Annotated in this window: 105 protein-coding genes and 1 CRISPR repeat array; of the genes, 27 read left to right on the top strand and 78 right to left on the bottom strand. The window is 39.2% G+C overall.

Annotated features, from left to right (window positions below):
* Nucleotides 1-54: 54 nt before the first annotated feature.
* A CRISPR array of direct repeats spans nucleotides 55-418; the repeat unit is 33 nt; unit sequence ATTTCAATCCACACTCTCCATACAGAGAGTGAC.
* Between the two features lie 245 nt (nucleotides 419-663).
* The 6 genes from VK91_RS03075 to VK91_RS03050 all read right to left on the bottom strand — a co-directional run bounded on the left by VK91_RS03075 (nucleotide 664) and on the right by VK91_RS03050 (nucleotide 7082).
* Complete coding sequence (locus tag VK91_RS03075) at nucleotides 664-1623, bottom strand: hypothetical protein (RefSeq protein WP_048390679.1); 960 nt, start codon at nucleotides 1621-1623, stop codon at nucleotides 664-666.
* Nucleotides 1624-1694: 71 nt separating this feature from the next.
* Nucleotides 1695-3377, bottom strand: a complete 1683-nt coding sequence (locus VK91_RS03070; protein ID WP_048390678.1) for a methyl-accepting chemotaxis protein — start codon at nucleotides 3375-3377, stop codon at nucleotides 1695-1697.
* A gap of 162 nt (nucleotides 3378-3539) precedes the next feature.
* The gene (locus tag VK91_RS03065) at nucleotides 3540-3983 is read right to left on the bottom strand and encodes a hypothetical protein (protein WP_048390676.1); all 444 of its coding nucleotides are present in this window, start codon (nucleotides 3981-3983) and stop codon (nucleotides 3540-3542) included.
* 63 nt (nucleotides 3984-4046) lie between these two features.
* Nucleotides 4047-5603 carry a YndJ family protein gene (locus tag VK91_RS03060; protein ID WP_048390674.1) on the bottom strand — a complete coding sequence of 519 codons (1557 nt, stop codon included), beginning with the start codon at nucleotides 5601-5603 and terminating at the stop codon, nucleotides 4047-4049.
* Nucleotides 5572-6183 carry a DUF4166 domain-containing protein gene (locus VK91_RS03055; protein ID WP_048390672.1) on the bottom strand — a complete coding sequence of 204 codons (612 nt, stop codon included), beginning with the start codon at nucleotides 6181-6183 and terminating at the stop codon, nucleotides 5572-5574. Before VK91_RS03055 ends, VK91_RS03060 begins: the two co-directional genes overlap by 32 nt.
* Nucleotides 6184-6188: 5 nt before the next feature.
* The gene (locus tag VK91_RS03050) at nucleotides 6189-7082 is read right to left on the bottom strand and encodes a DoxX-like family protein (protein WP_048390669.1); all 894 of its coding nucleotides are present in this window, start codon (nucleotides 7080-7082) and stop codon (nucleotides 6189-6191) included.
* 105 nt (nucleotides 7083-7187) lie between these two features.
* On the opposite strand from VK91_RS03050, the gene VK91_RS03045 reads away from it, so the two are divergent.
* Genes VK91_RS03045 through VK91_RS03035 form a run of 3 tightly spaced genes read left to right on the top strand, consistent with a single transcriptional unit; the run spans nucleotide 7188 to nucleotide 11057 of the window.
* Nucleotides 7188-7802, top strand: a complete 615-nt coding sequence (locus tag VK91_RS03045; protein WP_310794740.1) for a sigma-70 family RNA polymerase sigma factor — start codon at nucleotides 7188-7190, stop codon at nucleotides 7800-7802.
* Between the two features lie 52 nt (nucleotides 7803-7854).
* Nucleotides 7855-8583, top strand: coding sequence for an ABC transporter ATP-binding protein (locus VK91_RS03040; RefSeq protein ID WP_048390701.1), 729 nt, complete (start codon nucleotides 7855-7857; stop codon nucleotides 8581-8583).
* A complete protein-coding gene (locus VK91_RS03035; RefSeq protein ID WP_048390666.1) occupies nucleotides 8583-11057 on the top strand; it encodes an ABC transporter permease in 2475 nt (824 codons plus the stop codon). The genes VK91_RS03040 and VK91_RS03035 overlap by 1 nt, the downstream gene beginning before the upstream one ends.
* A 124-nt stretch (nucleotides 11058-11181) precedes the next feature.
* Here the strand turns inward: VK91_RS03035 and VK91_RS03030 are convergent, their stop codons facing one another.
* The 5 genes from VK91_RS03030 to VK91_RS03010 all read right to left on the bottom strand — a co-directional run bounded on the left by VK91_RS03030 (nucleotide 11182) and on the right by VK91_RS03010 (nucleotide 15046).
* A complete protein-coding gene (locus VK91_RS03030; RefSeq protein ID WP_048390664.1) occupies nucleotides 11182-11913 on the bottom strand; it encodes a carboxylesterase in 732 nt (243 codons plus the stop codon).
* Between the two features lie 32 nt (nucleotides 11914-11945).
* Nucleotides 11946-12470, bottom strand: a complete 525-nt coding sequence (locus VK91_RS03025; protein WP_048390662.1) for a hypothetical protein — start codon at nucleotides 12468-12470, stop codon at nucleotides 11946-11948.
* A 128-nt stretch (nucleotides 12471-12598) separates the two neighbouring features.
* Nucleotides 12599-13315: a toast rack family protein gene (locus VK91_RS03020; RefSeq protein WP_048390660.1), complete on the bottom strand. Its 717-nt coding sequence runs from the start codon at nucleotides 13313-13315 to the stop codon at nucleotides 12599-12601.
* A gap of 112 nt (nucleotides 13316-13427) precedes the next feature.
* Complete coding sequence (locus VK91_RS03015; RefSeq protein ID WP_048390658.1) at nucleotides 13428-13808, bottom strand: SRPBCC domain-containing protein; 381 nt, start codon at nucleotides 13806-13808, stop codon at nucleotides 13428-13430.
* Nucleotides 13809-13837: 29 nt separating this feature from the next.
* Nucleotides 13838-15046 (bottom strand): MFS transporter, encoded by a 1209-nt coding sequence (locus tag VK91_RS03010; protein ID WP_048390656.1) that lies wholly within the window; start codon nucleotides 15044-15046, stop codon nucleotides 13838-13840.
* 136 nt (nucleotides 15047-15182) lie between these two features.
* Between VK91_RS03010 and VK91_RS03005 the strand changes: the two genes are divergently transcribed.
* Both VK91_RS03005 and VK91_RS03000 read left to right on the top strand, forming a co-directional pair.
* Complete coding sequence (locus tag VK91_RS03005) at nucleotides 15183-16040, top strand: LysR family transcriptional regulator (protein ID WP_048390654.1); 858 nt, start codon at nucleotides 15183-15185, stop codon at nucleotides 16038-16040.
* A gap of 109 nt (nucleotides 16041-16149) precedes the next feature.
* Nucleotides 16150-17019 carry a DMT family transporter gene (locus tag VK91_RS03000; protein WP_048390652.1) on the top strand — a complete coding sequence of 290 codons (870 nt, stop codon included), beginning with the start codon at nucleotides 16150-16152 and terminating at the stop codon, nucleotides 17017-17019.
* Nucleotides 17020-17053: 34 nt separating this feature from the next.
* Here VK91_RS03000 and VK91_RS02995 read toward each other — a convergent pair whose 3' ends face one another.
* The 19 genes from VK91_RS02995 to VK91_RS02905 all read right to left on the bottom strand — a co-directional run bounded on the left by VK91_RS02995 (nucleotide 17054) and on the right by VK91_RS02905 (nucleotide 34159).
* Entirely contained in the window at nucleotides 17054-18043 is a 990-nt protein-coding gene (locus tag VK91_RS02995) for a HAMP domain-containing sensor histidine kinase (RefSeq protein ID WP_048390650.1), read from the bottom strand.
* Nucleotides 18040-18711, bottom strand: coding sequence for a response regulator transcription factor (locus tag VK91_RS02990; protein ID WP_048390648.1), 672 nt, complete (start codon nucleotides 18709-18711; stop codon nucleotides 18040-18042). The genes VK91_RS02995 and VK91_RS02990 overlap by 4 nt, the downstream gene beginning before the upstream one ends.
* 2 nt (nucleotides 18712-18713) lie before the next feature.
* Nucleotides 18714-19697 carry an alpha/beta hydrolase gene (locus tag VK91_RS02985; RefSeq protein WP_048390646.1) on the bottom strand — a complete coding sequence of 328 codons (984 nt, stop codon included), beginning with the start codon at nucleotides 19695-19697 and terminating at the stop codon, nucleotides 18714-18716.
* 126 nt (nucleotides 19698-19823) lie between these two features.
* A complete protein-coding gene (locus VK91_RS02980) occupies nucleotides 19824-20243 on the bottom strand; it encodes a DUF1801 domain-containing protein (protein ID WP_004228761.1) in 420 nt (139 codons plus the stop codon).
* 41 nt (nucleotides 20244-20284) lie between these two features.
* Nucleotides 20285-22096, bottom strand: coding sequence for an ABC transporter ATP-binding protein (locus VK91_RS02975; protein WP_048390644.1), 1812 nt, complete (start codon nucleotides 22094-22096; stop codon nucleotides 20285-20287).
* On the bottom strand, nucleotides 22093-23826 hold the full coding sequence (locus VK91_RS02970; protein ID WP_048390642.1) for an ABC transporter ATP-binding protein: 1734 nt from the start codon (nucleotides 23824-23826) through the stop codon (nucleotides 22093-22095). Before VK91_RS02970 ends, VK91_RS02975 begins: the two co-directional genes overlap by 4 nt.
* Before the next feature lie 435 nt (nucleotides 23827-24261).
* Nucleotides 24262-24948 carry a hypothetical protein gene (locus tag VK91_RS02965; RefSeq protein WP_066038515.1) on the bottom strand — a complete coding sequence of 229 codons (687 nt, stop codon included), beginning with the start codon at nucleotides 24946-24948 and terminating at the stop codon, nucleotides 24262-24264.
* Nucleotides 24945-25439, bottom strand: a complete 495-nt coding sequence (locus tag VK91_RS02960; protein ID WP_048390640.1) for an ECF transporter S component — start codon at nucleotides 25437-25439, stop codon at nucleotides 24945-24947. The genes VK91_RS02965 and VK91_RS02960 overlap by 4 nt, the downstream gene beginning before the upstream one ends.
* 31 nt (nucleotides 25440-25470) lie before the next feature.
* On the bottom strand, nucleotides 25471-25863 hold the full coding sequence (locus VK91_RS02955; protein ID WP_048390638.1) for a bifunctional adenosylcobinamide kinase/adenosylcobinamide-phosphate guanylyltransferase: 393 nt from the start codon (nucleotides 25861-25863) through the stop codon (nucleotides 25471-25473).
* A complete protein-coding gene (locus VK91_RS02950) occupies nucleotides 25815-26411 on the bottom strand; it encodes a histidine phosphatase family protein (RefSeq protein ID WP_048390636.1) in 597 nt (198 codons plus the stop codon). The genes VK91_RS02955 and VK91_RS02950 overlap by 49 nt, the downstream gene beginning before the upstream one ends.
* Nucleotides 26384-27160, bottom strand: a complete 777-nt coding sequence (gene cobS / locus VK91_RS02945; RefSeq protein ID WP_048390697.1) for an adenosylcobinamide-GDP ribazoletransferase — start codon at nucleotides 27158-27160, stop codon at nucleotides 26384-26386. Before cobS ends, VK91_RS02950 begins: the two co-directional genes overlap by 28 nt.
* A gap of 20 nt (nucleotides 27161-27180) precedes the next feature.
* Complete coding sequence (locus VK91_RS02940) at nucleotides 27181-27756, bottom strand: bifunctional adenosylcobinamide kinase/adenosylcobinamide-phosphate guanylyltransferase (protein ID WP_048390634.1); 576 nt, start codon at nucleotides 27754-27756, stop codon at nucleotides 27181-27183.
* Nucleotides 27757-27768: 12 nt separating this feature from the next.
* Nucleotides 27769-28377 (bottom strand): histidine phosphatase family protein, encoded by a 609-nt coding sequence (locus tag VK91_RS02935; protein WP_048390631.1) that lies wholly within the window; start codon nucleotides 28375-28377, stop codon nucleotides 27769-27771.
* Complete coding sequence (locus VK91_RS02930) at nucleotides 28374-29468, bottom strand: histidinol-phosphate transaminase (RefSeq protein ID WP_048390630.1); 1095 nt, start codon at nucleotides 29466-29468, stop codon at nucleotides 28374-28376. The genes VK91_RS02935 and VK91_RS02930 overlap by 4 nt, the downstream gene beginning before the upstream one ends.
* Complete coding sequence (gene cbiB, locus VK91_RS02925) at nucleotides 29455-30411, bottom strand: adenosylcobinamide-phosphate synthase CbiB (RefSeq protein WP_048390628.1); 957 nt, start codon at nucleotides 30409-30411, stop codon at nucleotides 29455-29457. Before cbiB ends, VK91_RS02930 begins: the two co-directional genes overlap by 14 nt.
* Complete coding sequence (locus VK91_RS02920) at nucleotides 30408-31091, bottom strand: adenosylcobinamide amidohydrolase (RefSeq protein WP_048390626.1); 684 nt, start codon at nucleotides 31089-31091, stop codon at nucleotides 30408-30410. Before VK91_RS02920 ends, cbiB begins: the two co-directional genes overlap by 4 nt.
* Before the next feature lie 204 nt (nucleotides 31092-31295).
* Nucleotides 31296-31481, bottom strand: a complete 186-nt coding sequence (locus tag VK91_RS02915; RefSeq protein WP_048390624.1) for a hypothetical protein — start codon at nucleotides 31479-31481, stop codon at nucleotides 31296-31298.
* A gap of 104 nt (nucleotides 31482-31585) precedes the next feature.
* The gene (locus tag VK91_RS02910; RefSeq protein WP_048390622.1) at nucleotides 31586-32944 is read right to left on the bottom strand and encodes an aspartate kinase; all 1359 of its coding nucleotides are present in this window, start codon (nucleotides 32942-32944) and stop codon (nucleotides 31586-31588) included.
* 462 nt (nucleotides 32945-33406) lie between these two features.
* Nucleotides 33407-34159, bottom strand: coding sequence for a glucose 1-dehydrogenase (locus VK91_RS02905; protein WP_048390620.1), 753 nt, complete (start codon nucleotides 34157-34159; stop codon nucleotides 33407-33409).
* Nucleotides 34160-34361: 202 nt separating this feature from the next.
* On the opposite strand from VK91_RS02905, the gene VK91_RS02900 reads away from it, so the two are divergent.
* Entirely contained in the window at nucleotides 34362-34973 is a 612-nt protein-coding gene (locus VK91_RS02900) for a TetR/AcrR family transcriptional regulator (RefSeq protein ID WP_048390618.1), read from the top strand.
* A gap of 80 nt (nucleotides 34974-35053) precedes the next feature.
* Here VK91_RS02900 and VK91_RS02895 read toward each other — a convergent pair whose 3' ends face one another.
* The 14 genes from VK91_RS02895 to VK91_RS02835 form a co-directional block, all read right to left on the bottom strand.
* Nucleotides 35054-35899 (bottom strand): hypothetical protein, encoded by an 846-nt coding sequence (locus VK91_RS02895; protein ID WP_048390616.1) that lies wholly within the window; start codon nucleotides 35897-35899, stop codon nucleotides 35054-35056.
* Between the two features lie 107 nt (nucleotides 35900-36006).
* On the bottom strand, nucleotides 36007-38136 hold the full coding sequence (gene topB, locus VK91_RS02890; protein WP_048390613.1) for a type IA DNA topoisomerase: 2130 nt from the start codon (nucleotides 38134-38136) through the stop codon (nucleotides 36007-36009).
* A 160-nt stretch (nucleotides 38137-38296) separates the two neighbouring features.
* Nucleotides 38297-39397 (bottom strand): alpha/beta hydrolase, encoded by a 1101-nt coding sequence (locus VK91_RS02885; protein ID WP_053075676.1) that lies wholly within the window; start codon nucleotides 39395-39397, stop codon nucleotides 38297-38299.
* Between the two features lie 543 nt (nucleotides 39398-39940).
* Entirely contained in the window at nucleotides 39941-40765 is an 825-nt protein-coding gene (locus VK91_RS02880) for a copper amine oxidase N-terminal domain-containing protein (protein WP_048390695.1), read from the bottom strand.
* 213 nt (nucleotides 40766-40978) lie between these two features.
* Nucleotides 40979-42094 (bottom strand): hypothetical protein, encoded by a 1116-nt coding sequence (locus tag VK91_RS02875; RefSeq protein WP_048390611.1) that lies wholly within the window; start codon nucleotides 42092-42094, stop codon nucleotides 40979-40981.
* Entirely contained in the window at nucleotides 42081-42578 is a 498-nt protein-coding gene (locus VK91_RS02870) for an RNA polymerase sigma factor (RefSeq protein WP_016994968.1), read from the bottom strand. Before VK91_RS02870 ends, VK91_RS02875 begins: the two co-directional genes overlap by 14 nt.
* Before the next feature lie 243 nt (nucleotides 42579-42821).
* On the bottom strand, nucleotides 42822-43325 hold the full coding sequence (locus tag VK91_RS02865) for a hypothetical protein (RefSeq protein WP_048390607.1): 504 nt from the start codon (nucleotides 43323-43325) through the stop codon (nucleotides 42822-42824).
* A gap of 106 nt (nucleotides 43326-43431) precedes the next feature.
* Nucleotides 43432-43938, bottom strand: coding sequence for a GNAT family N-acetyltransferase (locus VK91_RS02860; RefSeq protein WP_082148109.1), 507 nt, complete (start codon nucleotides 43936-43938; stop codon nucleotides 43432-43434).
* A gap of 90 nt (nucleotides 43939-44028) precedes the next feature.
* Nucleotides 44029-44259, bottom strand: a complete 231-nt coding sequence (locus tag VK91_RS22995; protein WP_048390606.1) for a hypothetical protein — start codon at nucleotides 44257-44259, stop codon at nucleotides 44029-44031.
* 443 nt (nucleotides 44260-44702) lie between these two features.
* On the bottom strand, nucleotides 44703-44852 hold the full coding sequence (locus tag VK91_RS22815; protein WP_196333027.1) for a hypothetical protein: 150 nt from the start codon (nucleotides 44850-44852) through the stop codon (nucleotides 44703-44705).
* Nucleotides 44853-45299: 447 nt separating this feature from the next.
* Nucleotides 45300-45611 (bottom strand): hypothetical protein, encoded by a 312-nt coding sequence (locus VK91_RS02850; RefSeq protein ID WP_048390603.1) that lies wholly within the window; start codon nucleotides 45609-45611, stop codon nucleotides 45300-45302.
* Nucleotides 45612-45766: 155 nt separating this feature from the next.
* Nucleotides 45767-46360: a VanZ family protein gene (locus VK91_RS02845; protein ID WP_048390601.1), complete on the bottom strand. Its 594-nt coding sequence runs from the start codon at nucleotides 46358-46360 to the stop codon at nucleotides 45767-45769.
* A gap of 177 nt (nucleotides 46361-46537) precedes the next feature.
* The gene (locus VK91_RS02840; RefSeq protein WP_048390599.1) at nucleotides 46538-47029 is read right to left on the bottom strand and encodes a hypothetical protein; all 492 of its coding nucleotides are present in this window, start codon (nucleotides 47027-47029) and stop codon (nucleotides 46538-46540) included.
* The gene (locus VK91_RS02835) at nucleotides 47029-47235 is read right to left on the bottom strand and encodes a helix-turn-helix transcriptional regulator (protein ID WP_009371016.1); all 207 of its coding nucleotides are present in this window, start codon (nucleotides 47233-47235) and stop codon (nucleotides 47029-47031) included. The genes VK91_RS02840 and VK91_RS02835 overlap by 1 nt, the downstream gene beginning before the upstream one ends.
* 227 nt (nucleotides 47236-47462) lie before the next feature.
* On the opposite strand from VK91_RS02835, the gene VK91_RS02830 reads away from it, so the two are divergent.
* The gene (locus VK91_RS02830) at nucleotides 47463-47954 is read left to right on the top strand and encodes a DinB family protein (RefSeq protein ID WP_048390596.1); all 492 of its coding nucleotides are present in this window, start codon (nucleotides 47463-47465) and stop codon (nucleotides 47952-47954) included.
* Between the two features lie 166 nt (nucleotides 47955-48120).
* Here VK91_RS02830 and VK91_RS02825 read toward each other — a convergent pair whose 3' ends face one another.
* From VK91_RS02825 to nagZ, 7 genes are all read right to left on the bottom strand, one after another.
* Entirely contained in the window at nucleotides 48121-49014 is an 894-nt protein-coding gene (locus VK91_RS02825; RefSeq protein ID WP_048390593.1) for an SDR family oxidoreductase, read from the bottom strand.
* Nucleotides 49015-49301: 287 nt separating this feature from the next.
* Entirely contained in the window at nucleotides 49302-50240 is a 939-nt protein-coding gene (locus tag VK91_RS02820) for a rhodanese-related sulfurtransferase (RefSeq protein ID WP_048390591.1), read from the bottom strand.
* 165 nt (nucleotides 50241-50405) lie between these two features.
* Complete coding sequence (locus VK91_RS02815) at nucleotides 50406-50834, bottom strand: hypothetical protein (RefSeq protein WP_048390590.1); 429 nt, start codon at nucleotides 50832-50834, stop codon at nucleotides 50406-50408.
* 169 nt (nucleotides 50835-51003) lie between these two features.
* The gene (locus VK91_RS02810; protein WP_048390691.1) at nucleotides 51004-52185 is read right to left on the bottom strand and encodes a NupC/NupG family nucleoside CNT transporter; all 1182 of its coding nucleotides are present in this window, start codon (nucleotides 52183-52185) and stop codon (nucleotides 51004-51006) included.
* Between the two features lie 62 nt (nucleotides 52186-52247).
* Nucleotides 52248-52955 carry a purine-nucleoside phosphorylase gene (gene deoD, locus VK91_RS02805; protein WP_048390588.1) on the bottom strand — a complete coding sequence of 236 codons (708 nt, stop codon included), beginning with the start codon at nucleotides 52953-52955 and terminating at the stop codon, nucleotides 52248-52250.
* Nucleotides 52956-53158: 203 nt separating this feature from the next.
* Complete coding sequence (locus VK91_RS02800; protein WP_048390585.1) at nucleotides 53159-54595, bottom strand: helix-turn-helix domain-containing protein; 1437 nt, start codon at nucleotides 54593-54595, stop codon at nucleotides 53159-53161.
* A gap of 66 nt (nucleotides 54596-54661) precedes the next feature.
* Nucleotides 54662-56350 carry a beta-N-acetylhexosaminidase gene (gene nagZ, locus VK91_RS02795; protein ID WP_048390583.1) on the bottom strand — a complete coding sequence of 563 codons (1689 nt, stop codon included), beginning with the start codon at nucleotides 56348-56350 and terminating at the stop codon, nucleotides 54662-54664.
* Nucleotides 56351-56542: 192 nt separating this feature from the next.
* Between nagZ and VK91_RS02790 the strand changes: the two genes are divergently transcribed.
* Nucleotides 56543-56938 carry a hypothetical protein gene (locus VK91_RS02790; protein WP_048390581.1) on the top strand — a complete coding sequence of 132 codons (396 nt, stop codon included), beginning with the start codon at nucleotides 56543-56545 and terminating at the stop codon, nucleotides 56936-56938.
* A 209-nt stretch (nucleotides 56939-57147) separates the two neighbouring features.
* Here VK91_RS02790 and VK91_RS02785 read toward each other — a convergent pair whose 3' ends face one another.
* The 4 genes from VK91_RS02785 to VK91_RS02770 form a co-directional block, all read right to left on the bottom strand.
* Complete coding sequence (locus VK91_RS02785) at nucleotides 57148-57927, bottom strand: class I SAM-dependent methyltransferase (protein ID WP_048390579.1); 780 nt, start codon at nucleotides 57925-57927, stop codon at nucleotides 57148-57150.
* A 136-nt stretch (nucleotides 57928-58063) separates the two neighbouring features.
* A complete protein-coding gene (locus VK91_RS02780; RefSeq protein ID WP_004228847.1) occupies nucleotides 58064-58279 on the bottom strand; it encodes a hypothetical protein in 216 nt (71 codons plus the stop codon).
* Nucleotides 58280-58439: 160 nt separating this feature from the next.
* A complete protein-coding gene (locus VK91_RS02775) occupies nucleotides 58440-58973 on the bottom strand; it encodes a GNAT family N-acetyltransferase (protein WP_048390576.1) in 534 nt (177 codons plus the stop codon).
* A 103-nt stretch (nucleotides 58974-59076) separates the two neighbouring features.
* Nucleotides 59077-59928 carry a GNAT family N-acetyltransferase gene (locus VK91_RS02770; RefSeq protein ID WP_048390574.1) on the bottom strand — a complete coding sequence of 284 codons (852 nt, stop codon included), beginning with the start codon at nucleotides 59926-59928 and terminating at the stop codon, nucleotides 59077-59079.
* 276 nt (nucleotides 59929-60204) lie between these two features.
* Between VK91_RS02770 and VK91_RS02765 the strand changes: the two genes are divergently transcribed.
* The 3 genes from VK91_RS02765 (at nucleotide 60205) to VK91_RS02755 (ending at nucleotide 62575) form a co-directional block, all read left to right on the top strand.
* Nucleotides 60205-61377, top strand: a complete 1173-nt coding sequence (locus tag VK91_RS02765) for a multidrug effflux MFS transporter (protein ID WP_048390689.1) — start codon at nucleotides 60205-60207, stop codon at nucleotides 61375-61377.
* A 304-nt stretch (nucleotides 61378-61681) separates the two neighbouring features.
* The gene (locus tag VK91_RS02760; protein ID WP_048390572.1) at nucleotides 61682-61867 is read left to right on the top strand and encodes an antitoxin VbhA family protein; all 186 of its coding nucleotides are present in this window, start codon (nucleotides 61682-61684) and stop codon (nucleotides 61865-61867) included.
* Nucleotides 61868-61870: 3 nt separating this feature from the next.
* Nucleotides 61871-62575 (top strand): Fic family protein, encoded by a 705-nt coding sequence (locus VK91_RS02755; protein WP_048390571.1) that lies wholly within the window; start codon nucleotides 61871-61873, stop codon nucleotides 62573-62575.
* 288 nt (nucleotides 62576-62863) lie between these two features.
* Here the strand turns inward: VK91_RS02755 and VK91_RS02750 are convergent, their stop codons facing one another.
* The gene (locus VK91_RS02750; protein WP_231595564.1) at nucleotides 62864-63364 is read right to left on the bottom strand and encodes a hypothetical protein; all 501 of its coding nucleotides are present in this window, start codon (nucleotides 63362-63364) and stop codon (nucleotides 62864-62866) included.
* A 95-nt stretch (nucleotides 63365-63459) separates the two neighbouring features.
* Here VK91_RS02750 and VK91_RS02745 point away from each other — a divergent pair, with 95 nt between their 5' ends.
* Entirely contained in the window at nucleotides 63460-63912 is a 453-nt protein-coding gene (locus VK91_RS02745; protein WP_048390567.1) for an NUDIX domain-containing protein, read from the top strand.
* Nucleotides 63913-63944: 32 nt separating this feature from the next.
* On the opposite strand, the gene VK91_RS02740 is transcribed toward VK91_RS02745, so the two are convergent.
* Both VK91_RS02740 and VK91_RS02735 read right to left on the bottom strand, forming a co-directional pair.
* Nucleotides 63945-64388 (bottom strand): N-acetyltransferase, encoded by a 444-nt coding sequence (locus VK91_RS02740; protein WP_048390565.1) that lies wholly within the window; start codon nucleotides 64386-64388, stop codon nucleotides 63945-63947.
* Nucleotides 64389-64398: 10 nt separating this feature from the next.
* Nucleotides 64399-64716, bottom strand: a complete 318-nt coding sequence (locus VK91_RS02735) for a MazG nucleotide pyrophosphohydrolase domain-containing protein (RefSeq protein WP_048390687.1) — start codon at nucleotides 64714-64716, stop codon at nucleotides 64399-64401.
* Nucleotides 64717-64795: 79 nt separating this feature from the next.
* Here VK91_RS02735 and VK91_RS02730 point away from each other — a divergent pair, with 79 nt between their 5' ends.
* Nucleotides 64796-65371, top strand: coding sequence for a TIGR00730 family Rossman fold protein (locus tag VK91_RS02730; protein ID WP_048390563.1), 576 nt, complete (start codon nucleotides 64796-64798; stop codon nucleotides 65369-65371).
* A 137-nt stretch (nucleotides 65372-65508) separates the two neighbouring features.
* Here the strand turns inward: VK91_RS02730 and VK91_RS02725 are convergent, their stop codons facing one another.
* Complete coding sequence (locus VK91_RS02725) at nucleotides 65509-65706, bottom strand: transmembrane Fragile-X-F protein (RefSeq protein ID WP_048390561.1); 198 nt, start codon at nucleotides 65704-65706, stop codon at nucleotides 65509-65511.
* Between the two features lie 118 nt (nucleotides 65707-65824).
* Here VK91_RS02725 and VK91_RS02720 point away from each other — a divergent pair, with 118 nt between their 5' ends.
* The 4 genes from VK91_RS02720 to VK91_RS02705 all read left to right on the top strand — a co-directional run bounded on the left by VK91_RS02720 (nucleotide 65825) and on the right by VK91_RS02705 (nucleotide 68881).
* Nucleotides 65825-66802, top strand: coding sequence for a dimethylarginine dimethylaminohydrolase family protein (locus VK91_RS02720; RefSeq protein ID WP_048390558.1), 978 nt, complete (start codon nucleotides 65825-65827; stop codon nucleotides 66800-66802).
* 81 nt (nucleotides 66803-66883) lie between these two features.
* Nucleotides 66884-67129 carry a YkuS family protein gene (locus tag VK91_RS02715; RefSeq protein WP_048390555.1) on the top strand — a complete coding sequence of 82 codons (246 nt, stop codon included), beginning with the start codon at nucleotides 66884-66886 and terminating at the stop codon, nucleotides 67127-67129.
* A 130-nt stretch (nucleotides 67130-67259) separates the two neighbouring features.
* Nucleotides 67260-68426, top strand: coding sequence for a Ger(x)C family spore germination protein (locus tag VK91_RS02710; RefSeq protein WP_048390553.1), 1167 nt, complete (start codon nucleotides 67260-67262; stop codon nucleotides 68424-68426).
* A gap of 107 nt (nucleotides 68427-68533) precedes the next feature.
* Nucleotides 68534-68881 carry a VOC family protein gene (locus tag VK91_RS02705; protein WP_048390551.1) on the top strand — a complete coding sequence of 116 codons (348 nt, stop codon included), beginning with the start codon at nucleotides 68534-68536 and terminating at the stop codon, nucleotides 68879-68881.
* 68 nt (nucleotides 68882-68949) lie between these two features.
* Here the strand turns inward: VK91_RS02705 and VK91_RS02700 are convergent, their stop codons facing one another.
* The 3 genes from VK91_RS02700 to VK91_RS02695 all read right to left on the bottom strand — a co-directional run bounded on the left by VK91_RS02700 (nucleotide 68950) and on the right by VK91_RS02695 (nucleotide 71221).
* On the bottom strand, nucleotides 68950-70110 hold the full coding sequence (locus tag VK91_RS02700) for an MFS transporter (protein WP_048390548.1): 1161 nt from the start codon (nucleotides 70108-70110) through the stop codon (nucleotides 68950-68952).
* Between the two features lie 179 nt (nucleotides 70111-70289).
* Nucleotides 70290-70442 carry a hypothetical protein gene (locus VK91_RS22810; protein ID WP_167444836.1) on the bottom strand — a complete coding sequence of 51 codons (153 nt, stop codon included), beginning with the start codon at nucleotides 70440-70442 and terminating at the stop codon, nucleotides 70290-70292.
* Between the two features lie 125 nt (nucleotides 70443-70567).
* On the bottom strand, nucleotides 70568-71221 hold the full coding sequence (locus VK91_RS02695; protein ID WP_048390546.1) for a hypothetical protein: 654 nt from the start codon (nucleotides 71219-71221) through the stop codon (nucleotides 70568-70570).
* A 226-nt stretch (nucleotides 71222-71447) separates the two neighbouring features.
* Between VK91_RS02695 and VK91_RS02690 the strand changes: the two genes are divergently transcribed.
* Entirely contained in the window at nucleotides 71448-71681 is a 234-nt protein-coding gene (locus tag VK91_RS02690) for a DUF3923 family protein (protein ID WP_048390685.1), read from the top strand.
* A gap of 37 nt (nucleotides 71682-71718) precedes the next feature.
* Here VK91_RS02690 and VK91_RS02685 read toward each other — a convergent pair whose 3' ends face one another.
* Nucleotides 71719-72654: a PD-(D/E)XK nuclease family protein gene (locus tag VK91_RS02685; protein ID WP_082148111.1), complete on the bottom strand. Its 936-nt coding sequence runs from the start codon at nucleotides 72652-72654 to the stop codon at nucleotides 71719-71721.
* 12 nt (nucleotides 72655-72666) lie between these two features.
* Nucleotides 72667-73407, bottom strand: coding sequence for a sulfite exporter TauE/SafE family protein (locus VK91_RS02680; protein ID WP_004228897.1), 741 nt, complete (start codon nucleotides 73405-73407; stop codon nucleotides 72667-72669).
* 93 nt (nucleotides 73408-73500) lie between these two features.
* Between VK91_RS02680 and VK91_RS02675 the strand changes: the two genes are divergently transcribed.
* The gene (locus VK91_RS02675; RefSeq protein ID WP_048390542.1) at nucleotides 73501-73998 is read left to right on the top strand and encodes a hypothetical protein; all 498 of its coding nucleotides are present in this window, start codon (nucleotides 73501-73503) and stop codon (nucleotides 73996-73998) included.
* Nucleotides 73999-74052: 54 nt separating this feature from the next.
* Here the strand turns inward: VK91_RS02675 and VK91_RS02670 are convergent, their stop codons facing one another.
* From VK91_RS02670 to VK91_RS02650, 6 genes are all read right to left on the bottom strand, one after another.
* On the bottom strand, nucleotides 74053-74682 hold the full coding sequence (locus VK91_RS02670; protein WP_048390540.1) for a type 1 glutamine amidotransferase family protein: 630 nt from the start codon (nucleotides 74680-74682) through the stop codon (nucleotides 74053-74055).
* A gap of 45 nt (nucleotides 74683-74727) precedes the next feature.
* Nucleotides 74728-75714 (bottom strand): YafY family protein, encoded by a 987-nt coding sequence (locus VK91_RS02665; protein ID WP_048390538.1) that lies wholly within the window; start codon nucleotides 75712-75714, stop codon nucleotides 74728-74730.
* 81 nt (nucleotides 75715-75795) lie between these two features.
* On the bottom strand, nucleotides 75796-76428 hold the full coding sequence (locus VK91_RS02660; RefSeq protein ID WP_048390536.1) for a hypothetical protein: 633 nt from the start codon (nucleotides 76426-76428) through the stop codon (nucleotides 75796-75798).
* A gap of 8 nt (nucleotides 76429-76436) precedes the next feature.
* Nucleotides 76437-76604 carry a hypothetical protein gene (locus VK91_RS22805; protein WP_016993359.1) on the bottom strand — a complete coding sequence of 56 codons (168 nt, stop codon included), beginning with the start codon at nucleotides 76602-76604 and terminating at the stop codon, nucleotides 76437-76439.
* Entirely contained in the window at nucleotides 76597-76782 is a 186-nt protein-coding gene (locus tag VK91_RS02655; RefSeq protein WP_048390683.1) for a hypothetical protein, read from the bottom strand. The genes VK91_RS22805 and VK91_RS02655 overlap by 8 nt, the downstream gene beginning before the upstream one ends.
* Nucleotides 76783-76854: 72 nt before the next feature.
* Entirely contained in the window at nucleotides 76855-77457 is a 603-nt protein-coding gene (locus VK91_RS02650; protein WP_004228915.1) for a CPBP family intramembrane glutamic endopeptidase, read from the bottom strand.
* 231 nt (nucleotides 77458-77688) lie between these two features.
* Here VK91_RS02650 and VK91_RS02645 point away from each other — a divergent pair, with 231 nt between their 5' ends.
* Nucleotides 77689-78381: a class I SAM-dependent methyltransferase gene (locus tag VK91_RS02645; protein ID WP_048390534.1), complete on the top strand. Its 693-nt coding sequence runs from the start codon at nucleotides 77689-77691 to the stop codon at nucleotides 78379-78381.
* A gap of 103 nt (nucleotides 78382-78484) precedes the next feature.
* Here the strand turns inward: VK91_RS02645 and VK91_RS02640 are convergent, their stop codons facing one another.
* Nucleotides 78485-78925 carry an N-acetyltransferase gene (locus tag VK91_RS02640; RefSeq protein WP_048390532.1) on the bottom strand — a complete coding sequence of 147 codons (441 nt, stop codon included), beginning with the start codon at nucleotides 78923-78925 and terminating at the stop codon, nucleotides 78485-78487.
* A 110-nt stretch (nucleotides 78926-79035) separates the two neighbouring features.
* Here VK91_RS02640 and VK91_RS02635 point away from each other — a divergent pair, with 110 nt between their 5' ends.
* Nucleotides 79036-80418, top strand: a complete 1383-nt coding sequence (locus tag VK91_RS02635) for a PLP-dependent aminotransferase family protein (protein WP_048390530.1) — start codon at nucleotides 79036-79038, stop codon at nucleotides 80416-80418.
* Nucleotides 80419-80448: 30 nt separating this feature from the next.
* Here VK91_RS02635 and eis read toward each other — a convergent pair whose 3' ends face one another.
* The 3 genes from eis to VK91_RS02620 form a co-directional block, all read right to left on the bottom strand.
* A complete protein-coding gene (eis, locus tag VK91_RS02630) occupies nucleotides 80449-81672 on the bottom strand; it encodes an enhanced intracellular survival protein Eis (protein WP_048390529.1) in 1224 nt (407 codons plus the stop codon).
* Complete coding sequence (locus VK91_RS02625) at nucleotides 81669-82400, bottom strand: AAA family ATPase (RefSeq protein ID WP_048390527.1); 732 nt, start codon at nucleotides 82398-82400, stop codon at nucleotides 81669-81671. Before VK91_RS02625 ends, eis begins: the two co-directional genes overlap by 4 nt.
* Before the next feature lie 435 nt (nucleotides 82401-82835).
* Entirely contained in the window at nucleotides 82836-83393 is a 558-nt protein-coding gene (locus VK91_RS02620) for a hypothetical protein (protein ID WP_048390525.1), read from the bottom strand.
* 386 nt (nucleotides 83394-83779) lie between these two features.
* Here VK91_RS02620 and VK91_RS02615 point away from each other — a divergent pair, with 386 nt between their 5' ends.
* Together VK91_RS02615 and fumC are read left to right on the top strand one after the other, a co-directional pair.
* Complete coding sequence (locus VK91_RS02615; protein ID WP_004228943.1) at nucleotides 83780-83995, top strand: hypothetical protein; 216 nt, start codon at nucleotides 83780-83782, stop codon at nucleotides 83993-83995.
* 278 nt (nucleotides 83996-84273) lie between these two features.
* Complete coding sequence (gene fumC / locus VK91_RS02610) at nucleotides 84274-85665, top strand: class II fumarate hydratase (RefSeq protein WP_048390523.1); 1392 nt, start codon at nucleotides 84274-84276, stop codon at nucleotides 85663-85665.
* Between the two features lie 292 nt (nucleotides 85666-85957).
* Here fumC and VK91_RS02605 read toward each other — a convergent pair whose 3' ends face one another.
* The 3 genes from VK91_RS02605 to VK91_RS02595 all read right to left on the bottom strand — a co-directional run bounded on the left by VK91_RS02605 (nucleotide 85958) and on the right by VK91_RS02595 (nucleotide 88085).
* A complete protein-coding gene (locus VK91_RS02605; protein WP_048390521.1) occupies nucleotides 85958-86782 on the bottom strand; it encodes a hypothetical protein in 825 nt (274 codons plus the stop codon).
* Nucleotides 86783-86883: 101 nt separating this feature from the next.
* Nucleotides 86884-87222, bottom strand: coding sequence for a hypothetical protein (locus VK91_RS02600; protein ID WP_048390519.1), 339 nt, complete (start codon nucleotides 87220-87222; stop codon nucleotides 86884-86886).
* A 131-nt stretch (nucleotides 87223-87353) separates the two neighbouring features.
* Entirely contained in the window at nucleotides 87354-88085 is a 732-nt protein-coding gene (locus VK91_RS02595; protein ID WP_048390517.1) for a helix-turn-helix domain-containing protein, read from the bottom strand.
* A 211-nt stretch (nucleotides 88086-88296) separates the two neighbouring features.
* Between VK91_RS02595 and VK91_RS02590 the strand changes: the two genes are divergently transcribed.
* The 4 genes from VK91_RS02590 (at nucleotide 88297) to VK91_RS23165 (ending at nucleotide 90059) form a co-directional block, all read left to right on the top strand.
* Nucleotides 88297-88509 (top strand): helix-turn-helix transcriptional regulator, encoded by a 213-nt coding sequence (locus VK91_RS02590; RefSeq protein WP_048390515.1) that lies wholly within the window; start codon nucleotides 88297-88299, stop codon nucleotides 88507-88509.
* Between the two features lie 143 nt (nucleotides 88510-88652).
* Nucleotides 88653-88973: a DUF771 domain-containing protein gene (locus VK91_RS02585; protein WP_048390513.1), complete on the top strand. Its 321-nt coding sequence runs from the start codon at nucleotides 88653-88655 to the stop codon at nucleotides 88971-88973.
* Between the two features lie 334 nt (nucleotides 88974-89307).
* Entirely contained in the window at nucleotides 89308-89583 is a 276-nt protein-coding gene (locus VK91_RS23310) for an AbiV family abortive infection protein (RefSeq protein WP_053075675.1), read from the top strand.
* Nucleotides 89583-90059 carry an AbiV family abortive infection protein gene (locus VK91_RS23165; RefSeq protein ID WP_048390511.1) on the top strand — a complete coding sequence of 159 codons (477 nt, stop codon included), beginning with the start codon at nucleotides 89583-89585 and terminating at the stop codon, nucleotides 90057-90059. The genes VK91_RS23310 and VK91_RS23165 overlap by 1 nt, the downstream gene beginning before the upstream one ends.
* 215 nt (nucleotides 90060-90274) lie before the next feature.
* Here the strand turns inward: VK91_RS23165 and VK91_RS22800 are convergent.
* Nucleotides 90275-90732, bottom strand: a 458-nt coding sequence (locus tag VK91_RS22800) for a hypothetical protein (protein WP_048390509.1), incomplete at its 5' end; no start/stop codon positions are given.

Genomic DNA, 90732 nt, shown 5'->3' with positions numbered 1-90732 from the left:
ACTCTCCATACAGAGAGTGACAGGGATGCTAACAGCACCGTCATCAGCAAAAGAATTTCAATCCACACTCTCCATACAGAGAGTGACTTCTTCAAACATGCTAAGACTGTTATAAAAATCATTTCAATCCACACTCTCCATACAGAGAGTGACTTATCGCTAACGAGGACATGAAACGTCTAAAGAATTTCAATCCACACTCTCCATACAGAGAGTGACACGGTGGAGGGAGTACCGATCCTAACGCCCTAAAATTTCAATCCACACTCTCCATACAGAGAGTGACGTTTCTATGTTTAACTCACCTTCAATTTTTAAATTTCAATCCACACTCTCCATACAGAGAGTGACGCTGCTGTGTAATTTCAGACATGAGTTCTTCAGGATTTCAATCCACACTCTCCATACAGAGAGTGACTGCAAAAATGAATAAATTTTTAATATAACGTCTTTAATATTATCATTCCTTAAAAATACATGAGCATTTCAAACTAACATTGTTTTATCTAACAAGCATTTTCACTAATATTTCTGGTGCGAATCGTGCTATAAAATCATGTTCGCTTACCATCCGCACATTCCCTTATTATAGCAATAATTCCCTGTTAAAAAAACCAACAACAACCGAATTCCCTCGGTCATTGCTGGTTCTTTTCATTTACATTATTTCTTGCGTTTCACAAATACAATAACAAAAATAGCGGCTAGTGCTGCTAGGATAGCGATCATCCAAACTGTGTTTGAGTTGGATGCTGTGTCATCTGCTGCGGCTGCTTGTTGCTCTTCTCTTGGTGTAGCGTTCGAAGACTCCATTTCTTTGGCATCCTCTTTCACCACTTGTGCAGTGCTAATTTGCACATATTGTAGTGTTGCTTCATTCGAGTCGGATGCTTCATGCTCGTGGCTGTCGCCATGGCCTTCTGCATGATCCCCGTGGCTTTCCTCTTGCCCACCGTCATGACCATGATGGTGATCCGCTGCTGTTGTAAAAATAGAACGTTCTAGCTGTTGCCCTACCCAGCTTTTGGCATCTGTTGAATCGGCAAAGATGCGAGGGTGTCCTGACAGCATGTATGTTTTACCGTCGATGATGATTCCTGTTTGGTCACCTGTGACAACGTCTTCAATCGTACCCGTTGGTCCTTCTGCAAAGCCGCCCATTTGAATAAGCGTATGTCCGCCCATATCAAATGTTAGGTGCTCTGTTAAGAATGCAATGTACTCTTCTTTCGTCATGGTTGCGTCAGGATTGGCTAGCTCAAGTTTATGATGAAAAAGTGCTGTATTTATTTCCTTGTACGTAATATCTCCCTCTAGCGAAGACACGTAATCCTCTTTTTGAGCTGCTTGTGCTAGCTCATCCACTGTTGCTCCCTCAAGGCCGAAAAAGCCACCTACCCAGCCTGCAAAGTCCTTGCGTGAAAGATTGTCTGTTGGGTTTAAGGCCATATCTTTGCCATTGTACCCAAGAAGCCCAATACTGTGTAGTATCATAATGTCCTGAATATTGGCGGCTGTTTCAGGGACATCCGTGAATAGTGTACTTTTATCCATCGTATGGGCGTAGGCAACGGGTGCCATGAATAAAGTACTCATCAATAATAAAAGTAAATATTTTCTCAAAATGATTCCACCTTCCAATGCCTTAGTATACAGATGAAATGTGAGGGAAGTTTGAAATCCACAGGTAATTTCTATAGCTTAAATTGACGAATCAGGGCGTTTAGTTGTTCAGCCATTTCTGCTAAATGCTCGGCACTATGTTTAATTTCCGCCATGGAGCTTGCAGTTTGCTCAATGGTAGCCGATGTTTCCTGAATGCCTGCCGCTGATTGTTCGGAGACAGCAGCAATTTCATCGACTGCTTTATTAATCGTGACAGTATTGTGAACAACCTCAGCTAGCTCCACTGACATACCTTCAATGCCTGTCGCAATGGCCTCAATAGCATCCGCAATTCGATTGAATGTTGTATTGGTTGCGGCCATTTGTGTTGTGCCCTTTTCGACTTCCTCATAGCCTTGCTCTAGCGAGGAGGTTACTGTATCGGAATCATCCTGAATTTTTCTGACAATCGCTGTAATATCATCGACGGAGAAGGCGACCTGTTCGGCTAATGTTCGAACCTCGTCGGCCACCACGGCAAAGCCTTTCCCCTGTTCCCCAGCTCTAGCTGCTTCAATCGCTGCGTTCAATGCGAGTAAATTAGTTTGGGCAGCAATCGTTTGAATGACCGCTACAAGCTTAGAAATCTCCTGTGTTTGCTTACTTAAGCCATTTACCTGATTCACCGCGTCCTTCACTGTATGCTGGATGGCTTCCATTTGTTTGGTGGAAGTGGTCATTAAGCTTCTACCTTCTTGTGTTAAAGCCTTTACATTCTGCGAATACTGTTGAACATCTTTACTGCCGTGATGAACCGTAGTGACTTTGCTAGTAAAATCATTCATGGCGGAAGCGACATCAGAGGCATGATCTGCCTGTAATTCTGTCCCACTTGCCATTTCTGTAACCGTATGAACAATTTGCTCTGTCCCTGTTTTGACCTCAGAAGTCGACTGAAGAAGCTCCTCACTATGTGCCGCTACATAATTGGACACCGTTTGAATGTGCTTTAATAGACGATTTAAAATATCTGACATCGTATTGGTCGCTTCCATCAGTTGCCCTACTTCATCCTTCGATTGAACCTTCAAAGGCGGCTCACTTAAATCGCCATTGGTCATTTGTTGCATACGCTTGGTTAACGTCACGATTGGTCTTGAAATACCACGAGCACTTAATAGCTCAATTATCACTGCTAGAAGAACAATCACAATACCTACGATAATGGCGATTCGCTGTTTCTGCTCTCCAGCAGCAATACTGTCCGTCCCTACCTCATTAATGGCTAGCTTCCGTTGCGCCGCTAAGTCTTCGTAGCCTTCACGAATGGTCGTAGCTGTGTCATCCATTTTTGTGAGGTTTTGGGTAGCCAGCTCGGTGTTCCCTTGATCATATACCGCAAATACCTCTTGCTCAATATAACGGTTCCATTCCTTAGACATTTCCGCAAATTGTCCGAATTCGCCTGAGGAAGATAATGCTGACCGCTTTTCTTCATTGCTTAGTTCCTTTGCAACATTATCCTGAAATATCTCTTTATACTTTTCTCTCCCAGAAAGCACATAGCCTCTAGCTGCCGCTATTCTTAAATCAATGGACTGTGCCTGCTCGTAATCGATGATTAATAGTTGTAATTCTTGCTGTACAATTTGCTCTGTCGCATCATTGCTTTGCTTGATGGCAAAGTAATTGTAAACAATGTATCCTATCATGATTGCAATCACAATGCTAAAGGAAAAAACAATGCGTCTACTGATTGTTTTGAACTTCATTTGCAAAAACCCCTTATTTTCCTAATCTATTCCATCCTTAAAAATCTACCATTTAATTAGGACGATTAGCGGTTTTAGGAATTTTTGCTATATTTCCAGAAATAACTTGGTCAATATAATGTTTTTTATAGCATCTTTTATCGCACGCCTTTAGTACTATCCTTAATCCCAGCTATTGAACATTACTTCGCCAATGGTTTGACTATTAAAATAAGAGACGTATTTCCATTCTGTAGCAGATAGGCTATGGAACGCCTCATCCTTTGTTAGTAATGTTGTAAGTGTCTCCGCTTCCAAGCATTTTCGCATAGGAAAATATTTATGCAGGTGAGGCTTGGATAAAAAGGTAAAGCTATTCACCTCCTGCTTGGCAAATGCGATGTACGGCATCAAACGATGATGAAGAATCGTCAGTGTTTCTCCATCGATTTCAATCACTGCCTGCATATAGACAAAGGGCGCTTGATCAATAAATTGCCTTACTTTCGCTCGTTGTTCGCTTGTCACTAAATGGTACACCATCGACTGAAACATGCGCATGTCCTGCTCAATTAAATGCGCTGCATCGAAACCAGAAATTCCTTTTGTTAAACGCAAGCCTTCCATCACTCCTTGTTATTTGTCTCTATAATAGGACCTTCTCGTTCGGTTGAGGAAATTCCTGCCAATCTATGCATTTCTTTTAATATGATAATCAATTTGTAGGAATGGAATACCAAATAACGTCATCTGATAACGTGCTGACAATGTCTTGTCATCTACCGCAGAAATTTGAAAATCCTCCTGTAGGGGTAGCCTCATCACATTTTTTCCTATCGCCAAATAAATTCCTGCATCTCCATCATGGCGACTTGTTAGGTGTAACTGACCATTTTCTTCATAGGTATACAAAATGCCAACCATTGTTGAGAACGGGAGTGGTAAGGCTATATTCATATAGGTCGTTTCGTCGCTTGTGTGCTTCGAATAAATCGCGACAAAAACGGTTTGCTGATGAATTGTCCGAATCCATGCACGTGGAGACGGACGGCTATCTCGTGCAGAATCGACCTGAACAATGCTACCCGTCATCTCAACTGGCTTACTGGAAAAGGGTAAATTGAGCTGTTGGAGCAAACGGCTCATTCCTTGATACAGAAAGGCAAAAGGTCGAAACCAAGCCTTCCATTGCACCGTCGAAAGCAGCCGATAGGTCGTCGTATACTCATAAAAATGTGGAATGACAGGCGGTAGCTTTGTAGTATCGACAAAATCCTGTAAGGCATCGACCAAGCCAGGGTGTGGTATATTCTCATGATGTAGCTTCCCGCGAATTTGGCTTACAGGGAACTCAAACGGACGCTGTGTTGTTGGGGGGACAGCCATTAGCCAGGCGATGACCCCTATCCCCCCAAAGAAAACACCATTGATCACACCATGGAATTGAAGCATTTCTGGAATGCCGATGGAAACGTTTCCGCTGACACGACTGTAAACATACAGACAAGATCCAAGAATCGTCAGACAGAGCGCTCCATAGGAAGTCCTCAGCAATAGCTCCTGTCCAAACGGAAGCTTTGTTTTGAGCGCTACGAAAAACAAGCCGTAAATGGCGAAAATATAAAGAGCGACGGCGATGATTTCGATGAGAATGGAAAAGGCAATACCTACCGCAACAAGGATTGGTCCTGCCAGCAACATCATCACCATCACACGGTAGCCGCTACTATCATGTAATCGACCTAAAAGTCCGACTGAAATGGGTAATAAACAAGCCGAATAATGAAAGTGAATGGCCGTTAACCACGTTATTAATGGTGAAAAACCAGTATCCATGTTGGTGACATAGGCGAAAAACCACAGACCACCGAGGGCTAGGTAGAAAAGCCCCATGTCGATAGCAAACTCCGCAATATTTGTAAAACCTCGTTGTAAAAATCTTTTCACGCCTTGCATGGCGATATAGAAGGTATACAGTACATACATGCCTGCCAAAACATTAACCAAAACGCCATCCGTCGACCAATGCAGCAGTGTAACGGCTAGCATCATCCCCAAAATAATGGCTGTGCCGACTTTCTGAACATCCACAACCATTGATACCATGGTGGGAACGAAAACTAGTTGAGCAACGGTTAGTAACCATAAGTAATTGGGTTGCCCACTAAGCACAAAGCAAATCACCGTGAACAAAATCCCTAGTAAAAAAATGAAATTACTTCGATTGTTGTGTAAATTCACCAGCATACATCATGAGCCTCCCTATGAATGGATTATGGATGGAGACATGAATGGTAAAGACATTTTTCGATTCATCAAAGCCTTCCTCTACAATGACTCGACCCTCTAACAGTCTAGGCATCGGGCATTCGAAACGCGAGAGGACAAAGCGCTGCTTACCTGAACGAATGACCAATGTCCCCGCTCGTGTCACCGTAAAGTGCAAATCGGAATAAAAAAGAGCGGGTGTGCCTAAATAATCTTTCACAATTTTTTGAATTGGATCAATGGTCATCCTTGCATCAAAATGCCTTGTTTTCTGCGGGAAATAAAAGGTGCGCTCCCATAGCACGTCTAGTTCCCCACTTGGCAGGGCTCTGCATGTATTCGAAATAGTAAAGGGGATATCCTCCCCTGACTCTGGAAACAGAAATCGCGTTTTCGCAGCCAGTGTATAGAAGGGACACATCCATTTAGCACCAGATTTTATTTGATGCATCACGCCCTTAGCAAAAAATGATTCATCAATTGGTAACGCATAACGCTGTTGTAGCATCGGATGAAGTCTTGCAAAATCATCCCCTAATAATGTTTGATAGATCGTCATCCTTGTTATCCTCGCTTTCTTTTACAACTTTTAGCACTCGGTACATCCTTACTTAAGCTAAATCCGACAATCGACAACACCCATAAAGCACTATTAAAGGTAAGTGGATTAAAGGGTGCTTGTACACTTGTCGGGTCCGCAACAATAGCAGCTATCGTCAAGAGCGGAAAAACGATGATTTGCATGCCAAAGAGCCAGCGTTTTCCTCGCGGGTAAAGCCAACAAAAAGCAAAGAGAATTTCCGCAACCCCTATCCACATAACTAGCTGATCAGCATGTTTTAGTAATGAAGCGGTCATCTTTAATTCCTGCGGATGCATATGGATGATCTTCGGTACAAGACCATGATAGAACCAGACAAAGCAAAAGAATAGACACAGAAGCATCGTTAAAAAGAATCGACTATACTGTGCGGTAGGATTTTCTCCTTTTTCTAGCCATCTTTTTAAAACGTCAAAGCTGAGTGCCGTCGCCCACCCCATTAATGGACGAAAAAATAAATCAAAGAATACGCCAAGCTTGCCATAGCGTGTATCATAATCATATTGGGTCAGAAATGTCAGCCCCTGTTGATGCGGGATATATTGCCAATAGCCTTTTCCCTCCGCTATGGGTGAGCGCTTTTGAGGCGTACCAAAATGCAGTGAGGAAGTTCGCGTGCCATTTTCTTTATGATGCTCCCCCTTGCTTTCTCCCCAGCCGCTTACCTGTAAGCCTGGCATTACCTTCGTTTCATAGGTAAAACGCTGTGGCTCCTCGGGTGCTTTTTTCGGAATATATGTAATCGATGTAAAACGTAAATCCCATTGCTCATGCAGATGAGGATTTTGTGTATAATCCCACGCTTTCTCTATAGGAGCCTGAATGTCTATCTCGACATAAATAGGCTTTCTGCTCATAAACTCACTCCTTTTTTTGATGAAGCCACTATCATTATAGCAGTAAATTGATAACCTTCTATTAAATGGGTATGCTTATGACGTTTCTCAATAAAAATAAAAAACTTGAATCGAAATGATGACTTGCTGAGTCTAATGGTCGAAAAGGAGGCGATTTTCATTACGAGCACCCAACAAACTCTTGTAGCCTTAGCCCAACAAGGTGATGAGCAGGCGTTTTATCAGCTCATTGAGCAGGAGCAGCATAAGCTTTACCGAATGGCCTATGTCTACGTACAAAATGAAAACGACGCCGTAGAAGTTTTTCAGCAAACCATTATTCGAGCCTATGAGGGGCTACCGCAATTAAAGGAGCCTCACTATTTTGCCACTTGGCTTACCCGCATTATGATAAATTGCTGTAAAACCTATATTGCGAAGAAAAAAACAGTTATGCCTGTTGAACCACAAACTTTCGAGGATTTAACAAGCGCATCTCCTACATACATCGAAGAAGAGCTGGATTTATGGCAGGCTCTTTGCCAGCTCGAGGAAAAGTACAAAACGGTGCTATTGCTACGATTTTATCAAGACTACTCTGTCAAGGATATTGCGGCGATTTTGCAATGCCCTGAAGGTACCGTGAAAACACATATTCGCCGTGGCTTGCATGCATTACGACAACAATTAAAGGGGGCATATCTCGATGAGTGGGTTCAATCCGCTGAAAGAAGTCATTAATGCAATACCCATCCCTGAAGGACGTTTAACAGAGGTGCTACGTGTTGAAGGGATGTCCAAAATTTATCAGCAAAAGCATCATACTGTGAATGCCTTGAAAAATATCCATTGCACCATTTATCAAGGAGAAATGGTGGCGATTATGGGGACAAGCGGCTCTGGTAAAAGTACTCTTCTGAATATGATCAGTGCAATCGATGAGCCAACAGATGGAGCATTATTTTTATTTGGCAAAGAAGCGCAGGCTATTTATCAAGAGCCAAAAGCATCGCAATTTCGAAAAGAAAATATCGGCTTTATCTTCCAATCCTTTCATCTGCTAAAGGATTTAACCGTCGAGGATAATATTGCACTTCCCCTTATTTTAAATGATATTCCTAGCAAGGAGATTAAGGTGCGTGTGCAGCACATGATGGAAACCTTAAACATCGCTGCTTGGGCAAAGCATCGACCACATGAGCTTTCTGGTGGACAGAAGCAACGTGTCGCCATTGCGCGAGCGATTATTGCCAATCCTCCTATTTTACTGGCAGATGAGCCAACGGGGGCTTTGGATGTTCATACAACAGATGAAATTTTAGAACTGCTTGTTGCTCTGCAAAAAAAGAACCAGCAAACGATATTACTTGTCACACATGACCCCTATGTGGCTACCTATGCCAATCGGGTATTGTTCTTCCATGATGGGGCGATTGTGGATTCCTATCAAAACCGGCAAAATGAAGAGGATTTAGATTGTATTCTAATGAAATTCAAGGAAATAACGAGGGGGGATCGCTAATGTTTACGATGCGCAATATTGCCCTCAAGCTTTTTCGTGCCGCTTGGGCAAATGTCCTAACGAGTATTAGTATTATTACGATCTCGATTTGCCTGGTGATGACGATGACCGTCTACATTTGGAATGCGAATAGCCAGATGAAGGCAGACATCCAAGCATTGTATGGGGAAATGGATTTAATGGTTGGTTATAATCCCGATCAGCAAAAATTGTTGACGACAAATCAAATAGAAGAGCTTTCTACTCTAGCCGGTGTCACACAAGTGTCCCGCTTATCGATAGCTCATACAATCGTTGAACATGAAAAGTACACCGCATTTTATACCGTTGGCGTCGAAAATGATGACCTTGTGAAAAGTCGCTACCATTTTGCGGTCAATCTTGGACCGGATGATGCCATTCTTTCGGAAAATGTTGCCCGTCTTTTCAACAAACGAGTTGGGGACTCCATTCATATTCAATCAAAGGATTTTATCGTGCAAGAAATTTTACCGACGATGAAAGGCACTGACAGTCCTAATATCATCCTCTTAGCGAATGACGTAGTTAAGGCATGGATGAACAACAGTCAGCCACAAACGGCAGGCATATTTGCGCTCATTAAAACTGATGAGGGGCGTGCCAAGGCAGTAGGCGCAGAAATCAAACAACTGGATGAAACATTACGTGTTGATGTTATGAGTGATTACGATGTGATTAAAAGAAATTTACAGAGCTTAATGGTTTTTATGATTGTACTATCCGTTTTTATTTTACTCATTTCAAGTGTCCTATTGCTGTCCACATTCCAGCTATTATTTTATAAAATTAAAGAGCAGCTCATGATCTTACGGGCTCTCGGGGCATCCGTGAAACAGGTTGGACGTATAGTCAAGCTCCAACTATCACTGATCATTAGCTTTGGCGTTATGCTTGGAACAACGCTGAGCCTTGTGATAATAAAAAGCTGGCTACCACAATTAATTAGCTTTTTGCATTTACCCGAAGCTAAAACAGAGCTTCCTATTGTGTTTATTCTTTTAATTGCCCTTTCCAGCTTCATCATTCTTCAAGTGATGACAAAATGGCAAGTAGCGAAAAGCTCTCGACTACTGCCATTACAAATCGCGACAGATAATGAAAATTTAGAGCTGCGTTGGACAAAATGGAAAACAATTATTGTCAGTATTGTAGGTGTGTCAGCTACCTTCTTCTTTTTACAAGCCTATTTAGCTGGGACAGGAAGCGATCAAGGTGCCCTGTTTATTTTACTCGGAACACTACTTGTATGTGGGATTTTACTGTTACTAATCCCCTATCTATTTACAGCCATCCTTCATCTGGCTTTAAAGCCGATTCGAAGGGTACTTGGCAAGGAAGCCTATTTAGCATGCCAGCAGCTCATGCCACAAGTACGCAAAAATATGCCCGTGGTGCTCAGCATGATAGGATTAATGGTTATTTTAACCTTTGGAAGTTCATTAATGAAAACCTTACAAAACAATGACCTTGCCTACACAGAATCACAATACGAAACAGCCATAAAAATCAATAATGAATTAAATGATCCAACTATCACGCCTGCAATTATAGAGGAAATAGAAGCATTGCCAAGCGTACAGTACGCGTATACACAAAGTAATAATGCGTATATTGCTCTACAACTCGGCGATGAATGGCTACCAGAGAACTATACAACCATTGATATTAAGAAATTTATGCAATTAAAGAAGTTGCCTCAAATTGAGGAAGGAAATTTGCAAAATGGCCTTGTCGTGACAAAGGGCTTTGCCGAGCGTTATCATTTGGCAGTGGGTGATCGTGTAACGATGGGTACCTATGATTTTACTGCCCGGCAGGATATGCCTACTGGTGAGTTACAAATTATAGGAATTACTGATACACCTATTCACCGTGCTGATTTAATCGTTGATTGGTCATCATTCCTCACGGCACAGGATCACCCAATTATCGAAGACATTATGGTCGAAACATCCCACCCAGAGCAGACATTGGCGGAGCTATCATTCTTGGAAGAGCGCTGGCCAGCCCTGAAGTTGACAGATAAAGCGACCATATTAGCACAATCCAATGAAATGTTCTTCCAACGGTGGAGCCTATTTGTTGGCGTCTTTGTTATTTTAATAGCTGCCACGGGGCTTGGTGTCCTTCAAACTTTACTGCATGCGATTTATACAAAACGCAGTGACTATGCCATCCAACGATTAATTGGTCTGTCACCAAATGGGCTGATGAAGCTCATACTGACACAAGTCCTATCGTTTGTCCTTTATGGTCTCACGGTCGGGACATTTCTGGGGTTCGTCTTAACGAGGATGCTAGGCTTCATTGATGATGGCTCGCCGATGTCCTATGACTTTCTAACATTGGGCCTCACAAGTCTCGCCTTCCTAGGGTCAACACTCATTGTCTTTACCCTTCAAGGCTACTGGATGAGCAGACAAAAATTAGCGAATGAGATCTTGGAAATATAGGTAAAACAGCCACTCTATGGATAGAGGTGGCTGTTTTTTTAGAAGCGGGGCTCTCTCTTGAGCGAGCGCTTTTACCCCTCTTTGGAGCGGAGCACCCCCACTCCTTTTATAAATGAAATTCTCCCTAAATTTGAAGAAATTCTATCATTTCCTTTATGATAGCCTCTTGATCTCGTCCTAATGTCATGAGATGCTTAGAATTTCCAAAGCCTTTCTTCTGCTTTCTAGATGAATGAACATGCTGATAGATCGTTCCAGCACTCTGCGTGTATAAGGCATCGTCTTTTTCACCATAGTAGATAGCGATAGGAATGATAATTCTATCAAGCTGTTCCATCGTTGCTTGGATAAATGTTTGGAATGCGTTCATCGCATGTAATGGCATGTTCTCAAATGGCTCCATTTCCTGAGCGATTTGAAGTGGTGGCTTGCCCTCTATTGTTTTGTAATTATGGGCATAGTCAATAATCCTTTGTTTTAATTGCTCTGGCTCCTTATCAAACGGCACAGATAAGACAATGATTTGCTCGAGCCTTTCTAATTGAGCAAGCTTCAACGCGAAAATTCCCCCGATGGATAGACCGATGACCGAAATCTTTTGATAGCCTTCATCCAATAAAAATTGATGAGCATTCACTACATCCTGCCACCAGTCGTCTACCTGATAGTGTAATAACTGTTCTGGATGAGTGCCATGTCCACGATATAGCGGCGCATAGCAAGTATAGCCTTGGTTATGTAATGCAGTGGCTACTGTCTTCATATCTCTTGTATGACTTGTAAAGGAATGTAAAAGCAATAGGGCATGCTCATTTCCCTGTAAATAAATCTCTTTTGCTGGTAATATGTTTAGCATTTCATCAAGCCCTTTCTTCCATCTACCTTTATTTAAGCCCCAACAAACAGCACTGCCTGTCCGATGGCAATAAAAAAGGCTTCCTGCTGAATGGGACTGCTGTCTTCAATTTGTAGTGTAATGTTAAAATGCGTCTCGCAGAAAGTCGCTTGCCAGCGTGCGATGGGCTGCTCATTCACAGTAAAAACAGACCAGTCCTCCATTTCTTTGTTGAGCTTGATCTGCTGTTCGCCATCGGTAATAACTAAATCAGGAATCATAATTTGCCAGCCATCATAGGCAATCATATAGTCTTTACCTGTTACCAAATCCTTACCACGAAAATGCACGCGCCCGCGACGGGATACTTTTTTACACGTAAAAAGTGGCTGACCATTGCGATCGTGGACATCAAAACGAACGAAATAACGATAGTCCATCGTTTTATCGAATGCTTTTTTTAGTGCATTGGAATACACACGTTGAACGGTGGACGATACCTCCCCCGCTTCATTTAAAATTTTAACGGCCTCTGTTGACTCGATGGCCGCTGGTTGCTTGTATGTATAGGTCTTCAATCTATTCGCTCCTTTGAAACATTGCTTTCTTAAAACTACCATAAAATAAGCGTCAAATACAAAGGATGTATTTGACGCTCCTATTATGGTTATTGTATTTATTTCAATCAAGTAGCCTACTCCATTTTCTATCGATCTAACTTAAAGGTAATTTCCCCGATGCCCAATTCCGAATTGACCTCTAGCACGACATCCGCCTTGTCGTAAGCTTCGTTGACATAGACACCATTCCCTTTTGATATAAGGCCCTCCACTTTAGACGAGCCAATGCCTTTTTCTGTCGTTAATTTCACGCCAACCTTTGAAGGTAAAATAACTGTTGTTTGACCGACACCTGTTTCAATAGTCGTTGTAAAGCTCTTTTTCCAGTCGCCACCTAGGTTAACCGTTAGATCACCGACACCCGCTTCAATATCGAGCTTTTCCAGCTGAAGACCCTGTAAATCAAGATTGGCAAGAGAGGCACCCGTTTCCACATTTAGATTCATGGGGATGCTGTCGTTCAGTTGAATCGCCCATGTGTTTTTAATATTCGAGAGCCCCAGCCTTGTTGAGCCCTTATGCTTGATTTCCACTTCTCCTGTATCGCCATGTAGATCATAGTCTATCTGAGGGGCTAGCTTTTTTACATTATATTCTGCGTTGCCCTCAACCCATTCCTTTGCACCACTCGATACATTCATTTCGCCAACACCTAAATCAATGTCTACCTCTAATGCTTTCGCTTTATCCTTTTCCACCAAAATGGCTTCCTCTCGCATTTTATTTGGAATAAAGGAAAAGCACCCCGATAATACCAATGCTGACGTGCCTATCACGACACCTAAACCCACTAATTTTTTCACTATTATTTCCTCCCACCGTATAATCTACCAATAATTTCATTATATAGAAGGGAGGAAATTAAAATACGACCCTCCGCTCGAAATTCATCTAAGACCTAAGACGTAGAGAGGCTTACTGATAAGGAATGTCATGCCCCTCCAGCAATGCCTTTAAATTCGCAAGAGAGGCATCATAGCCTGACGAATTAAAGCTCACCGTAGTGCCATTACCCTGTTGGGCTAGCGTAATAGCAATCAATGTTTCAGGAACTTCTAGATAGAAGGAAAATTCCTCATTTTTCTTCACTTGTTGAATCGTTAGCTCCATCGGCAGTTTTTCAGAAAGCTGGTTATGCGCATTTGGCATTAAGGTAAATGTCATCTTTTCCCCAGCCGTTAGTATAGGGATGTCCCATATGGAGCCTGGTGCGTACCATCGGGAGAGGGATTGCTCCTCTGTAATCGCCTGCCATACTTTATCAATCTTTGCCTCAATCCAAATCGAACTGGTCATTCGCAGCAACCTCCATTTCCTCTTTTCCATTATTTTACCGAACTTTCAGAAGTTAGACTACCTTGGGATGTTCTGTATAAGTGAAATGCCCCCAGTATAACCATTACAGCGATAACATCCAAAGCGAGCTGATAGCTGGAAAAAACAGTAACCAATAAACCATAAACCGTTGGTGCCAAGACAATAAAGAACTGATTAATCGTTAACGCTGCACTAACAGTTAGTCCTACTGCTTGCGAATCGGATTGCTCAGTGACACAAGTGATATATATGGAATACCAGCCAAGCGCTAAAAACCCAAATAAACTGCAAAATAAAATCATGAGGCCCTTGCTATGTATGACAAAGGGCAAAAAGCCAACCATCAGGAATGTAGCGACCATGACGAGCACTAATAATGGCTCTCGTTTTTGAGCGAAATAATGGTCACTCATCCAAGCAAGTACAATTCTCCCAAACATCCCACCAAATAAAATCAGACTTAAATAGCGCCCCGCCTCGGTTAATGTATACCCACCTTCATGATGTAAATAGCTCATAAAGTGAGCAATGATAATCATTTGGAGGGACATCATGACCATGCCCACAAAAAATAAAGGATAGAGCGCTCGATTGTGCCGAATAGCACGCATCTTCTCTTTAAAAGGAATGAAAGGTGCCGTAGCGGTGTCATGCTGTTTTGGTTCTTTGTACAGCAATAAAAATAATAGTCCTCCACCAACCGCCATCAAGCCCTGTGCTAAATGGACAGAGGATAGATGATGATGTTGATACAAATAGGTCAGCAAAGTGGAAGCCAATGCACCTCCAATCGGAATACCTGTTTGGCGTATCCCAATAGCAAGTCCTCGATGCTTGTTAGGAAACCATTTCACAATAGCAGTACTGCCACCTGTTTGCGCACTGCCATACCATATCCCCACAACTATTAATACGAGAAGCAATGTCGTATAATGATTCACGGGTATTAGCAATAAGGCTGACAGGCCCAGTAGTATCGAGCCCCATCCAATAATCTGCTTTTCTCCCTTTTTATCCATGAGATAACCAAATAGCAGCATGGAGAAAATTGGCCCTATATTGACGGCTGAAACAATTAGCCCTGTTTGGAAGGACGTTAAGTGCCATTCCATTTGATAAAAAGAGGCAACTGGCCCCATTCCGTAGGTCACAAAGGTTGCGGCTGTTTGCGAAAGTGTAGCCACAAGCAAGATGACCCATCGATAATATGTATGCATAAAAACCCTCCATCAGGTTACTGCTTTTGCAGTCTACCTTTTCATTATCTAGAGTGTACGTGGACAGCTAGCGAACGTAAAATGGAGGAAAATGATAGCGGCTATTAAAAAAATCTATAGGTATGTGAGGAACAACATGAACATTGAAGAAATTGCCTTAAAAATGGAGCTTTTAGAGAGGCAAAACTTGAGTAAATCGGCTGAAATCACCAATTATACACAATCTGCCTTAACAGCAAAGGTGAAAAAAATGGAGCGTGAAATTGGGCAGGACGTCTTTAAACGAACACCCCAAGGCTTAAAGCTGACAGAGGTAGGTCAACATTATTTACAGTTTTTAAAGAAAGTTGCCGAGCAGTATGAAGACTTTTTACATACCATCGGCCCTACACAAACAAGCATTTTGGTTGGTACATCTCATACAACCATAAAAATATATGGACCATCCATTATGAACGCACTGCAAACTAGTCGAAGTCCGATAGATGTTGATTTCACTGTGGAATCAAGTACAGCCTTAAATCACAAAGTTCATCTGGCGGAAATAGATTGTGCATTGACAAGTAATCCAATCAAGCATTATAGCGATCTACACTATGATGTACTAGCCACAGAGACGTTTGAAGTTATCTCAAGCTCCGCTCATATCATTGACTTTGTTCAACGAACACCTGTCACATTGCTTGTTTTAAGTAAGGGCTGCATGTATACCCATGCATTAGCACAATGGCTCACTGACAAGCAGGTACCTTTTACGATGAAGGAAATTAAATCAGTTAGTAGTATTTTAGATTTTCTTGAAATCGAGCATACATTGGCTGTATTAAATACCAAATTACTAGCACTTTATCCTTGTCCCGACCTGCATTTTTATGATTTAGATGGCCTTCACAGTGTGATCGAAACAGTTTATATCTATAAAAAAGATGACAGTAAGCAGCCCTTCATCCTGCAATTAAAACAGGTCATTGAATCCTTGCTTGAGCAGAATTAGCTCCATAAACCTATTTTGTGCTAATATTCTAAAAACCCTATATTATTCATGCGGACTACACTATAATAGGTTTGTCATTATTAATCTTGTAAATGCTTAGGAGTACATCATGTTTTATTACATCTCGTTATTTTTTGCAGTATTTGCATTATCTACCTCAGCAATTTTTGTTAAGCTAGCTGATGCACCACCAGCGATTACAGCCTTTTATCGACTATTTTTTGCGATGCTAGTACTTCTTCCATTTTTATTGGCACAGAAGAGCTTGCGGCAGGAGCTTACAAGTCTCTCGAAAAAACAATGGGGACTCGGCATTTTATCAGGCTTATTTTTGTCCTGTCATTATGTGTTATGGTTTGAATCATTAAACTACACATCTGTGGCTAGTTCAACCGTCATTGTGACACTACAGCCACTATTCTCTTTAATAGGCAGCTATTTTTTATTTAAAGAGCGATTTTCAAAAGGAGCGATTGTTGGCTGCTTCGTAGCGATCATCGGCTGCTTCATTATTGGCTGGCAAGATTTCCAGATTAGTGGACAAGCCCTTTATGGCGATATTCTTGCCTTTATTGCGGCAGGTATTATTACAGCCTACTTTTTTATTGGGCAATCAGTGCGCAAGGATTTATCGCTCATTCCCTATTCTATTATCGGCTATGGCAGTAGCTCGATCTTTTTAGCCGTTTATGCCCTCTTTATGAAAGAATCGTTTTTCGATTATTCAGCCTCCACCTGGTGGTCCCTTGTAGGGCTGGCTGTCATTGCAACGATTTTCGGGCAAACCATTTTTAATTGGCTATTGAAATGGTTAAGTACAACGGTGATTTCCATGAGTATTTTAGGCGAAACAATCGGCACATGTATATTAGCTTATTTTATTTTAGATGAGATGATTTCCGTTCAACAGGGGATCGGTATTGTGGTCATTTTACTAGGACTTGCCCTGTTCTTACTACAGCAACGAAAATCAGTGTAAAATAAAAAACAACGGCAAAGGCTACCGTTGTTTTTTATTGGTGTGTAAAGTAGAAGGTCGTGCCATTTTTGTTTGATTGTAAGGAAGCTTCGATATTCAATGTTTTAGCAATATCCTGAATGATTTTAAGCCCAAGTCCGCCATGCTCATCTTCAGTCGTAAAGCCAATACCATCATCACACATGACAACTTGCCCGTCCTTAATCGTCACCTCTAGCTTGGATGCTTGGGCATGCTTTAATGTATTTTGAAAGACATTATCGAATAAACGCTGTAGCCACAATTCATTGCTAAGCCAAGCTGCTTGTAAATCATCGTGCTGAAAATGCAGCGTAATATTCTGCATGCGATATAGATACTGCCACTTCTTTATCATCATTTGTAACAATGGGACAAGTTGAACCTCCTCCTGCATGACATAGGACTGTTCACTCGTATCAAAGGACTGTAACTGAAATGCATTAGTTAAATTCGTGATATATTGAATTTGTGCATGTAAGGATTCCACCAATTTGGGCTGCCCCTGTAGCTGATCCTCTAGATAAAACAGCTGCAAACGGATAGCCGTTAACGGCGTATGAATGTCATGTCGCAACTTTTGTAGCAGCTCTTTTTGAAGCTCCTGCTGCTGGGCAAGCTCTAATTCTCGGTAAGTTGTACGCTCAATTAAAAGATTGACAGATTGGCTAAGCTGTCCAATTTCATCCTCACTTTTTATCGTTAACGTGTCAGGTATTCGCTCATTACTTGCTAGTTCTCGTATTGTTTTATTAAGTAGTGTAATTTTGGATAGTAACGAATGAATCGATGTGGAAAATAGCCATGCGAGCATTCCTAACGCTAGCACAAACGCAATCAGCATCATAGGATAGGCATAGGACTCATGAAACGGAATGCCGTCATTTTTCATTTTAAAGGCCTTGTCATACAAAATTGACATGGCCACACTAATGCCTAATAGTACAACAGGCACACTCCCAATGGCTACAAATAACAAAGTACGGTATTTTGTTTTTAAGGTCATTTTTTATTATAGGTATTTAAACGATACCCTTCTCCATAAATATTTTGCACAATAGTGCCTGCTGGGTCTTGTAGCTTTGTTCGAATTTTTTTAATATGGACATTCAAAATATTATGATTGCGTTCATCGAGCGGCCAAAGATAATCAAAAAAATGTTCCTTTGTTAATACTCTGTCTCGATTGTCAAATAAATAAAAGAAAATTTTTCGCTCAATCGCTGTTAGGGCAATTTCATCATGGATACTATGATAAAATACTTGACGACGCTCCCCATCAATCAATAAATGCTGAATTTGCGTAAGTGTACCATACTGTTGTGCTAGCATTTTTTGCATTCTTAGCAACAGTTCTCGCGGATCAAATGGCTTTGTCAGGTAATCCTCGCCGACCATCAACCCCTCTAGCTTACTTTCAATATCATTACGTGCCGATAGAAAAATGATTGGAATATTTAAGCCTAAACGTTTAATATTTTTGCTTAATTGATAGCCATCCTCTCCTGGCAGCATAATATCCATTATGACTAAATCCACCTGCTGAATCAGCGCCATCATATCCTTGCCATCTGTTTTCCAGATTGCCTCATAGCCCTCACGCTGTACTATTTTTTGCAGTAGATCACCAATCATGTGATCGTCTTCTATAATTAAGATTCTAAATCCTTTCATACTTATCGACCTTTCTCATCACCCGTTGTTTTCATAAATTCCATTGCCAGTTGATAGATTTCATCTGGCTGATAGAGATAAATACTATGTGTCCCACTGACCTCTTTCACCTGTGCATTAGTGAATTGCTTTGCAAAGTCAGCATAATCCTGCCGATTTTGCTTCGTATATTTCGAATGTTTATTTTCTTCCGCAATCGCATCAATCAGTAAGATAGGCGTGTCTTGCGGCTTTTTGAGCTGTTCTGATTGTAAACTATTTTCGTAGACCTGCAACAGCTCATTTTGCATATCTTCATTAAAAAATTGCTTAAAGGACAACGCCTGATAGATTTCCTTTTCCTGTGCTGTTAAAAACGACATTTGAAGTACTTGCGGATTATAGACCTGTGTTGGCAAAAGTCGATGTAAGCCGAGTTTAGTAGCGAGGTGCATGCCTCTCACCATCCAACGATCGACCGTCCCCATTTTATGCTTTACATATTGACTAGGTAGGCCAATGTCTAGCGCGATGATGCCCTTTACTTCCTCTGGGTATTTTTGCGCCCAGTAAATGGCCTCTAGCCCTGAAATGGAATGTGGCACAAGGACATAGGGTGGTTCAAGCCCACTTTGCAGAAGTGCCTGTCGTGTTTGCGCTAAAATCGTATCGATTCCTCTATCATCATGGGCTACGTCGCTATAGCCATAGCCAGCTCGATCCACTACTGCAATTTGATGATGCTGTGAAAACTTACGATACAGCCCTTTTAGCTCATATACGGGTGCTGCGATACCTGAGCCAGCCATAAAAATATATGTATCCTCGCCAGCCCCCTCCTGATAAACATGGAGATTGTGACCATCTACATTGTTTAATGTGCCGTTAGGTTGTAAAATAGCTGACTCCTTCTGTATTAAGCTATAGTGATAAATACAAATTATCACCATTCCAAGCACAATCAATGCCCCCATATAGACAATCATTTTCTTTGCTTTCTTTTTCATACGTATCTCCTCTTTTCGTTGATACTTGCAAGGATACACGGTAAAAATAAATATCTACTAAACTTTTGGAGAAAATAGATAAATTTCATACAAAAAAGCTACCTAACTAATAGGCAGCTCTCTTGATTAAGCATCTGGATAGGTTTTTCGTAAAAAATCGATCGTTTGTTGTATAAGGGCTTTTAAGATGTCTTCATTCACATCAGCTAGCTTATTAATATAAACGCAGGCTTTTCCTGTTGTGTGTTTACCAAATTGTTGTAATAGTTGCTCTCGTTCATCCCCTGGAGCAAAATATAAGCTAATTTTCGCTTTGCGAGGGGAATAGGCAGCTAGTGGGGCATCCCCTTCATGGCCTGTTTGATATTTGTAATGATATTTACCAAAGCCTATAATACTCGGTCCCCACATTTTGGCTTCATAGCCTGTGACCTCTGTAAAAATGTCCAATAATCGATAGGCGTCTTCTCGCTTTTTTGGATGGTCTACACTTTCAATAAATTCAATGACACTTACATCGGTTTCTTTGGTCTTTAATTCATACATGTCAATCCCTCGCCCTCTGGAAGATGTACCTTTATTATTCCCTATTCTACCTGCTCTAACAATAGTTTTTGTTGAAGATGACGATAGATCCCCTGCTGCTGCATCAGCTCTTGGTGATTGCCCTGCTCGACAATTTCTCCCTGCTGAATCACGAGGATTTGATCGGCATTTTCGATTGTTTTCAGACGATGGGCAATGACAAAGCTTGTGCGTCCCTGCATTAAATGCTGTAAGCCTTTTTGAATATCGACCTCTGTTTGGGTATCCACGCTAGATGTCGCTTCATCCAAAATTAAAATATCTGCATTCTCTAAAATTGCACGGGCGATCGCAATAAGCTGACGCTGCCCCTGACTTAAATTGGCTCCTCCTGCCTGCACGGGTGTTTCGTATTGGGCAGGTAAATATTTGATAAAATGATGGGCATTCGCAATTTTTGCCGCTTCCACAACCTCTTCATCTGTCGCATCTAGCTTACCAAAGCGAATATTTTCACGAATCGTTCCCGAGAACAAATAGGTGTCCTGTAAAACCACACCGACTCTTTGGCGAATCGTCGCCATCTGATAGTGCTCAATATTATGCCCATCAATTAAAATCTCACCTTGATCGACGTCATAAAAACGTGTTAATAAATTGATAATCGTTGTTTTGCCTGAGCCTGTTGGGCCAACAAGAGCAAATGTCTCTCCTGCCTTGGCATGGAAGTCAATGTTTTTTAACACAGGCTTATTTGGCTCATAACTAAATGATACTTGCTTGAAAACAACATCCCCCTTGAGCGATGCCGTCTTGATAGCATTAGGCTTGTCGGCTACCTCTGAGGGTTCATCTAGTATCTCAAAAACACGCTCTGCCCCAGCAATAGCAGACTGGAAGGTGTTTAATAGATTAGATAGCTGATTAAGCGGACGGAAAAATTGCCGTGTATAGGTCACAAAGGCGGCAATAATCCCCACTGTAACAATACTCTTTACTGCTAAAAAGGCACCTGTTCCGATGACGATGGCAAGGCCTAAATTATTCATAAAGTTATTAATCGGACCTAGTAAGCCAGAGGTAATTTCTGCTCGTTGGGCAGAGTTTCGTAGATTTTCATTTTGCTGATGGAACGTATCAATCGTTTGCTGCTCCCTACCAAAAAGCGTAAGTACCTCCGAACCTGTAATCATTTCCTCAATATAGCCGTTGAGCTTCCCGAGATCTCGTTGTCGTGCTGCATAATTTTTACTGCTGCGTTTAATGATTTGCTTGGTTGTGAAAACGATCAGCGGAATAATAATCAATGTCACGATTGCTAATTGCCAGCTTAATGTAAACATGGCGATACTGACACCGATTACAGTTAAAATGGACGACACGATTTGCGTAACACTTTGCGCAAGTGCTGTATTTAAATTATCAATATCGTTGGTCACACGGCTCATTAAATCCCCCAGTGCCCGCTGATCAAAGAAGCGTAATGTCAGTGTCTGAAGTTTTTGAAATAGTTCCAGACGCAATGTCCGAATGGTTTTCATCGCCACATGAATCATGACATAGGTTTGCAGCCATGTCAGAATAGAGGCTACTGAAAAAATAACGGCCAACAGGATGCCTAAACGAATCGTTCCCTCGATATCCTTTTTCATAATATAATCATCAATAATATGCCCAATCATATAGGGCCCCGCAAGGCTTAAAAAGGTCGAGGCAATGACAAAAAAGATAGAGAAAAACAGCCCTATTTTTTGTTGCTTGACATAATGCCACACACGTGACAATGTCTCCCTTTGATTTTTCGCCTTTTCAGCTGGTCCCCCCATACGCGGTCCACGTCCAAAATTCATTTGCTTTGGTTGACCTTGACTCATCCTTGTTCACCAGCCTTTTGCTGTGACGCATAAATTGCTTGATAATGCGCATTTGATTGTAGAAGCTGCTGATGGGTTCCTTGCCCAACAATGTCGCCATCCTCTAGTACCAAAATAACATCTGCCTGCTGAATGGAGGCAATTTTCGACGCTACGATGAAGGTCGTTGTGTCTTGATAATAGGTGGCAATAGCTCGCTGCACTTGTTGTTCTGATGCACTATCTAACGCTGACGTTGTATCATCCAACACCAAAATAGCAGGCTTTCGAATAAACGCACGACTTAATGCAAGGCGCTGCTTCTGCCCACCCGAAAGATTCGTAGCACCCTGTGATAATTCATGTGCTAAGCCCTTATCAAGTCGCTCTACAAATTCACTGGCGCAGGCCGCCTCTAATGCCTGCTGTATGTCCTCAGCTGTAGCATCATCCTTACCGAGACGAATATTTTTTTCAATCGGTCCTGAGAACAATAATGCTTTCTGTGAGGTAAATCCGATATGCTCACGTAGGGTTGCGAGTGAGTAGGATTTTAGTGGTTTTCCGTCTATGCGGATTTCGCCACCAGAGGGATCAAATAAGCGAGGTAATAGCTTCACCAGCGTCGATTTACCACTACCTGTTTTCCCAATAATACCGACCGTTTGCCCTGGTTTCACCGAAAATGAAATCTTTTTGAGGACATCCTCAGCTGTTTCATAGTAACGATAGCTCACCTGATCAAAGTCAATGGCCCCTTTTATTGGATCGGTCAGCGCATGTTCCGCTTCCTTAACAGCAATCTCTTTGTTTAACACGTCCACAATGCGTTCTCCTGAAGGCAAGGCTCGCGCTATTTGCATCAGCACCATACTAGAGGACATCAGTCCATTTAAAATAATCGTTAAATAATTGATGAATGCAAGAATAACGCCCACTTGCAGTGTACCCGCGTCTACCTTAATGGCTCCAAGCCAAAGCGCGGCTACAATCCCTAGATTGACAACAAACATCGTAAAGGGTACAAGCACGCCGACAATTTGCTCAGCTGTAATAAAACGTTTCGTCAACGCCTCATTTAATTCTCCAAACTGTGCTACCTGCTGTGTTTCACGGCGAAAGGCTTTAACTACACGAATACCCGCCAAATTTTCCTGTAGCTTCGTATTGACGGCATCAATGGCCTCCTGAACACGACGATACAATACACCCGAATACTTCGTAAAAAAATACATCGCTATAACCAACAATGGTACGATAATGAGCAATATGGAAAAAAGCTCACGTGCTGTGACAAACACAATAATCACTGCGCCGATAAAGAGCAAGGGCCCACGCACAAAAATACGCAGCGTCATCATAAAGGCACGCTGAATACTTTCCACATCACTCGTTAAAATCGTAATCAGCTTCCCCGTTGTAAAAGCATCTCGCTCCTTGGCTGAGTAAGTCATCATCTTCTCATAAAGAGCCTGTCGAATATCCGAGGCAAAATGAATCGCCGCCTTCGAGCTATAATACGAGCAACCAACCCCACCAATAAGTCCGAGCACTGCACTGCCAAGCATCCACACAAACATATTCAATACGTAACGATTATCCCCATTGGCAATCCCCGTATCAATCATATGTTGCATGATGGTCGGCTGAATTAAATCCATCGTCACCTCTAGCACCATCAATAACGGTGCAATCAGCGTGAAAAATTTATAAGGCCCCAAATACTGCCCTAATTGTTTAACTGCCTGCATACATTCGACTCCGTTCTATTTAAATCCCATTCGTTCCTTATTATAACTGAAAATCATTCCCATTTGATAAATAATTTTTCGGGTCTCGTAATATTATTGGAGTGGTTTGATTGTGGTGTAGTGTCTTCATAAGGAGAAAAAATCTAATTTCTAAGCAGATTTTGGAGGGTGGTGAATTTTTAAAGCGAAGTTCCACTTCTTATGAGCGGGTTTCATTTACTTTGGAGCGGGTTGCCCTGCTGAAGAGCGACTTCCTCACACTACAGAGCGGGCCTATTCCTTTACAAGCAACAGCCAGCTACTTTAGATTCAGCGTCATCCTGTCAATAAGTAAGGAAATACCCAGAGCAAGAATCATATCGAAGTAAAATAACACTTGCTCTGGATTATCTAGCCCTGTCCCAAGCTGCGATCATTTGCTCAAAACAAGCCCCATCACTTTTCAGAAATGCGTAGTTTCTCAAAATTTCGCAGGAAAATTTTTTGTGCCTGTGACTCATTGTCTGGAGCAATGCCTAGCAAAATGACTGTACAGGGGCCTGCTGATTTTGCTCCATCAAGAGCGCATTCCACATGTCGCTCCCCAAACAGACGGGCAAATTCTCCTTGCAGCCCCCTTGATCCGACTGGCCATACTTGCTGAACAATTTCTGACTGCCATGCCTTGAAAACAGGCAGCAACTGCGCCACATCTTCAGGCTGTGCCAACACCTCTTCACCCACAAGCGGCAGGCCATAGGTGTACCAGCTAAGCTGATCGTGGTCAAATGCTCGACGCTGCTGCTGAATTTCTCCAAGCATTGTAACAGCTAAGCCTGACTGCAATGTGGGCATATTGGATTCCGTACTCCCCGTAATGGCTGGGCATGTAAGACCTGCCTCTGTAAACACTTGCTGTATACCTTTTTCATAGCGAGACCATGCGGCATCTCCAGAAAAATTCGCAAGTAGAACTTGAATAGGTAGTGCCTGTGCAGCAAGCTGTTCTAAAAACGTTACACGGGCTGTCATGTAGGCTGTCAATTGGTCTGGTGCTGACACAACATCTTGCGGTTTTTGTCCAATGGCTGCGGCATTATCCATGGTCGCAATGAATGCCCCTACTTTCATCGCATTTCTCACTGTGCACGACCTTCCTTACGCACAAAAACCTTTGATAGGACGGGCATTACTACCGCAACAATGATTAAATTGATCACCGTTGCCATTAGAATACTACCTAAAGCACCCCAGAAAAATGCTGGACTAATAATAAAATAAAATGGTAGTGGCGCAACAATACCATTTAATACTAAGGCAACTGGCCATTTCCAAAAGTGCATGCCTTTTTTATGCATCACCCCAAAGACCCATACGACAATCAACATTTCTACCGCAATAATAATATGTAAAGGTCCTAGGGGGAATCCAGATGTTAATGCTGTAATAAAATGGCCGATTAATCCAGCAACCCCTGCTAAGATGGGGGATAGAAAGACAACACCTAAAAAGGCAGGAGCCGAATCCAGTGCAGCCGTTGAAATAAACGCTGGTACCTTAATCATTGCTCCTACTGCACAGATGGCCGCTACCATCGCCGTCAAAATCAATTTTCTTAATTTTTGTCGTTCCATTTCATTCCCTCTTTTCTGTTGAATGTCTACTTTACTTCAATGGCTCAGCTATTCCATACCAAATCCGTACAACTTGCTCCGCTTCCTTGAACAAAGCTTGATATAGTCGACCACAGGTATCACGTAGCTGTCGGGCTTGTTTTTCCATTGGCACAACCCCACGCCCCATATCCGTCACAATAAGTGCGAGTGTACAATGGTGTTCAAGCTCTTGTAATGTGGCTAGCACCTTTTGTACGATTTGTTCATCTTCCTCCAAGTTTTGTGTCACAAGCCATTTTTCTAAGTTCTTTAGGACAAGGACATCACAGGCGGGCGCTACCTCAGGTAGTTCGCCAGCAATCATAACCATCTGTTGCGGTTCATACAAGCGCCTCACATAGTCGGTTTTGCCGTTATAGGCACCTCCGATAAAGACATGCATCTTGCTCCCTCCTCCCAAGCCTTTCTTGTAAATGTTAAAACAAATTGTTTATCATGTGGCACTTGATAGGACCAAAAGGGCTGTTCTGTTGGCGCAAAGGCAACAAGTAAGGCACGAATAACCCCACCATGAACCACTAAATAATAGCTATCCTCATTTTTCGGTAAATAATGAAATCCATCTACAACACGTTTCATAAAATCATCGAATGCCTCACCTTGTGGAGGAGGTGTACGGATTGGATCATCTATCCATGCTCGATAGTGAGCATCCATTTTTAGCTCCTCATAAGTTTTCCCTTCGAATGCACCAAAGTTCGTCTCTCGAAGGGATGCCTCTGCCTGGTAGCTAGCATTGGGAAAATAATGAGCAGCCGTTTGTCGACAGCGCTGTAGATCACTGCCATATACCTTTTTAACCAATGCATCTACAACAGCAAGCTTGGCTGTATCTGCTAATGGTGCGTCCGTCCACCCAAGGTAACGCTTTTCAAGATTCTCTTTAGTAGGCGCATGCCGTATTAAGCACACAGTAACAATGTCACCCATAGCACAACCTCCATCCCTTCAATGGAGGCACCCAGTAAATCGCCAGATACTCCACCAAAATTGCGCAACGTAAATTGTCGAAAAATAAAAAGTGCAATGGCTAAAACGACGACTAGGACAACAGGAAGAAGTAAGAACTGCGTGCTGATAAAAACAACCGTCATCGCCAATACGAGCGATAACAGCATGATCACTTTTAATCGATTAGCATTCATATGAGACTTAAAAAAATAAGCAAGACCTTTTTCCTTTGAGCAATGGAGTGACATAAAATAAAAGCTCATGCCCACCCTTGTTAGAAATGGAACGAATAGTACCATCCACAAGTCGAACTTCTGCTGCACTAAAAGCTCATGTAGAATAACAAATTTTCCCATTAATAAAAACACCACAGCCAATACTCCGAACGCTCCCACACGGGGGTCATCTAAAATCTCCAATCGTTTTTCTCGATCTCGATAGGAAAAATAGGCATCGCCCATATCAATAAAGCCGTCTAAGTGCAAACCACCTGTCCATAAAGCAAATAGCCCTATCACAGTGAAAGCTAGCATCACTTCACTGCTGGCTGTCCACTGCATAAGACTATAAAGCACAGCTGCCACCGTTGTTCCCATTAAAGCACCTATCCACGGTAAGCAAGCAAACATGCCTGTGATGGTGGACCTTGTTAGCGGAAGCTCTTTATGTACTGGCAATACCGTAAAAAATTGAAATGCCAGTAGGAGGCTATGCCAAAAATTTTTCATCCTCTTGCCTTCCTTCTTGATTATTTCCATCTCTTTACAATGCCATAGTTCATTTCATAGGCCTCCTGTGCCATAGAAACCAACCATTGATGGAACTGTCCGAGCGTTCGTCGGTATAATTCTACTTCATCACTAGCATAAGGAGGTTCATCAAACAGTTCATTGGATACCACAAAAAAAGTCAAATCCTTCTTCAGTAGCGATTGGATCGCCTGCTTGACGGCCTGTAGCTTCTTAGCTAAACAACCAGGCTGTTGTAAACAGGGTGTCCCCTTGTCATAGCCTTCGTAAAAAGCATTGGTCAGCCAAGTTGTCACGCAATCCCACAGCACCACATCTCCATCCTGAAGTGTCTCAAATACTTCAGAAATTGCATAGGGAGCCTCCACCGTCAGCCATTGTACAGGCTGTGCCTGGCGATCTGCCTGATGCCGTAAGATTCTTTTTTCCATTTCATGATCTAAGGCAATACCCGAAGCCAAATAGAGCAAGCGTTTCGCTGTACATGCCTGTGCCTCATAATGCTGAAGCGCTGCTTGCTCGGCAAAATGGGATTTACCACTACGTACACCACCTGTAATAAAAATAAGCGCCATGTAGGACACCTCCTATTGTAAATGATGTAAATTACCAATATCCTTCACAAGCCATTGTTGACCTTGCCGTTCAATCACTGTCACACTTGTCCCATGAATGTATGGGGCCGCCCATAGCTCACTAATACTGCGCTGTAAAATAGCATTGATAATGCATTTAATCGTTACAGCGTGGGAGACAATGAGGATCGTTTCATTGTGATGTTGGGCTGCTATTTTTTTTAATGTAAACATCGCTCTTTCTGTTACAGCTCCAAAGCTTTCTGTATGACTCGCCACAAACTGCGCAGGGTAGTTCGTATATAGCTCATAATCAAGCTTATGTGTCGCCAGTATATCGTCGATTGTCTGCCCCTGCCATTTCCCTAAATAGATCTCCCGTAAATCATCTTCATAGGCAATAGGCAGCTTGCGATTGGCCATCAAAATAGCCATCGTCTCTCTTGCACGACCACTTGAACTACAATAAGCAGCGGTAAAAGGAATCTGTTGCAGTTGCTTGTGAAGTTTTTCAGCCGCTGCTCTACCGTTTTCCGTTAATGGAGAATCCAGCCACCCCTGTAGTCGATGCTCCTGATTCCATTGTGTTTCCCCATGTCTTACTAGATAAAAAGTTGTCACTTTTCTCTCCCCTTATTTAGGTTAAACCACGTTTGTAGACAATTATGTAAAGATGTCATGGCTGCAATGTCTTTTATGCCAATACGGAACCACTCACCCTGCAAGCCTTGAAAGTTTTTTGTGTGACGCAGCACAACCCCCTGTGCAAGACAATAGGTGAAAAAGGCGTCTGCTTGCTGTGTTTTCGGTAAGGAGAAGCACACATAATTCGTCACACTATTCGTTACTTGGCAGCCATTGTCCTGTAAGTAACGATGCAGCCATTCCCTTTGCGCAGCGGCATAGGTAATTGCCTGCTGACAATAGTGCTGCTCGTCTAAACAGCTTGCCCCAATTACAAGCGCAAAGGCATTTAAATTCCAATGCGGTAGCATTTCTTTTAAGGCGCTCACAATTGTAGCATGCGCAACCAAATACCCAAGTCGTAAACCTGGAATCGCATACATTTTAGTCATCGAACGAACGACAATAACATGTGGGTTTTGTGCACTAAATTGAATCAGCGAATGCGCCTCATCTACCCAATCCATAAATGCCTCATCGATAACAAGCTCACAGTTAACGATTGCTCCGTGTGCGATTAAGGCGAGTAAATCTTCCTTATTTGGCAGTACGCCAGTCGGATTATTAGGCGTGCAAAGATAAACAGCATCTGCCGTCATCATTTCCTGCTGTAGCTGCTCTAATGGCAATGTGTAATTGATAAAATCTGTCACGACAATAGGAACGATCGTAGCACCTGCAGCACGCAATGTTCGCTCATACTCTGAAAAAGTTGGATGCACAATGATAACACGCTTATTGGCATAGCGTCTTGCTAGTACACTAAAAAGCTCTGAAGCCCCATTGCCTAGTAAAATCGTATTCTTTGCTACTTGATGAAAAGCAGCGACCTTCGTTAAAAAAGGCTCCCCATCTGGATCTGGATAGCGCTGAATTAGTGGATAAAAAGTACGCCAACGTGCCTCCACAAAGGCTGGTGGTCCTGCCGCATTGACATTTTCGCTGAAATCATACACCACCTCAGGCATCGTTAAGCCTAATTGCTGATAAACATTTTGCGGATTTGCTCCGTGATTAGGTAACCGCATAAATTAACACCTCCACTGCTAACATAACAAGCGCAAACAGCACTGTGGCAATACGCATATGAATAATGGACGTTGCAATATGCTCTTTCGTTAATGGCACTAATTTTTCCCCCATAATTGCTCGATGAGAAACAACGCCCTGATACGTATTTTTTCCTCCTAGCTGTACACCAAGCTGCACTGCAGTCGCTGCCTCTAAATAGCCACTATTTGGACTAGGATGCTTCTTAGCGTCCTGTACCCAACGCTTTAAGCGCTTGCCAAGCGAACGATCTGTTTCATTTTTCGTACCAAGCACGATCAGTAAGCCTGTAATGCGACTTGGAATAAAATTCAGGACATCATCAAGCTTGGCTGAAAACATACCAAAGTCTTTATATTTTTCATTTTTATAGCCCACCATCGAATCTAAGGTATTGACAGCCTTATAGCCCCATAAACCAATTGCCCCAAATAGAAAGGCATAAAAGAGTGGAGCTGTCACACCATCACTTGTATTCTCAGAAACCGTTTCTACCACACCACGCACAATTTCATCCTCACCTAGTTTATCGGTATCACGTCCGACAATCCAAGACAGCTTAACACGTGCTTCGGAAAAATCCCCTTTGACAAGCGGCTCATAGACAGCCATCGCCGCCTCCTTCAAGCTCCGCTGTGCCAGTCCGATACCAATCAGCAGACCCTCTACAAGGATGCCAAAAATGATACTCACCTGATAGCTTAGTAATAGAATTAGCGTCACCACAAACATGGTCGTGCCAACAACAGCAAGTGCCATCACTGTCCCACGTAGCTTGCGCCATTTGCCCTTATTCCATAAAGCTGTTTGCGATTGAATCAAGTGTCCAATCCAGCGTACAGGATGAGGAAGCTTCGGAGGGTCCCCTACTACTAAATCAAAAATAAGCCCTATGATGCAGGCAATCACGATAGCAATCATTTAGACCTCTCCTCTTTATCTTTTTTGTATTTCCTAACCGCCTCACACATCGTTTCATAAACACCATAGCCAATGACCTTACCAAGCATAGTGATGGGACCTGCATATTGATGGAAGTCCCCTTCTTCTGTCGAGGCAATAAGCAAGCTATCAGTAGATGTACCTGTAGCTAGCGTGCCTGTCGTAGGATCTGTAACACCCTCATCTACTAAAGCCTTGACCTTGGCTTCCGTAGTTGAAATCATTGCCTGAAAAAGTGCCTCATCAGACAGCTTGCCATTGATCAGCACCCAAGTATTAATGGTGCCTGCATGGTACTGCTCCTCTCGTTGAAAAGCACGGGTAATATCCACCGCATTGCCAAGCCCTGCGGTAATCATAATGACAAGGTGGATTCCCTCATATGTAAAGTCACGAATAGTCGCAAACTTGGCTTGGACAGCCGTCATCATAGCCACTGTATTGTCATGCGGGAAATGCTGTGCCTGCAAAAACTGCAGCAATTCCTGATGTGGCTGTCGTTCATCATAGGTAATAGGCACCGTTCGATTCATCAGATGCGTATAATGACCAAAGCCTGGGTTATGCATGGCTGAGGATACAACCTTCATGGCTGAAGCTGTTTGAAGGGCAACATAATCGTCAAAAATATGAATGCAATCCTTAGTAAGTATAGGCAATCAATCGCCTCCTCGCGATAAAGTTATGACGGAACATAAAAAAACAAATTCTTACAAAGAAGAATTTGTACGGTCGATTCTTTATTAAAATTTGAACCTTCTGAACATTTGTACAGAATAACAACTTCATAATACTCAAATTATTTATTTTCTTTGAAATTGTATCATAACTTTGGCTATTGTCACAATTCCATTTTCAAAGTGTTATTGCTGCTTTTGTTTGAGATTCTTAAAGCGGATGACAGAGCCGACGATAATAAAGACCCACCCAATGCCTATGTAAACAATTTTCATTGTTTTTGTCGATGACGGTAAAATATCCATAATCGTTAAACAGACAAAAAGTATCCCGATGATTGAAAAAAGCATACCGATTGTTAAATTCTTCACGAATAACCCTCCCAACTATGTACGCCCTCGATTTTACCGTATTCTCAGCAAAAAGAAAACACTAATCCAAGCAAGAAACACTTGGATTAGTGACGATTGTGTCATTATGCTTTTGCATGGGCAAAAAACTCTTCATATAACGCTTGTAAAATGCGGTTTTCATATTCCTGAAGGACACCAAACACGAGGCTCACTTCAGAAGAACCTTGATTGATCATTTCAATATTTGCGCCAGTTTTTGAAATCGCTGTGGCAGCACGGGCAGCTAATCCTGTGTTATGACGCATCCCTTCGCCCACAATCACGATCATGGAAAAACCGTGACGCATTTCTACATACTCTGCATGTAGCTCTTCTTTCACACGACTAAGAATGCGTGCTTCATTTTCTGGTGTTAGTTGATTCGAACGCATGATGACAGAAATATCGTCTAAACCAGATGGTGTGTGTTCATAAGAAATATTTTCATCTTCTAAAATTTGGAGTAGCTTACGTCCAAAGCCTACCTCACGATTCATCAAATATTTAGAGACATATAAAGTTGAAAAGCCACTGTCTGCCGAAATACCTGTAACTGGACGACCTGTTGCAGGACGGCTTGGTACAATACGTGTACCTGGGGCTGATGGATTATTTGTATTTTTTATGTTAACGGGCACCCCAATCTTGTAGACAGGCATTAACGCTTCATCATGGAACACTGAAAAGCCTGCATATGATAATTCGCGCATTTCGCGATACGTAATTTCTTTAATTTCCACTGGATCGTTGACGACTTTCGGATTCGCGGAGAACACACAATCCACATCCGTAAAGTTTTCATACAGCTCCGCTTCAACGGCTGCTGCTAAAATAGAGCCTGTAATATCAGAGCCACCGCGGTCAAATGTTCGCAATACGCCCGCTTTAGTGTAACCGAAGAACCCTGGGAACACAATAATTTCTTTTGTGTCTTTTAAAGGGGCTAAATTAGCATACGCTTCAGGTAATGCAAAGGTTCTTTCTGGTAAATCATTGACCACTAAACCTTCTTTAGGACTGACATAGCGTGCGGGCATACCAATGGCATTAAAGTAAGCTGCAATAAGCTTGGCGTTATTATCTTCACCTGCTGCTTTAATACTATCGATGAATAATTCCACATTTGTTTTGTCACCTTGTACACGTTCACGTAAATCTTCTGCGATTACGTCACAAATGGCATTATCTAGCCCCAAACCATCAGCAATCGCTCTAAAACGATCCACAACAGTTTGCAATTTTTCCTCTGTATTCTCTTGTAGTAACGCTGCATTTGCTAATTGTATTAATAGGTCAGTTACTTTTATATCGTCACCAGAACGTTTCCCTGGTGCTGAAACGGCAACAATCTTACGCGCCGGATTAGATTTTACAATGTTGGCTACTTTTTGTATTTGTTCTGCACTTGCTACAGATGTTCCACCAAATTTACACACGATCATATCTATCAAATCCTAACTTTTTCAAATTAATTGTATTCCTCCACAAAACAATTGACTGTACACAGTGTACAAATTATAGTTTCCTACGTCAATACAATTTAAAAAATTCACGCAATTTTTCGAGAAATATGGACAATTTTCGTACTGTTTGATTTATTATACGGATTTCACATGAAATAGTTAAGGTTTTTGTGAATTTTTTTCGTGACGTTCACATAATCGTGAAATTTTCGGTTTTGACTTTCTTCTATATAAATGAAGAAAACGCTTACTCCATTTATGATATGCACAAATATCCACTATGTCTGTGCTATTTTTGTATGTATCGAGGATTCCTTCAGCAAGGCTTTTTCTTTTATTTATGAGGTTTTTCGCTCGTTCCTGAGGCCTTTATGGAGTGACTGTGGATATAAAAAACTAGGCTCACGTCGAGTGATGCCTAGTTTTGATTTTGCTATTGGATTAAATGGCTGTCCAGCCGCCATCGATTACGAGCTCTGCGCCTGTCATAAAGCGGGATTCGTCTGACGCTAAGAACACTACGCCATAAGCTACATCTTCAGGTTCACCGAAGTATGGTAATTGCGTGTAAGCTTGATAGTATGGCAATGCACCGCCCTCTTCCATCGTAGGCGCTGTCATTGGTGTTACAATAATGCCTGGATGAACAGAATTCACACGAATTTTATCTTTACCATATTCAATCGCAGCCGATTTAGAAAGCACACGAAGCGCTCCTTTTGCTGCTGTATAAGGGCTTGTACCAGCCATTCCCACGATTCCACCGATCGAAGAAATATTGATAATTGAACCACCGCCAGCTTTTTGCATTTCAGGAATCACATATTTCATGCCAATGATACAACCATTCAAGTTAATATCCATAATTTTATTCCATTCAGCCATTTCCATGTTGGCAATTGTTTTAGGTGATGAAACGCCCGCATTGTTGACGAGGATATCCACTTTGCCATATGCCTTTACAGCCTCGGCAATCACTGCTTTCCACTCATCCTCAGAAGTAACATTATGTTGAAGACCAATAATGTCCCCACCAATTTCTTTAATTTCTTTTACTAAATTATTCAAGGGCTCGATTTGTACATCTGTTGCAATGACCTTTGCGCCTTCTTGTGCAAATAGTTTTGCCTCAGAAGCGCCCATTCCCATTGCTGCTCCTGTAATAATTGCTACTTTCCCATTTAAACGACCCATCATAAAACTCCCTTTCTTCTATATAAATGAACAATTCGTGAACACGTTAACAACTAGTTGCATTATCGACACGGTGTCGTTAATATAATTATAACGCGCAATTGAAAAAGGGCAAACAACACCAAAGCCCATAATGATGCTTTCACAACACTTGCAATCGGACTGTTGTTTAAATAGAAAATTTTATACAAGGAGCTTCAAAATGTCGAAAAAAATGGACCCTCGCGTCATCAGAACGCGCCAATTATTAAGAGATGCACTAGTGGCATTAATTGATGAACAAGGCTATGAAAAGATTACGGTACAAGATATTACACAACGGGCTACATTAAACCGTGCCACTTTTTATTTACATTACCGTGATAAATTAGACCTTCTCTATCAAAGCTCAGAAGAAGCCTTGCATGAGCTTGTAAGTAGTATCCATTCACCCTTCGAAGAGAAGAAGGATTTTGATTTATTACCAAATTATGACCAGCCACATGAGACATTTATGCATTTATTTGAACAAATAGCGCTGAATAGTAAGCTATACAAGGTCTATCTCACAGAAAAAAATATCCCTTATTTCTCCGATGGTCTTAAAGACATTATTATCAATTTTGTCTCAAGCGGCATTCAAATGATGGAGCCTGACGACCAAAAGCTGACCGTGCCGCGCGAAATGGCCGTCCGTTTTTATGCAGCCGCCTTTCTTGAAGTAATCGTCTGGTGGTTAGAAAATGATATGCCCTATACCCCCAAATTTATGGCGACCCAGTTAATGCGTATTACCATTAAAGGCCCTTATATTGACAACCCTTTTGAAAGATAAAGCAGAACACCAAATTTCAATTAACAACAAAAGGTAATCACAACGCAAATGTGATTACCTTTCTCTATTTGTCTCGAAAGTTATACGATTTTCATGTTTAATTCTCTAGTAGGGTTATAGAATTGTAACCATTTCTCCGCTTCACTGACCATCCACGTTCCAAATTCATTTAAAAACAATAACAAAACGTTTGTATCGATTATGGGTGTTATTGCATATTCAAGTGCCCTTCTCATGTCGCTTTCCTTGTCAGGGAAATATTCTGAGAACCGTTTATAGGCGGGGTATAAATCCCTTGTATAGGTGTTTTCCTTTGTTATGACAAGTGCAAGCCCTGCTCTTACTATAATTTTCATAATCCACTTACAACAATCTTTAATATCCTCTCTATCCGAATTATCTTGAAGATCATCACAGGCATTTTTTATTTGCCCCTGCAAATGAATAAGGTGGTCATTCGCTAAAGCCTCGTTCGCTTTATATCTTGATAATCGAGGTATTAAATCCTCTCCAAAGACACATATACTATGGGTTTGGAGGATGAAACTAATGATTGAAAAAGATGTCGTATTTAAAATATCTTCTTTGCCGAATACACTTAGCTCAATCCCATCTACACAATGATGGTTTTGAGTTAACGCTTGCTCTACTTCTTTTATCCGCTTTACCTGCTGTTTTTTAGGCTTATGCTTCGTAACCGCTATTGTGTCTAAGTCAGCTACTCCTTCAATACCTATACCCTTTGGAATCGATCCCCTTATATAAATGCTATGTAAGTCATCTTGGAGAAGGGTGCGATAGGTATGAACCACATCGTTGATGACAGCAAGAAAAATAGGGTTGATTTTATTCCAATCTGCTTGATTAATAATGTATCCATCACTATCTGTCAGACATAAGCTGCCAATTTCTTTTATAGTCGTCATTACATCGCTCCTTTTAGGTGACTGATTTACTTAAAAATAGGATAGCATGTCCTATACAAACACACTATCCTACTTTCATGTTGGAAGTCCTTTGAAACTATCAGCATTTACTTTTCTTTAAATTCAAATTCAATTTTTCCTTCTACCAAACGGAGGGCTGCATTAAATTGTTTGCCATTCTTTGATTTAAAGCCTTTCATCATAGCAGTTTTCCCACTCTTACATAAATCAAGGATGTTTTTTTCCGTTAGTTTTTTTCCTAATAGCCTTTGTGGGAACGTTTGCTTACAACCATTTTTATAATTCGAACATCCGTAAAAGCTTTTACGCAAGCCTATTTTCCCTTCCTTGCATGCTGGGCACATGGCAATATCTTTGACCACAGCTGGTTTAAACTGCTCTGCTTCAATTGTCAGTGACTCTAACTGTTTAGGCACCTCTGCTATTAGTTGATGAATAAACTTGCCTATGCTCTCAATAAAATGCTTGGCAGAGCCTTCCCCATGGCCAATTTTATGTAAGTAAATTTCCCATTTGGCCGTCATGGAAGGACTTGACAGTAATGTCCCTTCAATTGCCTGACATAAAAGCTGTCCTTTCGGTGTAATGCTCACGATATTTTTTCGTACTTCAATAAATCCATGCTTCTTAATCGTCTCGATAATGCCACTTCGAGTTGCTTCCGTCCCAATCCCTTCAATCGATTTCAGCACCTCGATCTCCTCTTCATCCTCAACCGATTTACCACAGGTTTTCATCATCGTAATGAGTTGACCTTCTGTATAGGGCTTCGGAGGTGTTGTCGTGCCTTCTAAAATAGCAATCTTACTTTGTACCAGCTCATCTTGGAAGACAACAGGTAAAGACTCCTCACGCGCCTGCACCTCTGTCTCATTTGAAAATAATTCTTTCCAGCCTTTGACAAGCTCTGTTTTCCCTACTGTTTTAAACTCTACATTTTTGACATTCGTGATAATCGTTTTTTCATCGTATTCATAATCCTGATGAAACATAGCGAGTGTCGTATTGAGGATTTCAAAATAAATATTTCGTTCATCAGCATTCATGGATTGCAACGCTTTGGCGGTCGGTATTTTTTTCGTTGGAATTATCGCATAGTGCTCCCCAACATTGGCACTGTCGACATAGCGCTTGTTCTTCCCTCTATTGATTGGCTGAAATGCTTTTCCCACGAGCTGCTGATAGTTTCCTAATGATTCATTTAAATAAGCAAACTCATTATGTGTAATGAGCTGTGAATCGGTACGTGGGTAAGAAACGAGCTTTTTCTCATAAAGTGATTGCGTAAGTTTCAACACATGTGATGGACTGTATTTCCAACGTTTATTGGCAGCCGCTTGTAAAGTTGATAGCGCATGTAGTTTAGGCGGTGCCATCCGCTTCGTTTTGTTCGTGACACTTGTAATGAGACCTGTATCATTCGGTTCAATCCCATGCTGTTGCAATAACTGCACTGCCTCAGCCCGCTCTTTTGTCTTTAGCTTTGCCTTCCCTTTATATACACCATTTTGAGCTTTAAATACCCCTTCGATTTCATAAAATTTTTCAGGCTTGAACTGTTCAATTTCCTGCTGTCTTTTATAAATTAAATAGACGGTTGGCGATTGTACTCGTCCGATGGAGATACTGCCCTTGAAGCCCTTTTTCTGCAACAGTAGCGTATAGAGGCGACTACAGTTCATACCTACTAGCCAATCGCTAATTTGACGCGTTTTAGCTTCTTGGTACATAAGCAAATCACGCTCATTACCTTGCATATGATTAAAACCTTTTCGGATTTCCTCCACTTCTAATGAATTGATCCATAATCGTTTAACTGGCTTATTTACTTTTGTCATTTTCAAAAGGGAGTAGAAGATATTTGAACCCTCACGTTCACTATCACAGCAGTTATAAATCATTGTTACTTGGGGATCACTAAAGATTTTTTTGACTGCATTGAATTGTGGATACATTTTAGAGACCACTTTATCTTCAAATTTTTGCGGAATGATCGGTAATGAAGCAAGCGACCACTTCTCCCATTCCTTTTGATATTCTTTCGGCTCCTTTAATTCAACAAGATGACCAACCGCCCAGGTAATAACTGCACCATGAGGAAAAGTAGCACAAGGTTCCAGTTCAATAAAGGTTTTCTCTTTTTGCTTCACTTTAAAGGCGTCTGCATATGCTCTTGCTTGAGATGGTTTCTCTGCTAATATAGCAATTTTCCCCATTAATCATCACATCTTCTTTATAATATTTTAGTAGCTTTTCTATAAAAACATAAAACTCAACTAATCAGATTAGTTGAGTTGATGGTGAAATACCTTACTACTATTTTACTTTAAACCATATAAAATAGCACTTACTAAAATCTTTGACCTCTTAAGCAAATTATAAAGAAGCAAAAATTTTCTTTACCCATTCAAGATACGCTCGCATATAGTATTCCTGCTTAAAGCCATGATTCTGGTCCTCTGCTACTATCACAGTCACATCCGCGTCTGCGTTTCGTGCAGATTGGATATACTCCTGTGGACCTTTTACCCCGATTGCTAAATCCTTTGTCCCATAAGCTATAAACTGAGGTATATGAGCTGTTCTGAAATGCGTAGATAAATCTGTCTGCTGCAAGAGCTCTTCACGTTTTTCTGGATTTCTGACATCTTCATCATTAAAAGAAGCAAAGAGCATGGGCACATTATAGCGATACGTCAATGCAGGGTAAATCATAGCAGCAGATGCTACTTGATCATCAACACCATCAATGGCATCAGGCCGATAACTAGCAGGAAACAGATTTTCTCCCTGAATGAGGTTAATAAAGCTACCCGTTTGATAGCCTCCAGCACTAAAACCTATTAAACCAATTCGATCTGGATGGAGACCATAATCATTGGCATGATAACGTAGAAATCGGACGGCACGCTGAACATCTAGCTGTGGAATAGGCCACTCATAGGGATTGGAACGATAGTGGAGAACGAATGCATTAATACCTGCTTTATTTAATGATGCAGCTACTTCCTTTCCTTCCGCTGTTCCTCCATCCATTTCCTTAAAGCCATAACCACCACCTGGCATAATAATGACGGCACTGTCACTGTTCGCTACTGTATAAGGAATCAGATAGGGCTCATCTTCATAGGTTGATTTTTCATAGCCCCCTTCAATTTCATAGACATAGGTAAAGGTATCAATGGCCGCTTCATTGTCTTTATAGTCTTCTCCCACAATGCCAGTGGAAAATTTGAATGTCGCCAAAAGTCTGTTAGGATTGCCCTTAATATTCATATCGTCAAGTTTACTTCCCGAATGATTACCTGCCACTTCTTCTCCCCAAATCTCCACCTTGTCTTCAATATCCGCAACTGGCTTGCCTGGTTTATTTCCTAACGGATTAATCACAAGAATAGCGTATCCAATCCCCATAAACAAAGTCAGTATAACTAGAAGGATTCCTGCCATCTTGGCTATTTTCTTCACTACCCTCATCATCATAACCTCCATTAAATTTACTTATGTATCGTTTACTATTTATTATCTCGGGTAAAGGATTATTAACCTTTAGCTCATTCTTTAGCAGATAACGATTGAAGATCTTGTATAGCATCAATACAAGGTTGTATTTTTCCATTTTCTAAAGGATTAAAGTGACCCTTTAGAGGAAGCATGACGTATTCCTTACTAAAGAAATGTCTGAAGACCACAAATTTTTTAAAAACTGCATACGTACCTTGTAATGACGTAAACTATAAAAACACAACAATAATTCTTTCGGAATATGAGGTAGGTATTGTAAAAAAGAAGGAGGGATACGATGTTTGATGAAGCTGCATATTTTATTTTTAGAGCACTGTTAATTTTAACTGTTTTGGTTGTTGTGGTTGGAATCCCACTTGGTGAAACACTGATTAGAAAAAAATAAAACTGCATCTAAATGGATGCAGTTTTTGATTTTCATCCTACTTTGTGTCGATAATATTGGAATTGGTGAATTAGTGACCATATAGAACCCCGTTTATACTATCATCCACCTTAAGGAATTGTATTACTCATAACCGTCACAAAGCCGTTCAACGAGGCTGTATCAATTAATCGAAGTATTCCCAGTCTTGCGGTATCACTGTAGACATACCAATGATTTGCAGTAGTATCATGCACCAAAACTCCGCCCAAGTCCCCCGTGGAAAAATAAATATCAAACCGTTTGATACTGTTCGAGTCTTGGTCTAAAAAATCAAATTGCGCAGTTTTATCATAGTCTCCTACTGGAATGGGATGAGAATCCCAAGGATTATAAGTAGGTGCTTCGATTTTACTTCCATTATTTTTTATAAAAGTATGATAAATAGCTTCGTTATAACCATTCCCATTGATTTGCTGTACGACTCCGCCTAATGTCATATGATATTCGTATTGCAATGCTTTTACTTTTATACCATCAATAAAGAGAGGCTGTGTCTCAACCGTTACTGTACCGTTTTTGTAAGTGATATTGCTGCCAAATGTTTCGGCAAGAAAACGCATCGGAACAAAAGTACGATTATTCTTCATATATGGCTTTACATCAAGCGTTTCTGTTTTACCGTTTTTCACCACTTGATTACGATTAAGTTTTAGTGTTACCTGTATATCGTTTTTAGTAAGGGTGATTTGGGCATCCGTCCATACAACATTTACCCCTAAATTTTCACTAATTACACGTAAAGGAACCATTGTCCGATTACTTTTAACTTCTGGATTTACATCAGATGCAATTGTAACACCGTCAACTTTTATTTGAAAATCGGCTGCATATGCCGGTGACGAAGTCATGATTAGAATCAACCCAAGAAAAATTCCTGAGAACACTTTTTTCAACATTGAACACTCCTTTTCTTAAAACTCACTATTCTCCCCAAAAATACATTCCACTAAAATATTTTACCATAAAAATCCACCTATATCGTTAAACTATCCTGCTCTTTATTCAATCTACATGACCTATAAAAGAAGACGCGTTTCGAAATAAACGCGTCCGATTGTTAGATAAAGATACTGATGAAAATTAGAGTTGATGTCCTTTCTAAAAACCTAATAAATTCCCCTACTAAAGGCTGGCTGCCAAATTCCTTGGGCATTTTTCTCCATACCTAGCTCTGTTGGTCCTTCAAGTGAAATAAATTTTACAACACCTGTTGTATCTGTTTGTTGCTCAAACTCCGCATGTTCTAGCCCAGCAAAGAGGTTTGCAATAATAAGGCGATTTATTTCCTTTGTAAACAACTCCTGACGTACGATTTTCGTTTTCTCATAATATCTTCGAACACTTTCTGTTTCTTCGTTCTTATTTGTTGTAAACAATGCTTCATATGTTTCATAATCTTTCTCAATTTCACTCAATAAAAACATTTTAGTAATCGCTTGGGGTGTCATATTTTTTAACTTTTCAATATTATAATCCTCTTTAAAGGCATCAAAAACTTGCTGCTCCTGTTCAGACAATTCAAATGTTAGCTCAAAATTTTGGAAGCCTACGACCTTACCGACTAATTGCCCCTCACTAATTTTCATAATCGTATGGCCTTCGTCACTGTCATAAACAACCATTTCTTTTTCTTTCGCAGAAATCGATTTGTCATTGAATGGCGCTGGTCTTGTTCCATAATTATGAAAAAAGTAAGGATTCTTAAATGGGTCATTAATTTCCTCTTTTTTTATTTGCTCATTTAATCCATGTACTTTTAATGGGGTATCCTCTACTAAAATTTGCCCTTGCTTCATTGTTACATGATCATTCCCTAATCCTAATACAGTTGAAACGACAAGCCCATCCGTTCCATAAAAAGCAATATAATCTCCATACGTAATGGGGGCTTCCTTATCGATAATCATTGGTAAAAAATGCAGCATCCATTGTTTTCCAAGTAGATGGGCATATTTAGGTTGAATGATGTCTAACGAAGAAACATCATCGACAATCGGTAGTAGCTCATTTTGCTGACTTGCGGTTTGTAGGTTATTCTTTTGAGAAAACTCAACGAATAGCATTAACCCAATAATGAAACAAGCTGCAATAGATACGGTGACAACCTGCCAGTTAAACTTTCTTTTTATGGGTTTCTTTTGCAATATACGTTGCTTGATGTCGTTTGTAAATGGGGCATCTTGTCGCAATTCTTCTTTTAGCTTGTCTTTAAATTCCTTCATAAAATATTGCCTCCAGTTCCGGATTTGTTTTCAACAATTCTCTCGCTCGACGAATCCTTGTACGAACGGTGTTTTGTGAGACGTTTAATAAACTAGCAATTTCAGAAACATCAAATTCTTCATAATAAAACAGTACAATGACTTCCCTATAATGAAGTGGTAATGCAAAGACAATTTGCTTTAAAGTTGCAAAATCTTCAGTTGCTATATATGTTTGCTCTACGGAGGGTTCAGTTCTACCTAGTGGTAAAAGCTTTGAAATAAATGATTTTCTCTTTTGTTTACGTAGTTCATCGTGACAGCAATTAATAGCGATACGGGTTAAATACGTTTTCAATGAAGCATCTTTTCTAAAATCGTCTTTATGTAATAAGTACTTCATGAGTACGTCCTGTGTAATCTCCTCTGCAAGCTGAAAATCCTTCATATATAAATAGCTAAGATGATACAAATATTCACCATATTGTTCTACGATTTGTTCCAACAACAACTCACCTCGTTTCAATCCTACTACTTAGACGCTCGTTTTCTAAAAAATTGTTCAATCTCCTGGAAATATTTTAGAATAGCCTTTTTATCAAGATTGCAGTAGTATGTAATGCACTTCTAGATGATGCAACAGTACCTATGTATTAGATGGGCTTACTGATAATGGCCCTTTTCATGAAGAAAGACGCTTTCCTATTATTTCAGATAAGCGTCCCAGAAGATCATTATTCAACTTTACCTATAGTTCGTTCAAGAAGGACTGTTCTTTTTTCGATTTGTTAAATAAATCTACTCTTTCTTTTATACTTTCGTTCTTACTAGTATCCCACCATTCAACGACCACATAAATCTCATGTATATCTTTCAGTGTAATAAAGTCACCATTTTTATTGATGTATGGCCCTGCAATAGCACCAGTTGTATATTCTGCTATATTCGTCTCACCAGTAACTGAATCAGTATGAACGACTGAATCATCACTCTCGATAACCACATGCGTTTCAAAGTGGAAGAAATCTGTCATATACGTATTGACGTTTTTCATTTTTAAGGTCCCAAATCCTGCTTTAAAGTCTTCTGGTGTTATAACAATCTCATATCCAGTTAGATTCCAGCTTTCACTTTCACCCATCAATAATAAATAATAAGTATTACCACCTTTTTGAGCATTGCAGCCAGATAGTACAAAGAACGACAACATCAAATAAATGCAAGGTACTAAACCTTTTATATACTTCTTCATTCAATCCCCCTTTGAAAAATGAATGCAATTCAATTCTTTAAAAGAAAAAGACACGTTCCTAAATAAACGCGCCCTTTTCTGGAATAAAAAATGAGTTACTAACTATTCATAAACTTTTGTAGGCAACTTGAACGATTTGTTGTTCACCATTCTTCTCAAAAATCTTATAATTTTCCATCCCGATTTTTTCCGCAACTTTTTGGGATGGGATATTTTTTAAGGTCGTGTATGAAAATATTTCAGAATAGCCCAGAACATTCCATGCATATTCCTTACAAGCAGATGCCGCTTCTGTCGCATACCCCTTATTCCAATACGCTTTAATAATGTGAAAACCGATTTCAGGTAACCATACACCGTCAATGTTCTGCATGGTTATTCCACAATCACCGATAAATCGATCCCCTTCTTTTAAAACAACTGCCCATAGTTCGTGATTATATTGCTTATAATTTTTCTCATTCCATCTGATCCAATTTTTAACCTCTTCTTGATTAAAGGGATGAGGGTAATATTGCATAGATTCGGGGTCGGAAAGCACTTTTGATAATTCATGATGATCGTCCATTTTTAACGCTCTAAGGTATAATCGTTCCGTCTCGATTATCTTCAAAATGCCCACCCTTTGCTTTTAATATATTTTGCTACAATTTTTCATTTAGAAATGTGCAGTACCTGTTTTTACCCATTTGAAGCCAAAAAGTTACCCAAAGTAATGATGGACACACCAAACAAACAGAAACAGACTTACTATCCCCCAAGCAGTGGTACTCCATATCCACCAAACTACAGATCTTGCTTTTGATGAATTTCCCTCTTCTTCCATATTCAATTTTATAAAAGCGACCTTACTTTCCATACCTTTTTTCATAGAAGCGAGCACAACAAATCCAATTATTATGAAACCAATAGTTACCCAAAGTAGTAGGTCCACCTTTACACTCCCTTTATAGAATTGAATTTCACCGCAATTTATTATAATAATTAGATTCTACAAAGATCACAATATACCTTGTGTTAATTCAAGTGCGTTTAAGTATATCATGTATTAAAATGCTGAAACTTAAATTGCCAGAAGCTTTGTTTGGAAACTTTACTTAAAAGAATGTTATTCAACAATTGGACCCAATGTTAAGATAAACACGCAAATGTAAGATGTATTGCTTTACTCAACAATATGACCCTTAAATGAAAAGGAGCAAAATAGATGGCCCTATCCCTCACTTTGCCTGCTCTATCCCTCACTTTTCACGTTGTATCCGCTACTTTTCATGTTTTAACCACTACTTCAGAGCCTATCCCTCACTTTGCCTGCTCTATCCATCACTTTTCACGTTGTATCCGCTACTTTTCATGTTTTAACCGCTACTTTAGAGCCTATTCCTCACTTTGCCTGCTCTGCCATTTGAGTGGTTGAACTAGAGTCATAAAATAAACCGACCCAATGGATCCGCCAAGTGCAATTAATTGCATGTGACGAGTACTTAATTCCCGCTTTAGTTGTGAATCTTGATGATTATCTTTCATAATGCTTACTCCTCATACGTTTAGATTTTCAAATACTTGCTCAAAAAAGGAATAAAAAAAACGCCCTTTTGGATTAACCAAAAGGACGATTCAACTCGTGTTACCACCTTTAATTTATAAGCAATTCACATTACTTACCTTAAGAAGTACGGTCATTTGACGATACTCTCGCACATGATTACGGGTGTATGATCTTTTCGGTACAGAGCTCCAAGATGAATTCTCACTCGTTTTACATGCACCTCTCATCAACCGGTAGCTTTCTGTTCGTAAAAATAATTGATACTATTTTTTTCATAGCCTTTGTTCTAGCCATCTCACGAGAAAGAGTAGATTTTCGCTAAATAAAGCGCCCGATTGTAAAAGGCCCAAAAATTACCATTCTCTTCATTACACTCTCTGAAAACCAAAAATATATTTCAATCATACGAACAGGCAACGAATATCTTACTTTTTGTTCTTTTGATATACAATAAAAGTAAGGCCATTTAATAGCAATGTAAAAATGAGAAGAACTGCTGTGGCTATCACGACTGCACGTGTCGTGTCCATGAGTGCCGTCCAATCCTCAATTTTTACTAAATGATAATGATAGAACATCTGAAAACTAATTGAAATAGCGCAGGCACTGATGCTGAGAACGGCAAGGATGCCCCAATTAGAATATTCATGCTTTTTATTTCCCATTAGATAGAAAACTGGAAGTATCCAAGCGACTATTCCAAGTAAGAGACTGCCAATATTAAGCCAACCAATCATAACGAATCCCTCTTTCTATTTGTATTACCGTTTAACAATACTTAACGGTAAATTGTAGGAAAGGTTTCAAATAACTGTATTATTCAACAATATCGACCTTTAAAAGAAAAAGACACGTTTATAAATAAACGCGCCCAATTGCCGAAAACTATTATTCAATTAAAACTACCATTATAAACTTTATCTTTTCGCTTCATTTGTATATGCGTAAATATTTTCACTATTAATATACCAATTATTCCACCAAGTATATTACATAACAAGTAGATAGCATCTATAGAACCAATGTTCCTAGGAACTAAACTAAACGACCCTAATAGTAGACGTAAAAGCTCTGTACCTAAACAACACAATATCACTAGAAAAATGGCTTTATTTATATTTTTAAAATGGAAAAGAACGCATAAAAATATCCCTAAAGGAAGTAATAATAAAAAATTATAAACTATAGATGAATAGCTCCACAAATACATATTGAAGTGGATACTATCAAAAATTCCAAACCAATCATTAGCTGTAATAAAACGTCTACTCTTGTCTGCTGGATTTAGAGGTACAAGTGTTATTCCCCCTACTTTAATTTGAAGTAAACATAGTAAATAGAAGAGAAAGCTATATAAAGTAACACGTCTTTGATTACGCTTGATTTCTTTTCTAAAGTAATCAAGAAATACATCTATAAAAATATAGACCAACAACACTAAAAATCCGAAAGGAACAATATTATATAGAACATAGTTTGTATGCAAGTAAACACCTCCCAAATTTTGTAACAACTATCATTTTACTTATTTTAACAATGTTAGTCAAATAGTGTTCTTCCACTACCATTTTTTCATTTAGCTGTTTTTATTGTCATTATAAAAAACACCCCCATAGACCACCATATCTATAGGGGGAAAAACGGTACGATATTCGTATGAAGTTTAGTAGGTTACCTCGGAATCTTTTCGCTTCGGAATAAGTGCAGTAAAAAGTGCAATTAAATTAGGTGGAATGCTAAATAATAAAAACAGCCAGTTTGTCGTCAGGATCGAGATTATCGTGAATACAATAATGGACGTAATGAAGACGAATAGGCCCACCTTCACACGCGAAGGCTGTAACGGGGCTGCACTGGACATATTGATGGTCAAAATAATCCCAATGATTCCCCAACTCGCTACGTGTGTTAATAAAAGGATACCTAAAACCATGGCAGTGCTTAATTCAATCCCAAAATTGAGTAACGTAAAGAAAACATACAGCGCTCCTAATGTCACATACCAAGAATAGGATCTGGCCTTTTGCCAAATATGATAGTACAGCTCGTCTAAACCTCTGCTTTTTCTAGCTTTCTGTCGCCCGAACCACCATCCAAGGAGTCCACCAATCACTCCCCCATACAATCCAATCATACCCCAGATATTAATCTCCATCACTCATTCTCCTCCTCTTCAAATATAAACACTTCTTCAATTGTGCTATTGAACGCTTTGGATATGTTGTAGGCAAGCTCTAAGGATGGATTGAATTTGCCTGATTCAATAGCAATGATTGATTGCCGTGAAACGCCAACTTGTTTCGACAACTCTTCCTGCGTAATCTTGTTCAATTTTCGTAATTCTCGAATTCTGTTTTTCATAATGCCTCCTTTATAAATGTAAAGCAAACTATACATTTAATGTTAAGTAAAGTTTACTTTACATCACTACGTATGTCAAGCAAACTTTACAATTTGATTTTTAGTTAGATGAAATGGCAATGTCGAGTAAAGAACAACAAAATTCTATTACTATGTACTACTTTCGGAAAATTTGATAAATTAATAGTAAGGAATGTTTTGAGCGTTACAAAAAGGAGGTTATCCAAATGAGTAAAAAAGAGCTCTTGCAAAATGGAGTCAATCAGGTTTTTTACGAAGAGGAATGGTACCCACCGTTATCAGAAGCATTAAAGAATCTCACTGCTGCGCAAGCTAGTTGGCAACCAGAAGGAAATGCTGCTAATACGATTTGGGAAAATGTAAACCATTTATTAATCTTTAAAGAGCGCTTACTTTCTCGCTTACATAAAGATGAGACATTTGTTGCTCCACAAAATAATGATGAAACGTTTGTCCAAGGCGGTGCTCATGATGAAGATGCTTGGCAAGAAACAGTGAATCGAACCCTTCACGTACATGATGCCCTACAATCTTCATTAGCATCCTTGCAAGAAGAGGCATTAGATCAACCTAGTCCCGCTCTTCCAGTTTGGCAACAATATCTAAATATCCTTTTGCACGACGCTTACCATACAGGACAAATTGTTCAACTTCGTAAACTACAAGGTTCATGGCCTGCTAAGCGCTCCTACTTATAAACGATGATTCCAATTGGTGATTGAAAAGCAGATGCCCCCTCAAGTTAGAGACAAACTACTAACTATAGGGGGCATATCATTTAATTCGTTTTCATTATCCATCTTAAGCTGTTTATCTACCATAATCAGTGGAACATCACTAATGTCGAGAGTGGTTTTAGTAAGTTTACAAGTCTATCGGCTTACCACCTGTCACTCCATAAATCTGACCCGTGATATAACTTCCTTCATCCGAGGCCAGAAGAACATAAACGGGTGCAAGCTCTACTGGCTGTCCCGCACGGCCGAGGGGCGTATTTTGGCCAAACTCAGGAATCTCTCCTTCTAATTTCCCGTTATCCAGCTGAAGCGGCGTCCAAATCGGGCCAGGTGCAACACCATTGACACGGACACCTTTAGAAGCAAAGTACGAGGATAGAGATACCATAAAGTTGCTTATTGCACCTTTTGTCGCGGCATAATCCATTAAAGATGAGGATGGATCGAAAGATTGAACCGATGTGGTGGTGATAATTGCACTTCCTGGCTCCAAATGTTCTTCAGCAGCTTTTACGGTCTCGAACATGCTGATGATGTTTACTTTGAAAGTGTCTTGCACTTGTTTAATTGTTAAGTCACTTAGGGATGGCTGTGCGATCTGTTGCGCAGCATTTAATACAAGAATGTCCAATCCGCCAAAGGCTTCTAAGGTTTTTGTAACAATCTCTGTCGCTGCGCCGTCTTCTCGCAAGTCGTACGGTAGCAGTAATGCTTTTCTTCCTGCTTTTTCAATTAATTCTTTAACGACGTTGGCATCTTCCTCTTCACCAGGGAAGAATTGTATGGCTACATTGGCTCCTTCACGTGCATAGGCAATAGCGGCAGCACGGCCAATCCCAGAATCGCCTCCTGTAATTAAGGCATTGCGCCCTTCTAGACGATTGTATCCTTTATATGATTCTTCTCCGCAGTCAGGTTTGGGGATCATTCCATGCTGTAGCGCTGGCGTGTTCTGTTCCTGATTTGGGAATTTTTCGGTATGAAATTTTTTACGTGGATCGGTTAGATGTGGGTTTCCCATCAGCTATCATCTCCTATTTTGATTAATTAGTGACAAACACTTTGTGTGCTTACACTGTTACATTTTGTTGAATACCCTCTGAACATTTACTTTAAACAGCATCAGATTTCTTCCGCCCTTCCACCAATGATGGAGTCATTTACATTTTCCTTACAAAAGAAAAAACACCCTATATAAGCGAGCAGACTAGTCCAATGTTGAAATGGATAGTTTGAACACTTACATTGAGTGTTTTAAGAACCTCTATAAAGTAGGTTATGAAAGATATTTAATAACGCTTTGTTTGTTTAAATTAACGCCTCAATTGCTTGAGCTACTTGCTCTTCTGTTAAATTGTGACGCACGATGTAGCGATTGCGCGCATGCTGTGTACATTCGATTGTACAGCCACCTAAATGCTTTGCTTCATTTTCTTCAGATGCGATGATTTGCTTGTTACATTCAGGATTTGCACAGTTAATGTAGCGTTCACAAGGTTCACCGTCATAGTGATCACGACCGACAATCACATGCTCTACTTGATTGATTGGCACCGTTAAACGCTCATCGAAAACGTACATTTGCCCATCCCATAATTGACCTTTCGTCACAGGATCTTTTCCATATGTTGCTACACCACCATGTAATTGACCGACATTGCCAAAGCCTTCACGTTTCATCCAACCCGAAAACTTCTCACAACGAATACCACCCGTGCAATATGTTAAAACATTTTTCCCTTCGAAGAGCTCACGGTTTGCACGGACCCATTCTGGTGTATCACGGAAATTTTTTACCTCTGGTCGAATCGCGCCACGAAAATGGCCGACATCGTATTCATACGTGTTACGCACATCTAATACTACTGTATTTTCATCTTGCATTTCAGCAAGGAATTGTTCTGGTGACAGGTAGCGACCTGTTAATTCATGTGGGTTGACGTCTTCTTCTAAGCCTAAGTTGACTAACTCAGGACGTGGGCGAACGTGCATTTTTTTGAATGCATGTCCTTCTGCCGCATCAATTTTAAAGACAATGCCTTCGAATAATGGGTCTGCTTGCATGTTTGCCATATATTGCTCTGTTTGCTCAATCGTCCCCGAAACAGTCCCGTTAATGCCCTCATTGGCTACTAAAATACGACCTTTTAAACCGATTTCTTTACACATTTCTAAGTGCGTTGCTGAAAACGTCTCTGGGTCTTCAATCTTCGTGTAATGGTAATATAATAAAACTCGATAATTCATTGTTTTCCACCTATCATTTCAATATTTGCAGGATATTCCTGATAGTGTCTTTTACGACCTATTAACCATAAAGGATAATCCGTTAATATGCTATCGGTAATTAGACTGAAATGAGTAGAAATAATTTTCCATATGCCGCTAGATAAAAAAAGACACATTCATTCGTTAAACAAATTTTATATTTTTCTTCACCGCATTTTCTACTAAAGCATAGAGTAAACTCGCAATACCAAAAATAAGCATCGAATTGATAATACTTAAATTATATTCTTCTATAAATCGCGAATCATAAATGATTACGAAAGAAAAAGCCCCTATTGCCCCACCAAATAAAGTGAAGGTAACCACTTTAAACAGCCAATTTTTCATAAAACGACTCACAATAAATGTTAGCGGTAAAAACGAAATCGGATAGAGAATAAAAGCAAAAGAGCCCATTAAGAACATATAGCCAACGCCTAAATCACGAAATCCCGTCATATATTCTGATGTCCTGATTTTTCTTCCTTCTAAAACTTCTAAGCCAAATCCAGCTAAGGCAAACAGCACTATAAAAGGTATCCACATGATTAAACAATGATAGAAAGTTTTCATTCTTATCCTTCCCCTTATGAATTTTTACTGCTGGTACAATTCAACCTCTTAATAGATCAAACGAAAATCATGGAAGAAAGTTACAATGTTTCTCACCTGACAAAAGATCAAAAAAAAGCATATTTTAGGGATTGATACGCCTAAAATATGCACCTCTCATTTCTTCTCTTTAAAACACAATCCCAATAATGATGGCTGATAGAACACTTACAAGTGAGGCACCGTATAGCAATTTTAATCCAAAGCGTGCCACTACATTGCCTTGCTTTTCATTTAACCCTTTTACGGCACCTACAATGGTACCAATTGAGCCAAAGTTAGCAAAGGATATGAGGAATACAGAGACAATCGCTGCTGTACGCTCACTGAAGCTATCTTGGATTTTAACGAAGTCCAGCATGGCAACGAATTCATTTGCCACAAGCTTTGTCGCCATGATACTCCCTGCATTCACAGCTTCATGCCAAGGTACACCCATGACAAACGCAATTGGGGCAAAGACATAGCCTAGGAAACCTTGGAATGTGATACCGAAAATGCCATCAAACACACCATTAATGAGGGCAATTAACCCTACAAAGCCTACTAACATAACCCCGACGATGATGGCTACCTTAAAACCATCCATAATGTATTCGCCTAGCATTTCAAAAAACGTTTGCTTTTCACCTTCTTGCACTTCGATTATATCTTCCTCCGCTTGTACTTCATACGGGTTAATGATTGAGGCCACGATAAAACCACCAAACAAGTTTAATATGAGAGCTGCCACTACATACTTTGGCTCTAGCATCGTCATATAAGAGCCCACAATGGACATCGATACCGTTGACATCGCAGAAGCACATAAGGTATAAAGCCGATGCTTTGGTAAAAAGCCGATTTGATTTTTCACTGAAATGAATACTTCATTTTGCCCTACGATTGCCGCTGCAACCGCATTATAGGATTCTAGTTTTCCCATGCCATTGATTTTACTTAATACGAAACCTATATATTTAATCATAAACGGTAGAATTTTATAATGTTGCAATATGCCGATGATGGCTGACATAAATACGATTGGCATTAAAACATAGAGGAAAAATGTATGTGCACCCTCATTCGCCATCCCACCAAATACAAAATTTGTGCCCTCATTGGCATATTCAAGTAGTTTTGCAAAGCTATCAGCAAATCCTTTAATTAAAAATTCCCCAATACCTGTTTTCAGTAATAGAAACCCTAAAACAAGCTGGATAACAATCATCACAATGATTGGGCGGTATTTAATCTTTTTCTTATTATTACTTGCAAGCCATGCTAAAAATAGCACGAGTAGTAGACCTACTATCGAAATAATATAATGCATGTTGTCCCCTCCGTAACGAACAATGTTTTCAAATGCTTTTTCTTCCCATCCCATGCAATCCCTTACACATCGATGATTGTATGAAGAGCAATGTCCACCATATCAAAAAAGGATTTTTCACTTTCCTCGTGCGTTAAGCTTTCATTTGTTAATAGTTGACTACCTACCGTCAAAATAGACAATGCCTTTACTCCATATTTTGCGGCTAACGTATAGAGGGCGGTGCTTTCCATTTCTACCCCTAAAACACCGAATTCCATAAACTTATGAAGCCTGTCTAATGTTTCACGATAAAATTCATCTGAATTATAAATATTGCCAACAAACACATTGCCTTTTTTCCCTTGCGCTAGTTGAAACGCTTTCATTAATAAGGAAAAATCCGCAATTGGTGCGTAATTATTGCCGTAGAAAATTTTCTCCGTCAAATTGCTGTCTGAAGACACTGCTTGGGCTAGAATGATATCGCGGATTTGAATGTCCTGTTGCATCGCGCCACATGTGCCAATACGAATCAATTTTTTCACGCCATAATCGTTGACCAATTCAGTACCGTAAATACTCATCGATGGATTCCCCATGCCCGTCCCCTGCACGGAAATCGGTACACCTTTGAACGTTCCTGTATACCCATACATTCCTCTTACTTCGTTATAGCAATAGACATTCTCTAAAAAATGCTCTGCTACAAATCTTGCACGTAAAGGGTCTCCAGGCAGCAAGACACGCTCAGCTATTTCTCCCTTTTTTGCTCCTAAATGTCTACTCATTTTCATTCCTCCAAAAACTTGTCATTTATCTCCAATCCAATTAGGTAACCGTTTTCATTTACCAATAAAAAATACCCACAGCCATTTCCGAAACTACTTCTTTTACAAGAAATCTGTTCAGAAACTACTATGAGTATAAGGTTTAATAAACCTGACAAACTAGACCAGATTGTTACGTTGTGTACGGGAAATAATTGACCAAATTACCGAAGTAATTCTTGACGAATATTATCTAAGTCCCTTTTGGTAGGAATCGTAGATATAATAACAACCGGCACTGTCGTCAAGGCAACGGGAAAATTACTTATGACAAAATCAATGTGATGCTGCTGTACCATCTCATCCGTTAATCCCTTCATAATAGAGGTATTAATAATCAGCTGGTCCCCAATTTCATTCTTGATTAAATTGGCGATATAATGGCGGATTGAAAATTCCTCTCCAATAACCAAGAAGGCTCGTTTACTTTTATAACGTAGCCCTGAACGAACAAGCAAGGTAAGCTTGGTTAAATGAAAGTCATTATACAGGATAGAAGGGTACGCTTTTTTCCATGTTTGCATACAGACCTGCATATCTTGGTAAATTTGCTGACATTCAATTTGAACATAGTTTGTTAAATTACTTTTTGAAATCATCAGCCATTCAGGGATGGCATTATCGATTAAAAGCTTGTCTAAAAACTCATATACCTCCAAGCTAAACCGCTCATTCATATGTAGATTAGGGTAAACCTTTGCCAATAAGGTGAACAACTGCTGCGCCATTTGATCAATTTCTTTATTTTTATATAATTCGATTTCCTTCATTGGCGTCATGTCTGATCCTTCATAATAATGATATTGGCTTAGACTAAATAGAGATTGCATAAAAAACAATTCACGCTTTGGTAATTCAATCGAAAATTTTTCTTCCAGTGCCTGTGCAAAGTCTTTTACTGGCAAATAGAACATTCCTCTTTCCCAAGCGTAATCATCCTCCGTAATTTTGACATAGTTCCCCTTTCGTACTCTTTCCAAGACAATCGCCACTAAAAAGGATAATTTCCTTTTGGAGTTAATAAAATAAACAATGTTTTGCTCATGCTCTATTTGCGTGATGCATTGATTGATAAAATCAAAGTCACTATTGGTAAATGGCCATCCTGTATACTCATAGGCATCACCATATAATTTCCAATAAAAATAGCGGATATTCAATTCATTTCCCTTTACGGCGGGCGTCGAGTATGTAATGCGTAGCTTATACGGCTTCAAATCATGATTATTTAGTTGCGTAATCAGCTTCTTCAACGAGGAAGTGCTCATAAACATCGCCTCTGCTAGCTCCTCCATCGAATAAGGTTGCCCATTGATAAACAATAAGTGCATGAAGCGATAGAAGATGGTTTGCCTGAACATGCTCGAAAGCACTTCACTAACGGTTGTACTTCGCCCATCTCGTTGTAGAAAAATTCCCTTTCCTCTAGATACGTCAATCGTCATTGTTGCTGGTAATTGCCGATTGATCTCTTCTACGAGCTTCCGTATGGTCTTATCTGAAATATGTAAGCTTTTTTCAACCTCCCCTAAAGTAAACCATCTTTGTTCAGAATCTAGTAACAGTAATAATTGACTAGCTAATTTGAATTCCTTATCCACGTTCTCACCCTATCCATCATTCACAAAAAGGAACATACACTGGTAGCTGTATGTCCCTTTTTGCGTTTATTTCATATACGTATTCAAAACTTTTTCGATGTCCGTATTAAGCTTGTTGATATCAACTGCTGGCACGGGCTGATTGACAAGCTGATATTTTTCTTTTAGTTTTAGGATTCTTTGGACACTTTCATTGATGCGTTCCTCTGTTATTTCCCCATTGCTGACGGCTACCTTCACCGCTTCTATCGCTGCAGTAATATTGGCATATTCATGAGCGATTAAAATAATATCACTACCAGCCTTGATTGAATCGACAGCTGCTTGCCCGATCGCATAATGATTCGTGATGGCTTTCATCGTCATATCATCAGTCATCACAACACCGTCAAAGCCCAGCTGCTTTCTTAGCATACCCGTGATAATTTCCTTCGACATGGAGGAAGGATACTGTGGATCAATTTTTGGCAATAAAATATGTGCGACCATGACGACATCTGCACCATTGTTAATGGCCTCTTTAAATGGGACAAGCTCTAGCTGATTCAAATCGTTCAAGCTTTTTGTCACCTTTGGCAATTCTAAGTGGGAGTCCACAGATGTGTCACCATGCCCAGGGAAATGCTTCACGACAGGAATAACCTGCTCCGACTCCAGACCCTTCATTGTTTGAATGCCCAATTTGCTGACGATAGCTGGATCATTGGAAAACGAACGATCCCCGATAATTGGATTATTCGGATTGCTATTGACATCTAATACAGGCGCAAAGTCCAGATTGAAGCCAAATGCCTTTAATTGCTCCCCTAATAATTGGCCTACTTCAAATGAAAACTTGGATTGGTTAATGTCCCCAATTTTTCGGTTCGTTGGGAAATTTTTTAAAGCGCCTGGTAATCTGACTACTTTTCCACCCTCTTGGTCGGTGCCAAGGAAAAGTGGTAGCTGATTATTCGAATTGGCAGCCATTAAGTCATTCATCAATGTGACCGTTTGCTGGGGTGTTTCAAGATTATTGCCATAAAGAATTAAACCACCTACTTTAGCCTTTTGAATAAGGCTTATTGTCTCCTGCTGAAGCGTCGTACCTGAAACACCTGCAAACATCATTTGACCGATTTTCTCGTCCAATGTCATTTGTTCCACCGTATCTGGCGCTTGTGGCTTCAGTTCCGTATAGACCGAAATATGATGAACAGTAGGATTGGCATCACTGTCAATCGGTTTCGGTAAAATCCACTTTAATTGATAGCTGGCATTTACTTGGTAGACAAGAATAATTTGATCGGTTGAAGGATCCTGATAGTAACGAACTTCATCAGGTTCACCCAACTTATTTTTAATATCTGCTAAACGAATGCTTTTGATATTCTCTTTCGATGAACGGATATCGAAGGCCTGTGAACCTCGATAACCAATCGTCACATCCTCATAATCTTCATATTGTCCATTGGCGGATTCCGTGACCTGCTGCGGTTCTCCCCATTGCTCACGAACCGCTTGTTGTTCTGTATCTCCTGCTGCAAATGGCACATCAGGTACTTTTCCTTCTCGCGCTAATTGAGCAATATCCTGAATGAGGACCTCTATATTGTCTGAACCACCTTCCTGTTCGGACGCATCCTCTTGAATGGGCGTTGTCTCAGGATTTCTAGTCGGTAGTGTGACTGGCCTCATTTTCATGCCGATAAAAAAGGCTAGACCCATTAACATCAGCACAAGAACTAGCAGCACACCACGTCTTCTTTTATGCATGTAAAAACCTCCTTCACCAAGCCATTTGGCGACATCGAAACAAATCTATCAACTAACGTTATCATAACTGCCACCTGAATTCAAAGCTCACGCTGTGAACAGAATCGCAGCCTTCAATAGAAAATATTATCGTAAGCTAGCAAAAATGCAAAAGAAGATGTTAAAATATTCACATAAAGGGGGATATAACACATGGGGAAATTAAGTAAAAGAAATATACTGTGGATTGTGCCAATCGGTATCTTAGCGGTATTTTGGTACTTCTATGGTCCACAAAAGGATATTACAGACAATGAATATATTACATACGTAAAAAACTATTCCTATGAAAATAGCGCAAAAACTTTGGAGAGTGCCTTTGCCTCTGCCTGTGAAAATCCATATTGGGTCTATTTTGAAACACAAAAGGGACAGGATGTTGTAGAGTTTGAGGGTGATTGCACGGTTAACAATGAAGTAGCCAAGGTCAATGTACAGTTTCTGGTAGACAACGACATCACAAGTGTTCAATCAGGTGCAATGCTTGTCGATAGTAAAATGCAGGAAGAAGCAGACCGCGATGAATTTTTGCTAGCACTTGCTAAATAATCCCTTATAGTGATGCTATAAGGGTTTTCTCTGGGAAAGCGGATAAAATGTGCAAAGTAGTGGACAGCAATCCTACAGTGATGGATAGAAAGTTAAAAGTGGCGGATAGATCCTGTGAATTGACGGATAGCTCTGAGAAAGCGGAGTAAGATTTTGATGCTGCAATCGAATAAAAATGGAGAGGGTTGATCCTCTCCAGAAGGTGGTTATTATTTTTTCTTGGCGATCCAAATCGTCCATCGATCCTTTTCAATGATGGAACCTTCAGTGGTAATTGCATTCCTTATATGTTCAAGAAGGGTCGATAATTGGTTGTCATTCAATTCATGCAATAGACTACGCCCCACTCTACCTTGTAAATCAGCCAATAATTGCTCCTTATTAGCATAGACCTGTCTCGTCTCCCATAGTTTGAGTTCACTAATTTCTTGAAAGCCTACTTCTTGTAAGCTTTCTGTCACCAACTGACTAGTGTGTCTGCGCTCTACTTCCTTTTGAATAAGCGAAGGAAAACTTTCAAAGAAATAGCCCCTTATATGATGAGCATCCCCTGGAAGTAAGCAATCCTCTGGGGTGCGATCCTGTACGATAAAATAACCGCCTTGCTGTAAAAGCCGAAATGCCTCTTGAAAGCATGCTTTGACATCTTGTATATGATGAATTAAGGCTCTTTCAAGCACGATATCAAAAGTATCCCCTGCAAGCCCTGTATTGAAAGCATTTCCTTGAACAAATGTGATTTGCGGATATGCTCGACAATTTTCTTTCGCTCCGTCTAGCATGGCTAGTGAAAAGTCTACACCTGTTACAGATGCCACCCCCATATCGACAAGTGCCTTGGCATAAATCCCTCCGCCACAGCCGATATCTACTGCCTTTCCCATACTATGAAAAGGAATATGTTTCGCTAACGCTGCCTTCCATGAGCTATCTGCCTGTCTAGTTGTATAAGACGTACGATGTTGCTGATTATGGAAATCAATCCCCATTCTCTTCACCCTCCCCTTTTATTTTAGTGTACAAGTAGATCACCCATAAGAAAAATCTATAATTATTATAAAAATACATAAGCTTACCTTATCAAACGAAAAACCCATGCTGGGATCTGCATGGGTTGAGCTACCATTAACTATTTCTAGTAGGATGGGAGGACTTTAATATGGTCCGTTCAATTATTCTAATTTCGTTATTTAGTTTTGTAATCGCCGCTTCAATTTGTTGATAGCGCTCCATTCGCTTGACCTTCTCTGTTGGAATGGAATCCTTTAAAGCAGCCTGTCCCGCGTATAAGCTAGACAGTAAATCTAGCTTTTGAAAATAAGCTGTGCTATATTGCTCCATAACACCCAGCCCCTCATCTGTTACTTTTTTACACGAACTTATGAATTGTTGTTCATATAAGAACTATAACCGAAAAAAGCAGCCTCAAAACTCCATCTAAATTATTATTTATTATCCATTTCCAAGTAAATGATTATTCTATAAAAGCGCTAAAGCTATGTTATTCATCTTTTTTTAACAAAGAATAGATAAATGTATCATGTGCTTGTCCCTTTTGATACATATAGTCCCTCAATATGCCTTCCTGTTGGAATCCAAGCTGAATTAAAAGCTTGGAAGATGCCTCATTCTCTAAAAAAACAACGGCTCCAATCCGGTTTAAGTTCATATCCCCAAAACCATATGCAATTACTTTCTGCACAGCTTCTTTTGTATAACCCTGCCGCCAGTAATCAGGATGAATTTCATAGCCAATTTCTGCTCGTTGATGTACCGCCGACCATAAATGGAAGCCAACTGTACCAATCACTTCATTCGAATCTTTTCGTTCAATTCCCCAACGAATCCCACGCTTTTCCTCAAAATTTTTAGCAAATTGCTTAATTAACTGCTCAGCCTGCTGTGTGTCAGCAAATGGCTCCTGCCCATAATAGCGTGTTAAAGCCTCATTGGAAAAGCAACGAAAAATCGCAGGAACATCCTCCTCTGTGAGCTCTCTTAACCTAAGTCTTGCTGTTTCTAATTCTGGAAACATGCTGTTCCCCTCCTCTACCATCCATATCATTCTCTACTCTTCCTTCAAAATCCTTTTTTGACAATACAAACGTGCAAACCCCAAAGTAGGCTTGCACGTTTGATTACCCGAAAGCTTGTGCTGCTAGAGCAAATAATGTTTGATTTCTTGTAGGTATTTTTTTGGCATTACGGATCATGACAGGTGGCGTGGCAGCCATCGTAAAACCACTTTGTTGTAAAATTGGAGCAAGCTCCTTTTGAACAGATGGGCAGTCGATACGTAATTTTCCCTGATAACCCTTAGCCAATTCATTGATAATATGATGCGCTATTTCTTTACTTGGCGCGACGATTGGTCCTAAAAGTAGATAAATTGGCCCCGCGATCGTTAAGCCATAGCCAATCATTTGGTTGTCTTGATTTTTGATAACAACACAGCGCTGTGACTGCTGTATTCTTTTACGCAAAAAGATTCTTCTACTATCCCCAAAGGCTGCTGCGTCAAGTTTGGCCAGCTGTTCAAAATCCTGTTCTTGAAATTCTTTGATGGTGCCTAAAAAATCGGCTTTGCTGGTCGTCTCAACATATTTGTCTGATAAATATTTATGTACATGCTCAACAGTCGTGAAGCCCATTTTTTGATATAAAGGTTGTCCTTCTATTGTAGCTACGAGCATAATCGCTGTTTCCGCTGAAACACTATCGATACAGGCTTGTGTAACAATTCTACCTAAGCCAAAACCTCTGCATTGCTCATGCACAATCACCATGCCAATGGAAGCTACATTTGTGTCGTAGGGAATAATAGCTGCACAGGAAACAATTTTTCCTTCCATATTTTTATGTCCAACTATTCTACCTGCTGCCATAATCGTTTCAATTTCGTAGGCATCGTAATCCCATCCAACGGAAGCTGATAGCTCGATTAATCCCTGAATATCACTAGAAGTAAATAAAGTTAGCTCAAAATTCAATTAGATACACCCTCTCAAAAGAACATATGTTCCATTTTACAAAATCCCCCTTCCATATACAAGCAATATCTCTTAGCTTTAGCAATTATTACTATATAATTATTGTAAAATAGCCTATAATAGTTGCTAGACTATGCACTCCTACTTCAAGCATATAAAGGTGATTTCAACATGACATCCTATGAACGTATTCTTATAATGGTCCCGCCGTTTCCCTAGCTACGCAATCTACTTGTAACTAACAAAGTAGAATTTTGCTTGTAGGAGGGCAATATGTTGAAAAAACAGGCAGTACCATCTTTATTATTAATGATTGTTCTTGTGGCTTTTCCACAAATTAGTGAAACAATATACACACCATCACTTCCGGATATTGCCGCTGCACTTGATGTAGCCAATAGCTCTGTCCAATTAACATTAAGCATCTATTTTATTGGCTTTGCGTTCGGCGTTTTCTGCTGGGGATGGATTTCTGATTTTATTGGCCGTAGACCTGCTATGCTAGGTGGTTTAATTTTTTATGGAATAGGTAGCCTACTCTGCTTTTACGCAGAGACAATCCCTTTTCTATTAGCAAGTCGATTGCTACAAGCATTCGGCGCTGCAACTGGCTCCATTATTACGCAAACCATTTTGCGTGAAAGTGTGACGGGAAGCCAACGCCATGCTATGTTTGCTCAAATTTCAGCCGTCATTGCCTTTACCCCAGCTATAGGGCCGTTAATTGGTGGTTGGGTGGATCAAGCACTAGGCTTTCGAGCCGTGTTTTTTGTCCTTGTCATCATGAGTATCCTGTTGTTTATCTATGCTTATTGCAGACTTCCAGAAACAACCAATCCTGCAACAAGACAAAGAACAGCGATTTGGCCTGTCGTCAAACGCATTTTTGCTTCACCCATCGTGCTTGTCTATGGGCTACTAATAGGAGGCATTAATGGTGTTCTATTTAGCTACTATGCCGAAGCACCCTTTATATTCATCGAGCATTTCCAGCTGTCACCTGGCCTGTACGGATTTTTTGGCATTATCGTTGCCCTTGCTTCCATAATTGGGGCTATGATTTCAAAGCGACTCGTCATCAGCCATTCGCCACAAAAAATCATCCATGTTGGCTGCTTGGTAATGCTTGGTGGCACTTTGCTTTTAACCATCGTTTGTAGCCTGCCATTGCACGCGAGCATGATGGCCATTGGTATGCTGATTACTATTTTTATCACACTGCTAGGCTCGGGCATCGCACTTCCTAATTGCTTAAGTTTAGCGTTAGTAGATTTTCAGGATGTGATTGGCACAGCAGGCGCTATCTTTAGTCTCGGCTATTACTTACTCGTCAGTGCCATCACATCTGGTATGAGCTTACTGCATAACGGTTCTTTACTGACAATGCCACTTTATTTCTTAGGTCTAACCTTGATAATGTGGCTTTGCGGGAGAAAGTTTATTCGATAATGGAAGAAAGCGGGCTTCCAATCGCTATCGCTTTTAGATAGATGAAAGACTAGAACAAAACCTCTCCTCCGAATAGAAAAAGTGGGTGATATTTTACTCTTCGTAAAATTTCACCCACTTTGATTATAGGATAGCCTAGCTCTAAATTTTCCCCACTGGCACCTATTGAATTTTCTCACTCAAAGTGTAAATACTTAATGACAAAGATTGAACTATGTCAGTAGGCATCGTGCAGTGATCTAACTATCTCCTGATGCATAAAACTGATATAATAGATATACCATTAAAGTGAGGGGTGTTATTTATGAAAGAAAATTCATCCTTAGAACGTAAAAAGCAAGTGCAATTCGCAGTTGGTATGGCTGCCATTGACGGTGGAAAACCGAGCGCATTTACACAGAACCTCTTAAACCAATATGAAAATGGTCAAGTATCATCCAGCCAATTGAAACAAGCGATTGTTGAAAAATATACAAGGGCTTCACAGTAGTTTATGGACCCATATATTTATCCTAATACAAATGTCTTAATCAACAAATTAAATATTCGAGATGAACAACAATTGATTGACGTTGAAGCACAACTGTTAATCGCTGGGATTATAGATATTTCTTCTATCACGCATGAGATTGACTTCCAAAAATATAAAAGTCTCCAAAAGATTCATCACTTCCTTTTTCATGAGCTATATTTATGGGCAGGAGAATTCCGCACAGTCAATATTTATAAAAGCGAACATGTTTTAAGTGGATTATCTGTTGCTTATAGTGATAAAGATCACATTGTATCTGATTTAAAAACTATTTTCAGTTGGTCTAAATCTAAGCAATGGAAGTATTCTAATCCTCTCCTTGTTGAGGACTTTTCTTCATTTATGACAAAACTTTGGCGTGTTCATCCTTTCCGAGAAGGAAATACACGAACGGTATCGATTTTCATGAAGCTTTTTGCTGAAGCAAATAGGCTAGACTTCAATGCTCAATTGCTCTCACAGTATGCAGGATATTTACGAAATGCACTAGTTCTTGCAGCAGTAGAAGAAGCTCCGGAACCACAATATTTATTGAAGATGATGACAGATGCTCTGGATGTAGCTGATTTCAATAAATTCAAGGCTGACGATGAAACGTCTAATTATCAAGTAATTGGGCGTTATGATGTTTCCAAGTATAAAGAAAAGCCCTTTGAAACGGATTAAGGAATGATTTATTTACAGATTAAGTATGTTTTACTTATTTAATACGCTAAAAAGGATGGTGATTTGTAATTGAATCATCATCCTTTATATATATATTTCGCAATAGGGATCAATTAATTCATTTAAAACCTTTTACTCTTAGAAAAATCACCTCCTAATTGAAATTTAGTTTTTAACCCCATATTCAATCGAAGGTGTATTTTTTTATTTGTCTATACTGTTGAGGTCAGTCCTCAACATCAATTTTCCACTTTTTATACACCTACTAGTTCTTTCTAGCTGCTTCTCCTATCCTTGAAAATAATAATCCAACACTTCCTGAGGGGTATGAAAAACTTTGTTGCTTTGCGTTTTATAAAGAAATTTGGGATTCGTACAGGCTTTCTCTAGACTTTTTGCTTGCTTTAGCTTATCCGTCATTTGCTCAATAATATCTGTGTAGCCATCGAGCTGGTTTGAAATTTTCGGTAGCATCGTTGGTGAGATATCGAGTACAATAGAGACTTGATCCTCAGCATAACTATTTAAATTGATAAAAAAGCATTCTTCCAAATGCTTTGAATGTTTATCTACATTAATGACAGCCTCTTGATAATTGGCGATTAACCCTGTTGATGTATTCGTAATTGTAAAGCCTTGCTGTGTCAAATGCTGTTCAACCAGCTTTAAAAACTGCTCGACCTCTGCATCTAGCTTTGGTGTAACAGTTGATTGAATTAAATCATTACATTTCTGATAAATGGTATCAATTTCGGTCTGTTTTTCGACAAGTAATTTAAAATTGGACATTGAATACACGCTTCATCTCCCCTTTTTACTAAGGTAGACATTCATGAAGCGTTTTAGTCATGATCACGAAAAATAACAATTAAAAGGAGAAGTCCATGATTAGAAATTCTGTCAAAGCCATCATCATCGTGGATGGGAAACTATTGCTAACAAAAAATCAAGATATAGAGGGCTACTTTTACCTTTGTCCAGGTGGTGGACAGGAGCATGGAGAGACCTTTCACAAGACGTTGCAAAGGGAATGCCTGGAGGAAATTGGCTCCTCCGTTCACATTGGAGAGCTGTTATTTATCCGTGAATACATCGGACAAAATCATGAGCATGCCGCCTTTGACGCAGACGTACATCAGGTAGAATATTATTTCCTCTGTCAGGTAAATAAGCAAGCTTGTCAACCAACAAATCCAGATACTCTTCAAATTGGGACACAATGGATACCAATTGAAAAGCTTCATACTTATCGACTTTACCCAAAAGCGCTTATCCAACCGCTACAGCAGTTTATACGAGGACAACAAACAACAATCTATTTGGGTGATGTCAATTAAAACAGGCTGTCTATAGAATAGACAGCCAATTCTTAAGCAAGCACTTTCACCATCGTATAATAGCTACTGCCTGGTGGATAATCTTTAATTTCGCCCACTACTTGATAGCCATGTGCCTCGTAAAAGGTACGCGCCTGAAACTCGTAGGTTGTTAGCAGGGCCTTTGTTGCCCCCATATCCTTCGCTACCCATTCTGCTTGTGCTAAGAGCTTTTTGCCCATACCCTTTCCACGATATTCTTCACTAAACCAAAATTTATGTATTTCTATCCATCCCCAGTAGACTTCAGCTGTTATACCACCTATCCATTGCTGCTGTTGATCTGTGACGATTAACTGTAAAGGAAGAACCGCACCCTTCTTTCTACTTTCGCGATGATAAGGAGATTGCTCATTATTATAGGCACGAATTTTTTCGCTTAAAAAATTTGTAAAATCCTCATGCTGTCCCCGTAAAACCTCTACTTGATATTCCATCTCGCTCCTCCTATTCCTGGTAACGCTTTATCAGCTTGTCTTGATGAGCTGCAAATATTTCTTCTAATGGAATATCGTACTGATTGGCAATCACTATAAGATTTCCTAAGACATCCCCTAGCTCTTCAATTAGCTCCTGCTTATTTTCTTCAAAGGATTGTGTTTTTTCATCTGGTCGATCTCTACCAATCTCGATTGCTCGAATTGCCCTGGCTACCTCACCTGTTTCTTCTGCCAAGAAGCCAATACGTGTAAAAATATTAAGCTCTGACCAGCCACGTGCTTCATAGTAATCCTTTACCCAGCGTTGAAATTCATTTAGTTCCAATTCAGTTTCCTCCATTTCCTTCCTCTTCAAAATAAATTATACTATAAAAGAATTCGATCAGATATGGAGGAAATCAGCTATGAAAAGTATTGCCGTATTTTGCGGATCCAGTCTAGGCGCTTCCGAAGCTTATCGTCAAGGAGCGATTTTACTAGGAAAAGAATTAGCCAAAAGACAAATAACTCTTATTTATGGTGGTGCTTCTGTAGGCATCATGGCAACAGTAGCGAATACAGTGCTAGAAGAAGGCGGCAAGGTCATTGGGGTGATTCCGACATTATTAGAAGAACGTGAAATTGCGCATCAACAGCTGACAGAGCTGATTGTTGTAAAGACGATGCATGAACGTAAAAGTAAAATGATGGAATTAGCAGATGGCTTTATTGCCCTTCCTGGTGGACCTGGAACATTAGAGGAATTTTTTGAAGTATTTACGTGGAATCAAATCGGGCTGCTTCAAAAACCTTGTGCTATTTTCAATATGGAAAACTATTTTGATTTATTAATATCATTCTTTGACCATATGCAAAATGAACAATTTTTAAAAGCACAATATCGTGAGGCACTTATTGTTGATGAGGACGCAGCAGCACTATTAGATAAATGTGAAAGCTTTGTTCCTCCAGCTGTGAAAACTTATGAATTAAGCAAATAATAAAATGGTGAGGGTGGACCTAATTGGACTAACCTCACCTTTTTCTTGCTCTAATCTCCAATACGATCCTACATGACTATGCGAAACAAAAGAAGGACCTGGTTGTTCTGATTACTAGTAATTTGGCTACTATGATTTCATAATTCTGCTTTCTTTTCCCGCCTTTTCACTGCTACCACAGCAATCAATACCATCCCAAGCTTCACCAGCCCAATAATGGCATAGAGACTAAATGAAAGAATCGCTGGTAATAAGACTAACCACCACGACCATGTAATGACATCTGTTAGCTTTAATACGACAAAGACAATGGTCAGCACTTCTGCAATGCCCATCATTTCACCACCTTACAGTCCATCCTTGACTATATAGTAACTATATATCTTACGATAAGGAACATCACAGGAAAAATTTTCACTACTTTTTCTAAATCATACAACAGGAGGCAGTAAGATGACGAATATTTTTGTAAAAAGTGAGTTTGCTCCTTTAAAACGAGTTGTCATGGCGCAATCGGAATTTGCTTTTCCAGCTAAGGAGGCTCCAACAGATGATGAATTTTTAACAGAAGAAACACTAGCACTTTATGCAAGCGTAGATACACTCGGTAAAAATTTTAAAGATGTCTTTCCAGAAAGACAGCAGCAATGGGAATTGGAACGAGCAAATTTAAAAAAAGTATTAGAAAAATACGGGGTAGAAGTACAAGTACCAAGACGTTTAACAGACTATGAAAAAGAAGTAGGAAAAGAAGATGGCTATAGCAATTTCTTCGTTCGCGATCCCTTTTTCACTATCGGCCATTTTTTAATCGAGGGCTCCCTTCGATTCCCACATAGACGCAACGAAGTTTTGCCCGTACGTAATCTTTTAGCACAGGAAGCAAATGAAAATCAATGTTTCTATGTCTCCATTCCAAAGCCTGATATGGCAGATGGTTTAGATTCTGAAGCTGGCCCGTTCTTAGAGGGCGGCGATGTGTTAGTGTTAGATAAAACAATTTTCGTTGGGAATTCAGGACTAGCCTCCAATAAAAATGGTGTGCAGTGGCTGCGTAATTTAGCAAGTAACTTTGATTATACGGTGGTCGAAGTGCCGCTTCATCCAACCATTCTTCATCTCGACTGTGCGCTTAGCCTCGTTAGAGAGGGTCTAATGATTGTCTGCGAGGAAGCACTCATTGATGGTATTCCCAAACAGCTAAAAGATTGGGATAAAATTCACGTTTCCCTAGAGGATGCCGCAAAACTTGCTACTAACGGCTTACCTATTAATGAAGAAGTCTACATTACAGACAAAGAATTTACATGGATTGGCGAGCAACTAGCGAAGAGAGGTATCACCGTAGAATATGTTGATTTTACGATTTCTCGAAGCTTTGGCGGTTCTTTTAGATGTAGTACACAACCCCTATTACGCACGGATCTCTAGAAATTATCTCTCCCCACTAAAAAAAAGTATGAATAATGAGCAACCTGAAATGGCACATTATTTGTAGGAGGTGGACAAGAAATGTCTAGAATTATTGGTGTGGAACAATCATTAACGAATATCGAAGATGCTTTAAAAGCACAAGGCTTTGAAGTCATCCAGCTTCGCAATGAAGAGGATGCGAAAAAATGTGATGCTTGTATTATTACAGGTCAGGATCGCGATGTCATGGGAATTAGTGATCCAGTCATGGCAGGTCCTGTAATTGATGCGGATGGACTATCGGCAAACGAGGTCGTTGAACGCGTCCAAAAATATTTCCACTAAAATCATTAGTGCTGTCTCTACGTCATTTTGACGAGAGCAGCACTTTCCTACATACAAATGGGCTCTACTTATAATACCTTGCGTTCTTGTACAAACTAATATACACGAACTTCAAAAAGTAGGGAGATATATGAGCCAAAAACAAATTGCGATTGTTATTTTAATGCTGACGACTACACTACTGCTATCAGGCTGTTGGGATGTAACAGAGCCGCAACGCATGTATTACGTACAAGGTGTGGGGGTTGACTACAAGGATAATGAATATACAGCATACTTACAAATTATCAACTTTGCTAACGTAGCGAAAACAGAATCAGCTAACCCTAATGCAGCGCCTACCGAAATTGGTCAAGCGAAGGGTAAGACAATAGAAGAAGCCATTTACAAATTGTATCGTTCAATGGACCAAGAAGTATTTTGGGGACATATGACCTTTCTTCTCTTCTCAGAGAGTGCTATGAAAGATGAACATGCGATTGCTGTTATTGATACTTTTTTACGCTTTCGAGAGACAAGATATCATATTTGGGTTTACTGTACCCAAGATCCTATCGAGGATGTTTTATTAGTTTCTCCATTGTTAGAGAAATCACCAACTGCCGCCAAATTGAGTAATCCTAAAAACACAGCGAAGCAGGAGTCATTTGTAGAGCCTGTTAATTTAAGACAGCTCGTCATTGGCTTAAATGAGCCCAATCACGAAATGAAAATTCCTTACGTAACCGTCAACGAAAACTGGGAAACAATGGATGGCTCCAAAACAGAAACCGTTTTTGCTGGTGTCGGTATTCTTTCAAAAGATAGTTTTAAAGGCTATATTAAAGGCAAATCGGCACGTGGAATCGAGTGGATGAATGATGAAACAAAGCAAGGAGAAATTACCGTCGAATTAGAAAATAATGAAAAAAGTGATTACTTAACCGTCGATATTAAAAAGCTAGATGTCAAAGTCAAGCCAATTGTGAATGGTAATGACGTAAAGTTTGAGGTAAATTTAAAATTCGATACGATTTTAAATGGTTTTAAAGGGAGGCTAACACCCAATCAGGTAAGAAAAAAAGTAGAAAAAGCCGTCAAGGAAGAAATCCTAACTACCTTTGAGGAAGGACTAAAAATGGATGCGGATGTCTTTCGTCTGTCCGAATATCTCTATCGTAGTAATGTAAAGGCTTGGAAGAGATTAGAGAAGGATGGCAAAATTCCTTTAAGCAAAGATTCCATCAGTAAAATCGATATTCATATTAATAAAGTAAGCCCTGGCCGTAAAACATTTGCAGAAACGATTACCGAATAATAGGTAGAGATCATCCAAAATGGCATGGTCTCTTTCTTATGGCCATCTTGTCATGCTATAGTAATGGAAAAGATGAGGAAACGTTAAACAGACAGGAGATCGAGACGATGATAAAAGGCTTTGGAGGTATATTTTGGCGAACAAAGAATCTAGATTCTGTAAAAAAGTGGTATAGCGAAACCTTGATGCTAGAAATAAACGATTGGAATGGGACAATCATTAAACCCCAAGAAGGCAATGAAACGATCTTTTCTTTTTTCACTGAACAGGACAATTATTTTCCAGCAGAACAGCAAGTGATGTTAAATTTCCAAGTTCATGATGTAAACGAGATGATAAAGCATCTTGAACATCTTGATGTCCCACTCGCAAAACCTCTAGAGTGTAACGAATTTGGAAAGTTTATTTGGATTAAAGATCCAGAAGGACGACTGATTGAGCTTTGGGAAAAATAGTTTACCCTTGCGTTATATAAGTCAAAGAAAAAAGGACCAGACACTTGAGACTGGTCCTTCTTCCTATATTAATGGTTTGTTTTCTTATTAAGAATGTAATCCCGATAGACTAACAGAGCGACAAGAAGAAAGCTAAGGCTAACAAGTCGGAAAATCATTTCTATACTTATCCATTCAGCTAAAATTCCTAAGATAAATGCGCTCATACCTACTCCAACATCAAAACTGGAAAGAAAAGTGGCATTGGCTGCACCACTTTTGGCTTCACTTACTTTTTGAACAGCCCAGGTTTGTAGGCACGGCATAACGGTGCCATAGCCTCCACCAAATAAAATCGCGGCGATAATCAATGTGAAATTATTTGTAGTATAGGATAACACGATTAAAGATAGAAAACCGAAAATCGCTGACACAATAATGATCGACCATGGTCCATGCTTATCAAACCATTTCCCTGTAAAAGGACGTATTAAAGTGGAAACAATTGCGTTGATAAGAAAGAATAGAAAAATATGCTTTAATCCCTTTTGTTCACCAAAAAGAACTAAGAATGTAATAATAGCGCCAAAACCAAGCGTCGTCACAACAGTCAATACTGCTTGAAACCTTACTTCTTTTTCAAATATCGCTTCCATAAACCGAAATGGCTGCTTGTCATTTTGAATAGGTGTCGTTGCATGCACAAAGGAAAGCATTATGATCGCAAATAGGCTTAGGAAGGCTGACGACCAAATCAGCGTGTGAAAAGAAAAGGTACTGTAAATAAGGATACCGAGACTTGGGGCAACAATCGCTCCCACGGTTGTGGATACCGAGAAATAGCCCATTCCCTCTCCTAATCGAGCTTTAGGGATACTATCTACAGCCATTGTACTATTGGCTGTCGTGGATACACCCCACGCTGTTCCATGGAAAAGTCGGAGTAATAGGAAAATCCAAATCGTGTTAAGCAATGGATACAGCATTGTAATTATGAGTAAGGCTATACTTGCCACAATCGCTAGTTTTTTCCGCTTATGATCCATTAAATAGTACCCTACAAAAGGTCTTATCGTAATGGCACCTAGTGTAAATACCGTCGTCACCAAGCCTACTTGCATCGGATTGGCGTTTATGCTTAATAAATAGGCTGGTAAAATAGGCAATAACATTTCAAATCCTATAAAAATAAAAAAATTACTTATGAATAGAAAAAGAAATGATGAAGTAAAAATTGGTTGTTTTTTCATAGTAAATTCCTCGCTTCTAATTATTTTTCTAAATTAGAAGCGCTTGGAACACTGCAACATTCCTTAATTGTCTTAGTTTTTTTAGCAATTCACTCACCCTCTCTCCGTTTTATCACAACAAAAAAGACGCCATAAAACCGGCGTCTACCAATTACTTTGTATGGTTAAAAAGTCATTTTTCACACATGACTGACAAAAGCAAAAAGCTTCCGGTTACTACTTTCACTATGCTGTTTTCTTAAAAAACCACAGACTGGTCCCTTTGAGCCTAAATCATCTAATTGTAAAAATGTCTTTACCTCAATCGCCGTTCTTCTGAAAATAGTTTCCATGACTTTTTGCCTCCTCTCTCAAGATCAATTCATAGCTTACTATAATTTAATACAAGTTTACCACAAAAGCAAATACAATGTTGAACTATGTATAAGACGCAAAATATTTTCCACGCATGGACTATTTATAAAGTTCTTTCCTTGTCACCGTCTATTAATTGAACATGCACCTTGGAGGAGCCACCTCCCTCTATATGATTAGGAACATTTGTTAAATGGAGTAATTCCTTTAGATGAATAGCTTTTTCACGATTGGCCTCGATGGTCACATGATATGGCCCTGCTATATTCATAAGTGAATTCATCCGCTTATCGCCTTTAAAAAAATTCGTATCGATAAATTGTAAATCAAAGGACACAGCTTCATTGCTTCGATTATGTAAGACAATGGTACATTCCCCATTCATTAAGTCTTTTTCCACCATATCAAAACGACATTCTCCTTCCCCTTTGTATGAAATGGCCATAATGCCACTAGCAAAGGTTTTTTGATACGCCACGATAAGCAAATGAGGTAAAAATGAATAAAGTAATACTACAATAACAAATGTTCGAAAATGATATTTGTTGATACTCCTAAGTAGTAAAATCATAGCAATTATAAATAAAATCGAGCAAAAAATGCCGAGTAACACGTATCCATCCTGTGTTTCGACGGGAATCGACATGAATGTAGTATGTGCGATCATCGCTTCATTATAGGGATAAGGAAAAAACAGACACATACATATACCCAACATAACGATTGACCCGATAAACGCCTTTTTATTGTTAACCATATGCTGCCTCCTTTCTAAGGTAATACATAATATGCACATACCAAATTTACCATATATCCCCTAAACAAGGAATGAAGCCTATGAAAAACTTCTATTTTTAAAATAGTCAATCCGTCTGTAGGCTGAGATGTAGCACCGTCTATCGGACATTTCCAAATTTAAGGTAAATTGTTATAATTAAGCTCCGAGAGGGAATTACAAGAAGAAAGAGGTGTTCATATTGGGTATGAAAATAATTTGGTGGGCTGTAAATATTGTATGGTTATTGATCTTTTCTGGCATCGCCGTATTTATTGGGGCAAGAAATGTTGATGGTGCAGGGATTGTGCAAACACCTGAAGTGAAAATGGTTTCATTCATTATTTTGGGCATCATGTTTCTAATCGTTTTACTTGTGCAATTAATTTTTCTTTACTTTATTAAAAAAAGCACAAAAGCTCACTTTATGAAAATCACTTAAAAAGAAGCGAGAGGCTATATTAGCACTCGCTTCTTTTTCACCTTGATGCACATAGCTCCCTAAAATTACAGCCACGACAATGCCATTTTTCTTGTGTTTGTTCAAAGTCCTCGATGTCCACGGGCTCGTTGGAAAAAATATCAGCCTGATACTTTTTCATTTCTAAAACACTGCGCTGAAACGTATACAAAATATTCTCCATATCCATGTCTGTAAAACTATATTTCTTGCGCTTGCCTGTTAATAAATATTCATTATAGACCTCAATTTGCGCTAGAGACACACGGTATTTTTGCTGAACATAGTAAGCGTAGAGGGCTAATTGCTGACGGTCATCATCAGATTCTCCACCGGTCTTCCAGTCAACAATAATCCATTTATCCCTCATTTCATCATAATAATGAAAGTCCATAACAACGAATACTTGGACATCTTCTATTTTCATGGAGCGGAATTGCTCTGGTTCTCCGATACGGAGAGAGCCTTTTTGTGAGGTGATTTGCTGGAATGTTTCACTCATTAAAAAATGATGAAAAACAAGTCGTAAACGTTCTTTATAGTCTTGCACAAGCTCAGGAGAAAGGGTGCCATGATAATAGATTTCCTGCATCATATAATACTTATTTGGTTTTTGCCTCCAAAATTCAAGACGACGAGTGGAGTCAATAAAGGCTGCATTCAGCTGCCCGCGCCCCAATTGAATTAGCTCCTCTACTGTTGGAGCTTTTCCTGTTTGTAAATAATCATTAATGGCCTGCTCAATGTATCGATGGACAATTTGCCCAAATAAAATAGGCATCGATTGCAGCTTTTTTAAGCGATACACCTGTTGATGATATGGCTCCACATTGTAACTGAGCCACCCGTTATGTGAAAAGTAATATTCATAGCCGTATTTGCGGGCGCAGCTTGTCAATGTTTTGTGACGCGATAGCGACCACGAAAAGGTTGGATAGGGTGAAATTTCAAACAGGACAATCACCTCCTAAAGCTGATGGATGAAATCATAAACAAGCTGTATAATCAGCACAATCGTTACAATACGCAGTAAAAGCTTTACCTGATGTGCTTTCACTTTTCTGGCTAGCACAAGCCCAATTTGTGCACCAATCGTCGAGCCAATCATTAAAATAAGCGTTAACGGCCATTCGATTTTCCCTGTAGCAATATAGGTAATCGCTGCTCCTGAGCACATGGCAAATACCCCTACCCGTGATAGCCCCACGGCTTTAATATAGGAAATCTTCTCATGTGCATATGTATAAAGCGCCAATGTACTACTGCCCGGACCAAACATACCGTCATAAAAGCCAACTCCAAGAAGGATAGGACCGTTTTTTCGATTCATCGTAAAACGTTCCTTGTCGCCAAAATCAGCTCCACCCATAAAGGACATGACAAGCGCAAAGCCAAGTAAAATAATAGCAATGAACGTTAATGATTGACTACTCATGAATGAAGCGAAAAGTCCCCCCAATGTACCTCCGATTAAAGAGACAAGTAACACCGAACGCATTTCGTTCCATGCTAATTCCTTACGTTGATAAATTGTATAAAAGCTTGAAAAAGCACTCACCATATTGGACACTTTATTTGCGCCAATAGCCGAATGGACGGGTACACCCATTAGCATCATCGTTGGCAAGGTAATTAAGCCACCACCCCCAACTAACGTACCAATGACATTCCCAATGATGCCAATAAGTAAAAACAACAAGTATTCCATAATATCCTTCTTTCCCTAACACAAAAAGCAATCATTCTATGATACAGTATAACAGATTGTTATTATCAATGATGATGGAAATGAGGAGCAAGGATGCATATACAACAAAAAACACCTACACCACGCTTTTGTCACCAGTTAACGGTTATTGTGGTGATTATTTTTCTAGCCGGCATTACAGCGACACTCATTCAATACGGCAAGCTCCCTGCCATGATTCCTGTCTTGCAAAGCTTCACGAGTGACCATGCCCAATTCGGTCCGAAAATTGCTATTTTTTATTTACCCTTTGTCGCTCTTATGCTCTTTCTACTCTTACACTATTTAGAGATAAAGGCAGCTTATCCTGTGATGCGTAAAAATAAAGCACCGCTCTCCCATAAACAGCGACAAAATGGCATCCTTACGTTTTGTCTCATCAAAAATAGTATTCTATTGTATTTTACCTACTCCCTATTCAATGACCTGACGGTAGCTCTAGGACGTGAACGTATTTTACAACAATGGCATGCTTACTTATTTTTACTGCTGTTATTTGGCATCTTCATGATAGGGATTGTGCGAGGCATTTTGTTGGCTAAAAAAAGTTAATGTAAAAAAAGAGAGCATGTTTTAACAATGAACATGCTCTTCTTAGACTAATTATTATTCAATGGATGTCATTAATTCATAAAAATATTTTTTCTCCTGCGTCTCATAAAGCTTATACCAAGCATGTAATGTTTCAGGTGTAAAAACATCGAGCAGCCTCAAAACATGGTAGGCAAAATCCAACGGTGCAATGCCAGATGCCGTTACTAAATTCCCTTCAGTTACGGCTGGCTTCTGTTTAAAATATTCATCCCCAATATAATGTGGACAAAGCATCTTCAAGTATTCGAGATCGTTGCTCGTATGTTGTCTTGTATCAAGCAAACCAACCTTTGCGAGACCAAATGTTGCACCACAAATTGCAGCTACGAAAACATTTTCGTTCAATGCTTTTGAGACTTCATTCAATACAGGCTCATGAATAGATTCTAGCCATGTATTGCCTCCTGGAAGAATCAAGACATCCATGCTATTCAAGTGACATTCAGCAACGGCCATCGTTGGAAGTATGGTGATGCCACCCATCGTCGTAACAGGACTTCTATCAATCCCTACTGTCATCACCTCTAAAGGCTCTAATCCCTTTTTAAAATATCTACCTGTATTTAATTCAGCCATTAAATACCCTATCTCCCAATCTGCCATCGTATCAAATACATAAAGATATACTTTTCTTGTCTGCATAATAAACACTCCTTTTATTGAAACTATGCTTAGTATAAAAAAACTTTACTGACATTCTCCGTCAGTAAAGTTTTCATTTTCATAAAAATGGATGAGCTCATATAGAACGTCAATTATCTTTTGCTTTAAACTTATGGGTTCTACTACTTGGATTGATTTTCCATAGGGAAAAAGTAAATAGGGTACATAGGTATGTAGTGCTTCCTCATCTACTAAAAATATTGCGTTCTTATTGGTGCGTTCTTGGAGGTGATACTTTAAAAACCAATGCTGACTGATTGCATCCACAGCACTTGTCTTTCCACAAATGATGAAGGGCACAGGGTTCTTTTTATGTTGGGCTTGGGGAAAAAGGCTTTTCATAAAAAAATCACTGGCAGAGAAAGATTGTGGTCGTTGGAAGGGAATGCCTGTTTGATGCAGACTACTAATTCGGCCTACTTTAAAAGTACGGATTTCATTTCTTACATGACAAAATGCAACGACATACCAGTTTTGTTTCCAATAAACCAAACCATATGGATTAACCACCCTAGACTTAGATTGCTCTTCATTATTAGTATGGTATTCCATTTCTATAGATGTTCTCTTTACTATACTCTCTTCTAATTTTTTTAACAGTGGCTCCAAGGAGGATTCATCAGGACCGATTATCTCGAAACCTTGTAAATGCTGTTGAATCATTTTTTCTTGCTCTTGATTTGAATACATTGTAAGCTTTGCTGTTGCACTGTTTAATGCCTCATCTAAAAAATAGCCAGCTTCTTTTGCAAAAATAGAAGCATGAAGTAATGCCGCTTTCTCATCGACATCAAAAATAAGAGGACTTTTAATAAAATTATTCAACAGGGTATATCCTCCATGATGACCTGTTTCAGCTATAATCGGCACACCGCTGGCAGAAAGTGAGTTAATATAGCGGTAAACGGATCTGATATTAATCTCTAATTTTTCAGCGATTTCTTTCGCGGTAATTTTCCTACCTGAATTTAACATCCATAAAATCTGCATCATTTGATCCATTTTAGACAAACATTTTCACCTCATTGAATTAATTTATGATTTCTGACACAAAATCAGGCTACCTGATACTGTTATCAAGTAGCCCTTCGATTATGCCTTTACCAATTCATCTTCCATTTGCTTAAAATTATGTATTAAACCGTATTTCTGTATGCCACGTGCTTGTTGAATGCTGGCATCCGCGAATTCGCGGAAATTAGCCTGATCCTTTATTGTACAGGCATAGACCGCTTCAATTGCAGGTTGCATCCACGGCTGTGTTAATTTATCACTTCTCATATCGGCCGCTCGACCTTCCAGCGCAGCAATATAGCATAGTGCATAGCTAGTTAAAGGCTCTTTTTCGATTTGTCTTGCGGCTACTTTAGCAGCACCAAGATTCTCCTCCATAATGGCCTTAATAAAGAGGTAATTGTACTTAATGGCTGGCTGCTTATAATGATGGATGATGACATCGATTGCCTGAATCTGTTCCTCTTTTGTCCCGTAAGCTGATGCATAGAGAGCAGCAAATATAGGCTCTTTTCGGTGATTTTTAACCCATTTATCCACCTGCTCCATATTGTTTGTGCGATATAAAATATGTATATGGCGATAAATCATCCCTACCGCAATTAATGCAAATATCCCAAGAGAGATGGATAGTCGAACACCCGCTAAGGACAGCGTCAATGCCAATAAAATAATAGCTAAATAAAAGAATGTTAATTTAACAATTTTCATATTACCTCCTACTGTAATTTCCTACGCATTTTACGAGAAAAGATATAGCCTGCCCCTATAAAAAAGATAAGAGCCATCACTTTCATAATAGGAATAATAAACAGCTTGCTAATAACGACTACAACGAGGATATAATAGACAACCATCGCCAGTAAAAACAATGTCAGCTTATTCACGAAGTTCCCTACTTTCCTTTAGTGCCGCCTCAATCGCTGCTAAAGCTTTTGGACCCATCCCATGAAGATGAGCTAATGTAGAAAGCTCAACTCTTTCTAGCTGCTTCAATTCTGTATAGCCCGCTGCATGTAATGCGCGAATTGCTGGTTTCGCTACTCCCTTAGGCCACTCTGTCATGCTTGCACGTCCCTTCACGAAAAAATCTTCTCTGCCCTATTATGCAAGTGACTGCAAAGAAATGCAAATAAGTCAAAATTTAAACATATACAAGCACGCTGCTATGAAATTAACGATACTATGGATACTCCAGCTAGTGACAATGGAACCTCCAGCAATTCGTTCGTTCACCCAGCCCATCACATAGCCAGCAAGCGCTGTAGTAAGCACAACTAATAAGATTACATGAAGCGGAAGCACCGACCATAGCATGGCCCCATGAACACAGCCAAAAACAATACTTTGCAAGAGATTTGCTACTTGAAAATCAAAAATCTTCATCAATCTCTTTAATAAAAAGCCGCGAAATAATAGCTCCTCTGATAAACCTGTTTGAATAATAGCGTAGAAAAGTGCTGGAATGACGGCAGCAGCTCCAAGTCCCGCGAATTGATTCGCCGCTAGCAAGGAGCGATCAATATAGAAAAAGACTAGCGCAAAGCTCGGTATTAACATCGTGAAAGTAGAAAGTACAATGTACATAGCATACCTTCCCTTGTGCACAATAATAGGCTTTTGCAATCCTATCCACGTTAAAAAGGGCTGTTTTTTTCTCGCTGTACAAAGCCACCAAATAAACGGAATCACTGAAAATAACATCACTTGCAAAATGGCACTGATTAAACTATTCATCATCTTATTTCCCCTCCTGTTTACTACAAGCATAGAAGAAAGTGCCATTTTTTTCAATAGATATTTAACGATAAACATTAAATTATTTATCTTTATTGTTAATTATTAAATGTTTTACAATAAAAAACGATGTCTAAGGGCTTCTCCTTTGTCTTTTCAGTTACTTTCATTTATACTCAATTACAGATATTAAAGGTCTGTAATAGAGACGATAAAACACTGGAGGCTATCACAATGCGTACATTATCTACACAATTATTAGAAAAGGCACAAACATATGAGCACAGCACAAGAATTTCAGTGCCTGCCTATGACACATTATTTGCCGTGACACAAGCCTATTTCCGCATGCATTTAGGAGAACAAGAAGCATCCCTGCTTGTTGTAGGAGCTGGTGGGGGCAACGAGCTTTCTGCATGGGGACCAACAAACCCTAAATGGATGTTCACTGGGGTTGATCCATCTGAGGAAATGCTCCAAATTGCACAACATAAAGCCGTGCAACTGGATATTGAAAGTCGCGTTCAGCTACTACAAGGAACAATTGAGCGCTTACCCCAATCAACACCGAAATTCGATGCGGCAAGCTGTATCCTAGTTCTTCATTTTATTGAAGATCGACAGGAGAAACTCCATCTACTGCAAAATATTCACAAGCAATTAAAACCTGGAAAGCCCTTTGTCCTCGCTTGTGCCTACGGAGAACGAGAAAGTGACGAGCTACAAGATCGCATCAAAATATGGCAAAGCTACTTTTTAGAGGCCGGCTATACAAAAGAAAAGGTAGATAGCATGGGCAAGGGCATCATGAATATTTCCTTCCTCTCCGATCAAGAAATCCAACAGCTATTAAGTGAAGCGGGCTTTCAAAACATTACCTGCTTTTTCTCCTCAGGTCTCTTCGCAGGATGGATGAGCCACGCATAACCACAAAGCCCCCATCATAGTCACAATCAATGGTGGGGGCTGAAACTTAGATTTATAGTGGTATTGAGCGGGTTCTCCACCAACACCCATCACATCGAAAAAATCACCAATAAATACTGTAATAATAAACAGTTTCATCAATCGTCATGTCCATTTTTTCATAGAGCTTCTGTGCTTGGACATTATCTCTGGCAGTTTCTAGCATCATGTAACGCGCATCTTCCTGCTGACAATAGCTATAGCATTGCTCCATCAACGCCTGTGCTACACCTTGTTTTCTGGCTTGTTTCGCCACAAATAAATCATTTAAGAGAAACGCTCGTTTCATAGCTACGGATGAAAAGACTGGAAACAATTGTGCAAATCCAACTGGCTCCTCCTCCAAATATGCCAGGAAAATAATAGACTCTGCTCCCATTACTCGCTCCTGTATAAACTGCTCAGCTTGCTGTAAATCAGATGATTGTCCATAAAATTCACGATAGGCATTAAATAATGGGACTACGTCTCCCATCGTTTGCTGTGTCACCATACAAATTTTCATATTTTAATCTCCATTTCCTTTTGATTGTCCTTCTAGTATGATGGTAGTAAATAATCTGACATTTCAAAAGAAACAGTTCCAAACATTTTAACATGTCAAGGTGGTGCCTTATGGACGATTTTATCTTTCTATTAACAGAAAAAGAGGCAAAATATAAGCAAGTGTACCAGCAAATTAAAGCACTTATTATGCAAGGTTCACTTCAAACAGATGATTCCCTGCCCTCTATACGAAAACTTGCAGATACTTTACAGGTCAGTCGTAATACTACATTAACCGCTTATGAACAGCTTGTAGCAGAAGGATATATACGTGGGAAGGGACGAAAAGGCTATTTCGTCAATGCACTAGAGCAGGTTTTTCTAAAGGAGCAGGAACAGCCCCCTATGTCACAGCCAAAAAAGAAGGCTGCATCCTATCTTGTAGATTTTCGCGCTGGGGCTGTCGATCAGCAACATTTTCCTATGAAAACATGGCGCCAAATTGCCAATCAAGTATTACAGGAATCAACCTGTTACGAATATGGAGAATTGTTTGGAGAATCAGTGCTAAAGGAGCAGCTTGTGCCGTATTTACTGCAAGCAAGAGGGGTTTATACAACGAGCGACAATATCGTTATTGGTAGTAGCACACAGCAAATGCTCTTGTATCTTGGCTTTTTATTAAAAGATACTTTCCCAAGCATTCTTTTGGAAGACCCTGGCTATGATGGTGCACGTGCAGCCTTCCAGTTAAATCACTTCGAAATAGAGCCACTACCTGTAATGGAAACAGGAGCTCAACTTGACATACTTCAAAACTGTCAATCACGCTTAATGTATGTCACCCCATCACATCATTTCCCATATGGTGTGTCCATGTCTATTCAGCAGCGACAGTTCTTAATACAATGGGCTCAACAAGTCGATGGTTATATTCTAGAGGATGATTATGATGGAGAGTTTCGCTATACGCAACAGCCATTTCCTGCCCTTGCTTCCATCGACTCATCAAGGGTAATCTATCTCGGCACCTTCTCCAAATCGTTTTTACCAGGTGTGCGTTTAAGCTATATGGTGCTACCAAATGCACTTGTTCAGCCCTATAAAGAGCGTTTTGCTCATTTTGAACAAAATGCTTCGTCCCTCCATCAACGCACAATGGCCCAATTTATGGCGCAGGGAGAATGGTCACGCCATATTAAACGAATGCGTTTGACCTATAAACAAAAAATGCAGCACCTTGTACAGGAGCTACAACGACATTTCGGTCAGCAAATATCCGTGTTAGGCGAGCAATCAGGACTATATGTATTAGTGAAGATAAAGTCTCCGCTTTCCGAGCAGCGGCTGATCCAACGAGCGGCGACTTACGGTGTGAAGGTTTATCCGACAAGCCCCTTTTTTATCCATCAAAAAAATGAGGAACCAATGCTGCAATTAGGCTTTAGTAAATTAGCGCTGGAAGAAATCAAGCTGGGCATTGAGCTGTTAAAAGAGGCGTGGCAGCCATAACCGTCAACGTTATGGCTCTTACCATACCACTTAAAAATAATCAATGAATGTTGGGATACCTACTGGTAAAACCGCCTCGAGCAATGCAATTTCCTCTGCACGTCCCTGTAATCGTTCAATTCTTTCTAAATAGGTTGGACGTTTGTAGCCTAACAGCATAGTAGCCAGTGTTTGCACTGTTAAATGCACAGCATTCATGTCCAACGTCTCACTTACCTTCTGAACAGAAAGGTTTCCATCTTTCATTTTGATGATGTAGGTGCCATTATTCCACGCCACAGTGCGATCACTGACAGCTAGCTGAAGCTCGAAATTCTGACCAATAAATGGATAGCGCAGTAAAAATTCTTTGACATCGACGATTCTTGCCATGAAATAAGGCGATACCTTTTGAATGATCTCACTGTCCTCTAATAGAAAGGCTACCGCTTCATTACCGGTTGTTTTCCCGTAGACATTGTAGACCATCGAGCTGTGAGCCGAGACGAAATTCCATAAACCTTTACGAGCCTCTTCCTGCAAATAGACGATTTCATCAATGTAATAATTTTCCTCCATAATACGATAGAACATGTAGCCCTGTGCCACATCTTCTTCATCATAGTAGACCGCTGCCTGAAGGTTCACATCACTATCTATAAATTTCTCCTCCCAGAAATCCTCCTGAAATTTCTCGTTCCAGGCAATACTATTGCGCACCATTACCCCATGCGTTTTCTGCGCATAGCGTGCGTAGATATCCACCACATCCTCATGCTTCGGATCAACACGGCGAATTTTCCCATTAAGCCCAGCATAATGAGGAAGCTGTGTATCCTTCACTTGAAATTCCACAATATCACTCATAATTTCCCATCCCTTTTTGCGGTAATAAGGGATAGAATATGGAAATAAATAGGATATATACTGTCCTTCATTTCGCATACTTTGCAGACTTTCAATTATCAAGCTCTCCATTAAGCCATGTCCTGAATATTCAGGGTATGTCCCAACTGCTGTGATGCCACCCATTTCATAAATCTTCCCATGCACATTTACCTCAAAAGGCAAACTTAAAATTTGCGATACAAGCTGTGAACCATCAAACCACCCGATAGCATGCCCTTCATTAAATTGCCTACTCTTCGCATTCACAAAGCGACGATCCTTGTGAATGGACATTGACATTTGAAAGACATAATTCAGTAAATCAATGGACTGTGCCATTTCATCCAATCGAATTTCTCGCATGATTAAGCCTTTTCGTTGATTCATGATTCCCTCTCCTCATCAAATAACTCTCTTAATATCGACTGTGGTGCATCCAAAAAACGTTTGGTCACGATGTAATGAATGGTATCCTCATAGCGAATAGATTCAATTTCTCCTTGATCAAAACTATAAATCGTTGCATTCGGATAGCCAAGCAAAATGGGTGAGTGTGTAGCAATAATAAATTGTGCCTCATGCTCGAGGTCCTTGATTATTTTCAGCAAGCTCAGCTGCCTCGTTGGAGACAATGCCGCCTCAGGCTCATCCAATAAATAAATGGCTTTACCCTTAAAGCGATTCATAAATAACGCAAGAAAGGATTCACCATGAGATTGATGATGTAGTGATTTCCCACCAAAAGCAGCATATTTGTTTGGATGGCGCTCTAACAAATCAATATGACTGGCAAATTGATAAAATGTTTCTGATCGAAGGAAAAACCCATTCGATATTTTCGGCAGCCACGACAAACGGATATATTCCCCCAATGAAGATTCCGCCTTATGTACTTCATATAAATTTTGACGACCGCCACCAGCCGTATTGAAATCGCAACGATCAGCAATCGCCTCAAGTAATGTTGATTTCCCCGAACCATTTTCCCCAACAAAGAACGTCACATTCGTTGGGAACTCCAGCTCATGCAAATCCTGCAAGCTTGGAATATTAAAAGGATACTCCTGTTTATTGGGAATCGTATCCTGTAACACCTTACATGACTTTAAATACATTTCATTTCCTCCTTACTCTTATTATAGCGAACATCCCTCAAGCTGAAACGTAATCCACCCACCTGTTTAATTGAAATGTCACCTTTTTATGTATCCACCCGAGCCAGCCCAACATAAATAGCCTAAAACAGCTGACGAAGTCCCTACCATTTTCACAACTCGCTATGAGATATTTCCCGAGAAATAAATAAAAAACATGTCGAAAGTTGCAATTCCTACATGTAGTATCATGTCATATTTTTGATTTTTTTATAAAAAAAGTGGACATTGACCTCCTCTCTAACTGATTAAGTGAATGATTTCCCTGCAACATGCAGTAGTGTTTTCCATTGCAATTTTATTTCGCAGTGGCTTGCTGAATAAGCGGGGTGCCTCTCTTTTCGATCACCTTGGTTTCCTTTCTGAGCGATTCCATCCACTTTTGGATTACTTTCATTACCCAAATTGATCCGATTCAAAAAAAGGCTCAATACCTATTTCTTTTAATAAGAATTTCCGATGACTTCTTTTATCTACCAAATGTTGTTTAGGTATTAAAATTTCTTCTCTTAATCGCTGAAACAAATTCGGGTTATGCTCTGGAAACCATTCCTCATATCTGATCCCTTGATTTATTTCTATTTTTATTAAAAATAAAACAATATCTTTATACATATAGGGGAATTCTTTCTCTATCTGCTCATGATGTGCTAACAATGCATAAAGATAATCTTTTAAACGATAAAATCGCTTCTGGTCTAATGGATTTGAGCTCCATTTTTTATTTTCCTCCCACTCTTGTATGGGCTGAAATATCTGAAGAGAACCCGTTTCCCAAGTACCCAGCATACAAGTAAATGCAGCTATAGCGTATTTTCTTGTTTCATCATCTGGATCTCCAAAATATTTATAGTAATCCTCCCGATACTTACTAAAATTTCCGCTAGTATGATAACCCCCAATAGCAAAACCCTCCAACCCTCGTTTTGCTTGTTCAATGATATTATTTGTCATTCTACTTACTCGCCTCCTTTTCTTTACTATCTAATCATGTTAATATAACGTGATATTAACATAATTAACCAACCCGAAATGTAAAATATATTTATTCCATTCACCCACAATATGACTATTAAGTATTGTATGGGATTCTACGCCTCTTTCCCCTCACTAAGTTATAAACTTCTATAGGAAACTAATTACTAGTTTTCCTCTGTGCTTGGCTCTCTCATTTTATGATTACCTTCAGTAACTCGATGAGCGGGTTTCCTCTCTTTATGATCACCTCTAACAGCTTTTCGAGCGGTTTCATTCATTCTTTGCTCACCATCTCCAAAGTTCTAACTATTATCCCTCGCTCATAAATTGAGTAACAATCAAAAGTCAGAAGGAGAATCGCGATGTTTGTGACGCATTACTACGAAAACAAGACGTCTGTTTTAAGTCAATTGCTCGTCAAGCTACCTACTGTGGAAGAAGATATTCGCATTAAAGGGCGCAAGGCAAAGGTGTTGGAGGTACTTCAAGTTGATGACAACAATTTTCATGTGAAGATATTATTCGAAAAAATCCCTAAAAAGCAGCCTCTTAAAGAGCTTGGAAAGAAAAAGAGATAATCAACTAAAACATGGTTTATTCCCTTAATTTTCGGGAATAAAATAGGTAATGATTGCGAATCATTCACTTTAAATTTCTTCAAGCAAAACCGTTGACTTTTTAATTGATAACAATTATCATTATCAATAGATTATTTCTTTCTCCAAATTGCTTCATTCAGAATCCCCCTCTTTTTTGAATAAGCATGTATCAAACGGATATTCTTACATCAGACTAAGAGTATCCGTTTTTATCTGTACATGAGGAGAACTTTACATACTAAAGGAGCTGTTTTGACATGGATTATCGTATTGAAAAAGACACTATGGGTGAAATTAAAGTACCTGCTAATAAAATTTGGGGCGCGCAAACACAGCGCAGTAAAGAAAATTTCCAAATTGGTACAGAACAAATGCCAATCGAGCTTGTGCAAGCTATGACAATCCTAAAGAAAAGTGCGGCGATTGCGAATAATAAACTAGGCAAACTTTCTGATATTAAAGCAAATGCCATCGTGCAGGCTGCAGATGAAATTTTAAATGGTCAATGGGACGATCAATTTCCTCTTGTGGTTTGGCAAACTGGTAGTGGTACACAATCCAATATGAATGTGAATGAAGTCATTGCTCACCGTGCGAATCAGCTATTAGAGGATGCTGGTGAAGCGGACCGTATTCATCCAAATGATGATGTCAATAAATCACAAAGCTCAAATGATACATTCCCAACAGCATTGCATATTGCGGCTGTTTTAAAAGTGGAAGATTATTTATTACCAAGACTACGTTTACTAAAGGCAACTTTGGAAGATAAAGCAGCTCAATTTAAGGACATTATTAAAATTGGTCGTACGCATTTACAGGACGCGACACCTCTCACATTAGGTCAAGAAATTAGTGGTTGGGCAGCCATGCTCTCAAAATCAGAGCATATGATTATCCAAAATATTGACTATATGAAGGAGCTTGCAATTGGTGGAACAGCGGTCGGTACAGGAATCAATGCTCACCCTGAATTTGGTGATCGTGTGGCTGAGGAAATTAGTGAGCTAACAGGCAAACAATTCACATCAGCTGCAAATAAATTCCATGCCCTAACAAGTCATGATGAAGCAGTTGTAGCACACGGTGCATTAAAGGCTTTAGCGGCTGATTTAATGAAAATTGCCAATGACGTTCGCTGGCTAGCAAGTGGCCCTCGTTCAGGTATTGGGGAAATTACGATCCCAGAAAACGAACCAGGCTCTTCCATTATGCCAGGTAAAGTAAACCCTACCCAAAGTGAAGCAATGACAATGGTTGTCACGCAAGTAGTTGGAAATGACGCAACGATTGCCTTCGCCGCTTCGCAAGGTAACTTTGAATTAAACGTCTTTAAACCAGTCATCATTTACAACTTCTTGCAATCAACTCGCCTATTAGCGGATACAATGAAATCATTTAACGACCATTGTGCAGTAGGCATTGAGCCAAACAAAGAAGTACTCGATCATAATTTACAAAATTCATTAATGCTTGTGACAGCGTTAAACCCATATATTGGCTATGAAAACGCAGCAAAAATCGCAAAACAGGCCCACAAAGAAGGCACGACCTTAAAGGCAGCAGCCATCGCAAGTGGCTTACTTACAGAAGAACAGTTCGATGAATATGTAGACCCAGCAACAATGATTTATCCGAACGTAAAATAAAATTAATGCAAGCTGACATAAGAGTATCAACGTCTCTGATAATATCCCCCATTTTGAGCAACGAATGTTAATGTATTTTACGGCATGTTATTGGGGCAAAGTGGGGCTAGATTGGGGCTAATAAAATACGGCGAGCGTGTGTACAGGAATGTGCGAGTTATAACAGATTGGGGCTAACTGCCCCGATCTGTTTTGTTTTTCAATTATAAACTTACATAAAAAATAGCACTGCTCGGCACAGTGCATTATTTAGTTTATTGATATTTCATTTCATAATATGAGACTTTAATGTTCAACTATGATTAAGAGTTTCATATCGTTTATATTCTTGAGAATTTACATACACTACTAGGAAAATTACAAGAGTCATCAAAAATGTTAAAAAACATAAAAATTGTATTATATCAGTCCAATTCAGTAAAATCCCTATAACCGTTGATACAAGACTTATTCCACTAATGCTGATTGCAATTATTTGTACTATTTTAGTACGTTTTTGATGAGCATATAATATTTTATGAATAATAGCCCCTTTGTCTAATTGAATAATGAAATCCTTATTATACCAATCGTTCATTAAACGCTTTTTATTTCGATTGTTTTCAACAAGAATTGAATTGTCATCAACTCTTCTCATTATTTTAACTTTAATACCTTCTTCTGTTTCAATAATATAGTCTAGTTTGATTATTAATATTTGTAATAGTAGATGAAGAAGAACCGTAAATCCTATTATTACCACGGCTGAAAATATAAAAATTAACCAAAAATACAGATTTTGATTTTTCTCGTCTATGTTCGCATTTTCTTTAACTATAATCTTTAGGATTGGTCCTAAAAATAATAGAAATGGTACATTTACAAAAATCACCTGCGAAGCATTGTACTTAAACTTCTGAAAATCAGTCATTAACTTCTTTTCTAAATCAGTTATATTTTTAGTTGAAATATACTCTCTCGCTATTGCTACAATAACAAAAATAATTACCCATAAGTACTTATTGTCTATAAAATCTTTTATAAAATCCATCATTCTCCCCTTCCATTTACTCATTTCGACAAAAGGCAAGGATTTCCTTCTAAATTGGACAATAAAAAAAGCTTGCTTATGTTGCATTACCTTCACCAAACCACAAAAACATCTGCCATAGTAAGTGCTTTATAAAACATATCAACTGGACACGTCAAATTTAGCAATTCCTCATTTTGAGTAACCCATTACACACTCAAAACTTCTGAATCGCCCTTAACTACTGTGTTGAATAGTTCTTCTGAATGAATGTTAATCGCTTCAACTTCTCTTGCCATTTCTTTAAACAATGGATAAAATCCCATATCAATCAAACGAACAGTATCTCGTATTTCATTGATTGATAGATATGACATGCCAGGATCTTTATCCCAACCTTTATATGTGATTTCATCAATTCTTTCCATTAGCCTTGATACTGCATTCTTCACAACCTCCAACTGAATCATCTGTGCTGATAAGTTATATACATTACCACTGTTTTCTTCTACGACTGATTGTAATAAGTGTTGTTTTTGTTGTTGCATGTTCATCATTCCCCTTCTATAATATGAGTTATTTGTTTGCTACTACTTTTAAAAGTAATTGTTTATTATGGTCAGACATGACACACCATTCCTTGGCTGTAACTTTCATGTGTCCTCACTTCCTTCATATTTTAAAATGCTGTTGGTTTATCTCTTTCTGTTATCCAGTTGTAAAAAGGCATTGGACGCTCTCTATATGCTGTTTCTTCTATAGATGATGATTTAGTAGACTTATCACCTAAACGCTCTACTGCCTTGCTATACGCTCCTACAAATATGGCTCTTAATGTACTTGCAATAGTTAATGTACCATTCTCAATATCACAGATAACGTTAGCTAAAACGTCCTTTGCATTCACAAAATTACGCATATTGTTCATTTTTGTAGCTAATATGCATTTGTGTAATTGGACTTTAAGATTGTCCTGCATAGGCAATGAGTATATAAATTCAAATAGCATCACCTGATAATCATTCATAAACTCTTTACAGGCTTCTTTTTCAGCCCGAGCTTGGTTATACGCTTCATGTAATGGAACAACCTCATATTCCTCGATAGGCCCGTCAGGATCTTCACATGTTTCACATTGGCTAGGCAAAATTATATAGATGTTTGCACCACAACCTCCCTTTACCTTCGTAGTTTTCTGTTTTTTGATAATACCGAGTAATTCTAATTTCTTGATAGCTCGATAAACTGTCTTTGTGCTGATCTCCAATGCTGCAGCAATTGTAGCAGCTTTCAAATGACAAGCCCCTGGATACTCCAAAGAGTGTCCAGCAAGTTTGAAAACGATGGCACGTTCTGATTCAGTTAAATTGTAGTAATGAGCTGCAATGTGTTCTTCAACAGCTGTGTCCATATCTGCTACTGTTTCAAATGTTTTATAAGTTGCTAAGTTTCAAATGCCATCGTTTTCACCTCACTTCCCTTTAATACCTATAACTTTACTTCTCTACAACTGACTATATTTTGTTGTCATAAATATATCACCGACTATATTTTGTTGTCAACTATATTTCATTGTCGCTTTGTTATTATTTTTAGTATAAAATTATAGGAGAGGTGATATTGTGAGTACTCGAGCAAAATCAAGGTTAAAAATAATCTTGGATGAGAGGGGAATTTCCATCCGAAAATGTGCAGAACTTGCTGATTTAAAATTTGAAACAGTTCGTAAAATGTACAACGATGAAGCTAAACAATACCAACGTGATACACTTGGATCATTATGCAAAGCATTGAATTGCGAAATTAGTGATCTTTTAGAACTCATTGAAGAATAGAAACACAAAAGCATTTACTCTATTTGGAGTGGATGCTTTTTTAATAAAAACTATAAAATGCTTCTATTTTTACGGAAGCAATCATATTAAACAACTAATACTTACCAAAGATATTAAATTCCCTTAAGTTGGAGGCAAATTAAATGCAGCAATTAAAAGTAAATTTGACGATTTCTATACCTGAAGAATATGTACTCTTAACAAAAGTTGAATTTCAGCAATTACAACAAGAAAAGTTAAGTGGCCAGTATTGGACTATGAAAGATTTAGAAAAACGTGTAGGCAAAGAATGGCGTTGGATAAAAGACAACATTCTTTACCCAACAAGATTTAAAAAAATCTTAGATGTTAACAATGGTGGTTTTGTATATTATCCCGAAGGTAGAGGGAAAAATTGGTCTTTTCACGCAAGTAAAATGGCACAATTTTTGGATGATAATTTTCATTTAATATTTGGTAGATGAATCAAAATGAACATAAAAACAGCTACTCGCTAAGAGTGCTGTTTTTCTTTTGGCCATAATAAAAAGCAACCATATTTCTGCAGCTGCTTGATTATATATATTAATTATTAAGAGCATGTTTTAAAAGATTAAAAGAATAAATGATTAAGGTTCGAAATTTATTGGTTCATGCTTACTCCCCCAATGAGTTTTAGGATTTCAACGGTGGGACATTTCGGTGGGACATTAAAATTACTAAGATGCTACTTCTTTTTTATAGCCTTTTTACTTTATCTACTGATAATATATTAATAAGGAATATTTACCAATAAATCAGTAAAACCACGGTGATCAAATGAATCTAAACAATGAATCTGTAGAAACATTACAAATTATATACAACAAAATTTATAAGAATGCGAGCGAATTGATAGAAGATGGAATAATATTATTAGAAAAGGATAAGTATTCAAGATCCTACTTATGTTTTCAAATTGCATTAGAGGAACTTGCAAAATTACCTATGATTAATTCAATTGCATTCAAAGTTTTCAATAAAGAAAAGGTCGATTGGAAAACTTTAAATAAGCGACTAAGAGATCATCACAAAAAAATAGGCAATCCATATTGATGGCACATTCTCTATCTCCACTTATTATTTTATACATGGACAAAGACCTACACACATTATCAGTTGAAGATATAAAAAATACATTTAATACGTTTAAAGGTTCCATTACAGAAAAACTGGAAATATTTTTAATACAACAATTTTTAACATTAAAAAAATCTTTTAATAAAAGTGACGAAATTCTTCAATTAGCCGAACAAAGGAATGCAAAAAAAAACCATAGCCTTTATGCTGATTTTTACGAAAATAACTTTCAGACACCTAATGAAATAATTACCGAAGAAGATACTAAAGGGTTAATGATAGAAGTTTTAATTCAACAATTAATTATAGAAATACCAAACATCCATGTAAGTGGTTTTAAATTAAAAAAAGTAGAAGAAATAGAAAGAAATAAAGACTCAATAGGAGAATTAGCTTTAAAAAACATTCGTTTCATGGAAAACTTGGTTCAACATCAAACAAAAAAAGAATAACATCAATATAATATTGCATATCGAAAGACTTACTTAGATTTAAAATTATATTAACTTCACAAAAAACACTTTCGGCTGAGAGTTGCAGCTGAAAGTGTTTTTCTATTGGAAATAATGAAAAGCAACTACAATAGATAGATTAGTTAAATGATATTATCAATTCCATATAATCAGACATCATTTATATAATTTCTATAATCAGAACATGATAATAGTTAAATTACAAGATGATTATTATACGCAATACTATATTCATATATTTCTTTAGATATTTTTTCTAACTCATATCTTTGAAAGTCTAAAAGGTTTTTTTTGAAATCTAAAAAAACACTCAATTCCTCAGAATATTTATTTTTGAGAATTGTATCTTTTGTAGCATTCATATTTTCCATATATTTTTCGATGATATTCTTTAAATCAAATTTTTCTAAAGGATTAGATGAAAGAGGTCTAATTATATATTCTTTGTTTTTTTCTTTCTCTTTTTTTGAAAGTAACTTTTCCTGATCTATTTTTTCGTAAAAATCCTCTAATGTATTTTCAAAAGTACTGAAGCTTTCACCTACAAAACTATTTTCAAATAGATATTTAATTAAATTATCGTAGTATGGATTATAACTATGTAACCCCTCTTTTAAATCTAGGAATTTTAAATAATGTATCAATTCAGGGA

The sequence above is a fragment of the Lysinibacillus sp. LK3 genome (assembly GCF_001043675.1).
In the GTDB taxonomy this organism is placed as follows: Bacteria; Bacillota; Bacilli; order Bacillales_A; family Planococcaceae; genus Lysinibacillus; species Lysinibacillus capsici.
The sequence above is the reverse complement of the archived record's forward strand: the minus strand, read 5'-3'. Positions and strand labels throughout refer to the sequence as shown.

Bases quoted from the DNA above. Each gene is read 5' to 3' on its own strand.
- VK91_RS22815 (WP_196333027.1), bottom strand. From the start codon at position 44,852: ATGAAAGATAATCATCAAGATTCACAACTAAAGCGGGAATTAAGTACT.
- VK91_RS02810 (WP_048390691.1), bottom strand. From the start codon at position 52,185: ATGCATTATATTATTTCGATAGTAGGTCTACTACTCGTGCTATTTTTA.
- VK91_RS02865 (WP_048390607.1), bottom strand. From the start codon at position 43,325: ATGAAGAAGTATATAAAAGGTTTAGTACCTTGCATTTATTTGATGTTG.
- VK91_RS02975 (WP_048390644.1), bottom strand. From the start codon at position 22,096: ATGAGTCAAGGTCAACCAAAGCAAATGAATTTTGGACGTGGACCGCGT.
- VK91_RS23310 (WP_053075675.1), top strand. From the start codon at position 89,308: ATGAATCTAAACAATGAATCTGTAGAAACATTACAAATTATATACAAC.
- VK91_RS02715 (WP_048390555.1), top strand. From the start codon at position 66,884: ATGTCTAGAATTATTGGTGTGGAACAATCATTAACGAATATCGAAGAT.
- VK91_RS02950 (WP_048390636.1), bottom strand. From the start codon at position 26,411: ATGGGTGACATTGTTACTGTGTGCTTAATACGGCATGCGCCTACTAAA.
- VK91_RS02645 (WP_048390534.1), top strand. From the start codon at position 77,689: ATGCGTACATTATCTACACAATTATTAGAAAAGGCACAAACATATGAG.
- VK91_RS02745 (WP_048390567.1), top strand. From the start codon at position 63,460: ATGATTAGAAATTCTGTCAAAGCCATCATCATCGTGGATGGGAAACTA.
- VK91_RS03060 (WP_048390674.1), bottom strand. From the start codon at position 5,603: ATGCTGGTGAATTTACACAACAATCGAAGTAATTTCATTTTTTTACTA.
- VK91_RS02910 (WP_048390622.1), bottom strand. From the start codon at position 32,944: ATGATCGTGTGTAAATTTGGTGGAACATCTGTAGCAAGTGCAGAACAA.
- VK91_RS02970 (WP_048390642.1), bottom strand. From the start codon at position 23,826: ATGCAGGCAGTTAAACAATTAGGGCAGTATTTGGGGCCTTATAAATTT.
- VK91_RS02775 (WP_048390576.1), bottom strand. From the start codon at position 58,973: ATGTTTCCAGAATTAGAAACAGCAAGACTTAGGTTAAGAGAGCTCACA.
- VK91_RS02755 (WP_048390571.1), top strand. From the start codon at position 61,871: ATGGACCCATATATTTATCCTAATACAAATGTCTTAATCAACAAATTA.
- VK91_RS02650 (WP_004228915.1), bottom strand. From the start codon at position 77,457: ATGATGAATAGTTTAATCAGTGCCATTTTGCAAGTGATGTTATTTTCA.
- VK91_RS02585 (WP_048390513.1), top strand. From the start codon at position 88,653: ATGCAGCAATTAAAAGTAAATTTGACGATTTCTATACCTGAAGAATAT.
- VK91_RS02940 (WP_048390634.1), bottom strand. From the start codon at position 27,756: ATGGCGCTTATTTTTATTACAGGTGGTGTACGTAGTGGTAAATCCCAT.
- VK91_RS02705 (WP_048390551.1), top strand. From the start codon at position 68,534: ATGATAAAAGGCTTTGGAGGTATATTTTGGCGAACAAAGAATCTAGAT.
- VK91_RS02615 (WP_004228943.1), top strand. From the start codon at position 83,780: ATGTTTGTGACGCATTACTACGAAAACAAGACGTCTGTTTTAAGTCAA.
- VK91_RS02785 (WP_048390579.1), bottom strand. From the start codon at position 57,927: ATGGGGATTGATTTCCATAATCAGCAACATCGTACGTCTTATACAACT.
- VK91_RS02985 (WP_048390646.1), bottom strand. From the start codon at position 19,697: ATGAAAAAGAAAGCAAAGAAAATGATTGTCTATATGGGGGCATTGATT.
- VK91_RS03035 (WP_048390666.1), top strand. From the start codon at position 8,583: ATGTTTACGATGCGCAATATTGCCCTCAAGCTTTTTCGTGCCGCTTGG.
- cbiB (WP_048390628.1), bottom strand. From the start codon at position 30,411: ATGATTGCTATCGTGATTGCCTGCATCATAGGGCTTATTTTTGATTTA.
- VK91_RS02740 (WP_048390565.1), bottom strand. From the start codon at position 64,388: ATGGAATATCAAGTAGAGGTTTTACGGGGACAGCATGAGGATTTTACA.
- VK91_RS03030 (WP_048390664.1), bottom strand. From the start codon at position 11,913: ATGCTAAACATATTACCAGCAAAAGAGATTTATTTACAGGGAAATGAG.
- VK91_RS02690 (WP_048390685.1), top strand. From the start codon at position 71,448: ATGAAAATAATTTGGTGGGCTGTAAATATTGTATGGTTATTGATCTTT.
- VK91_RS02655 (WP_048390683.1), bottom strand. From the start codon at position 76,782: ATGACAGAGTGGCCTAAGGGAGTAGCGAAACCAGCAATTCGCGCATTA.
- VK91_RS03065 (WP_048390676.1), bottom strand. From the start codon at position 3,983: ATGGAAGGCTTGCGTTTAACAAAAGGAATTTCTGGTTTCGATGCAGCG.
- VK91_RS02680 (WP_004228897.1), bottom strand. From the start codon at position 73,407: ATGGAATACTTGTTGTTTTTACTTATTGGCATCATTGGGAATGTCATT.
- VK91_RS02595 (WP_048390517.1), bottom strand. From the start codon at position 88,085: ATGGACACAGCTGTTGAAGAACACATTGCAGCTCATTACTACAATTTA.
- VK91_RS02835 (WP_009371016.1), bottom strand. From the start codon at position 47,235: ATGAAAAACAGAATTCGAGAATTACGAAAATTGAACAAGATTACGCAG.
- topB (WP_048390613.1), bottom strand. From the start codon at position 38,136: ATGGGGAAAATTGCTATATTAGCAGAGAAACCATCTCAAGCAAGAGCA.
- VK91_RS02670 (WP_048390540.1), bottom strand. From the start codon at position 74,682: ATGCAGACAAGAAAAGTATATCTTTATGTATTTGATACGATGGCAGAT.
- VK91_RS03055 (WP_048390672.1), bottom strand. From the start codon at position 6,183: ATGACGATCTATCAAACATTATTAGGGGATGATTTTGCAAGACTTCAT.
- VK91_RS02695 (WP_048390546.1), bottom strand. From the start codon at position 71,221: ATGGTTAACAATAAAAAGGCGTTTATCGGGTCAATCGTTATGTTGGGT.
- VK91_RS02625 (WP_048390527.1), bottom strand. From the start codon at position 82,400: ATGTATTTAAAGTCATGTAAGGTGTTACAGGATACGATTCCCAATAAA.
- VK91_RS02720 (WP_048390558.1), top strand. From the start codon at position 65,825: ATGACGAATATTTTTGTAAAAAGTGAGTTTGCTCCTTTAAAACGAGTT.
- VK91_RS02980 (WP_004228761.1), bottom strand. From the start codon at position 20,243: ATGTATGAATTAAAGACCAAAGAAACCGATGTAAGTGTCATTGAATTT.
- VK91_RS02905 (WP_048390620.1), bottom strand. From the start codon at position 34,159: ATGGGTCGTTTAAATGGGAAAGTAGCAATTATTACAGGAGCAGCAATG.
- VK91_RS02780 (WP_004228847.1), bottom strand. From the start codon at position 58,279: ATGGAGCAATATAGCACAGCTTATTTTCAAAAGCTAGATTTACTGTCT.
- VK91_RS02725 (WP_048390561.1), bottom strand. From the start codon at position 65,706: ATGGGCATTGCAGAAGTGCTGACCATTGTCTTTGTCGTATTAAAGCTA.
- VK91_RS02790 (WP_048390581.1), top strand. From the start codon at position 56,543: ATGGGGAAATTAAGTAAAAGAAATATACTGTGGATTGTGCCAATCGGT.
- VK91_RS02760 (WP_048390572.1), top strand. From the start codon at position 61,682: ATGAAAGAAAATTCATCCTTAGAACGTAAAAAGCAAGTGCAATTCGCA.
- VK91_RS02815 (WP_048390590.1), bottom strand. From the start codon at position 50,834: ATGAAAACTTTCTATCATTGTTTAATCATGTGGATACCTTTTATAGTG.
- VK91_RS03010 (WP_048390656.1), bottom strand. From the start codon at position 15,046: ATGCATACATATTATCGATGGGTCATCTTGCTTGTGGCTACACTTTCG.
- VK91_RS02635 (WP_048390530.1), top strand. From the start codon at position 79,036: ATGGACGATTTTATCTTTCTATTAACAGAAAAAGAGGCAAAATATAAG.
- VK91_RS02825 (WP_048390593.1), bottom strand. From the start codon at position 49,014: ATGGGAAACCCACATCTAACCGATCCACGTAAAAAATTTCATACCGAA.
- VK91_RS03050 (WP_048390669.1), bottom strand. From the start codon at position 7,082: ATGAGCAGAAAGCCTATTTATGTCGAGATAGACATTCAGGCTCCTATA.
- eis (WP_048390529.1), bottom strand. From the start codon at position 81,672: ATGAATCAACGAAAAGGCTTAATCATGCGAGAAATTCGATTGGATGAA.
- VK91_RS03070 (WP_048390678.1), bottom strand. From the start codon at position 3,377: ATGAAGTTCAAAACAATCAGTAGACGCATTGTTTTTTCCTTTAGCATT.
- VK91_RS02960 (WP_048390640.1), bottom strand. From the start codon at position 25,439: ATGGAACGACAAAAATTAAGAAAATTGATTTTGACGGCGATGGTAGCG.
- VK91_RS02675 (WP_048390542.1), top strand. From the start codon at position 73,501: ATGCATATACAACAAAAAACACCTACACCACGCTTTTGTCACCAGTTA.
- VK91_RS02730 (WP_048390563.1), top strand. From the start codon at position 64,796: ATGAAAAGTATTGCCGTATTTTGCGGATCCAGTCTAGGCGCTTCCGAA.
- VK91_RS02990 (WP_048390648.1), bottom strand. From the start codon at position 18,711: ATGAAAGGATTTAGAATCTTAATTATAGAAGACGATCACATGATTGGT.
- VK91_RS02710 (WP_048390553.1), top strand. From the start codon at position 67,260: ATGAGCCAAAAACAAATTGCGATTGTTATTTTAATGCTGACGACTACA.
- deoD (WP_048390588.1), bottom strand. From the start codon at position 52,955: ATGAGTAGACATTTAGGAGCAAAAAAGGGAGAAATAGCTGAGCGTGTC.
- VK91_RS02885 (WP_053075676.1), bottom strand. From the start codon at position 39,397: ATGAGGGTAGTGAAGAAAATAGCCAAGATGGCAGGAATCCTTCTAGTT.
- VK91_RS02900 (WP_048390618.1), top strand. From the start codon at position 34,362: ATGTCGAAAAAAATGGACCCTCGCGTCATCAGAACGCGCCAATTATTA.
- VK91_RS02930 (WP_048390630.1), bottom strand. From the start codon at position 29,468: ATGCGGTTACCTAATCACGGAGCAAATCCGCAAAATGTTTATCAGCAA.
- VK91_RS02605 (WP_048390521.1), bottom strand. From the start codon at position 86,782: ATGCAACATAAGCAAGCTTTTTTTATTGTCCAATTTAGAAGGAAATCC.
- VK91_RS02600 (WP_048390519.1), bottom strand. From the start codon at position 87,222: ATGCAACAACAAAAACAACACTTATTACAATCAGTCGTAGAAGAAAAC.
- VK91_RS02820 (WP_048390591.1), bottom strand. From the start codon at position 50,240: ATGAATTATCGAGTTTTATTATATTACCATTACACGAAGATTGAAGAC.
- nagZ (WP_048390583.1), bottom strand. From the start codon at position 56,350: ATGCATAAAAGAAGACGTGGTGTGCTGCTAGTTCTTGTGCTGATGTTA.
- VK91_RS03000 (WP_048390652.1), top strand. From the start codon at position 16,150: ATGTTTTATTACATCTCGTTATTTTTTGCAGTATTTGCATTATCTACC.
- VK91_RS02895 (WP_048390616.1), bottom strand. From the start codon at position 35,899: ATGACGACTATAAAAGAAATTGGCAGCTTATGTCTGACAGATAGTGAT.
- VK91_RS03015 (WP_048390658.1), bottom strand. From the start codon at position 13,808: ATGACCAGTTCGATTTGGATTGAGGCAAAGATTGATAAAGTATGGCAG.
- VK91_RS02750 (WP_231595564.1), bottom strand. From the start codon at position 63,364: ATGTCCAATTTTAAATTACTTGTCGAAAAACAGACCGAAATTGATACC.
- VK91_RS02660 (WP_048390536.1), bottom strand. From the start codon at position 76,428: ATGAAAATTGTTAAATTAACATTCTTTTATTTAGCTATTATTTTATTG.
- cobS (WP_048390697.1), bottom strand. From the start codon at position 27,160: ATGAAAAATTTTTGGCATAGCCTCCTACTGGCATTTCAATTTTTTACG.
- VK91_RS02830 (WP_048390596.1), top strand. From the start codon at position 47,463: ATGAGTAAAAAAGAGCTCTTGCAAAATGGAGTCAATCAGGTTTTTTAC.
- VK91_RS02875 (WP_048390611.1), bottom strand. From the start codon at position 42,094: ATGAAGGAATTTAAAGACAAGCTAAAAGAAGAATTGCGACAAGATGCC.
- VK91_RS02955 (WP_048390638.1), bottom strand. From the start codon at position 25,863: ATGCATGTCTTTATCGGAGGTGCCTATAACGGCAAAACCGACTATGTG.
- VK91_RS03005 (WP_048390654.1), top strand. From the start codon at position 15,183: ATGAACATTGAAGAAATTGCCTTAAAAATGGAGCTTTTAGAGAGGCAA.
- VK91_RS03040 (WP_048390701.1), top strand. From the start codon at position 7,855: ATGTCCAAAATTTATCAGCAAAAGCATCATACTGTGAATGCCTTGAAA.
- fumC (WP_048390523.1), top strand. From the start codon at position 84,274: ATGGATTATCGTATTGAAAAAGACACTATGGGTGAAATTAAAGTACCT.
- VK91_RS02840 (WP_048390599.1), bottom strand. From the start codon at position 47,029: ATGGAGATTAATATCTGGGGTATGATTGGATTGTATGGGGGAGTGATT.
- VK91_RS23165 (WP_048390511.1), top strand. From the start codon at position 89,583: ATGGCACATTCTCTATCTCCACTTATTATTTTATACATGGACAAAGAC.
- VK91_RS02850 (WP_048390603.1), bottom strand. From the start codon at position 45,611: ATGATTGGTTGGCTTAATATTGGCAGTCTCTTACTTGGAATAGTCGCT.
- VK91_RS02620 (WP_048390525.1), bottom strand. From the start codon at position 83,393: ATGACAAATAATATCATTGAACAAGCAAAACGAGGGTTGGAGGGTTTT.
- VK91_RS02640 (WP_048390532.1), bottom strand. From the start codon at position 78,925: ATGAAAATTTGTATGGTGACACAGCAAACGATGGGAGACGTAGTCCCA.
- VK91_RS22810 (WP_167444836.1), bottom strand. From the start codon at position 70,442: ATGGAAACTATTTTCAGAAGAACGGCGATTGAGGTAAAGACATTTTTA.
- VK91_RS02700 (WP_048390548.1), bottom strand. From the start codon at position 70,110: ATGAAAAAACAACCAATTTTTACTTCATCATTTCTTTTTCTATTCATA.
- VK91_RS02995 (WP_048390650.1), bottom strand. From the start codon at position 18,043: ATGACCTTAAAAACAAAATACCGTACTTTGTTATTTGTAGCCATTGGG.